The sequence below is a fragment of the Kribbella sp. NPDC049174 genome, assembly GCF_043197365.1.
In the GTDB taxonomy this organism is placed as follows: domain Bacteria; phylum Actinomycetota; class Actinomycetes; order Propionibacteriales; family Kribbellaceae; genus Kribbella.
The window spans coordinates 1-109,350 of sequence record NZ_JBICSZ010000002.1; the positions used below are offsets into that span (position 1 = coordinate 1).

Consider the following 109,350-nt stretch of genomic DNA (forward strand, 5'->3'; position numbering starts at 1 on the left):
ACCGCGCGAGCCTTGACCTCGGGATCGATCCTCTTGCGCACGTCCTGCATCCTTCCAAACTCAGAAAGATGCGGCATCAAACCTGGGGCGCTTCAGAGAGCCTTTGCGACACGCCACAACACTGCTCCGGCTATAGGAACTATCGCGAACTGGGCAATGTTCGGAGCTTGTTGCACCAGGTCCAACCACACGGAGCCCATCCGCATCTCTCGTACGACGAGAGGTGGAGGAAGCGGCCCGATTGCAAATCGTTCACCGCTGGATGCAAGAGATATGGTCCGAAGATGTGGTGCTGGCCCGGTCGCCGGCTCCGCTGGCCACAGGTCGTCCAGGGGAGCACTGGTTGCGCCCAGCGCCGCGGTCAGCTGGTCGATGCCTAGGTATGGTGCAAGGTCGGTCAGCGTCTGCCCGCGCAGTGACTCGTCGGTCATAGCAAGGGCCGCTTCCAGCGCCGCGGGCAGCTGGTCGGCCTGCAGATACGGTACAAGCCCGGTCAGCGCATGCGCGCGCATGGACTCGTCGGTGATAGCGAGCGCCGCTTCCAGCGCCGCGGCCGACTGGTCGCCGGATAGGTAGGGTGCTAGCCCGGTCAGCGCTCGTATCCGCGACGCGTCGTCAGTCAGAGCTAGGGCCGCATCGAGCGACACGGTCAGCTGGTCGGCCTGTAGATGTGGTGCAAGGCCGGTTAGCGCTTGCACCCGCCATGATTCGTCGGTGATAGCAAGGGCCGCGTCCAGCGCCTTGATCAACTGGTCGTCGGGTAGGTACGGTGCAAGGTCGGTCAGCGCCTCCATCCGCCCCCACTCGTTGGTGATTGCGACTGTCAGATCCAGAGCGTGTGCCAGCACAGCAGCTGGCTGGTCGGCGGGAAGCCACGGTGCGAGCCCTGTCAGCGCTCGCGTCCTCGCCACCTCGTCGGTGATCTCGCGGGCAGCGTCCAGCGCCGCGGCCAACTGGTCGGTGTTTAAGCGCGGGGCAAGTCCGATCAGCGCTCGCGCCATGGCCGACGCGTTGGAGATGGTGAGCGCGGCTTCCAGCGCTGTGGCTATCTGATCGTCGGGTAGGTACGGTGCCAGCCCGGTCAGCGCCTGCACCCGCGACATGTCGTCGGTGAGAGCAAGGGCTGCTTCGAGCGCCGTGGCCATCTGGTCGACGGGTAGGTACGGTGCCAGCCGGGTAAATACCTGCGCTCGGGTCGACTCGTCGGTGATCGAGGCGGCCGCTTCCACTGCACGTGCCACAACTGCAGGTTGCTGGTCGGCGGGTAGGTGCGGTGCCAGCCCAGTCAGCGCCCACGCCTGCCAGGACCCGGTGATCGAGCTGGCCGCGTCCAGGCGTGTGCAAGCGCCGCAGGTTGCTGATCGATCGGTAGGTGCGGCGCAAGCCCTGTCAGCGCCTGCACCCGCCATGACTCGTCAGTGATAGCAAGCGCCGCTTGCACCGCCTTTGCCAGCTGGTCGGCAGTTAGGCGCGGTGCAAGGCTGGTCAGCGCCCGCGCGCGCATGTTCGCTGGTGATGGCGAGGGCCGCTTCCAGCGCCGTTGCCAGCTGGTCAGCAGTTAGGTGCGGTGCCAACTGAGTCAGCACCTTCGCCCGCGATACGTCGTTGGTGATCGCGCCGGCCGCTTGCATTGCGCGTGCCACAACTGTCGTTCGCAGGTCGTCGGGAAGGTGCGGTGCGAGGGCGGTGAGCGCCTGCATTCGCGAAGAATCGCCTGGGTTTATAGCGACCCCACTGAGCAACCACGCCAAGGGAGTGCGGCGATACCCCCCTTCCGCTCGCACTTTCGCAGAATATGGCGCACGTGGACGTGAAACCATCTGGGGTCGCGGCCGAGAGCGCGCGTACTCGGCTGGGAGCACCACAGTCATGTACGCCGAGTAGACCGTTTGGATGTCATTCAAGAAAGTGGCCAGCGCTGATACTTCGAGGAGCCGAGAGCCCGGGTCGTGGAGCCGCAGAACGGCAGTGAGGATCGCCCTCTCAGCCGCGATGTCGATATCTGTCACTGTTCACTCCCGCAGCAGCCGCCCGGTGGTTAAGGTCATGAGTCTACGGACAGTTTCCGTCGCGCGCCGCAAGCTCCGAGATGGCTCTTCGCCTCGGTAACAACGCCCGACCCAATCGACCACCACGCACAGAGCCGGGCTGTTCTGCGGGCGGCGTGCTGCTCGTACGACGCGCGTACTTATCCCGTGGACCTGATTTGGCGCGACTTGTCAAGGAGATCCCAGACCTGTAGCAGGTCGAGAGCGCGGCGGATGGTGCCCTCGGAGACCTCGTGTTGATTGGCGAGCTGCTTTGTGGGCGGCAAGGAGGTGCCTGCCGGCAGTAGGCCGGACTCGATTGCGGCGCCTAGCTTGGCAGCGATCGCCTCGTAGGGTGCGCGCGGATTGCGCATGATCCGTTCGCGCTCACTGAGCTGTTCGGGACGGCTCGGGAGGCGGTCGAAGAGTGCGGTTGCGGCTCGTTGGTCGGCTTCGGAGACGAATGCGGTGTAGACGCGGAGCGTGGTGGTGCCGCCGCCGCCATGGCCGAGTCGGCCGGCGACGGTTCGGATGTCGACTCCTGCGGCGATGAGTTCGGTGGCCGAGTAGTGGCGGAGGTTGTGCAGGTGGGTATCGATGTCGAGGCGCGCCGCGAGTTTGCTGTAGCGCTGCGAGACGCTGTCGGGCACGAGATGTTCGCTGTTGTCTGGGGCAAGGGAGAACACGAATGCATCAGGCCCGAGCTTGGTTTTCAGCTTGGCCGCGTTCTCGTCGCAGGTCTCGCGGTGCTTGCGTAGGAGACTCACGGTCTCGCCATCCAGCGTCAGTCGGCGGTGCTGGTGGGTCTTGGTGTCCTTAAGCCACTTCTTGCTGCTGTTTTGAGCCACGCTGGTGTCTACGACGATCGTGCCTTGGGCGAGGTCGACCTTGGACCAGCGAAGGCCGCACAGTTCGCCTCGTCGTGCACCGGTGACCATCGCAAGCCACACGAATGTGCCCCACGCTGGGTCGTTGAAGGCCTCGCCCAGGATTTGGGCGGCTTCGACGGCTGTTGGTGGGTGGGGGTTCGGCTTGGGGGCGGATGGGGGCTTGCCGGTAGGCATCGGATTAATCGATACCCACTTCCATCGCATGGCTTGGCGGAAGGCGCCACTCAGGATGAAGTGAATCTGGCGGATCGTGGAGGCGCCGAGTGGTCGGCATTCATGAGGTCGACAGCGGTGGTCACACTCGTGAGGGGTCTTGGTGCGGTGTTCGGTGAAGGGTCGTCGGTCGCAATGGTGGCGACAGCGACGGAGTTCGGCGTAGTAGGAGTCGAGGACATCGGCCTCGACTGCGCCGACCTTGACCTGCCCGATCAGCGGGTCGATGTGGTTCCGCACGTAACCGTGGTAGGTGCGGCGGGTTGTCTCGTCTAGTTCGGCCAGCTCCAGGTGGCGCTCGATCAGTTGGCTCAGGCTCGCGTTGGTCCGTGGCTGCCGCCGCTCATCGACCTGCGTCTGAAGCCGCCGGACGGCTCGCTCGGCCTCCTCCGCCGCCTTCGGCGTGTTTGCCGGGATGGTCTCGCGAAGGTAGTGACGTCGTTTCGTGACGGGGTCGATGCCGGCGTAGACGACGACGCGGAGCGCGCCGCTGGGCAGCTCCTCCACGGAGCCGCGGGCGCGCTGGCGCCTCTTCGGAGCCTTTGCCATGCGGCCGAGTGTAGCGACTCGCACCACGTTTGATCCCACGATACGGAAGATAGTGGGCTGCAGGGTTGCTTCCCATGAGTCGGATCGCCTTATTTTAAAGGCGATCCGAGCTTGGTAGGCCCCGTGGGACTCGAACCCACAACCCGCGGATTAAAAGTCCGCTGCTCTGCCAGTTGAGCTAGAGGCCCTCTCACGAGGGGTGAGGGGAATAGTGTGTCAGGTTTGTCCAGGGGATTGGTGGTGGGGTGGGGGTTGGGCGTGGGTGGTGTGGAGGTGGCGGGAGTGGGGGACCAGGTTCGCGGGGCGTGGTGGGGGTAGGTCGGCTTGGAGGAAGGTGGCGGTGATCTGGTCCTGGGCTGAGTCCGCGGCGGACCAGCGGGAGAGGTAGTAGGGGGTGACCAGGCCGGAGTAGTGGCGGGCGGCGTAGTCGTTGAGGTGGGGGGTGGGGGACCAGGTGGTGAGGATCTGGCGGGCGTTCAGCAAGAACAGCTCGTGATCCTCGGGGGTTTGGGCCCAGCGGGTGGCTTTGGCTTCCCAGGTGGCGAGCGTGAAGGACGGGTGGGCGGCCAGGAGGGCGTCCAGGTCGGGGAAGAGGGCCAGGAAGGCGTCGCGGTCGTGGAGGTAGTAGCGGTCGGCCACGCGGGTCAGGTAGGCGATGGCTACTGTGATCAGGTCGTGGGCTAGGGGGCCGTCGACCAACAAAGGGTCGTTCTCGGCTGCGGTGATGAGCGCGTCCCAGGCGTCGGCCAAGACCTTCAGGTCGTACCAGAGCGCCGCTTGGATCTCCTCAGGCGAGTGGTACGACGGACGCGTCGTGAGTACGCCGTGGAAGTGTTCGGGGAAGATCGGGATGTCGCAGGCGTAGACAGTGTCCAGCAGACCCCGCCACGCCGAGCGCAAGGCCGGCAGTTGACCGGTCGGCCCGTAGCGGCAGGCGACCCACGAGTCGAGCCACTCGCCTACATCCTCGACAGCGTCCCACGCCAGGTCGGTGATCAGTTCGAAGAAGACCGGGTTGTTGTGGATCGCCTCCATCGACAACCCCAGGCCCACCGGTGGATTACCAGAAGCAAGCGCCGCCTCAACGCCGGGAGCAACCGCGCGGAGGTCGGCGCACGGATCGGTGCGGCCGCCGAAGTTGAGCAGACCGCACCACAACCAAGGCTTGTTCCCGAAGCCGTCGAAGCGTTGCCACACAGGGTCCCGCTCCGCCCACAGGTCGGCCACGATCATCCGGTCCGAAGCGGAGAGAAACTCCCGCACACGCGCGTCGGTCCAGAAGTCGCGTTGGTACGAGAACGGCCACGCCTGCATCAACCAGACAGCGGATGGATCAGCACCAAGCAAGCCGGCGAGCGTCGCGGCAGCGACAGTCCCCGGGTACGACGGATCAGCGTCGACCGGGATCATCTCGATGAACGGGTCAGCGGCGTACAGATGGTCCGTGCCGAGCAACTCGATCTGGACACGCGCGATCTCGGCACCGATCGAGGCGTACAGCGGATCGGAGGCGTCCAGGACCCACGTCTCGAACCCCTGCCAGTCACGCCGCTTGACCCGATCAGGCGCCAGCGCCCGCGGGATATGCCCGGTGAACGCGGGCAGCACCGGCGTCATCCCGAACGCCCGCTCACGCTCCAGAATCCGCCGGCCGAGCGTGAGATGCGAGGAGATCCAGTACGACGGAAGCGGACCGGCGAAGCTGTCGAGACAACCCATGTACTGGAACGGCAGATACCCGGGTCCACCCAGAAACGACCGGACCACCTCATCGGACAGACCGAGCCGTCCATAAGCAGTCGAAAGCACCGCCTCGTGTCCGGTGAGCGCGAGCGGCATGGTGACGCCGTGCAGCGCCATCCAGTCGATCTCGCGCTCCCACTCGGCCCAGTCCCAGTAGGCCATCGTGTAGCTGAACGCGCAGAAATTCAGGTAGTAGAACTCGCGCACCCGCGCCTCGCCCCGCGTCGGCGGACAGTCGGCCAACTCCACCGACAGCGGCAGCGGCGTGTCCCATCCGACCGAGCGACCACACACCTTCCGCAGGTAGTCGTGCAGCCCGACCGCCGCGCTCACCCCGTCCGTCGCGGCCACGGTCAGCTCGCCTTCGCGAGCGACGTACTCGAATCGACGCCCGTCGCCTGACAGCTCACCGAACGTGACCGACGCCCCGAGGACACGCCGGGCGAGCCCCTCGAGGGTCGAAATCCAAGGGGCCCGATCGCTTGACGGAGTTAGTTTCGTGCGATCCATAATAAATACCCTCGCACATCGGACAGCGCAGCGGGAAGGGTGATGATGGACGAACTGGTCGCCGTGGGCACCGAGCTCATGCGCGGGATCAACGCGGACGCCGTCCTGCGGCAGCTCCGCGCGGAGTCCAGCATGACCGTGTCGGCGCTGGCCAAGAAGGTCGGCCTCAGCAGGCAGGCGGTCACCCGCTCCCTCGTGGCGCTCGAGGCCGAGGGCCTGGTCGAGTTCAGCGCGCCCGAGCGCGACACGACAAAGGTCGGCCGCCCCGCGCAGCGGGTTCGGTTCCGGGCCGAGGCCGGTTGCGTACTCGGCCTGTCCATCAGCCCGCAGGACGTCCGGGTGGCGGTGTCCGATCTGGCCGGCGCGATCCTGACGACCGAGACCGTCCAGCTCGACCCGGGGACGAGTGGAGCTGAGGGCGTCGAGACGCTCGTCACCACCGTGCAGAGGGCGACCGCGAACGCCGACATCTGGTTCGCCACCGTCGGAGCACCGGGCATCGTCGATCTGGACGCCCAGGTCATCAAGCTCATCCCGAGTATGCCGGGGTTGGCCGGCGACATCGTCGTACGGCGGTTGAGCGAAGTGCTGACGTGTCCGGTCTATCTCGACAACGACGTGAAGCTGGCGACCCAGGGCGAGCGGTGGCGCGGTGCGCAGCGGCGTGAGGACTCGGTGGTGATGATCCACTGGGGTGAGCGTGTGGGCGCCGGGATCGTGCTGCAGGGCGATCTGTACCGCGGTGCGTCCAACGACTCCGGTGACATCGGCTTCCTCGATCTGCTGGCCGGCGAGACCAGCACGAATCCGGACGGGCTGGGCCCGTTCGAGAACTGGGTCGGCGCCGACGAGATCGTCCGCCTGGCAAAGCTCACGACGTTCGAGGAAGTGCTGGACGCGTACGCCGACGGACACCCGGTCGCGGTCAGTGCGATCGAGACCGTCGCCGGCCGCTTCGCCAAAGGGGTCGCCGCGATCCGCTCGATCCTCGATCCGCAGCTCGTCGTCATCGGCGGCCCGATGGCCCGCTGCGGCGAACCGTTGCTCGAGGCAATCCGCGGTCACCTGGAACACCAAGCCCTGAACCAGCCCCCGCTGGCCGTCTCCGCCCTCGGCGACGACGCCGTCGTGTACGGCGCTCTGCACCACTGTCTGGCCGAGATCGAGCGGACCCGGTTCGAACGGGTCCGAAGCAGCATCCGCCGAGCCGCAGCGCGCGGCCCGCTACCGGCCGAAGCACCACCGGCCGCCATCCCCGAAGGAGAAGCTCATGGGTAGGACCGCAGCAAAGCTGATAGCACTCGGGGCCGCCGCCGTACTCACCACCACGGCCTGCGCGGGCACCGGTGGACCGCAGGCCGCACCGGCGACCCGGGCGAGCGTGGCCACGACGATCCCCAGCGATCCGGTCACCCTCACCCTCGCCTACACCGACGATCCGCCCACCAAGGCGCTGATCGAGGGCTTCCGGAAGAAGTACCCGAACGTCACCATCAAGCCGCAGCAGACGCCGTTCAACGACTACATCAAGTCGATCAAGCTGGCCATGTCGTCGAACCAGCCGCCGGACATCGCCGAGTACAACCCCGGTGCGATGAACACGCTCGTCCCGGCCAAGCTGATCCTCGACCTGAACCCGTACGCCGAGGCGTACGGCTGGGACACCAAGTTCCCGCCGGCCAGTCTCGAGGTGCTGAAGTCGGACGAGACCGCCAAGCAGTTCGGCACCGGCAACCTGTACGCCGTACCGGGTGGACTGTCCATCCTCGGCGTCTTCTACAACAAGTCGATGGTGTCCAAGGTGCCGACTTCGTTGGCGGAGTTCGAAGCGGAGCTCGAACTCCAGAAAAACGAGGGCCGGACTCCGCTCAGCGTCGGCGCGCTCCAGGTCGGCGGTTTCCATCTCTGGAACGCACTGCTGAACGTGATCGGCTCGGTCGACGACTACCGCGCCTGGGTCTACGGCAAGCCGGGCGCGACGATCGTGACCGACAAGGCCAAGGAAGCCACCGACACGCTGAAGCGGTGGGTCGACAAGGGGTACGTCGCCAAGTCGGCCAACGCGACCGCGGATCCGGACGCCCAGGCGAACTTTGCCCAGGGCAAGAGTGCGTTCCTGGTCACCGGCAACTGGGCGGCCGCCGCACTGGAGACGCAACTGAAGGACAAGGTCGGCTTCTTCCCGCTGCCGAACCCGGCCGGCGGTGAGGTGAAGGTCGCCTCCGGCGCCAGTGTCGCGTACGCCATCTCGTCCAAGACGAAGTACCCGAACGTCGCCGCCGCCTTCCTCGACTACATGAGCTCACCCGAGGCCGCGCAGATCCAGTTCACCGGCGGGTTCATGCCGGTCGACACCAAGGCACAGCTCAGCACGACCGGTCTGCGCGGTGACATCGCCAAGCAGTTCGCGCCGATTGCCCAGAGCAACGGCATCGTGCCGTTCCCGGACTTTGCCTCGCCGGGCATGATCGACAAGCTGACGCCGGGTATCCAGGGCATCATCAACGGCACGACCACGACCGACCAGTTCCTCGCTTCTCTGCAGGAGTCGTGGACCGCACACCATGGTGGGTAGACGCCGGGCGCGCGGGTGGGTCTACGTCCTGCCCGCGCTGCTCGTCTACTTCGGGTTCGCGATCTGGCCGGCGCTGAACACGGTCCGGCTGTCGTTGCTGAACTGGGACGGCATCCTCGCGCCGACCTGGGCCGGATTCTCCAACTACACCAGGATCTTCCAGGACCCCACGCTGTACGAGGCGATCCTGCACAGCCTGGTGCTGATCGTCTTCTTCTCCTTCGTCCCGGTGGTCGTCGGTCTGCTGATGACCGGTCTGCTGCTCGGCAAGGTGCGGCGCGGGATGACCTTCTTCCGGGTCGTCTTCTTCCTGCCGCAGGTGCTGCCGTTGGTTGCCGTCGGCATCACCTGGCGCTGGCTCTACAGCGAGGACGGGGTGATCAACCAGATCCTCACCGCCGTGGGACTTCGTGGCATCACCCGCGCCTGGCTCGGCGACTACGACCTGGCCCTGATCGCGCTCGGCCTGATCGGCACCTGGGTGATGAGCGGGTTGTGCATGATGCTGTTCCTCTCCGGTGCCCAGAAGATCGACACCGCTCTGTATGAGGCCGCCACCCTCGACGGCGCCGGGGCGTTCCGCACGTTCCGCCACGTCACCCTTCCCGGCGTCCGCGAGGAGGTCACCATCGCCGGCGTCATCACCACGATCGCCGCACTGGCCAGCTTCGACCTGGTCTTCGTGACGACGAACGGCGGCCCGGCCGGGCAGACGAACGTCCCCGGTCTGCTCGTGTACCGCCTGGCCTTCAACGAAAGCCAGATCGGTGCAGCCAGCGCGCTGGCCGTCGTACTGACTGTTCTGGTCGTCGTGATCGTGACGGCGATCCGCCGCGTGGCAAGGGTCGGCGCGTGAGCACGCGCATCGGGATGAGTCTCCGGTACGCCGTTCTGATCGTGATGGCGACCATGGTGCTGCTGCCGCTCGCCGGCATCGTGTTGACGGCGTTGCACTCGCCGAGTGAGCAGGTCAGCGGACTGAGCCTGCCCGCGCACTGGTCGTGGGAGAACTTCAAGCTCGCCTGGACGCAGGGCAACTTCACGAACCTGATGCGCTCGAGCGTCCTGATCGCCGTGTGTGTCGTACCGCTGGCGGTCGTGTGCGCGACGTTGGCGGCGTACGGGCTGGAAGTCCTGAAGGTGTGGGGAAACCGGGCGATGTCGGCCGGGTTCGTGCTGGGGCTGACGCTGCCGGTAGAGCTCGTGGTCGTTGCCCTGTACTACAACCTGCAGCAGGTCGGTCTGACCAACTCCTACCTCGGCATCATCCTGGCCGAGGTCGCCCTGTTCATGCCGTTCGGCGTGTACTGGATGCAGTCGCACTTCTCCGGGCTGCCCGGTGAGCTCGTCGAGGCGGCCCGCGTCGACGGTGCGCGCGATCTCGCCGTACTGGTGCGGGTGCTGCTGCCGATCTCCTGGCCCGCGGTGACGACGCTGTCGGTGCTGTACTTCATGTGGTCATGGAACCAGTTCCTGCTGGTGCTGGTGATGATGCAGGACCCGGACCGCCGTACGGCGCCCGCCGGCCTCGGACTGTTCGTCGGGCAGTACTCGACGAACATCCCGCTGCTGTCGGCCGCGAGCCTGATCGTGATCGCCCCGATCGTGCTCGTCTACCTCACCTTCCAGCGGAACTTCGTCAACGGGATCACACAGGGTGCGGTCAAGAGCTGACTGCTGGTGACTGTTCGTGAGGGGAGTGTCGGCGTACTCTCATGCCCAGGGGGAGGGTCGATCGTGCTGGGGAGCGCGCGCTCGGTGTAAGGGGGCAGGGTATGAGTGTCGTGGATCGGGCGGCGATCGCGCCGTCGCACGACGAGGTGGTCACCGCCTGGAAAGAGATCATGGACCAGGCGAGCGACTTGGACCTCGCCGATCGGATCGTGATCGCGGTCAAGCTGAGGGCCCGGGCTGACACGTTGGCGACGTACGAAGGACTGGCTCGGGACGCGGGGGACCTGGCCAGAGACGCGCGGGCGTTCGCGGCGGCGGTGCGGATCCAGAATCCGTTGACGACAGTGTTCCTGGCCGTCGGGATTGCCTCGGGGGTGCTCGGATTCTTCGGCCTGTGGTCGTTCTCGGCCGCCAGGAGCACGCTGTTCTCCGACGCGGGGATGGCGCAGACGACCGCGGCGCTGATCGGCGTCCTGACGGTGGCGTCGGGTGCCGTGGTCGTCGGGGTGGTCCGGGGTGCCGTCGTCGCCGCGCAGGCCGCGGTCGAGGCAGCGGGGAACCTCAAGCACCCGTCGACGGTCCTGCTGCAGGAGGTTCGCCCGGCCGAGGAGCGCTTGTTCGCGATCTTCGACCAGCGGGTCCCGGAGCCGGCCATCAGTGCCGCACCGCTGATCGTGCTCGGCACCGTCGGCTTCGTCGCCGGCCTCGCCATCGCCGCATTTGCAGGAGTAGGCGCCACCGGGTGACCCGCTGCGCGGCCGTCAGACGATGCCGACGGCCTCGAATGCGGCTTCCACTGCGGCGATCTTGCGGGCCTGTTGAGCCGGGGGCAGTAGGCGGAACAGGCTGCGTGCACTGGATACGGCGAAGCGGCGGCTGGCGGCGAATTGCGATGTACGGGACAGTCGCTGGGTCAGCGTGAGGTAGAAGACGGCGGCCACTTCGTTCGGGCTCAGGATCAGGGCGCCGTCCTCGCCCACAGCGGTGAACAGGTTGAAGGCCGCTTTGTTGTGGATCCCGCTGTTCTTGTGCACGCCACCCCAGTCGCCTTCCTCGGTGCCGGGCTTGATGACGAAGTCCTTCATGTGCTCCGGCTGCCCGAACCGCGGCGGGTTCGACAGGTCGCGGAACGGCCTGTCCCCGGCCAGCAGGTTCTCGCCCAGTTCCCAGCCCCAGGTCCGCGGGTCGTCGTTGCCGAGGTTGGCGATGACCGTGCCGAAGATGTCGGAGTACGACTCGTTCAGCGCCCCCGATTGGAAGATGTACTCCAGCCGGGACGTGTGGTCGGTGACCCCGTGGAACATCTCGTGCGCGACCACGTCGATGTTCGCCGACAAGGACCGCAGTTCGTTGTTCGGCCGTAGTACCTGCCCGTAGACCATCTGCATCCGGCTCTTGCTCCAGAAGGCGTTGGCCCACTGCTTTCCGTCGGGACTCTTCGCGAGGACGACGCAGTTGATGGTGGACTTCATGGCCCCACCACGTCCGTCGATGTTGTCCCGTCGCAGCACCGTGCGCAGGAACTCCGACACAGCCACCGCGTTCGCGTGGGCGCTCACGGCGCCAGGCGTCCAGGCCGGCGGATTGGCGATGGATCTGCCCGGCAACGGGTTGAGCGGGGACGTCGGGTCGCGGAGCTCGAAGTCGTACGTCTCGACGTTGTGCACCGGGTCGACCAGTACGAAACCATTGCCCTGTTCGGTCACCAGGAAGGTCCGCGCGACATTGAAGGTGTCCTTGGCCGTCTGCTCCATGGCCGCCATGCCCGGCGTCCGCGGCAGGATCGTCACCACCTGCCCGTCATGCGCGTCCACCACGTAGTCGACGAACCGTGGCGGGTCGAACTCGGTGTCACGGTCCTCCGGTCGCTCCGCGCCGCGATCGGGCTGCACGGGCACATCCTCGAGGATGTAAGCGAGCCGCCAGCGGGCGTTCTCGACGTCGTAGTAGTAGTTCAGCCGGGGTACGACGTCGGTCAGCGTGGGCTGATATCCGCCCGGCGCCGACTCAGCCGCTCTCACCGCATCGACCGGCGACACACTGGCGACCGGGTCGACGCCGGTCGGCTCGCCGAGGGCGGCGTCGATGCCGACCAGGCTGTTCGTGTCGTCGAGCTCGACGGTCACCAGCGAGCCGTAGACCGGGATGTCGTGGACCATCTGCCGGAACTTCACGATGCGGGTCTCGGTGAGCGGGACCGTCTCGGTGTCGATGGTCTTGAACTGGCGACCGGCGCCGTACTCCGCCGGGGCGGTGAGGGACGGCACCGCATCGCTGGCCACCGCCTGGTCCAGGAACCGGCGCGCCGCGGTCTCCGGATCGAGATCGCTCTCGCGGTCGGCCCCCGGCGGTCGAAGACCGGGAGCTGCCGCCCGCTCCTCTTCCAGTTGTGCGAGCGCTCCCGATGACGACTCGTCCGCAGTGTGCAGGGAGAAACTGTTCAGGCCATTGCCTTGCTCGCTGGGCATCTCGAGGGTCCTTCCGGTCAAGCAGGTGGGAACGCGGTCGCGACCAGATGCAGTGCGTGCAGCGGGTGCGGGGACACGCGGAAACCGACGGACGCGGCGACCCGCCGCTCGTCGGTGTTCTCGCCGACGAACACGCACCGGGCCGCCGGCAGGGCCGCGCGATCACGGGCCAGGGTGAAGAAGGCCGGCTGAGTCTTGTCCAGACCCTCGACCGAACTGAACAGGCACAGGTCGGCGTCGAGGAAGGACAGCAGGCCGGCAGCGTCCAGCACCTGGTTCATCGTGGCGGCGGTTTCGTCGCCGGTGTTGGAGATCAGGCCCAGTGCGGCCGGGATCCCGACCTCCCCGCTCCGCAGCCGGGCGAGGACCTCGGGCACGAACGGGTACACGTCGAGGCGGGACAGCCGCCCGCCCTCGACGACCGCGCTCGCCAATGTGTCGCCGATATCGAAAAAGACGGCCAGATCCTGGCTCATCTGCCCCCCTTGGCAGCACCCCGCGTCCAAATGTGAGCGTCTCATCGAGAGTGACGCCGCGCAAGGACCAGTGGCGGCTATTCCCTTCGTCGCCGAAACGGACCGGCAATTCAACCGCCTGCCATCGTTCCTTGACCGTGCGGAGGACGGAGAGGATTGTTGAATGCTGACGCGGTGGGGGTGTCGCAGATGGACAGGAACGAGAATTCCCCGAGCTCCGACGGCGGACCGCTGTTCCAAGCCTTCGCCGTCAAGACGACCAGGGGCCGGGCGCGACAAAAGCTGGACCGGGCGATCAGCGACGTACTCGGCACCGGCTGGCACGCCGAGACGTACGGCGGCCGCAGCCACCAGTACGAAGTGTTCGCCGAGGAAGGCGCCCTGACAGCTCAGGACGCGTGGGATCGCACGTACCAGTTGCGCGCCCACGCCGGCATCGCGAGCGCCGAACCGCTCTTCAAGGCATGGGTCACGGACCGTCCGGACTGGGGCGTCGGCGTCTCCCCAGGAGACGACGTCGCCGCGTTCGGCCTACCGGGCTGGGTCTGTGGCAGCGGCAAGGATTTCGACAAGGCCAAGGTGCACGAGTGGAGCCTGCACATGGCCAATGTCACCCAAGCATGGACGAACCACTTCTCGAACCCGGGCGCCGGTCCGGGCGAAGGTGTGATCGTCGGCCATCCGGACACCGGCTACCGCAGCCATCCGGAGATCGCGGTCAATCTCCTGCTCAGCAAGGGTTTCGACCTGTTCCGCAACGACAACGACCCACAGGACGAACTGAAGGACCGGTTCCCCTGGCAGACCCCGGGCCACGGCACGGCAACGGGCAGCGTCATCGTCAGCCCCCGAGGTGCCGCCGACGGGAACCCACAGAACTCCGTCAGCGGTACGGCGCCACACGCCAAGCTGGTCCCGTTCCGCGTGTCGGACACCGTGGTGGTCCTGGACACCGTCAACCTCGCCCGGGCGATCGAGCTCGCCACGGACCAGGGAGCCCACGTCATCTCCATCAGCATGGGCGGTCTCAGCAGCGACCGCCTGCATGACGCTGTGGTCTACGCGACCAGCAGGGGCGTCATTGTGCTCGCCGCCGCAGGCAACTGCGTTCGCTTCGTGGTCTTCCCGGCCGCGTACGACGAGGTCGTCGCCGTCGCCGCCTGTGATGCCGAACGAGAACCGTGGAAGGGCTCGTCCAGGGGATCAGCGGTGGACATCACCGCACCCGGCGACCGGGTCTGGCACGCCACGGCCAACAAGAACGACGCCCTCGACACAGTGGGCCAGGGCTCCGGAACGTCGTACGCCGTTGCCACGGTCGCGGGGATCGCCGCCCTGTGGCTCGCCAAGCACGGGCGAAGCACGATCATCCAAGCGTGTGGCGGCAAGGAGCGGATCGCTTCGACGTTCCTGCAACTGTTACGCGCCACCGCCACCCCCGTGCCGGGCTGGCCGTCGGGTCAGTTCGGCGGCGGACTGGTGAACGCCGATGCGTTGCTCTCCGCGGGGCTGCCGAATGGCAGAACCGTGCCCACGCTCGCACCCACTGCCAGGGAGCACGTGGCAGTGGCGCGCGGCGGCCTGCCCACGTTCGGGCATCTCTTCGAGAGCGCCGTCCGCACGGAGTCGCGTGCCCGGCCCTCGCTCGCCGTCGCGGCGGACTCAGGGCAGCCGAGCGGCCTCGACGGCGCGCTGGCGGACCTCTTGAACACCACAGCGGACAAGGTGCCGACCGACCTCGGCCAGGTGGGCCAGGAGCTTGCGTTCTACCTGGCAACCGACCCGGACCTCTACCGCCAATTCGAAAGCGTCGTCTCCCGGGCGATGCCGGACGGCAACCTCAACGCTGTCCGCGAGCGCCTCCTGACCGGAGGCGTCTCGCCCGCCCTCGAGGTGAAACTGTCAGCACCGTCACGAAATTGAGCCGGTTCCGGGGCTGGGGTATCGACCGGTGCATTGCCGGGATGGTATGGATCGGAACTCAACCGGGAAGTCCGGATGCTGACAATCCTGCTGCGGGGGGAAACTGCGGCGGGTTGGGGGGAATTGTGCGTTTGTTTTGTGCTGCGGTGGGTGCTGGGCTTTTGGTCGTCGCCGCCGGGGGGGTGTGGATCGGAAGGTACGGCGGGAGTCGGCGAGCCGGCCGCGATCGTCAGTAGCCGGGCCGCGGTGACGCCGACACCTGAGCCGAGCACGCCGACGGCTCAACCGACGACGGCTCCACCGACCGTGGTGAAGCCGACGGTGGTGAAGCCGACGGTGGTGAAGCCGACGCCCGTGACGACCAAGAAGGCGGTCGTCGAGCTTCGGGTCATTCCGTTCAAGAAGAAGACGGTGACGGATTCCTCGATGGCGAAGGGGGAGACGGTCGTCACGACCACCGGAGTCAACGGGACGCGGCGGTTGACGTATGAGGTGACGTACGTCGACGGCGTACAGACGGCCAAGGAGTTGCTGAAGCAGGAGGTTGCCAAGCAGCCGCGGACCCAGGTGACCACTGTCGGTACGAAGGTCGAGGAGAGCGAGTCGTCGGACTGCGATCCGAACTACAGCGGGGGCTGTGTGCCGATCGCCAGCGATGTGGATTGTTCGGGCGGGAGCGGGAACGGGCCGGCGTATGTGCGCGGCCCGGTCACAGTTGTCGGGAGTGACATCTATGGCCTGGACCGCGACAACGACGGTCTTGGTTGTGAGGACTAAGGCCGTGTCTGATGGTCCCCCGCCTACTGCGCGGGACCATCAGACACGACCTAGCTAGGCGGGGTTGCGGCCGAGGTGGGCGACGATCTGGGTCAGTGGATCGGTGCCGGAGTACGGGATCTCGGGGCCGAAGGGGGAGCCTGGGGCCAGGCGAACGTCGCCGGTCGGAACGATGTGGGCTACCGCCAGAGCGGCGTCCAGGACCTCGGGGGTGAAGGTCACTGTGGTGCCGAGGGACTTGGCGACGTCCCAGGAGTGCACGACGTAGTCGATGAAGTGGAAACTGATCGCCTGGTGGCCGGGGAACGACGCGCCGAACTCTGCCAGCGGGAACGTGCGTTCGGTGACGCCGTCCTCGGCGAAGGCGGTCAGGACGTGTTCGGCTGAGTCGATGTAGGCCTTGACCGGGTCGTCGCCCAGGTCGCGGAGTTTCCACCCAGCCTCGTCGCCGTCGCCGCGGGAGGCGGCGGCGAAGCCGTAGTGCTGGGTGGCCATGTGGGCGAGGAGGCCGTAGAGGGTCCAGGCGCGGCAGGGCGTGGGCTTGGCGAGATCGGCGTCGGTGACACGCGCGACCAGGTCGATGCTGGCCTGGACGGCTTGTGCGTCGAGGGATACGTAGTCAACTGTAGGCATGTGTAGATCATATGCGCTAGCTTATGATTGCGCCAGTGTTATCTTCCGTGGTGTGAGCCCCGAGGACGAGCGGCCCGACCTCGCCGCGATGCTGCATCCGTTGCTGCGGGCACTCATCGCGGCGGAGCTGCCGGTGCTCGCCGAGCATGAGGTGTCGATGTGGGGGTACGCCGTCCTGACCGCACTCGACGACACCCCGGTACGCACCCAGGCCGCGCTCGCGGACGCGATCGGCGCCGACAAGTCACGCATCATCGGCACCCTCGACGAACTCCAGGACGCCGGTCTGATCGAGCGGACACCCGACCCGAGCGACCGTCGCGTCCGGCTGCTGTCGATCACCCCCAAGGGCCGTCGAGTACGACGCTCCGCCCGCAAAGACATCCGCGCGCACGAGGACCGCATCCTCGCATCCCTCCCGCCCGCCGACCGCCAAGCCTTCCTCCGCGCCATCCGCCACTTCTACGACGCCCGCTGAGGTCAATCCTGCGATGGAGGTCGTTCCCCCGCGGGAGTGATCCGCCCAGGACGTGGTTCGAGTCAGGCTGCAGGTATGGCGATCGTGCGTGCAGGGGAGCTGGATCGGGAGGCCGCGGTGGGCTGGGCGGCTCGGGGTGCGGTCGCCTGGGCAGCGGCGTACGGATGTGTGCGGGTGTGGTTCGCCACCGGTCACGCGCCGGACTGGAAGTTCCCGGGTGGCGATCTGCTGGTCCCGGATTGGATAGGAGTGCTGGGGTGCGTGGTCAGCGCCGCGGCTGTGCTCGCACTGCAGCGGCGACCGAGCTCGCGGCTCCTGATCAGGACGCTGTGGTTGGTCGCGGCCGGGTGGGTCGCGGCCGCTGCGCTGGCGCTGCTCGATGTGGTTGGCGGTGTGCTGCCAGGCCTCGGTATCCCGTTCGATTGGAAAGGGATGCTGAGCAGATTGGCCGCGCTCGGCGGCGCCGCGCTGCTCGGCCGAACTGCCCTGACCTACCAGCGTCGGCTCGGTCCGGGCCGGTCGGTGACCGAAATCCCCAGCTGGGCAGTGATCGGTGCCTGGACCGCCGTCGCCGGGTGCCTGATCCGGTTGGGAGCGCAGGCAGTCGTCGGGTTCGGCAGCACGCCGTACGGCGCCAACCTCTCGCTGATCCTGTTCGAGGGCGGCTTCCTGCTCGCCGGGATCGTGCTGCCGCTGCTGCTGGTCTATCGCGTCGGCCGGTTCTTCCCACGCTGGATGCTGCTGCTCCCCGGTGCCGGCCTCGGTGGCGGCATCACGGCGTACTTCGGTGTCGGCCTGCTCCAGATGATCGCGGCCGTAGTCCAAGGCAAGCCCGTGTACGGCGACGTCGGCCTGCCGGACGCGTTCTTCTGGGTAGCCGTCCCGGCCTACCTCGTCTGGGGTGCGGGTCTGGCTGTTGCCACGTATGGCTACCACCTGCGGACCCGTTCAGCGGCTGTGAGTGAGTAGGCCGAGCTCGGCGGCTCGTCGTACCGCTGCCCGGCGGCTGTTCACACCGAGCTTCAGGTAAATGCTCTTCGTGTGCGTGCGCAGGGTGTTCAGGGACACGGTGAGTTCGCGGGCGATGTCCGGTCCGGCGAGTTCGCTGCCGAGCAGCCGGAGTACCTCCAGCTCGCGTTCGCTCAACGCGTCCGGCAGACCTTGCGACGGCGCCGTAGAACCAGTCAACAGGCTGACGAGCTGACCGACGGCAATCCCTTGTTTCGCGGCCGCTTTCAACAGCCGCAACATCGCTGGGCCCTCGTCGACGAAGACCCGGACGTAGCCCTCCGGTGAGGCCAGCGCGAGAGCGCGCTCCAGCGGAACCAGCCCAGCAGGCAGGTCCAGAGCGAGCGCCTGAAGCACCAGGATCTCGATGAGGCTGCCCATCCGGCCGCCGGTCTCGGCCTCGCGCAGCAAGCCCTCCAACAACCCGAGCGCCTCATCGAGAGATCCCTGAGCCAGAAGCGCCCTGGCCAACGTGATGTGCTCGAACTCGTGCAGGTAGTCAAGGTCAGTTGGTAGACCTCGGGAGCGAGCCCAGTCCAGCCCGTCGTCGACCTTGCCTTGCCGGATCCACACCCGCGCCTTCATCGCCGAGATCGGACGAACCTCGGGCGCGAAGTCGCCGAAGTACAGGTGCTCCGCCTCGTCGAGAAGGTCGGCCGCACCGGCAAGATCGCCCTCGGCCTCGCGGATCCGGGCCATCGCGACCCGGGATCGATACGGGTTCCGCGGCATCCCCATCGCGTCGCCCAGCAGTTTGCCGCGCTGCAACAGTTCAAGCGCCATCGGCAACTCGTTCCGCTCGCGGTGGAGTGCACTGAGACCGACGTACATGTCGGCCGTCCCGCGCAGCACCGGTCCGTCCTTCCCGAGCTCCAGCCCGCGCTGGTAGATGCGCATCGCCTCCCGGAGCCGTCCCTGGGTGATCGCGATGTCAGCCAGCGTGACCGCGCAGCCGAGAGCGTCGGACAGGAATCGGACCCGGATCAGGCTCGTCATGCAGTCCGTGTACGCCGTGTGCGCTGCCTCGAGATCGCCTTGAGCCCAGGATGCGAGCCCGAGCAGACCGGTCGCCGCGCCATGGCCGAGCTGGTCGTCGTCGGGCAGCAGATCAAGTGCTTGTCGCCCGTAGGTGACCGTGGCCGCGTTGTCGGCGCGCATCAGCGCCAGCCCGGCTCGGTAGATGGCGATCCAACCTCCGAGCTGGGGGTCATGTGAAGCGTCCTGCAGGCGCGACTCGACACTGTCCACGGCGCCGATCGACAGCAGCGCGCCGGCGAAGTCGACGCTGAGCCTCGGCCGACCACGAACCAGCTCGTCGGGCAGCCGCTCGAGCCAGCCGATCATGGTGGCTTCCTGCCGATCCCTTCGCATGGCCGGTATCGCGAGCTCCATCAGGTCGGCCGCGTGCTCGAAGTCGCGCGCGGCCAGTGCGTGGTGGATCGCCGCGGGCAGGTCGCCGTACTGCTCGTACCAAGCGCTCGCGCGGCGGTGCAGGAGCGGCACCTGATCGGGCTGCGCGTCGAGCAGGCGTGCGTGCATCACGTCGGCGAAGAGGTGGTGGTACCGGTACCACTGCCGGCGATCGTCGAGCGGGACCAGGAACAGGTTCCCGCGCTCCAACGCCGCCAGCGCCGCCTTGCCATCGACCTGTCCGGTCAGTGCGTCGCACAACGACCCGCTCAGCCGATCGAGGACGCTGGTCTGCAACAGGAACGACTGGATGTCCGACGGCTGACGCGCCACCACTTCCTCGACCAGGTAGTCGACGACGAACCGATCGGTGCCCGCGAATCCGTCGATGAAGGCAGTCACGTCGTCCCGCCCCTGCATGGACAGCGCCGCGAGCTGGAGCGCGGCGATCCATCCCTCGGTGCGTTCGTCCAGCGCGGCCACGTCCCGCGCCGTCAACTGCAGGCCCATCATTTCGTTGAGGTACGTCGCCGCTTCGGCCGGAGTGAAGCGCAGATCGGCGGCCCGGATCTCCACCAACTCGCCACGCGCCCGCAGTCGGGCCAGTGGTAGCAACGGATCGGCCCGGCCGGCGATCACCACCCGCAGATTCGGCGGCACCCGGTCCAGCAGGAAGGCCATCCCGTCCTGGATCTCGCGTGCGTCGATGTGATGGTAGTCGTCGAGCACCAGCACGATGTCGCGACCGAGCGCGCCGAGGTCGTTGAGCAGCGGAGTGAGCATCGAGGCGACCGGAACCGGCCGCGACGACTCCGGCAGCGCGCCGACCTCCGGTGCCACTGTCCGCAACGCGGCGACGACGTAGGTCCAGAAGGTCGCCGGGTCGTTGTCACCGGCGTCCAGCGAGAGCCAGGCGACGGACCGGTTCTCGGCCGCGGCGGCCAGCAGCGTCGTCTTGCCGAACCCGGCCGGCGCGGAGATCAGCGTGAGCGTCGACCCGGTCCCCAACCGCTCGCGCAGTCGCGGCCGCGACACCCAACCCGCCCGCGGCCGAGGAACGTAGAGCTTCGTCTCGAGCACCGGAGTCAGCGACCTCACCCCCGGCCCTCAGAGTGCCACAACCCGTAGCAAACAGGGGGACGACGGCGCAACCGATTCGGAGTGTGATCTGAAAGTCACGATGCGTTGAACCCGAGACCCGGATGAATCGTTCGGAACAGGCGACGACCCCTACACCTCGAGGAGTGAGGCCATGAAGGTGCTGGAGCGCTACCAGAAGCAAGTGATCGCCGTCTTCCGGATCGTGATCGGGTTCCTGTTCGCCAGCCACGGTGCGGCCGCGTTGTTCGGCGCACTCGGGACGAAACAGGTCGAAGCCTTCGCCTGGCCGTCGTGGTGGGCGGCCGCGATCCAATTCGCCGGCGGCGCGTTGGTGCTGATCGGGCTGGGTACCAGATATGCCGCACTGCTCTGTTCTGGATCGATGGCGTACGCCTACTTCACTGTTCACCAGGTGGATGCTTTGCTTCCTGTGCAGAATGGTGGCGAGAAGGCAGCGCTGTTCTGCTTCGCCTTCCTGCTGATCGCGTTCCTCGGCAACGGCGCCTGGGCGGTGGAGCAGCGAGCAGCACCTCAGAGAGCAACAGCCGCAGCGGAGTGATCCCGGCCGGGACCGCACGATGCACGACAGAGCAGGAGCCGCGATGGCCGATGACCGGGCGGCGCTGCTGCGCGAGTTGCACGATGTGCACGCGCCCGCGTTGTGGCGGTTCGTGGTCCGGCTGACCGGCGACGACCGGCTGGCCGAGGATGTCGTGCAGGAGACCCTGCTGCGGGCCTGGCGCCGGCCGCAGATCCTGACCGAGGACGAGGCGGGGGCCCGGGCCTGGCTGTTCACGGTGGCGCGCAATCTCGTCATCGACGACCGGCGCAGTGCCCGGGTCAGCCGTGAGGTGGCCAGCGGCGACCTGCCGGAGAACCCGAGTGCCGACCACGCGAACGCCGTCCTGGACGCGTGGCTGGTGGCCGAGTCGCTGGCCCAGCTGTCCGAGGAACATCGGCAGGTGATTGTTCGTGCCTACTACGGGCGTCGTACCGTCACTGATATCGCCGAAGAGCTGGACATCCCGTCAGGCACCGTGAAGTCGCGGCTGCACTACGGGCTGCGGGCGCTGAAGCTCGCGTTGCAGGAGAAGGGGGTGACGAGCCAGTGAGCGATCCGTTCAAGGAGTGGGACGCGGCCTATCTGCTGGGGGCGTTGTCGGCGAAGGACCGTCGCGCCTACGAAGAGCACCTACGGACCTGTGACGAGTGCTCGGCCGGGGTGGCGTCGCTGGCCGACGTCCCCGGCACGCTGGCGACGCTGCCCGACGACCGCGCGCTCGCCACCATCAACGCAAGCCCGCCGAACCTGCTGCCCGGCCTGGTCCGCGCGGTCCAGAACGACACCCGCAAGCGGCGCGTCCGGCTCGGCATGGCGATGGCCGGCGTCACGGCCGCGGCGGCCGTGGTCGGTGGGCTGGTGGCGATCCCGCTCAGCCGCGAGGAGCCGCAGGGTGACTACGTCGTCCTCGCTCAGACCGTGGCCAGCAAGCTCTCCGCCGACGCCCGGCTGGTGCCGGAACGCTGGGGTACGACGATCGAGATCAGCTGCCGGTACGACGAACTGGCCACCCCGAGCGAACGGGCCCGCGGCTACGAGCTGTACGTCACGGACACGTCCGGGAAGTCCCAGCTGGTCGCGAGCTGGACCGCGGCACCGGGGACGACGGTCAAGCCGGCCGCGACCACGAAGCTGCAGCGCAACGAGATCCGCGGGCTGGACATCCGCAGCTCGGAGAGCGGCCGGATCCTGCTCGCGGTGCACTTCTGATGCAGATTGTGCGCCCCCGGACACTGTCCGCGCGGAAATGGTTGCGGTCGGCACGATTGGCTGCCAGCCGCTGGGGCACCTGAGGGTCAAGAGCGGTGGTCGCTCGAGAGGCCGTCGATCTAGACCCCGGTGTTCAGGGACGTGCACCGGGGTCGCTCGACGTCCGGCCGCCGTCCGCCGGGAACGGCCGTTGAAGGTCCGTCGTCAACCTCCGCCGCCAGCGTGCCGGAAGATTTTTCCTGCGATCGTGTAACACTCGCGCCGTCACCAGCGATATACCGTGTGTAACGCCACTGAGGATCCCGTCCCAGGTCAACCGCCCGAAGGGCCTGGGGCGGGGTTCTCGTTCGTCGAGAGGCGCCCCGGACGCGTTACGCACGAAGGCCCCCGGTAGCAGTACCGGGGGCCTTCGCGCTGTTATCCCTCCCTACGCTATGACGCCTGTTCGCTCGATCGGTGCGAATCCGGCAGAGCGATCCGGTCCGCCGGGAGGCGTTCCGTCCGCTCGGTACCGTCGTCACCCTCGTACTGCACCAGACCGGTCCATCCCGTCGCCTCGTGCTCACGGCCGATCAACCAGCCGGGTCGCCACTGTCCGTCCACTTGGACGATCACATGGCTGGGCAGAGGCAAACGGGACACCAGTTCGGTGCCGGGCTCGAACTCAGTCATGGCCGAAGGCTAAGGCGTTTCCGCGCTCGGCGCCTCCCTGGAGCGTGTTTACCCACGGTCTTCTCAGACTCTGGGCAGAAGTTCTCGGACGACGCCGACAGGAAGCCCCAATTCGCGCACCGAGCCGGTCACCTTCAACGCGCGGCCGCCGGGGATGTGGGTCACCCATCCTTGCCGCAAGGCATGTCCGCACAAGGCCGCGCCGACCGCGCCGGCCAGATGCGGCCGCCGTTCGGTCACGTCCAGACATGACCGCAGCGGGGGCCGTCCGCGGCGCGACTCGACCACGATGCCGAGATCTTCCAGCCAGGCCGAGCCTTCCGGCGTGAGCGCGACACCTTCCGACCAGTCGATCAGGCCACGTTCGGTCATCGCATCCGCCAGCGCCACCCCGAGCTTCCCCGCGAGGTGGTCGTAGCAGGTCCGCGCCCGCGCGAACGCGTCCCGCTTGCTGACCGCGGCCAGGCTGGTCAGGACCTCGGTCCGATGAGGTGCCAGCGCCGCCAGTCCTTCGATCAACTCGGCCGTATCCGGACCGGCGAGTTTCAGATAGCGATGCCGTCCCTGCCGCACCTCGGTCAGCAGACCGCCGTCGACCAGGAGATTGAGATGCTCGCTGATCGTCGGCCGCGACACCTTCGCCAGCCGGGCCAGCTCGGTCGCCGTCCACGCTCGCCCGTCGAGCAGCGCCAGGCAGACCGTCGCCCGGGTGGCGTCGGCCAGCATCCGGGCCCAGGCGGCCAGCTCCTGCCCCTCGGTCTGCGTACTCATGGATCCCATCATGCCGTTCCGACAGTTAGGCGCCCGCCGAAGCGTCCGCGACCTAGCGTCGGGAGCCATGACGCACCTGACGATCGAACCGTCCATCCTGTACGTCGGTACTCCGGTCGCCCTGCTCTCCACCGAGAACGGCGACGGCACGATCAACCTCGCCCCGATGTCGTCCGCCTGGGCGCTCGGTGACGTGGTCGTCCTCGGACTCGGCAGCTCCGGTCAGACCGCGCACAATCTGCGGCATCGGCCGGACCTCGTGATCAACTTCCCGTCCCCCGCAGAGTGGGAGGCGGTTGAGCGGCTCGCCGGGCTGACCGGTCGCGACCCGGTGCCGGACCACAAGCGTGCTCGCTTCCGCTTCGAGCGGGAGAAGTTCAAGGCGGCCGGGCTGACTCCGGTGGAGTCCGAGCTGGTCGGTCCACCGCGGGTGGCCGAATGTCCGTTGCAGTTCGAGACATCCGCCGTAAACGTGCAGTTTGATGCTGATGGCAACTTTCTGATCGTGCAGGCGCGCGTGCTGCGGGTGCACGCCGACGAGCGGATCGTCGTACCGGGGACATCGTACGTCGATCCGGGGGCGTGGTCGCCGTTGCTCTACACCTTCCGGCACTACTTCGGTCTCGGCCCGGAGCTGGGTGAATCGTTCCGGACCGAGACGCCTAGAGGAGCCGAAGCCGATCGACTTCTTCGTCGCTGAGGACGACGTCGAGTGTCGCGAGGACAGCCGGGAGATCCCCAGCCGGTACGACGCGGTGCGTGCTTCGACCGTCGGCGTACTCGGTCGTGAGCTCGGCTCCGATCAGGCGACGATTGACGCCGTCGGCGACCCGCATCACCACCGGCCTGCCGGTGAACGGGGAGTCTCGGTGGGTCGAGACGTAGTGGTGATAGACCTCGTAGTCGATCGGGCGGACCGGCTCGTCGTTGGACGCGTGCTGCGGGATCCAGCCGTCCGGGGTCTGCTTCGACAGGGTCCAGGCGTCGCCGTCGGCGGTGAGGCGGTGATCCCAGCCGCCCTGGTCGACGATCACGCCGTCCTTGAGTGGGGTCGGGTAGAGCTGGCCGGCGCCGAACCCGACATCGGCGAGAAACTCCTGCCCGTCCACGCCGACCTTGAGCAGCGCGTGCGTACGCGGTCCCGACTTGTGCGGTTGCACCCGCGCGACCCGTCGTTCCACCGCGAAGCCGAGTCGCTCCAGCGCGGCGCCGAAGAGCAGTGTGTGCTCGTAGCAGTAGCCGCCGCGCTGTCGTCGTACCAGCTTCGCCTGGATCGCGTTCAGCCCGATCCCGGGGTGCGTGCCGAGGATCACGTCGATGTTCTCGAACGGGATCGCCAGCACGTGCGCCCGGTGGAGACTGTGGAGGCTTTCCGCGGATGGTGTCACCCACGAATGCCCGATGCGGTCGAGGTAGGCGTCCAGGTCGAGTTCTTCGATCTCCCACATGACGCCTACCCCAACACTTCGAGTTCACTTGAGGTCAAGTTCGCTGAACAAGGTGAGCTGGATTCCGCCCGGGGTCTCCAGCCGGGCGTTGAGCGAGTTCCACGGGGTGCGGGTCGGCTCGGCGAGCACGGTGGCGCCGGCAGCGGCCAGCGTCCGCGTGGTCTCGGCCGAGTCGTCCACCTCCAGCGCCACCCGGTACTTGCCGGCGACCCGGCGGCCGACCTCGACCTCGTCGATATAGTCGGCCTGACCCGGGTCCGCGATCTCCAGCGTCGCCCGCTCGACCTCGAGGATCACCACCCGCCCGTTCTCGGACGAGTACGACGCCCGCTCCGGCAGCCCGAGCACGTCCCGGTAGAACGTCACCGCCTCGTCGTAGTCGTCCGCCGTCACGACCAACCGCAGTTCCCTGACCGTCATTCCTTCAGTATCGGGTCTCCTGCCACACCGAGGTGATGGTCGCCTCGTCGAAGCGCCAGCCTGCCGGGGTACGTACCGCGCTGTACGTCAGCCGCACGCCGTTCCGCTGGTGCGGCGGCTCACCGTCGCGGTAGAAGGAGACCAGCTGATAGGCGGAGGCCTCGGCGCGATCTCCGTCGACGTCGACCAGCACGTCACTGTGCATGTGCTGGGCCTTCTCGTCGGCGGGTTTCGACAGGTAGGCGACCACGTGGTCGATCCCCCGGATCTCACCGCCGCGCGGTGAGTGGACCACCACGTCCTTCGTGTAGATCTGCCGGAGGTCCTCCGGTGTCCCCTCGTCCAGCACCCGCGCCAGCCGGGTGAACAACTCCGCAACCTCGAGCCGATCAAGGATCTCTCTCATCGCCTGTTTCCTCTTTCGTTGGTATGGCCAACATTGGTGTCACCAACTATAACCGGGAAACCTGATAGTGCAAGATCCGCCAGGAATCACCTACCTGTCGGACGATCACGCTGAGGTAGACGGGCAGGGTCGGCCGGTCGGAGAACGAGAAGTCGACGGCCAGGTACCCGAGGACGAGGTCGTCCGTGAGCCGCCGCGTCTCGAGGATCTCGTACGACGCCCGCAGTCCACGCGGCTGTGAGTCGTAGTACTCGGCCACGTTGTCCGGCCCCACGCCGTACAGGTGCAGGCCCTGGAAGATCGCGTCGTCGGTGAAAAGTGACGCCACCTGCTTGGGCTCGTGCTCGTCGACGCCGGCCTTCCACTGGTTGAGCACTTCGCGAAGAACGTCGAGTTCAGTCATGGCTCAGTGCCCTGCCTGCTGGCCGCCGTCGACGTGGAGGATCTCGCCGGTGACGAACGCGGCGCCCTCCAGGTACACGACCGCGTCGACGATCTCGTCGATCTCGCCGAGCCGGCCGACCGGGTGCAGTGCGGCCAGGAACTCGTGTGTTTCCTCCGGGTGCATCGGCGTACGGATGACACCGGGGGCGACGGCGTTGAACCGGATACCGCGGGCGGCGTACTCGGTGGCGAGGGACAGAGTGGCGGAGTTCAGTCCGCCCTTGGTCAGGGATGCGAGCACCGACGGCACGTTGCTGTTGGCGTGATCGGCCAGGCTCGTGGTGATGCTGACGACGTGACCGGTGCCTTGGGCAACCATTGCGGCGACGGCCCGCTGGGTGATCTCGAAGAACCCACGGACGTTGATGCCGGTGACGACGTCGAAGTCCTCGACGGTGTATTCGGTGAACGGCTTCGCGACGAAGACGCCGGCGTTGTTGACCAGCGTGTCGATCCGGCCGAACGCCTCCAGTGCGCTCTCCACGATCCTGGTGCCGACACCCGGCGCGGCGATGTCACCCGCGACGGTGAGTACCAGCGGGTCGTCCGACGGCTCGATGGTGCGGGAGTTGGCGACGACGGCGTACCCGAGCTTCCGGTACGCCGGGACGAGTGCCGCTCCGATGCCCTGGGACGCACCGGTGATGACGGCGACTTTCTGCTTCATGGTTCTCTCTTTCGTGATGGAAGATGCTGTACTTCGATCGTTGTCGAACCATCCGCCGTTTTCCACGACCGGTTTGCTCTCAGCTGAGAGGCCCGGCCTACTACGATCGGGCGGGTGGAACTGCGGCAGTTGCGGTACTTCGTCGCCGTGGCCGAGGAGCTGAACTTCGGTCGCGCCGCGGCCCGCTTGCGCATCGCCGGTCCGTCGCTGTCGCAGCAGATCAAGTCGCTGGAGCGGGATCTCGGCGTCCGGTTGTTCGACCGCGACCGCCGCACCGTCACGCTGACCGCGCACGGCGAGTCGCTGCTGCCGCAGACCCGGGCGTTGCTCGAGCAGGCTGACGAGTTACGCCGTACGGCGGCCGGCTTCTCCGCGACCGAACCGGTCCGGCTCGGTTATGTGAGTTGGCGACCGGTCGATCTGGTCGAGCGGACGTCCGGGGTCGCGCAACTGCTCGTGGATGCGTGGGTGATGCCGTCGCACACGCAGGCGGGCCGGGTCGCGGACGGCAGTGTCGATCTGGCGATCTGCTGGGTCCGCGCGACCGACCTGGCCGAGCAGGAATTGGTCGGCCGGCTGATCGGGGCAGACCGGTTGACTGCGATCTCGTGGGGTCGCGACGAGTCCGCCGTACGTGCGAAGGACACCGCGCTGCTGGTGGACGCCGACACCGCGACCTGGGCGTCGTGGAACATCTACGCGGTCGAGTTCGCCCGCGAGACCGGTGCCGAGATCGTCCGGATCGACGACCACGGGATCACCGGCCAGGCCTTCTTCGAGCATGTACGACAGTTACGCCGGCCCGTGATCAGTTCGCCCAAACGTGACGACACCCCGCTGCCGCCCGACCTGGTCCGTCGCCCGGTGGTCGAGCCGATCCCGATCTGGACCTGGGCTCTGGTGTCCCGCCGCGACGAACCGAGTCGCGCCGTACAGGCCGCCATCGAAGCGCTCACTCGCGACCTCACCGTCGACCTCTCGGACGGCTGGCTCCCGGCCGACGATCCGTTCCGTCAGGCCTGAGTGACGGCCGCAGTCGTCAGGCGGTAGCCGGTGTTGGCGGAGAACTCGGCGGACAGTGCGAAGCGGTCGCCGCGGACCAGGGTGTGACGCCACTCGACCGCGCGGTTCTGTGAAGTGCCCTGGCGGTTGATGGAGAAAGCGGCGGCTTCCGGCGGGCAGCGCAGCAGGGCGCGCTCGGCCGGTGTGGGTACGACGGCCCGGATGTCTTCACGACCGTGGTCGAGGCGGAGTCCGGTGCGGTCGGCCAGTTCGTTGTAGAGGCTGGTATGGGTGAAGTCGGCGTCCAGGAGCGGTTCCGCGAGTGAGGCCGGCAGCCAGACGCGGTCGAGCGCCAGTGGCTCGTCGCCGGCGAAGCGGAGCCGCTCGAGGTAGAGCAGCGGGATGGACGCCTCCAGGTCGAGCCGGGCCGCGATGACGCCGTCGGCCCGGACGTCCAGCGCCCGTACGACGCTGTGCTGGGTCAGACCGGAGGCCTCGACCGAGGAGAAGAGGCTGTAGAGCGCGCCCATCGGCTGCCGGATCTCGGGCGTGGTCGCGACCCGCGGCTGGCGGCCGCGTTCGGCGACGATCAAGCCGTCGGCGCGCAGTTTGGCGAGCGCCTGCCGGACCGTGTGCCGGCTGACCTGGTAGTCCTCGACCAGCGCGAGCTCACCGGGGAAGACGTCGTCGAACTCCCCGGCGCGCAGTCGGCGGACCAGGTCCTGCTGCAGCTGCTTCCAGAGCGGCTGGCCGCCGGAGCGGTCGAGCCTGCGCTCGGTCATCTGGTCCTGTCCTCCGCTGGGGGTCTGCGCTGCGGGCTTGCGCTGGGGTTGCCGGGCTTGCCAAATGTCCGGTCATCTCCTAGCTTAAATGTGCGTACATTTCTAGCGTAGGGGAGAGCCGGTCCGATGGTGCAGGTCGAGGTTAGGCCAATCGCCCCGACCGCTGTTCCCCGTGACCACCGCTCCCGCCTTGGCTCCGTGCTCCGCTCGACCGGACGGCGCGTTCCGGGCCTGGCCGTCGTACTGGCGTTGGCTGCCGTCGCGGTCCCACTCGGCCGGCTCGTGCCGGTCGTCGGCGGACCTGTGTTCGGGATCGTCCTCGGTGTGCTGGCTGGGCTGCTTGTGCCCGCGTTGCGATCCGACCTGTGCCGGCCCGGCTACACCTTCGCGTCCAAGACCTTGCTCCAGTCGTCGATCGTCGTACTGGGAACCGGTCTGTCTCTGCAGCAGGTCGTCCATGTCGGTGGCTCGTCGCTGCCGGTGATGCTCGGCACCCTCGCGATCGCGCTCGGCGGCGCCTGGCTGTTCGGCCGTCTGCTCGGTGTCCGGGGCGACACCCAGACCTTGATCGGTGTCGGTACGGCGATCTGCGGCGCCTCGGCGATCGCGGCGACGACGGCGGCGATCAACCCCAAGCGCTCATCGGTCGCCTACGCGCTGGCGACGATCTTCACCTTCAACGTCGTCGCCGTACTCACGTTCCCGCCGCTGGGGCATTTGCTGGGCCTCAGTCCGGAAGCCTTCGGGTTGTGGGCAGGTACGGCGATCAACGACACGTCCTCGGTGGTCGCCGCCGGGTACGCCTACAGCCAGGAGGCCGGCGACCAGGCGCTCGTCGTGAAGCTGACCCGCTCGCTGATGCTGGTGCCGATCGTTCTGGCGCTCGTCTTCCTGAAGTCGCGGCGCGATGCCCGGACGTCCGCCGCTGCGGCTCGTCTGCCCTGGCGGAAACTCGTCCCGCTCTTCCTGATCGGCTTCCTCGCCGCCGCGGGCCTCCGGACAGCCGGTCTGGTGCCTGTCGGTTGGCTGCCTGCTCTGAGCCTGATCGGGACGTTCCTGATCACGGCCGCGCTGGTCGCGATCGGGCTGTCGCTGCGGCCGAAAGAACTGCGCGACACAGGACCGAGGCCGCTCCTCCTCGGAGCGATCCTGTGGGTCCTGGTCGCGGCAGGCAGTCTTGCGATTCAGTCCTTCTCGTAGGCGGCCGGCCTGGTCTGGACGGCCTTGATCCGCGGTACGTCGAGCTTCGAGCTGCGGTCGAACCGGTAGATCCCGTTCTCTTCCTGGAAGACGTCGGTGAGCTGCGTGTAGCAGTAACCGAACATCAGCGGGTCGTCGAGCAGTGCGTCCACCAGACCGGCGAAGCGGTCGTAGAACGCCTCCTCGTCCGCCACCCGCTGGCCGTAGCCCCACGACTCGGTGGTGTTGTTGCCGGCGGCTTGGGCAGCCGCTTCCGGGTTCCACCAGATGCCGCCGAACTCACTGCAGAAGTACGGCTGACCGGCGTACGGCTGGGAGATCGGCCGCCGCTCGTGCCCACCGGTGTTCCCGTACGGCGCTCCGTCCGCAAGGCCGGCCATCTGCCGCGCGAACTCCGCCGGGTCCTGCTCGTAGTTGTGTGAGTCCCACACGTCGGTCTCCGGCACGCGGTGCGAGTACCCGGACGCATCCAGCACCGGGCGCGTCGTGTCGGCCGCCTTCGTCGCCAGGAACATCGCCCGGGTGACGTCGTCCAGCTGGGTGATCCGGTCGTGCAGGAACTGGTGCGTCTCGTTCAGCGGGCACCAGCCGATGATGCTCGGGTGGCTGTAGTCGCGTTCGACCGCTTCCAGCCACTGCGTGACGAAGTTCGCGGCCGGCTGCTGGTTGTCCTCTTGGGTGCCATCGGCAACATTCTCGCCCCAGTCGCCGAACTCGCCCCAGACCAGGTAGCCGAGCCGGTCCGCGTGGTACAGGAACCGCTCCTCGAACACCTTCTGGTGCAGCCGCGCCCCGTTGAAGCCTGCCGCCAGGCTCAGCTCGATGTCCGCGACCAGCGCCTCCTCGGACGGTGCCGTCATCAAGCTCTCCGGCCAGTAGCCCTGGTCCAGCACCAGTCGCTGGAACACGTGCTTGCCGTTGATCAGGATCGCCTGACCGTTGATCGACACCGACCGCAGTCCGGCATAGCTGTCGGCGCCGTCCACGACGTTGCCGTCGGCATCGATCAGCTCGAGGCGTACGTCGTACAGGTGTGGATCGGTGGTGTCCCACAGGCGAACCCGGTCGGCTGGGACCTCGAGGGTGATGCGCGGTGCGAAATCGAGGTCGGCGCGGACCTCTTTGGTGGTGACCTCGCCGTCCGCGTCCTTCAGGATCGCGCGGACCTTCCAGCCCGGCTTGTTGGCCGACACCGGTACTTCGAGGTGGAAGCTGGAGCCGGCGACGTCCGGGGTGATCCGCGGCCTGCCTAGGTGGACTGCCGGCACGGCCTCGAGCCAGACGGTCTGCCAGATGCCGGTGGTCCGGGTGTAGTGGCAGCCGCTGTTGAAGTAGTTCGTCGTCTGCTTGCCGCGCGCCTGCACACCGTGCCGGGTGTCACGGGCGCGGACCACGATCAGGGCTTCCTCGCCCGGCGCGGCGACGGCGTTGAGGTTCGCGGTGAACGGCGTGAACCCGCCGCGGTGCCGGACCACCTCGACACCATTGACCCAGACGGTCGCGTCCTGGTCGACGGCCTGGAAGTGCAGCACCGCGTCCTTGCCCGACCAGTCGGCCGGGATGGTGACGGTCGTCCGATACCAGACCGCTTCGAGGAAGTCGACGTTCTCGATCCCGGACAACTCGGTCTCAGGCGCGAACGGTACGACGATCCGCTGCGACAACTCGCGGTCCCGGACCCCACGCTCGAGACCGGAATCGGACCGATCGATCTCGAACTGCCACTCGCCGTTCAAGTTCAACCAGTCCGGCCGAACGAACTGCGGGCGCGGGTGCTCAGGGCGGGGTTGGGTCATCGAGGACTCCGTGAGAGTGGAGAAGAGTGGGCGATACACGACAGTACAACGTTGGAATAGCCTCAGCAATAGGTCCACCCGCCCCACCCAACCAGCGGACCGTGGTCCCCCCTCGCACCCCGGCGACCGTGGTCCCCCTCGCAGTCGGCTCCCGCTCGCTGTCGCTCGCCCGCCGGCTGCCCCACCCACCCTTTCTCGAGTACGCGCGCGTGCTCCTGTGTCGCGCGCTTGTGAAAGCACCGTGGTCGCGGCGACCCATTGACCTGGGAGTGGCGTGGTGTCGCCCGCCCGGCTCTGCAGCCTCTGGTTCCCCTCGCAGTCGGCCCTCCGCTCGCCATCGCTCGCGCGCCTCGTGAAAGCGATGTGGTCGAGGCCCGCAGGCTGCGTGCGGTATCAATGCACGCATGCCCAGCGTCTTCCTCGTTCGCCACGGCGAACCCGGCTCTCCTCAGATCGACGCAGAAGGCTGGTGGGGTCCCGCCCGTGACTGGGCACCGATCCCGGCCAAGGGCATCGAGCAGGCGAAGGTCGCCGGCCGAGAGCTCCGACGGGTGGGGGCCTACCGCATCGTGGCCTCTCCGATGACGCGCGCCCTGCAAACTGCGAGTCTCATCGCCGCAGAGACCCACCTCCCGCTCACGGCCGTCGAGATCGACCTTCGCGAATGGCTGCCGGACTCCACGCTGTCCTGGCGAGGACTCAGCGACGTCCAAGCCCTCAGCAGCGACTTCGAACAATGCCAGGGCGAGTGGCCTCCCGGAGAGACCCGCCTTTGGGAACCGCTCTCCTCTGTACGCGACCGAGCGCTCAACGCTTTGCGGAGACAAGCCAGCGGCCAGTCTGAGCCGTTCATCGCCGTCTGCCATGCCACGGTGATCCGAGCTCTGACCGGCCACACCCACACCGAATTCTGCGGTATCCGAGTGCTCGAAGACATGCCCTGAAACGGGCTGATCGTCAGCCCTGGTTGGGTAAGGCACGCAAGCAATTGCTGATGATCAAACTGAGGTGTCTCGGGCTAGAACTGCGGCGTCGCACCGTGTGGGACCTCCAGGGAGCGGAGTGTGTCAGTCTGAGGATTCGAACGTGGGAGGGTGGGGATGGAGCGGGTTGCGGCGGTTCGGCGGGTGCGGTTGCGGGTGGGTGAAGGGGAGTTGGCGGGGCTGGTCGCGCGTGTCCGTGAGGTCAAGGGGAGTGGGCAGGGCGGCGGTGGGGTTGTGCCGGCTGAGTTTGTTGATGAGCTGATTGACTACTGGGTCGGCGGCTACGACTGGCGCATTTACGAGGACCGGCTGAATGGCTATGAGCACTTTGCTACCGAGATCGGTGGGCAGTTTGTGCACTTCATGCATTCGCGGGCGGGGCGGGCTGAGGCGTCGGCTGTTTTGCTGACGCATGTGTGGCCGAGTGGGGTTTTGGATGTAGTGGATTCCGCTGGAGGGCTTCGTAGTACGCATCATCTGGTGATGCCGTCGATTGCCTTTACTGCGTTGGCGGAGCCGGGTGGGTTGATGCGGCGGCTTGGGTATGACGAGTTTGTTGTTCGGGATGATCGCGGCGGGGTGCCGGCGGCGGGTGCTGGTGTAACGGCCGAGCGGAGAGAGTTCGCGCCGGAGGAGCTCGCTGAGGTTCGGTGGTTCAACGAGAATCTCAATGCCGTCAATGATGAGCAGCAGGTTCGGGCGCTGGTTTTGAGTGCGGCCATGCTGGCGTGGAACTCGCAGCACGCTGATCGCGACGCGATTCTGACTGGTGTGACGTTGGCTTGGTTCGCGCCGCGGTTACACGCCGAGTAGGCGGGCGCCGTTCTCCCGGCACACTGCACGGAGCCAGTCGTCGCCGAGGTCCAAGGACTCCAGCGCCTCGAGTTGTACGCCGTACTCGTAGGGGATGTTCGGGAAGTCCGAACCGAGCACGATCCGGTCCTGCAGGTCTCCCAGCCGGCTGGTCAGTTCGCGCGGGAAGGGCATGAGGGATTCGGTGAAGGGGGTCAGCGCCATGGTGGTGTCGAGGTGGACGTTGGCATAAGAGGTGAGGCCGAGGTGCTCGGCGTACTCCGGCATGCCCAGATGCGCGATCACCGCAGTCAGCTGCGGGTGCTTCCGTAGTACCTCACCGAACGGCCCGGGGCCCGTGTGCCGGCCGGGGACCGGTCCGGAGCCGCAGTGGACCACCACTGGTACGGCGGCCTCGGCCAGTTGACCCCAGACGTCGTCGAGGACGTCGTCACGCGGGTCGTAGTCGCCGACCTGCACGTGAACCTTGAAGATCCGCGCGCCCTGCTCCAACGCCTCGCGCACATAGGCGGAGGCGCCCGGCTCCGGGTAGAACGTCCCGCTCGGTACGCACCCGGGCGTCGCCTCGGCGAAGTCGCGCGCCCACTCGTTGAGCCAGGCGGCCATCCCCGGTTTGTGTGGATAGATCAGCGCGGGGAACGCGCGGACGCCCAACGCCTCGAGCGTCTTCAGTCGCTCCTCCACCGACGTCCGGTAGTTGATCGGCCAGGCCGTCCCGTAGTGCTCCGACGCCTGATCGAAGTACGCCCACACCGCATTCATCACCTGGTCGGGCAAGAAATGCACATGCACATCGACCAGCCCGTCCAGCCCGAGCCGCTGCCACCACGCCGGTACATCCACATCACGCACCCCGCTACTTTACGTGCGCCAAGCTTTTCAACAGCTACGTAACTACGTACTATCCACAGTGTGGAAGACCCTGTGGATAACCGGCTCGCAGAGCTGGAGCGGCGCATCGCCGCGCTGGAATCCTCAGCAGTCACCAAGCGGGGAACGAGACGGCCGTCCGATGCTCGGCAGGCCGACGCGGCCCGGGCGATCCGGGAACTCCGGGCCAGGCGCGACTGGTCAGAGGTGGCGCCGGCCCTCGCGGCGCTGGGCAGTCCGATCCGGCTCACGCTGCTCCGCGAGATCGTCCGCGGTCATGCGACCGTCAACTCGCTGAGCCAGGTGGAGGGCCTCGGTACGAGCGGGCAGATCTACCACCACCTCCGCCAGCTCACCGCCGAGGGCTGGCTGCACACCCCCAGCCGCGGCACGTTCGCCATCCCGGCCGCCCGCGCCACCGCCCTGAACGCGATCCTGGTCGCCTTGGAGGACTGAATCGCTTCCGCCCCCGGACACGCGCGCACTTGCGCCTCGATCTCCTAACGACTCATGATGCATTTTGGGTGTTAGAGCGAGAGAGGTGGAGTCGTGGACTATCGACCTGAGCTGGTCGGCGGTCATCTCGTCCTCGATCTGGTCAACACCGTGGCGTGGCGGCTGGACGATCGCCGGCGGGTCGACCGCCTCGCGGATCCGGGCAACCTGCGCAAGTGGTTGACAGCCACCGGACTGGAACCTTCGGATCGAGAAGCCGGGACCGCACTGCACGACACCCTGGTGCACTGCCGTGAGACTGCCTATGCGGTGCTGCATCCCCTCGCGCTCGGTGCAGAACCAGCTGCCGACGATCTCGCCGTACTGCGTGAACTGATTGAGGACGCCGTACGCAAGGCCTCGCTGGTCAGCTCGCGACCGCTGACCTGGCACGCCGACACGATCGCCGACCGAGTCCGGCTGTCCGTCTGGCGACTCTTCGAGGACGAGGACCTGAGTCGGCTGCGGCAGTGCGACGACGGCGAATGCGGCTGGCTGTTCCTGGATCGCAGCAAGAACGGGTCGCGCCGGTGGTGCAGTTCGGCGGATTGCGGCAATCGGGCCCGCGCCCGCAGGCATTACCAGCGTCGTCACACCGGAGCGTCGGCATGATGGTGATCGACCGGACCGCCTTCGCCGCGGGCATCCGGCTCGGCCTCGGACCGGCTGGTGCAGCCTTCGTCCTGGCCCTGAGTTTCGGCGCCGAGGCGGAGGCCCGGGGGTGGGGGTTCGGCCTGCCGGTCCTGTTCTCCGCGCTGGCCTTCTCCGGATCGGCGCAGTTCACGTTGCTGACGGGCCTGTCCGGGGGCGCCGTGGTGGCGACGGTCGCCTCGGCAGCGCTGATCAACGCGCGCTATCTCGTGATGAGCGTCGCGCTGAACGACAGTCTGAACGGAAGCCGGCTGAGCCGGGCGCTGCAGGCGCAGGCACTCGTGGACGCTTCGTTTGTCTTTGCCCACCGCAACGATGGCCGGTACGACGTGTCCCGGCTGATCGGCGCCAGCGTGCCGCAGTGGGTCCTCTGGGTGTTCGGGACCGCGGTCGGCGTACTGATCGCTCCATCGGCCGATCTGATGCACCGGCTCGGGCTGGATGTCGTGTTCCCGGCGTTCTTCCTGGCGCTCGCCATTGACGAGGTGAGGCGCTCCCGCCGAGCACTCGCCGCGTCCCTGCTCGGAGCCGGTGTCGCCGCCGTCTTGTTGCTGGTGACGGATCCGGGCTACGCACTCCTCGGAGCCACGGCGGCCGCACTGATCGGTCTGCTCCCCGAACGCGGACCGGATCCCGAGCGTGCCGAGACCACAGAGGAGACCTCATGAAGCTGTGGTTGGCCGCCCTGGCCGTCACCATCGTCAACTGGCTCATGAAGGCCGGCGGCCCTCTGATGATGGGCGAACGCAAGTTGCCGCCCGCAGCGGTCCGCGTCGTCGGACTGGTCGCTCCCGTACTCCTGGCAGGCCTCATCGTCACCGAACTCGGCGGCAAACACCTGGACTGGACGCAACTGGCCGGCGTCGCCATCGCCGGAGTCCTTTCCGTCCTAAGAGTCCCCCTCCTACTGGCAGTCGCCGCCGGAATCGCCCTCACAGCCGTCGTCCGGCTACTGATCGGCTAGCGCCCTCAGCCTGTCTGAATCAATGAGCCAGAGGTCGAGCAGTCTGCGGGAGGCGCTGACGTCGTTCGACAGCATGATCGAGAATGCGCGGTCGACGGCGGGTGAGACGAGCGTGATCATCTCGTCGGGGCGCGACACCTACGCAGCCGGCCGGGACCAGCACATCGTGCGGCATGAGAACCATCGGGAGTCACGCGTCCGGATTGAGGAGTCCCACCGTCGTACCAATAGCATCGCCGCAACGATTTCAGCGTGCAGGAGTTTTCATGATAGTTGCTCGGTCAGTTTATTGTTCTGGATCCATCGTCAAGGGCACAGCAGAGGCGAACCGTCTGTGCTGGACCGACAACGAGCGCGACGAGGTGCGTCAAGGGGCCTCCCCCCGCGAGGTCGTCTTCTTGAATCCAGATGATCCGATCACGGATCCGGACAACACTCTGGGACAGTTCGGCCGGGATATGTACCAGGTGATGCTGGCCAGCGCAGTGATCGTCGATGCGCGCGAACGGCGCGGCCTCGGGATCGGTGTGGAAATGGCTGCGGCTGCAGCGTTCGACACGCCGGTGATCTTCGTTGCGCCGAGAAATTCGAAGTATCGCAGCGACCTGCTCGAGTATCGCGGCGCATCGGTCAAGAACTATGTGCATCCGCACGTAGCGTCCCTGGCGAACTGTGTCGTTGATGACTTCTTCGATGCGGGCCAGGCGCTGGATCGTCTCGACGATGCGCGGGACGTGACTCAACGGAGGATGCCTGACTGGCTGCGAGGCGCCATCGAGGAGTACTCGACCAACCTGTTGCAGAAGGATCGCTACATGCTTGCTGCCCTCCACGATCTGGGCCTCGATCCCAAGGCGATGCCAATCGACTAGTCGGCGGCCAGATTGCGCAGAATTTCGCCGCTGCGGATCTCGACCATCCGCAGTCGTTCCGCCAGCAGCTCCGACAGTGTGCTCTTTCCGGCTCCGGGCGAGCCCATGATGAACAGCGCCGGCGGCGCGGTCGCGTCCGAGATCAACGATCGGCTGCCTGGTCGGTGAGCCAGAGGTTGATGAGGCCTTTGAAGTGGGCGGTGAATTGGTCGTGTTCGTTGGCGGGGTAGGTGGTGGTGACTGTTTCGCGGAGGAGGCGGTCGAAGTCGGGGCCGGCGAACCAGTCGCGGATGCGGGCGTCGAAGTCGCTCAGGTGGTCGGCGCACCACTCGTGGTACTTCGCGGTTTCGAAGTGTTCGTCGGCGAGGGCCAGGTAGGCCTCGAGTTTGGCGTCGTAGTCGAGGGACTCGTCGTCGGCGATGTCGAAGTACCGCTCGCTGCGTAGGTCGATGGAGCTGCGGCGGCCGGTGGCGAGGGAGAAGACCGACCACTTGACCAGGGCGCTGATCGCCCACGGGAAGTAGTAGTGCAACGACGTCACGGCGACGTCCGGGCAGGCGTTGGCGTAGTCGATCGGGTGAACCGAGTCGCCCGCGACCAGCATCTCGCAGGAATTGAACTCCCAGCCGAAGAACGCGTTCACGATCCGGCTGATCGCCACCGCCTGGTGCCCGGCCGACGGGCTGAGAAAGTCGTGTGAGACGGCGTACCGGTTGTGCATCGGCTCATCCGGGCGGAAGTCCATCACCATCGTCTCGGCGCCGATCGACAGCGCCCGGGCGAACTTGTCGTACTCGATCGTCGCCTGCAGGTGCATCAGCATCTCGCCGGACTCGTCGTACGCCTTGTGCAGGTCGTCAGGATTGTTGATCCGCGACACCCCACGCCAGCCGCCGCCGTCGAACGGCTTCATGTACATCGGGTACCCGAGATCGTCCGCGATCGCGTCCAGGTCGAAACCCTTGTTGTACTTCGCCGACGTGTAGGCCCAGCGCACGTTGTCGACCGGGTTCTTGTACGGCACCAGCACGGTTCTCGGGATCTTCAGGCCGAGCCGGAGCATCGCGCAGTACGCGCTGTGCTTCTCCATCGCCTGGAACGTGAACGGCGAGTTCAGCAGGTAGGTGCCGTTCATCAGCGCGGCCTTCTTCAGCCACTCGCGCGGGTGGTAGTACCAGTACGCCAGCCGATCGATCACCAGCCCGACCCGGACCGGGTCCGTCAGGTCGAACGGCTCGATGGTCAGCCGCCGGGACCCGAACTCGTGCTCGATCCCGTCCAGCGTCACCGGCCCGACCCGCTGCAGCAGCGCCTCGAACGCCTGCGGCCAGTCCTCCTCAGCCCCGAGCAACAACCCGATCAAATGCCGTGAGCGATCAGCCACAGTCAGACTCCTAACAGAATCGGGGCAGATGGTGGGCGAGCTGGCGGCGCCACCAGGGCCAGTCGTGCGCTACGTCGTACCCCCACAGATCGAACTCATGCGGGATGCCCTTGGCCGCGAGTATGGCGGCAGTCGCGTGAGCCGATGGCAGCGACCCAGTGGGGTTGGTCTCCCAGTCGCCCTGGCCCACCGTGAGCACGATGAAGATCCGTTCGCGCAAGTACTGCAGGTGGTCGCCGTCCAGGTTGGGCAGGTAGTCGGCCGGGTTGTTGAAGTACGTCGCGTCGCCGCGCTCACCCCAGGCGTACCAGCTGGCCGCGTCGTAGTTGCCGGACTGGCAGATCGCGATCGGGAACAGGTCGGCGCGCTTGAAGGCGAAGTTGAAGGCGTGGAAGGCGCCCAGGCTGCAGCCGGTGGTGACGATATCGGTCACGCCGGGCGAGTCCGCGCCGATCACCGGGACGACCTGGTTGACGATCCACGACTCGTACAGCCCATGCCGCCGGGCCCGGTCCTCGAGCTGGATACTCCGGTCGGACCAGCTGACGTGGTCGTAGGAGTCGACGCAGTACAGCTTGACCCGGCCGGCCTCGATCAGGTCCGCGACGGCGTCGACCATGCCGTTGTTCTCGTAGTCCCAGGCGCGGCCCTGCTCGCTCGGGAACACCAGCACCGGGCGGCCGAAGTGGCCGTAACGGATCACCGTGCCGGGCCGGTCAAGCCCGGGCGCCTCCAGTTCGACCTGTTCCCGCTCCATCAGCCTCACCCCAGGCGCGTCGCAGTAGATCCGTCAGCTCAGGATCCAGCACATCACGCCACGCTGTGAAGTTGTGCATGTCGGGAGTTTCGGCGAACTCGACCCGGAGGCCCAATTCGGTGAGGCGCGCGGCCATCACCCGGTTGTTGTGGGCATTCTCCTCGGGTGACCCGGCCGTCATCCCGATCAGGGGCGTGCTGGGCGCTGCGGTTGCCGTCAGCACCTGTTGCACGAAGCCGGTGACCTGGGCGTAGTACTCGAACCTGGACTCCTGCGGGTCCGTCTCCGGCGTGAAGAACGACCCGGACTGCAGGAACAGCCCGTCGAACGTGCCGGGGTGGTGCCACTCGGCATGCAACGCCGCCAGCGCACCGAGACTCGCCCCCATCATCACCGGCCGACGGCTCCGGTACTGCGCCTTGATCGCGGGCAGCACGTACTGCGTCAGGGCCTCGGCGTACTGCGGGTTGGCGGCGTACCAGAGATTCCGGGCGGTCGGGTGGATCAGGGCGAGCCGGAACGGTGGTAGCGCGGACCCGGCGGCCATCGCGCCGGCGTAGTGCGTCAGACCGGCGTATGAGGCGAACTCGGGACCGTCGTGGGCGAGCAGCAGGGGTAGCTCGAAGGTCGGCGCGATGCCTTCCGGCGCCCACACCTGGAGGTCGACGCCGCCCACCGGGGAGTCCACCGTCAGTGGTGTCAGGGTCGAGGGGATCTGGGGGCTCGTGAGCCAGGCGGGCTCGACGTACCCGGGGAGCGGCAGCCAGGAGTGCTCGCCGAACGCACCGCCGACCAGCCGCGGATTGGTCGGATCGGTCCGCATGCCCAGATCCGCGATGTCGAACAGGTACTCCATCCGGTGCACGGACGGCCGCGGCAGCCTCAGCTCCCAGCCGTAGTCGACGGGTTTGAACTCCAGCAGCTCGGCCGCGACCCCCAGCTCCTGCCACAGTTTGACGCCGGTGAACACATGCGAGGGGTCGCCGAGGCGGAACACCACCTCGGCCCCTTCGACCGCACTCACCACACCAGGCATCCAGCCAAGGTACAACCGAAAAACCTGACATTCCCTGTCAGTGATCACCGTCTATCGTTGGATCGTGGTCGATCTCACGGACATTCGGGCGGTGACAGCGGACCTGCCGCGCAGTTACGAGGTGCTGGTCCGGGACCAGATCAAGTTCCGGGTCGGGCAGATCGTGTACCTCGCGGTGGCGCCGGACGAGAAGACGATCGGGATCGGGTTCCCGCGCGAGGAGCGGGAGGCCGCGCTGGCGGCGGAGCCGGAGAAGTTCTTCCGGCCGCGGCCGTCGGACGAGCGGTTCCGGTGGATCCAGGTCCGGCTGGACGCGATCGATTACGACGAACTGCGCGAGCTGATCCTGGACGCGTGGGCGATGTGCGTCCCGAAGAAGGTCCGGGCCGAGTACTTCGGGCAGTAGAAGGTCGGGGCCGACGGCAACCATCTCATCCTCAGGTAGTAGCGCCGAACCCTCCTGAGGACCGATGGGCGACGGCTTTTCGCGACGCATTCTGGAACCATGACCGGAGATTTCCTGCCCAACCGCCGCAAGGCATCCCTGAAGGCCCAGGTCCTCACCGTCCTGTTCCTGCTCGCCGCCGCGGCGCTGGGGATCTACCTGTATTCCTAGGAGTCCCAGCGGACGTCGGCCTCGCCCGGGCGGACCACACCCGCCTCGTAGGCGACGACGACGGCCTGGACCCGGCTGGAGAGGCCGAGCTTGGACAGGACGCTGCTGACGTGGGTTTTCACCGTGGTCTCGCTGACGAACAGCTTGGTGGCCAGGTCCCGGTTCGACAGGCCGCGAGCCATCCAGACCAGGATCTCCCGCTCGCGCTCACTCAGCTGGCCGAGCAGCCCGGCCCAGCGGCCGTCCGGCTGGCCCGGCGCGGGCTCCGTCGGACTACTGCCGACCTGGCGCTCGAGCTCCATGCACCGCTCCAGCAGCACCCGCGTCGAGGCCGGGTCGACCAGCGAGTCGCCCCGGTAGACCGCGCGGACCGCCGAGACCAGCAGATCCGGGTCCGTGTCCTTCAGCAGGAACCCGGACGCCCCGGCCCGGACGGCGCTCAGGACGTAGGCCTCGTCGTCGAACGTCGTCAGCACCAGTACGGCGGGCCGCGAACGACCGGCCGCCTTGTTGGCCGACGTGATCCGCTCGGTCGCGACCAGCCCGTCCATGACCGGCATCCGGATGTCCATCAGTACGACGTCCGGGTCGTACTGGTCGATCAGCCGGAGCGCCTCCTCGCCGTCACCGGCCTGGGCGATCGTGGTCAGATCCGGCTCGTGGTCGAGGATCATCGCCAGGCCCATCCGGATCACGCCCTGGTCGTCCGCGACCAGCACCCGGATCTGGTCGTCTACGTCTGCGGCGGCAGCCATGCCTGCACTCTCCATCCACCCAGTGGGCCGGCCGCGACGGCCAGCGTGCCGCCGACCGCCGTCGCCCGTTCCCGCATCCCGATCAGCCCGTTGCCGCGGCCGCTCTCGCTCCGCCGGGCGGTCTCCAGCACGTTCACCGGCGGCGGTCCGCCGCTGCCGTTGTCGTCGATGGTCAGGAGCTCGCCCTGCGGTCCACTCTGCCAGGTGACCTGAGCCGCGGTCGCCTTCGCGTGCACCATCACGTTGGTGAGCGCCTCCTGGATGATCCGTACGGCGGTCAGATCGGTGGCCGAGGTCAGTTGCCGCTGCCGGGTGGGCAGGTGCATCGTCACGTCGACACCGACCGCCTTCAGCCGCTCGCCCATCCGGGCGACATCGGACAGGTCGGGCACTGGCGCCGTCCCACCACCCGAGCCCGGTGCGGTCGTGCCGTCCGGACCCGGCTCGGCGGTGTTGAGCACCCGGACCGTCTCCCGCATCGCGGTCAGCGCCTCCTTGCCGCTGGCAATGATCCAGCGGATCGCCTCCCGCAGTGCCTCCGGTTTCTGGTCGGCGACCCGGTCGGCGGCCTGGGCCCGGATGACCACCGCGCTGACGTGGTGCGAGATGACGTCGTGCAGGTCGCGGGCGATCCGGGTCCGCTCGGCGACCTTGGCCCGCTCGGCCTCGACCGCGCGCAGCCGGACCAGTTCGGCGTTCCGCTGCTCCAGCAGGGCGACGTTCTTCCGCCGCCGGCGAGCGTCCGCACCGAGCAGCACCATGCCGCAGATCAGCGCCTCGGCGAACACGAACAGCGAGACGTCGATGTAGTTGTAGAGACTCGGCACATCGCTGGGCAGGTTCTTGTACCGGTCGCCGTACAGGATCGCCCGGTTCGCGTTCCCCAGCACGATCGCGACCACGGTCGGCAGACCGATCATCAGCGCGGCCAGGCTGCCCATGGTGAAGAAGAGACAGGTGAACCGCCGTACGCCGCTCGACGCGGCCAGGTACCCGACCACGAGCAGCGGGACCAGGTGGATCTCGGACTGCAGCGCGGCATCGCTGATCTCGGGCTGGCCGAAGATGGTCAGCCCGAGCTGGGCGGCCAGGCCGGTGCCGACCGCGGCGTACAGGAACGGGTAGAGCACCGAGACGGCCACCAGCATCGTCCGTGGGAACCGCCGGACGAAGGCGACCGTGACGACCAGGAAGACCCCGGTCACCACCGAGACGGTCGGGTTCTGCGGGCGCAGGCCGCTGTCGTTGATCAGGGTCAGCGCCATGAACCAGCCCACGCCGATCAGCGCCGCGAGCAGCAGATCCTGCTGCGCCTGCGGCAACCGACGCCAGAAGGTCCACATGTCGCCCAGCGTAGTCAGGTGCCGTTCGCCAAAGCTTCATCTGCCCGGACGGGCACCCTCTCCAACTTTTGGAGGAGGCTGGGCGTCCGATTTGATACTCAGGGCCTACTTCCGGGTCCCGATGACGGTCCCTGGGGCCGATGCGCCCACCGCCCTGATCCGAGAGGCTGTACCCCATGACGAAGCACCTGCCGCCGCGCCGGACCGGCTCGGTGCGGACGCGGTTGCTGTCCGTGACGGGTGTGGGGGTGGCGGTGCTGGCGGTCGGTTCGCTGGTGCTCTGGCACGGGCAGGTGGGGGAGTTGTTCGGCCTGGCCGCCGACAAGGAGCCGGTCATCTCGAGCGTGAACGCGCCCGCGGTCTCCGAGCCGCCCACCACCCTGGCCACCAGGACGCCCACGCCCACGCCGACCCGGACACCGACGAAGAAGCCCACGAAGAAACCCACCAAGACTCCGACGACACCGACGTACGGCGAGGAGAGCATCAACGGGCTGTCGCCGACGCTGAAGTCGCGGCTGAAGAAGGCGATGGCCGCGGCGAAGCGCGACGGCGTCACGCTGAAGATCACCTCCGGCCGCCGGAGCAAGGCCAAGCAGCAGCGGCTGCTGAACGAGGCGATCGAGAAGTACGGCTCGTACAAGGCGGCGACACGGTGGGTGCTGCCGCCCAAGTACTCCGCTCACGTGCAGGGCAAGGCCGTGGACATCGGTCCGGCGGCCGCCATGCAGTGGCTGAACCGGAACGGCTACCGCTACGGCATCTGCCGCCGGTACGACAACGAACCCTGGCACTTCGAGGCGCTGACCACCCCCGGCACCAAGTGCCCGCCGCGCGAACCGTACGCGCGGCCTGTGTCCGACTAGTCCGACTGACCCGACGAGACGAATCAGGAGCCGATCATGACCATGACCTACGCCCAGCCGATCCCGCGCTACACCCGGGCGCGCCTCGCCGTCCCCGCTCTGTGGCGGCAGGTGATCCGGGCCACCGGGAAGAGTGACGAAGCAGTCGTGACCGAACCGGACCGCTCCGCGCACACGCAGTTGGAGATCTACGACGGGGTGCTGGCCGCGTTCGAGCGTCGCACCGAGGTGCAGGGCGTGCTGTCGACCTCGCCGGACCGCGCGACCGCCGTACGGCGTCTGCGTGAGCTGCTCGGGGCGAGTCACCTGCAGGCGACTGCCCTCCTCGACCTCCCGCTGACCAGCGAGTCCCACGACCGGATCGCCCGCCGTGCGGCCGAGCTGCGGGCTGCTCTGGACCGCTGAACCACCCTCCTGGCCGGCCCCGCGGCTCGCGGCTGAGGTGCGGGGCTTGAGTGGCGTGGGGAGGATGGAGGGGTGATCACGATCGAGCAGGCCGGGCGACTACGCAAGGCCGGGGTGCTGTGGGTGCCCGCGGCGGGGGATCGTTTCGTCGTGCCGGACCGGGACATGGACGAGGACGTGTTCGTGGTGAGCGACATGACCGTCGAGGTGCACGACTACCAGGGCAGCAAGGTGATCGGCTTCAACGGCACCACCGAGTGGGCCCTGGACAGTATCGAGCAGCGCGAGGTGATCTGGCTCCCGCGCGAGGAACAGCTCCGCGCTCTCCTCGGCGAGCACTTCCGCGTTCTCGAGGCAGTCCCCGGCGGCTACCGGGTCGACCTCACCGACAGCTCCCACACCGCCCCGGACGCCGAACAGGCCTACGCCCAGGCCGTCATCCACCTCCTGGGCGCCTAGAAGCCACCTCCATCCAGCGCGGTCAGCGTGCTGTTGTGGGCCGCCAGTACTGCTTCTTCTCCTTGTCCTTCACCGTGTAGCCGAGCTTCGTCACCTCGTCGCGCAGCTCCCGCAGGTCCGCCTTCCCCTTGTCCCCCTGGTCGAAGGCCTTGGACCGCGCCTTCAGCAGCGCGTTCACGGTCGGCGGCAGCTCCGGCTCGTCCTCCACCCAGCGGCGGAACCGGTCGGCGTGCGGATCACCGCTGTCCGACCACGGATACCCATGGGCGCGGAACGCCGCCGGGATCTGCTTGGCCTCGGACTTCAGCTGATCGTGCTTCTCCCGGGCCAGTTCGCGCGACGTCGAGTCCTGCAGCACGATCTCCTTGCCGTCCAGGAACGCGACCGCCACCTTCTCCCGCGGCACCGTGACCGTCTTCTGGTTCTTCAGGAACTCCACCGACGGCCCGGTGATCGTCACCTTGAGCGTGTCCTCGAGCGCCATCGCCGCGAGCAGTACGCCGGCGAGCAGACCGATCACGATGCAGATCGCGCCCACCCACCAGCCGTCCCAGCCCGCGATCAGCTTCAGCGGTCCCTGGAACGGCACCCAGTCCTTGCTCGCCGCCCAGTCCGCGATCCGCGGCAGGAAGAAGCCGAGGACCAGCCCGACCAGCGGGAACCCACCGAACAGGACCACCTTGTCCGTGGTCGAGTGCCCGATGACGGTGCGCCGCGGTGTCTGTGTCGTCGACCCCATGGGCCCGAACATAGCGTGGCGGCGGGAAACTTTAGTATCGAATCACGACGACCGAAGGAGCCGGGTGACGAACGCGATCTGGTTGCGGTTCCACTGACATGCTGATCACCCAGCCGTCCGACCTCGACCCCGCCAGTCCCGGACCGATCACCATCGCGCAACCGCTCCTCGACCACCTCGCCGCGATCCGCGCCGACGTGCTCGCCTCACTGGCTTCCGGCGAACCTGTGTACGGCGTCAACACCGGAATGGGCGCGCTGAGCAAGGTCCGGTTGACTACGGACGAGCAGAAGGTGCACCAACGCAACCTCCTGCTCGGCAGAGCGGTGGGCGGTCCACCGTGGCTGCCGGATGACGAGGCACGGGCCGTGCTGATCGGTCGGCTGCGCACATTCCTGACCGGGGACGCGGGTGTCTCCGTCGAGTTGATCCAGCAGTTGGTTGCCTTCATCAACAGTGGTCACGTGCCCGCGATCCCCGCGGGTGGAGCCGGCTCGGCCGGCGAGATCATCCCGCTCGCTCATGCCTTCGGCCCGCTCGCGGCCGACCTCGGCCCCAAGGAGGGCATCGCTCTCCTCGCGGGCATTCCGGGTGCGACCGGACGGGCAGCGCTCCATGCTGCCCGAGCCCGGCGGCTGGCTGATCGCCTGAGTGAGATCGGCGCTGGGGCGATCGCCGTGATCGGGGCCAATCGTGGGCCGTATCACCCGCTCACCGCACGAGGCGACGACGTGCTGGCGGCTGAGCTCACCCGGCTCCGCAACCTGGTCGGTCCCGAACCCGATCCCCGGTCGCTGCAGGCTCCCGTCTCGTTTCGCGTGGCCGGCCCGGTGATCGCCCACGTCCGCCGTACTCTCACGCATCTGGAAGCGGCGGTCGAGCGGGCGTTCACCGGTGTGACCGACTCACCGGCGTACTTGGACGGCGAGTTCGTCGGCACCGCGGGTTTCCACGGGATCGACCTTGCCGCGCACTGCGACCACCTGACCGCGGCCCTCGCCCACGCGGCCGAGGTCTCGACCGCCCGGCTCCACCGCTTGCTCGATCCGGCGGTCACCGGCCTACCCGCTCAACTCGCGCACGAGCCCGGCCCACAAGCCGGCCTGGTCGCCGTTCACAAACGCGCCGTCGCCACCAGCCACGCCCTCCGCCGCCTGACGTTGCCATCAGCAATCGGTACGGCGGAGACATCAAACGGGCAGGAGGACGTGCAGAGCTTCTCCTGGGAGGCGGTCGGCGGCCTCGCCGAAGCCATCCGCCTGGCCCGCGAAGTCGCCGCCTGCGAACTCCTCGCCGTCCACCAAGCCCTCGCCCTGTCCAAGCGCCCGGTCCCGCCCGGACTGCAGGAGTTGCTGCTCGCCGTCGCGAACGTCGTACCGCCGATCGAGGCCGACCGCCCGTTCGGCGAGGACCTGACCAGGTTGCTGGACTCGGTCCTCTAGGTCATGGGTTGATCGAAAAAGCCAGTGCGACACGCGGGTGGGTGGAAGTCGCAAGTAGCTTGCGGTGGGTCTGTGTCGTTGGCCTGGTACGGGCTTGTGGATCTGAACGAAGACCTGACCTTGGCGGGGGTGTCTGGGGCTCGGTCGTATCCACTAGCCTGAATCGGGTTTGGCCGGCGGAGATGGAGGAGTTCGTTGAAGCGGTTCGTGGTCCCGCCGACCTGGCCGTCGCCGCCCCGCCGTAGTTGGGTCCCGCCGAAGACGTGGCGTCCGGATCCGTCCTGGCCACCGCCGCCGGAGGGCTGGCGGTTCTGGGTCGACGGCAAGGGCAACGCCGTCCGCGGCCCGGTCGGCCGGTACGGCGGCGCCTCCCGCAAGGCGATGTACGCCGGGATCGGTGGGATGGTGCTCCTCCTCGCGGTGAACTTCTGGGCCCTGTCCGCGATCGGTCTGTTCGGCGGCGACTCCGGTGGTTCGCAGGCCGTCCACGTTGTCGACGACAGTTCGCCGGCACCCTCGGCGACCCCGACCGTCGTACCGCCGAAGGCGACGCAGCCGACCTCGGCGCCGCCGCCGGTGCAGAAGACGACGGTGACGCCGACCCGGAAGCCGACGCCGAAGCCGACGAAGACGCGCACCACCGAGCGGGAGTCGGAGGAGCGGTCCGAGCCGGCTCCGACCAGGACGCCGACGAAAACCGTCCGCCCGCCGCGAACGAGCACGAGTGCGCCGCCGACCCGCGAGGAGCTCCTGCGGCAGTACTGCATCCAGCAGGGCTGGGACCCGGAGTGGTGCGACCCGGACAACTGGCCGCAGGACCCGGCCGACGACCCCCGCAACGAAGAGCCCTGATCCAACCGACCCGATCGGGTTGACAGGGCGGGGCTCTGCGCGCATTGTTAACCATATGGTTTCAAAACCAAATGGTTACAGACGATGCCCGATCAGCTGAGCGGTGTGTTCGCGGCGCTGGCCGATCCGACCCGGCGGGCGATCCTGCGGCAGTTGCGCGACGGTGACGCGACCGTCGCCGAGCTCGCGGCGCCGTACTCGATGTCGCAGCCCGCGGTCTCCAAGCATCTGAAGGTGCTGGAGCATGCCGGGCTGATCAGCCGGAGCCGGCGCGCGACCGCCCGGCTGAGTCACCTCGAAGCGGAACCGCTCCGCGAGGCCGTCGGCTGGTTGATGGACTACCGCGCGTACTGGGCGGAGAGCTTCGACCGTCTCGACGACTTGCTCGACGAACTGAGAGACGCGACATGACCGACTTTCAGGTGATCGCGGAGCCCGGTGTACCGCAGGTCATCATCACCCGGCGATTCAAGGCGCCACGTGAACTGCTGTTCCGCGCGTACACCGATCCGGCGTTGATTCCGCGGTGGCTCGGACCGGCCGGGCTCACGCTGACCGTGAATCAACTGGACCCGCGGCACGGCGGTCGCTGGCGCTGGACGCACTACGACGCCGCGGGGAAGGGCTACGTCTTCCACGGCCTGTACCACGGAACGCCGTCGCCGGAGCGGATCGTGCAGACGTACGAGTTCGACCAGCAGCCGGGCGTCGTCTACCTGAACATCATCACCTTCGACGAGGCCGACGGGGTGACCACGCTGCGGCAGAACACCGTCTTCCAGGCGGTCGAGGACCGCGACCTGTACGTCGAGACCGGGATGGAGCGCGGGATCCGCGCCTCGATGCAGCAACTCGACGACCTCGTCACCGAACTGGCACAGGAGGCACCATCATGATGCTGACCGGAAAGAACGCGATCGTGTACGGCGCGGCCGGCCCGATCGGGAGCGCCGTCGCCAAGGCCTTCGCGGCCGAGGGAGCGACGGTCCACCTCGCGGGTCGGACGCAGAAGACCCTGGACCAGGTGGCGGACGAGATCCGCGCCGCGGGCGGGCAGGCCGAGACGGGTGTGGTAGACGCGCTCGACGAGAAGTCCGTGGACGAACATGCCGCCGCGGTCGGCCGGATCGACATCTCGTTCAACCTGATCGGCCACCGGCAGTCGAACCCGGACACCTACCCGGAAGACCTCCGCCGCGCCCTCGAGAAGGACACCGCCGCTCGCACCATGCTCAAACGAGCCGCCACCCTGTCCGACGTCGGAGCCGTCGCCGTCTTCGCCGCCTCCGACCAGGCCCGAGCCCTCACCGGCACCGCCCTCAACCTCACCGTCGGCGCGGTGGTCAACTGACGTCAGACGACGTTCCACTCGGCCCGGGCGGTGTTCAGGTGGAAGCGGCGGGCGTGGAGCGGGCTGATGTCGACGAAGGGCTCGCGACCCAGGTACAGGTCGCGGATGATCTCGCCGACGGCCGGGCCCTGCAGGAAGCCGTGGCCCGAGAACCCGGTGGCGTAAAGGAATCTGGACACACCGTCGGCCTCGCCGATCAAGGCGTTGTGGTCCGGCGTCACCTCGTACAGCCCGGCCCAGCCACCGGTCAGGCCGACGTCGAGTAATGAGGGTGCGCGGCGTTCCATTGTCTCGGTGAGACGCGGGAGCCAGGTGTCGGTGCGGTTCAGATGGAAGCCTGGTTGCTCGTCGGGGTCCGACATCCCGACCAGTAGGCCGGGGCCTTCGCGGTGGAAGTAGAACGTGCTGGTGAAGTCGATCGTCATCGGCAGGCCGGGCGGGAGATCGGCGATCGCGTCGGTCACCACGATCTGCCGGCGCAGCGGCGTGACCGGGAGGTCGACTCCGATCAGGTCGCCCAGTCGCGCGGACCAGGCACCGGCCGCGCAGATCACGGTGCTGGTCCGGACGTCGCCGCGACTGGTCCGGACCGTGCGGATGTGGTTGCCCTCGGCATCGATGCCGATGACCTCGCATCCGGTGACCAGGGTGGCGCCGAGTCGACGGGCGGCCGTGGCGTACCCGAGTACGACGGACTCCGGCGTACAGTGACCGTCCGCCGGGGAGAAGCAGGCGCCGGCCAGGCCTTCCGCCGAGACGATCGGCGCGAGCGCGATGGCCTCGTCGACGTCGAGCATGCGGGTCGGTTGCCCGGCCGCGTTCTGCAGGCGGGTGCTCTCGCGGAACAACTCGAGCTGGTCGGCCGTCTCGAGCAGGAACAGGTAGCCGACCCGGTGCAGGTCGATCTCCTGGCCGGGACGTTCCCCGAAGCGGGCGAAGGCCTCCAGGCTGCGGGCGCCGAGCGCGATGTTCAGTTCGTCGGAGAAGTTCGCGCGGACGCCGCCGGCCGCCTTCGAGGTCGAGCCGGAGCCGAGCTCGTCGCGTTCCAGCAGCAGGACGCGTTCCACCCCCGCCTCGGCGAGGTGGAACGCGATGCTGGTGCCCATCACCCCGCCGCCGACGATCACCACGTCGGCGGCGTCCGGCAGGGTCGCCGCCATCAGGGCAGCTGGAACGAGAGGTCGGCCTCGACCGTCTCGGTGTCCATCTGTGCCTTCTGCAGCTTGCCTGAGTAGTCCCAGTTCATCGACTGCCAGCGGGTGAACTGGTCCAGCACCCAGACACCGCTCTGCCGGGAACCGTTACCGGACTTGCCGTTCCCGCCGAACGGCAGATGCGCCTCGGCCCCGGACGTCGAGTTGTTCACGCTGACCATGCCGGCCGAGATGCCCTGCGCGAACCGGAACGCCTTGTTCGGGTCGGTGGTGTAGATCGAGCTGGACAGTCCGTACCCAGACTTGTTGCCCAGAGCAATCGCTTGGTCCAGGTCGTGGTACGTCGCGACGCCGACGATCGGCCCGAACGTTTCGTTCAGGAACAGCTCGTCCTCCGGCCGGACCCCGGCGACGATCACCGGGTGGTAGAACAGCCCGGCCGCGGGGTCGCCGACGAAACCCTTCCGCGGGTTGTCGGCGCTGACCCGGCCGGTCGCGCCGATGACCCGGTGGTGCGGGCCGATCCAGCTCAGCGACTTCTCGAAACCGGCCGCGAACTTCTCGTCCAGCAGCGGCCCGAACAGCACGTCCTGGGCCGGATCACCCATCGCCGCGTCCGCGACCGCCCGGCCGAACCGGTCCAGGAACTCGTCGTGCACCGACCGGTGGACGATCGCCGTACCGAGGGAGGTGCAGCGCTGACCTGCCGTACCGAAGCCGGAGAACAGGGCGCCCTCGACGGCCAGGTCGAGGTCGGCGTCCTCGGTGATGATCATCGGGTTCTTGCCGCCGAGCTCCAGGCACGGGGTCTGCAGGTGCCGGCCGCACAGCTCGCCGATCCGGGTGCCGACCTCACTCGATCCGGTGAAGCCGACCTTGTTGACCTGGCCGGCCTGGAGCGCCTGCTCGAGACCGGTGAAGGTGTCCGGCCCGTCGGCGTACACGACGTTGAAGACCCCGGCCGGTACGCCGGAGTGCGCGAAGATCTCGTAGAACGCGTCGGACACCACGGCCGAGTACTCCGCCGGCTTCCAGACGACCGTGTTGCCACACAGCAGCGCCGGGACGATGTACCACGACGGTACGGCGACCGGGAAGTTTCCGGCCGTGATCACCGCGACCGTGCCGACCGGGCGGCGGAAGGTGAACAGCTGCTTGTCCGGCATCTCGGACGGGACCGTCTGGCCGTAGAGCCGGCGGCCCTCGCCGATGAAGAAGTCGCAGGTATCGATGATCTCCTGCACCTCGCCGCGTGCTTCCGCGATCGGCTTGCCGATCTCGCGGGTGACCAGGGCGGCGAGTCGTTCCTTGTTGGCGGTCATCAGCCGGCCGACGTTCGCGATCACCTGACCGCGCTGCGGTGCCGGCGTCGCGGCCCAGGCGGGCTGGGCCGCGCGGGCCGCCTCGGCGGCCTGGACGAAGACCTCGGGCCCGGCGCTGCCGACCGTCCCCACGACATCGCTCAGTTGAGCCGGGTTGGTCGACGGCGTACGCCGTACCGCCTCCGCGACTCGTGCACCGGCCACCACCGACAGAACCTCTACCGCCATGCGCATCCCCTTCCTGGAGTGGCTCCCACCCTAATCGCGGGGCGGCAGCTTGCGGTCGGGGTAGAGATCCGGGATCGGGATGGACATCCGCCACAGCTGCATGTGCGGGTGGATAAAGCCGTGCCGGACGGCCAAATGCCGGAGCAGGCGCAGCGGACCGGCGATCAGGATGAACGCCAGCGGAAGCTCGACCAGGAACGCGCTGAGCAGGGCCTGAGTGAGGTCGCCGCCGCGCTGGCTGGTCATCACGTCGAACCACGCGTCGCAGATCAGCAGCACCCCGGATGCGAACGCGGTCGGGAACACCAGTTGCTTGCGCTTCCAGCCCGCGACCGCGGTCAGCGCCAGCATGGTGAGCAGCAGGATGTCGAAGCCGACCCAGGTGGCGACCCAGTTCCGCGCGACGTAGTGGCTGGGCAGAGTGACGGCCAGGTAGACCGTCCACGGGATCAGCGCGGCCACACAGACCAGCATCAGCGCGGTCCGCCACTTGCGGATCCGCTCGATCGTCCGCAGCGACGGCAATCCGCCCGGATCGGGCGTCAGCCGCAGGATCAGCTCCCGCCGCTCGGCCGCCGTCAGCGCCGCGATCTGTTCGTCGGTCAAGATCACGGTTCCAGTATCCGAAGGCGCGCCAATATCCCTTGTGACTGCATTCACAAGCCGGTAAAGTACGGGCCGGAGCAACTGTCGATGAGGACAGATGAGGTGTGGGCATGACGGAGCGCAAGCCACCGGGCATGAAGACCCAGGACTGGGTCGAGGCTCAGATCAAGCGGGCCCAGAACGCCGGTGAGTTCGACGACCTGGCCGGTGCGGGCAAGCCACTCAAGCTGGCGGAATCGCACGACCCGGACTGGTGGGTCAAGGATTTCATCCGCCGCGAACAGATCGAGACCGAGGCGCTGCTGCCGCCGGCGGTCCTGCTGCGCAAGGAGAAGCAGCAGGTCTACGAGAAGGTCCGCGGAATGCGTCGCGAGGCCGAGGTCCGCGACTACCTGGCCGATCTGAACAAGCGGATCCTGGTCAGCATCCGCGACACCACCGGGCCGGTCGTGCCGGTCGGCACCGTGGACGAGGAAGCGATCCTCGCTCAGTGGGATGCCGAACAGCGCGACCGTGCGCAGCGGAAGCCGGCGCCGGAGCCGGAGACGCCTCCGAAGAAGTCCTTCTGGCAGAAGCTGTTCAGCTGAGCAGTTCGCGGGCAGCCGTCTCGATCTCCCGCTCGCTGACCAGGACGGAGTGAGCGGCCGCGCCCAGCGGGACGTAGGAGTCATGGCTGGCGACCCGCGCCAGCCGGCCGGTGTACCCGTAGTCGATCAGCGTGGCCAGGACGCCTTCGGAGACGCCGCCGGAGCGACGGGTCTCGTCGACTACCAGGACCCGTCCGGTCGCGGTTGCCTCACGCAACAAGTCCTCGACCGGTAGCGGCGCGAGCCAGCGCAGGTCGAGCACCCGGATGCCGGGCACCCTTGCCGCCACCCGGAGGCTCATCGGGACACCGTTGCCGAAGGTGACGATGGTCAGCCCGGTCCCGTCGCCGTACGTCCGGCCGCGTCCGATCGGCACGGGTTCATCCGGGTACGACGTCAGCCACGCGTCGTCCCCGTCGTCGTACAGGTCCCGCCGGTGGTAGAGCGCGATCGGCTCCAGGAAGACGCTGACCGTCCCGGACGAGCGGGCCGCCGCCGCGCAGGTGTGCAGCATCGCAGCCGCGTCGTCGGGCCGGGACGGTGACGCGATCACGATGCCCGGGATGTCACGCAGTACGCCGATCGCGTCGTCGTTGTGGAAGTGGCCGCCGAACCCCTTCTGGTAGCCGTAGCCGGCGATCCGCAGCACCATCGGGTTCGAGTACTGCTCCTGCGAGAAGAACTTCAGCGACGCCGCCTCGCCGCGCAACTGGTCCTCGGCGTTGTGCAGGTACGCGAGGTACTGGATCTCCGGGATCGGCAGCAACCCGGACACCCCGGCTCCGAGGGCCAGTCCGAGAATCGACTGCTCGTCCAGCAACGTGTCGAACACCCGGGCCGGCCCGAACGCCTTCTGCAGTCCACGGGTCACGCCGTATACGCCGCCCTTGCGGCCGACGTCCTCCCCGAACACCATCGCCTCCGGGTACGACGCGAGTACGTCGGCCAGCGCACGGTTGATCGACTGGCTCAGAGTCAGCCGGTCCGTCGTCGTACTGCGCTTGGGCAGCGACTCCGCGACGGGCTCCGGATCGGGGAAGCGCAGTGGCGCGGCAACGGCCTCCGCGGTGGCCAGTTGCGGCAGTCCCGCGACCTCGGCCGCGATCCGCATCACCTCGGCCCGCTTGTCCTCGTACAACTCGATCACGTCGTCGGGCGTGTAACCGGCTCCGAGCAGCAGTCGCGCCGTACCGAGCAGCGGGTCGAGCTCCTCGTCCGCGGCCAGTTCGGCGGGGGAGCGATAGGCCGCCTCCACGTCGGATCCGGCATGACCGAGCAGGCGGACGGTCCGGAGCCGGAGGAATGCCGGCCGCCGGTTCCGCCGGACGAACAACGCCGCCTCCGTTGCCATCGACAAGGCGGCGGCGGCATCGGTGCCGTCGGCGTCGAAGTACCGCAGACCGGGACGTTGCCCGTACGCCTGCCGGATCCAGCCCTCCGGCGTCCGCACGCTGATCCCGATCCCGTTGTCCTCGCAGACCAGCAGCAGCGGCATCGGCAGCCCCTGGTACGACGCGTGCAGGGTGGCGTTGATCGCGCCGGTCGCCGTCGAGTGGTTCGCCGAGGCATCGCCGAAGCTGGTCACCACGATCGCGTCGTGCGGCCACGGCGACGGTACGCCGAGCTTCGCCGACCGCGAGATCGAGAATGCGACCCCCATCGCGCGCGGCAGATGGGACGCGATGGTCGAGGTCTGCGGGATGATCGCCAGGTCGTGCCGGCCGAAGACCTTGTGCCGGCCGCCCGCGATCGGTTCGGCGGTGGCCGCGGCGACGCCGAGCAGGATGTCGCGCAGCCCTTCCTTCGAGCCGCACTGCTCGGCGCGGGCGAGGTAGAAGGCGCCGGACCGGTAGTGCAGCAGGGCCGGGTCGGTGGGCTGCAGCGCCGCGGCGACGGCGGCGTTGCCCTCGTGGCCGGCCGATCCGATCGTGTAGAACCCCTGACCTTGTGACTGCATCCATCGTGCGGCCAGGTCGGCGTGCCGGCTGCCGAGCTGGGCGTCGTACAGGCTGCGCAGCACGTCGTCCGGCAGGTCGCCCGGCGTCGGCTTCAGCGCACGGACGCGGTCGGCGAACCGCTCGTCGACGCCGGTCACTGCCCGGATCCCGCAGTCTCGGAGCCCGCGGTCTCAGAGCCCGCAGTCGAACCCGTCGTCGTTCGGGTTCGCGTCGGCCAGGACGTCCAGGATTCTGCTCGCGCGGCGAAGGTCCTCATCTGATACATGATCGGCGAAGAACGTCGACACCACAGCCTCGACCACGGGTTGGGCAGCCGCGAGTGCCTCCCGGCCCGCCGGAGTGAGCTCGGCCCAGGTGGCCCGGCGGTCCTCTGGGGTGTTCCGGCGGACGACCCAGCCGTCCTTGTCCTCGAGCTTGCCGATCAGCCGGGTGGCGCCGCTGCGGGAGATCATCAACTGCTCCGCGAGCGGCGCCATCCGCAGCCGGCCGCCGGCCTGGTCGAGGGTCCGCAGCACCTCGTGCTCGAAGTACCCCATCTTCAGCCGGGTGCGCAGGGTGTTGTCGAGATGCGTGAACAGCAGCGTGTCCGCGCGGTACATCGCCCGCCAGGCACCGAGCTGATCGGTGCTCATCGTCGTCGGCATGGTCAGAGTGTACGGCGTTTGGTGCGTAGAACAACAGTTGACACGTGAACTGTTTGCCTGTGTATGCTCGCTGCACCGACTAGGGGAGGCACTCGTGAGCTGGAAGGCAGTCCAACCGCTGCGGCATCGGGACTACCGGCTGCTGTGGACCGGCTTGGCGGTCGCTCTGCTCGGCAGTGGGCTCTGGCTGGTCGCGCTGGCCTGGCAGGTGATCGAGCTCGGTGGCGGGCCCGTCCAGCTGTCGGTGGTGACGACGGCATACAGCATCGGGCTGGTGGTCTGCTTGCTGTTCGGCGGGATCGCGGCCGACCGGTTGTCGCAGCGCAGCGTGATCATCGCTGCGGACGGTGTTCGGGGTCTGGTGTTGCTGGTCGTGGCCGGGCTGGCGCTGACCGGACTGCTGGAGATCTGGCAGCTCGCCGCTGCCGCGGTGCTGATCGGGGCTGGGGAGGCGTTCCTCATTCCGGCGTACACGGCCTTGGTGCCGAAGCTGTTGCCGGCGGACGAGCTGCTCGCCGCGAACGGGCTGGAAGGCACGCTGCGGCCGCTGGCCCAGCAGGCGACCGGGCCGGCGCTGGGCGGTCTGGCGATCGCGGCGATGTCGCCGGGGATCGCGATCCTGGTGACGGCGCTGACGTACTTCTTCTCTGCCGCGTGCGTGCTCGCGATGCGGGTGCCGTCCACCGGTTTCGAGCCGGTCGAGCCCGGTGATGTGGACGACAGTGAGCCGCCCGCCGCAGCGCGGACGATCTTCGGTGATCTGCGCGAAGGCTGGAGTTACGTACGGCGGACCCGTTGGCTGCTCGCGTCACTGCTGTTCGGCACGGTGTTCGTGTTGCTGATCCTGGGACCGCTCGAGGTGCTGCTGCCGTTCGCCGTCCGGGATCAGCTCGGTGGCGGACCGAGCGACTTCGGCCTGGTGCTGGCGGCGTTCGGCGTCGGCGGGGCGGTCGGTGCGTTGCTGATCTCGTCCCGGAGTATGCCGCGGCGGTATCTGACCGTGCTGACGCTGCTCTGGGGTTTCGGCTCGCTGCCGATCGTGGTGCTCGGGTTCGCCCGTGAGCTGTGGATGATGATGGCCGGTGCTGCCGTGGTGGGCCTGACCAGTTCGGCGGCGATGGTGATCTGGGGGACGCTGCTGCAGCGCCGGGTGCCGGACCGCCTGCGCGGGCGGATCGCCAGCCTGGACTTCTTCGTCTCGCTGCTGCTGATGCCGGTGTCGATGGCGCTGGCCGGCCCGGCGGGCGCCGTACTGGGGCTGACGACGGTGTTCATCATCGCCGGGGTCGGGCCCGCGCTGGTGTCGCTCCTGGTCGTGTACTTCGGCCGGATGCCCTCAGACGAGATCGCCCACCCGCTCGACCAGGCGGAACCGGAGCCCAGCGTTGCCTGAACCGATTGAGGTCCGGGTACCGGTGAGACATGCGATGGATTCGACTGCGGGCGCTGCTCACAGCCAACCTCGTGCTGTTCGTCCTGTTCCTGGTGGGACTGCTGCTCACCGGGCACGCGCACGAGAACACTGAGCTGGCCGATCACGGGCAGCCGCCGCAGAGCCTGGGGCAGTACGTCGTGTCGTCCTCCTTCGGTGAGGCGGTTTTCGAGAACTGGGAGTCCGAGTTCCTGCAGATGGGCATGTACGTGCTGCTCACGGCGTACCTGGTGCAAAAAGGATCGGCGGAGTCCCGGCGGCTCGACGAGGAGGCCCCGCAGGACGAGGACCCGCGCAAGCACCGGTCCGACCGGGACGCGCCCTGGCCGGTCCGGCAGGGGTCCGCGGTGGTGCTGAAGTTGTACGAGAACTCGCTCGCGATCGCCTTCGGGGTGGTGTTCCTGCTGTCGTTCTGGCTGCACGCCGTCACGGGTGCGGCGGCGTACAGCGAGGAGCAACAGTTGCACGGGGCCGAGGCCGTGAGCACCTGGGAGTACCTGCAGACCTCGCAGTTCTGGTACGAGTCGTTCCAGAACTGGCAGAGCGAGTTCCTCGCGGTCGCCGCGATCGTCGGCGGTTCCATCTACCTGCGTCAGCGCCGATCGGCCCAGTCGAAGCCCGTCCACGCCCCACATTCGGAGACCGGCGCCTGATTGGGCGCACTCCTGGGTGGGAACGGTCGGAAGGGGCCGTTCGTTCTGGGGGTAGGTGTGGTGTGGTCTGTGGGGCGGGTACACGTGAGGTGTGTCGTGGGTGAGTTCCGGTGAGGCGGCCGTCCCCGCTGATGCGTCGGATGGCCATCGCGGGTGCTCTCGGCGTCGGCACGACCGGTGTGCTCGCCGGGGTGTTGCTGCTGGGTCCGCTCGCGGCGTCGATCCTGCTGGCCGTCGTGTTCGCGCTGGTCTGGCCGCTGGCCGCGGTGATCCGGCACGTTGCGGACGATGCGCCGTACCAGTCCGCTGTGGTCGTCGCGGGGGCCGCGGCCGCTGGTGTGCTGTGCCTGCCGGGGCTCGTGCGTCTGCTGGCCTGGGGTGCGGTCGGGCTGGCGGTGGCGATGCTCGTCGCCGGGCTGTTCATCCTGATCGAGCTGGTGACGCCGGAGCGCCGCCCGCGCCCGTCGCGTAGTCAGCGGAAGCTCGAGCGGCTGAAGCAGGCGGAGCTGCAGGAGGACGAGCAGCTCATCGCCTCGCTCCAGTGCCCGCTCAGCATCGAGGAGCTCTGCGGCGTCTGGACCGAGACCGCCACCACGCTCGCCCAGGGCGCGGGCCCGCGCGACCGGCAGGCAGTGGCCGAGGTACGCCGGATCTGCCTCGACGAGTTCGAGCGTCGCAACCCCACCGGCTTCCACCGCTGGCTCGACGCCGGCGCCCCCGCCAACCCGAGCAGATACCTACTGTCTACGCCGCCTGGCGAGTGAGTTCGCGGACGACGGTCTGGGCGGTCGGCTCGGCAGACTGCGGGTTCTGGCCGGTGATCAGGCGGCCGTCGGCGATCGTCTGCGGGGTGAAGTCGGCAGCCGGGTGGTGGATCGCTCCGCGGGCGGTGAGCGCGTCGGCCAGCAGGAAGGGCACGACCTCGGTCAGCCCGACCGCCTCCTCCTCGGCGTTGGTGAAGCCGGCCACGTTCTTACCGTCGACCAGGTAGGAACCGTCGGACAGCTTGAGGTTCACCAGCGCGGACGGTCCGTGGCAGACGGCCGCGACTACACCGCCGCGTTCGTAGATCCCGGCCGCGAGTGCGGCCAGCGCCTCGTCCTGCGGGAAGTCCCACATCGTGCCGTGACCACCGGCGAAGAAGATCGCGTCGTATGACGATGGGTCGAGCTCGGCCGCGGTCGGGGTGTGCTCGAGATCCACCGCGGCGAGGAACTTCTGCTGGATCGGGTCGTCGTCGTTCAGCCCGTCGACCGGCGGCCGCCCGCCGGCGACCGAGACCAGCCCGACCTCGAACCCGGCGGCGGTGAACACCGCCCACGGCTCGGCCGCCTCGGAGACGTAGAACCCGGTGGCGCGCCCGGTGTCGCCGAGCTCGGAGTGACTGGTGAGAGCAATCAGTACGCGTGTCATGCCACCCATGATGCGTCGGCCGATTCATCGGAGGCCAATAGGCAAACAGACAGTGAGGCATAGAATTTCCGATATGAGCACTTCTCTCGACCTGCTCAGGACGTTCCTGGCGGTGCACCGGGCCGGCTCGATCACCGCGGGCGCGGAGGTCGTCGGCGTGTCTCAGCCGACCGTGACCGCACAGCTCAAGACGCTCGAGACAGCGCTGGGACGACCGCTCTTCGAACGCCGGGCGCGCGGGGTCCGCCCGACCACCGCGGGCGACGAACTCGCCCGCCGAATCGCCGAACCGATCGACTCGCTCCAAGGGCTGCTGCGGGATGAACTCGACGCACCGGTCGCGGCGACGGTTCACCTCGGCGGGCCGGCCGACTTCCTCTGTCACCAGGTCCTGCCCGCGCTGGCCGGCCGGTTCGCGGACGGGCTGCAGGTGCGTACGGCGTTCGGCCTGCCGGACGATCTGCTCGACCGCTTGCTCAACCGCAGTCTCGACGTGGTGATCAGTTCGGTCCGCCCGCGACGGCCCGGCCTGCGGGTGACGCCCTTCTACGACGAGGTGTTCGCGCTGGTCGCGGCACCCCGGTGGTCCACCGGTACGGCGGTCGCGTCGCCGGAGCCGCTGCGGAAGGTCCCGTTGGTCGCGTACGCCGAGGAGGCCCCGATCGTCCGCCGCTACTGGCGCAGCGTGTTCGGTACCCGGCTGACCCGGACGGCGGATCTCGTCGTCCCCGACCTGCGCGGCGTGCTCGCCGGCGTACGCGCGGGGGCGGGGATGAGCGTGCTGCCGGCCTACCTGTGCGACGAGGCGCTCGCGACGGGCGAACTGGTGTTGTTGTCGGAGCCGGAGTTGCCGCCGTTGAACACGCTGTACGTCGCGATCCGCTCGGACTCGGGTCCACGGAGCGCGGCCGCCGTCGTACGGGACGAGCTGATCAGCCAACGCCCCTGATCAGGCGGCCTTCTTCCGGGTGGACGTCTTCTTGGCAGCGGCCTTCTTCGCCGTCTTCTTGGCGGTGGTCTTCTTCGCGGTGGTCTTCCTTGCCGCGCTCTTCCTGGTGGCGGTCTTCTTGGTGGTTCCCGACGTGCGGCGGTTGCGGGCTGCTTCGACGCTGGCACGCAGCGCGGAGACCAGGTCGGTCGGAGTCGTTGCCTCGGGCTCCTCCTCGGTGAAGACGACCTCCTTGCCCTTGCGCTTGGTCTCGACCAGCTTCTTCACCCGTTCGGTGTAGGAGTCCTTGTAGTCGCTGGGCTTCCACTCACCGCTCATCGCCTCGATCAGGTCGGCCGCCATCGACAGTTGCTTGCCGGCACTCGACTTGGCCGGCAGGTCGTCCAACTCCTTGGCCGGGTCGCGGATCTCGTCGGCGAAGTACATCGTCTCCAGCACCAGAACCTTGTCCTGGGCCCGGATGGTGGCCAGGTACTCCTTGCCGCGCATCACGAACTTGGCGATCCCGGCCCGGTTGGTCTTCTTCAGCGCGTCCCGCATCAGTGCGTACGACGACGCGTTGTCGCCGTCCTTCGGGCCCAGGTAGTAGCTCTTCTGGTAGTAGATCGGGTCGATCTCGTCCAGGTCGACGAAGGTGGAGATCTCCAGCGACCGGGACTTGCCCGGGGCGATGTTGTCCAGCTCGTCGGGCTCGATGATGACGTACTCACCGCCGCCGATGTCGTGACCCTTGACGATCTTGTCGTAGTCGACCTCGCGGCCGGTGCGTTCGTTCACCCGCTTGTACCGGATCCGGTCCGACGTCCCCTTCTGGAACTGGTGGAAGTCGACCTCGTGCTCCTCGGTCGCGCTGTACAGCCCGACCGGCACCGAGACCAGCCCGAAGTTGATGTACCCGCTCCAGATCGACCGCGCCATGGCCGGCTCCTCTCCACGTGGTCTGGCCGGTACCCAGGTCAGAGGCGGTTGTACCGCTTCCGTGCCTCCCGGCTCTCCTTCTGCGCATCCCGGGCGGCCCGGCGCGCGTCGTCCAGTTCCGCGCCCAGGCGTCGTACCAGCTCCTGGGCGTCGGCGAGGGCCTCGCGGGCCTCGTCGAGCTGGTTGTCGAGATCCTCGACCGTCGCCTCGGCCGACTGCGCCGCCGAGACAGCGTCCTCGAACGCCTTCTTGGCCTTGGTCTTCGCCGCGGCCTCGCGTTCTTCCTGCTCCCGCTCGGCCTTCTCCCGCTTGCTGCGGGCGGCCGCCGACTCTTCCTCCTCCGCCGCGGTCTCCACCTTGCGGCGCTCGCGAGCCTTCTGCCGGCGCTCGTCGGTCAGCGGCGTGACGTTGGTGGGCTCGCCACTCTCGTCGACCACGCCGAAGCCGACGTGCCGCAGGGCGCTGCTCAGGCGGCCTTCGCGTACGGCGTCGCCCGCGGCCGGATCCACCAAGGCCGCGTCGAGGGTCTCGCGCAGCTTCTGGCCGACATCGGCGCTGACCTTCTGGCCCTGCTGCTCGGACAGTTTGGTGGCGGCCTTGGCCACCTGGTCGAGCAACTTGTGCCGCTTCGGGGTCAGGTCACGCAGCCGCTCGCCGTCCAGGTCCGCGGTCGCCTCGCGGAACTCGTCCCCGAGCGCCAGCAGGTCGTCCAGCTCGTCCGGCAGCTCGCGCGCGACCAGGTTGGCGACCCAGGCGGCGACGGTCGGCTTGCGCATCGCCTTCAGCCGGGTCGATCCCAGCTGGTCGCCGTCCGCCTTCAGCTGTTTCGCCAGCTCGTTGCGGGTAGCAATGAAGTCCGCGGCCGACGCCGCATACAGCGCATCGGCCGCCTCTTCGAAGTCCACCCCACCGACGCTACCGGAACTCGCCCGCACACAGAACCACCCCAGCGCGCGGGGGATCTACGCTGGGGTGGCCGACCAGTGCTCTGGCTACTTCTTGAACGCGTCCTTCGCCTTCTCGCCGGCCTGCTTCAGGGCGGCCACGGACTGCTCGGTCTCGCCCTCGGCCTGCAGATCGCGATTGTCGGTCGCGTCGCCGGTCTTCTCCTTCATCTTGCCCTTGGCTTCCTCGGCGGCGTTCTTGATCTTGTCTCCGATACCCATCGGTTTCTCCTTCGCGGGCCGGTTGTCCTCGCGTTCCGGGTGCCCGTCGGTCCGGGGTGCATGCATGCGGGGCGGGTATCGGTCGATATGCGGTTACGACGCAGTGATCCGGACCGGCCCGGCCTGACCAGGCGGGGACACGGGCGCGGATTCGCCTATCTCGATGCCGACGGCAAGCGGGTCACCGACCAGGACACGCTGCAGCGGATCCGGTCGCTGGCCATCCCGCCGGCCTGGAAGGACGTCTGGATCTGCCCGTTCCCGAACGGTCATCTGCAGGCGACCGGCACCGACGACGCCGGCCGCCGGCAGTACCTGTACCACGACGACTGGCGCACCACCCAGGATGCCGACAAACACGATCGGGTCCGCCGACTCGCCCACAAACTCCCCGAGTTCCGCGAAGCGGTGGACCGCGACCTGTGCCGGAAGGGACTCGGCCGCGATCGGGTGCTCGCGGTGGCGCTTCGGATGCTCGACTACGGCGTCTTCCGGACCGGTAACTCGGAGTACGCCGAGGAACACGGCAGCCGGGGTGCGGCGACCCTGCTGCGTGAGGATGTGCGTGTCCGCAAAGGCAAGCTGGTGTTCGAGTTCGTCGCCAAGGGTGGGATCGACCGCGTGATCGAGCTGGACGACAACCGCCTGGTCGACGCGGTCTCCTCCCTCAAACGTGCCCGCCATGACGAGCCGCAGTTGCTGGTCTACCGGGATCACGACGGGTACCACGAGATCGACGCGACCATGATCAACGAGCGCTTCCAGGAGCTGGTCGGCGACGGCTTCACCGTGAAGGATCTCCGCACCTGGACCGCCACCGTCCACGCCGCGGTGGACCTGGCTCAGGCGGACCCGCCGACCACCAAGAAAGCGCTCAACAGCGCGGTGAAGGACATGCTCGCCGAGGTCGCCGATCACCTCGGCAACACCCCGGCGGTGGCCCGGTCGTCGTACGTCGATCCACGCGTCGTCACGCAGTACGAGGAAGGACGCACGATCGCTCGGGCGGTCAGCCGCCACGGTGACGATCTGAACGACGAGGACACCCGGGCAGCCTTGGAACGGTCGGTCGCGAGGTTGCTTACGGACGGGTGAATTGGGTACCGGGCGCGGGGTGTGAAAGGAGCAGACAATGCCTGCAGGATCGAGCCCGAAGCGTGAGCGGCAGTACGAGCACATCAAGGCCGGGCTGAAGAAGCGTGGCCGCAGCGAGGACACCGCGGAAGAGATCGCGGCCCGCACGGTCAACAAGGAGCGCGCCCGCTCCGGCGAGGCGAAGACCAAGAGTCGCAGCTCCACCCACGACATCTCGTCCGGCCGTCGCGGCGGCCTCCGCTCGCACAGCGGCTCCCAGGGCCGGACCAAGGACCAGCTCTACAACGAGGCCAAGCAGAAGAACATCAAGGGGCGCTCGAAGATGACCAAGGCCCAACTCGCCAAGGCAGTCGGCCGATAACGTGCAGCAGCTCGACGCGACCCCGTTGACCGACGAGGAGTTGCAAGGCCTCGACGCCTACTGGCGGGCCGCCAACTACTTGTCCGTGGGCCAGATCTACCTGCTCGCGAACCCCTTGCTGAAGGAGCCGTTGCGAGCCGAGCACATCAAGCCCCGCTTGCTCGGACACTGGGGTACGACGCCGGGACTCAACCTGATCTACGCACACTTGAATCGGGTGATCCGGCAACGGCAACGTCAGCTCATGTACGTGATCGGGCCCGGCCACGGCGGTCCGTCGATCGTGGCCAACACCTGGCTCGAGGGGAGCTGGACGGCGGCGTACCCGAACACCACGCAGGACGAGCTGGGGATGAGCCGGCTGTTCAAGCAGTTCTCGTTCCCCGGCGGCGTCCCCAGTCACGTGGCGGCGGACGTGCCCGGATCGATCAACGAGGGCGGCGAGCTGGGCTATTCGCTGAGTCACGCGTACGGCGCCGCGGCCGACAACCCGGATCTCGTCGTCGCGTGTGTCATCGGCGACGGTGAGGCGGAGACCGGGCCGCTCGCGGCGTCCTGGCACTCGAACAAGTTCCTCGATCCGGTCCGCGACGGCGCGGTGCTGCCGATCCTGCATCTCAACGGCTACAAGATCGCCAACCCGGCGCTGCTGGCCCGGATCGGCGACGAGGAGCTGACCGCGTTGCTGCAGGGGTACGGACACGAGCCGTATCTGGTCGAGGGTTCGGACCCGGCGACCGTGCACCAGGCGCTCGCCGCGACACTGGACCTCTGCATGGACCGGATCGACGAAATCCAGCTTGAAGCGCGATCGGCTTCCGAGCGGCCGCCGCGCGCTGCCTGGCCGATGATCGTGCTGAAGACGCCGAAGGGCTGGACAGGGCCCCACACGGTCGATGACCAGCCGGTGGAGGACACCTGGCGATCGCATCAGGTGCCGTTGTCCGGCGTACGGAAGAACGAGGACCACCTGCGGCAGTTGGAGTCCTGGCTGCGCAGCTACCGGCCGGAAGAGTTGTTCGACGAAGCGGGGCGGCCGGTCGAGCGGCTGCTGGACCTCGCGCCCGGGCCGGAGTTGCGGATGGGGTCGAGTCCGCACGCCAACGGCGGGTCGCGTGACTTGGAGCTCCCGCCGGCCGAGGAGTACGCCGTACCGGTGAAGCGACCCGGTGCGGAGGACGGCGAGCCGACGAAGGTGTTCGCGGCGTACCTGCGGGACGCCTTCAGGCTGAATGCCGACCACAACAATCTCCGGTTGTTCGGTCCCGACGAGACCGAGTCGAACCGGTTGAACGCGGTGTACGAGGTGACCGGCAAGGCCTGGCAGGCGGAACGGCGGGCCACCGACGAGCATCTCGCGCCGGACGGCCGGGTGCTGGAGATCCTGAGTGAACACACCTGCCAGGGGTGGTTGGAGGGGTACCTACTCACCGGCAGGCACGGGCTGTTCTCGTCGTACGAGGCGTTCGTGCACATCGTCGACTCGATGGTGAACCAGCACGCGAAGTGGCTGAAGACGATCAACCGGCTCGAGTGGCGGCAGCCGATCCCGTCGCTGAACTATCTGCTCACCTCGCATGTCTGGCGGCAGGATCACAACGGGTTCTCCCATCAGGACCCCGGTTTCATCGACCATGTGATGAACAAGAAGGCAGAGGTGGTCCGGGTCTACCTGCCGCCGGACGCGAACACCCTGTTGTCGACGATGGACCACTGCCTGCGGACCCGGAACTACATCAACGTCGTTGTCGCCGGCAAGCAACCGCAACCGAGCTGGCTGGACTGGGAATCGGCCGCCTTGCACTGTGCCCGCGGCATCGGCGTCTGGGACTTCGCCAGCAACGACGACGGTGATCCGGATGTGGTGATGGCGTGTGCGGGCGACGTACCGACGCTGGAGACGCTGGCCGCGGTCGACCTGCTCCGCGAACGCCTGCCCGGGTTGAAGATCCGGGTGGTCAATGTGGTCGACCTGATGCGGCTGCAGGGCTCCACCGAGCATCCGCACGGGTTGACGGACGCGGAGTTCGACGCGTTGTTCACGACGGACAAGCCGGTGATCTTCGCGTATCACGGGTATCCGTGGCTGATCCACCGCCTGACGTACCGGCGGAACGGCCACGACAACCTGCACGTCCGCGGTTTCATCGAGGAGGGTACGACGACCACGCCCTTCGACATGGTGGTGTTGAACAAACTGGATCGCTACCACCTGGCGATGGACGTGATCGACCGGGTGCCGTCACTGGGCACGCGAGCGGTGACGACCCGGCAGTACCTCGCCGATCAACGGGCCCGGCATCGCGCCCATGTCATCGAGTACGGCGAGGATCTGCCGGAGGTCCGTGAGTGGCGATGGACCTCCTGAAGCTACTTGGGTGAGCCCTGTCCCGCGAGCTGGGTGCGGAGGCGGTCGAGGATGCCGCGGAGCAGGCGGGAGACCTGCATCTGGCTGACGCCGAGCTCGTTGCCGATCTCCTCCTGCGTCAGGCCGTTGCGGAAGCGCAGCTCGAGGATGCGCTTGTCCCGGTCACCCAGTGCGGCAACGGCCGGCGTCAGGGTGTGGACGTTCTCGACCAGCTCGTAGCCGTCCTCGGCGTCGGCGACCGTCTCGAGCAGGCTGGAGCCGCCCTCGACCGAACCGGGCGCGTCCAACGACAGCGTCGTGAAGCAGCCGCGCACCGATGCGGCCTCGACTACCTCTTCGGTGTCGGTGCCGAGCGCCGCGGCCGTCTCCTGGTCGGTGGGGACGTGACCGAGGCGCTGAGTAAGCTCGGGCTCGGCGGCGGCGATGGAGCCCTGCATCTCCTGGACCCGGCGCGGCGGACGGACGGTCCAGGCGCAGTCGCGGAAGTAGCGCTTCAGCTCGCCTCTGATCGTCGGTACGGCGTACGACAGGAAGGCCGTGGAGGTGTCGAGGCGGTAGCCGTTGACGGCCTTGACCAGACCGAGGTAGGCGACCTGCTCGAGGTCGTCGGGGTCCACCCCCTTGCTGCGGTAGCGCGAGGCGATCGATCGGGCCACCGGCGCGTTCAGGATGACGACCTCGTCGAGGAGTTCCTGGTGGCGCGGGTCGGGGGTGCCGTCGGCCTGGATCAGCAGGTCGTGGGTGGTGTCGGCGATGCGCTGCTTGGAATCGGCAGTACTGACAGGTGCGATCGTCACGGTGAGAAACCTCGTCGTGTGTCGTCCTGTGGCGTGGCGTCAAGGCTGAACCACTTACCTCCACCAGATCAAACTCGGCGGCCGGTTGCAACCCCCGGGGTGTTACAGGTGTTTGAACTGGGCACCGGCGGACCGTGAGCAATTTCACCGGCGCGTCGCAATGGGTGCCGCACGACGGCGGTCTGAAGAAGCTCCTCGCGGCGCTGCCCGAGTGCCGCGGTTGCGACCTCTACGAGGACGCCGACCGCGTCGTACCGGGGGAAGGTCCGGCGCGGGCGCGGATGATGCTGATCGGTGAACAACCAGGGGACGTGGAGGACAAGGAAGGGCATGTCTTCGTCGGTCCGGCCGGACGCCTGCTGGACAAGGCGTTGGCGGAGGCGGGGATCGAGCGCTCGGACGTGTTCCTGACCAACGCGGTCAAACACTTCCGGTTCGAACGGCAGGGCAAGCGCCGGATCCACAAGACGCCGGCGGCCGGTCACATCGCTGCGTGTCATCCCTGGCTGGATCGCGAACTGGAGGTCGTGAAACCTGCCCTGGTGGTGGTCCTCGGTGCTGTTGCCGCCCGGGCGGTGTTCGGAACCGGGTTCAAGGTCACGGAACAACGCGGTCTGCCCCAGGAACTGCCGGACGGCCGGGCCGCGATCGCGACGGTCCACCCGTCGGCTGTGGTCCGCTCCCGGGAGTACCGCCGCGACTTCACCCTCTTTGTAGACGACCTCCGCGCCGCACTCGCCCTCCTGAAGTGAACGCGGAGGCCGAGTCTCAGAGCCGGCGCAGCTCGGGGATCACCTCGGCGCGGTAGAGGTTCAGCATGTCGACCGAGTGTGGACCCATGTTCGCCACGTAGATCTCGTCGAAGCCGGCGTCGATGTACGGCCTGAACGCGTCCACATGGGCGTCCGCCTTCGACCCGGCGGTGACCGACTGCGCGGTCGCCTCCTTGGTCACCAGTGAACTGGCCTGTTCGAAGTGCCGCGGCGACGGCAACACCTGTGCCAGCTCACCGGGCAGACCCGCGTTGCGCCAGATCCGGTGCGCCTGCTCGATACCCTCTTCCTCGGTCGGCGCGTAGCTGACCTTGAATCCGCCCTGTGCCGGCTTGTCGCCACCACCGTTCTTCCGGAATCGCTGAAGCAGTTCGGCATCCGGCGACGTGGTGATGTATCCGTCCGCGATCCGCGCCGCGACATCCGTCGCCTCCGGCCCGAACCCGGACATGTAGATCGGCAGCGGCGTGTCCGGCCGCGTGTAGATCCGGGCGGTGTCGACCGTGTAGTGCTTGCCGTGGTGGGTGACGAACCCGTCCTCGGTCCACAGCCGCCGCATGATCTCGACCGCTTCCTCGACCATCTCCAGCCGTACGTCGACCGTCGGCCACGGGCCGCCGAGGATGTGCTCGTTGAGCGCCTCCCCGGTGCCGATACCGAGCGTGAACCGCCCGTTCAGCAGGACCGCGCTGGTCGCGGCGGCCTGGGCGATGATCGCCGGATGGATCCGCACGGTCGGGCAGGTGACCGCGGTGGTCACGGGCAGTTCGCAGACCTGGGAGATCGCCCCGATGGTGGACCAGACGAACGGGCTCTCACCCTGCTCGTCGTTCCAGGGGTGGAAGTGGTCGCTGATCCAGAGACTGTCGAATCCCGCCTCCTCGGCCAACCGCGCCTGCTCGATCAGCTGGGCCGGCGAGTATTCCTCACTGGACAGGAAGTATCCGATCTTCATGTCGTCTCCCGATCACGTTGACTGCACTGCCCGCCCGGTGCCCCAGACAACCAGCCCTATGCACCGGACAGGGCTTTACCGAGATCGCTGTCCGCGGTCACCTGGACGCGGTCGAGCTGCAGCCAGCGGGCCATCAGCCCGAGCTCGGCCGCCAGCGGTTCGACGATGCCGGACTCGGGTACGCCGGGTTCGGCGGTGACGGTCGGGACGACCAGCGCGGAGTTCTTCCGATCGGCCTTGAGATCGACCCGGGCGACGAGCCGGTCGCCCAGCAGGAACGGCAACACGTAGTAGCCGTGCACACGCTGTGCTGCCGGCGTGTAGATGCTGATCCGGTAGAAGAAGTCGAACAGGCGATGGGTTCGGTCCCGGTTCCAGATCAGTGTGTCGAACGGTGACAGCAGGGCCCGGGCCTGGATCGGCCGTTCCTCCGCCTCCGACCACAGGTAGCTCTGCTGCGGTACGCCGTCGACGCGAACCGGGACCAGCTCGCCGGCCTCCACCAGCTCACCGATCACCCGCCTGGCGGTTGCCGTGGGCAACGGAAAGTGACCGGTTCCGGCGCCGCAGAGCTCGCGTGCGGTGGCGACTCCGAGGGCGCGGGCCGAGATCCTGACCAGCTCCCGCCTGGCCTCGTCGGCGCTCGGCTCGGGCTGCGACAAGAGCTTGGGTGGGAGCACCCGGTCGGTGAGGTCGTAGAGGCGCTCGAAGTTCCGCCGGCCCGCGATCGTCACCTGGCCAGAGCAGTACAGGTACTCGATCGCGATCTTGGCGTCCTGCCAGTTCCACATTTTGCCTGTGGTCGGATCCGGGTCCGGATCGGTCCGCCTGCGCCGTACGCCGTCCGGACTCGCCTCGCCGGCCGTGACCGGTCCGCGCTTGGTGACCAGGGCGATGACGTCGTCGACGTACCCGGGTCGTTCGGTGGTCAGACGGCGCATACCGGTGACGACCGACCACGGCGCTGTGAGGTCGGGGTCCAGCTCCGGCGAGCCCCAGTCCTGCTCGGCGGCCGCCCGCATTCGCCAGCGGAACAAGGGGTAACTGCTCACTGGGATCAGGCTCGCCTTGTGTCCCCAGAAGAACTCGAACAGGTCCCGGTTCGCACCACCCCAGCACATCCGGTCCAGCGTCGTACGTGCGTACGGCCCGAGCCGGGCGAACAACGGCAGATAGTGCGAACGGCACACCACGTTGACCGAGTCGACCTGCAGCACGCCGATCCGCTCGATCACCTTCCGGAGGTGGCGGGCGTTGACCCGACCCGACGGCCTCGGATCCGCGAATCCTTGGGCAGTCAGCGCGATTCGGCGCGCCACGTCGATCGGGACTACCTCGCCGGTCGCAGCCATGGACCGAAACTACCGCGCCCGTTGTGTCACCACGATGCAGAGCAGTACGACGACGGCCGTGATCGGAGCGGCGATCGGAAGGTGTTCGCCCATCAGCAGAACGGACCAGACGAGCGTGAGCAACGGCTGTGCCAGTTGGAGTTGGCTGGCTCTGGCCACCCCGATGATGCCCATGCCGCGGTACCAGACGACGAAGCCGCCGAGCTGCGAGATCCCCGCGATATAGGCGAGGCCGACGAGGCTCAGCGGGGTCAGATCGACAGCCTCATGAGGTACGGCGACCAGCGTGATCGCGAGGCTGACGGGAAGGGCGAGCACCACCGCCCAGGCGATCACGTGCCAACCGGGCAGATGTCCGGCGAGCCGGCCGCCTTCGGCGTACCCGAGCGCGCAGACGATCAGCGCCGCGACCAGATAGAGGTCGGCGATCGAGACGGCGCCGTGGTGCCGGGTGAGGGTGAACACGACCACGGCCGCGGCGCCGATGACGGCGGCGCCCCAGAACTTCCAGGACAGCGTGCGCCGGGTCAGCAGTGCTGCCACGGTGGCCGTTGCTATCGGCAAGAGGCCGGTCACGACCGCGGTGTGCGCGGTCGTCGAGGTCTGCAAGGCCAAAGCTTGCAACAGCGGGAAGCCGACCACGCAGCCGCCGGCGACGATCAGCAGACCGGAGAGATCCTCGCGACGAGGTCGGGGGACCCGCAGGCCGGCCAGGAGTGCGATCGCGAGCAACCCGGCCAGCAGGCCGCGGACGCCGGTCGCCGTCCACGGACCCATGCCTCGGGTGGCCCAGACGGTGGCCGGGGCGCTCAGCGAGAAGGACGCCACCCCCAGCAGCGCCGCCACCGTGCCCGCTCGGGCAGTCGGTATCGCTTCTCGGTCAGCAGCGATAGCGCTATTCTGTCCTGTCATGAATGACGATAGCAGTTTGGCTGTTGTCGTCGGGCGACTGCGGGCTGAGGCCACCACCCGCGGTCCCGGCGGCCGGTTGCCCGCGAGCCGGCTGCTGGTGAAGAGGTGGGGGATCAGCCCGGTCACCCTCTCGCGTGCCGTGACCGTGCTGACGGCCGAAGGTGTCGTCGTCTCACGGCCGGGCGCGGGTGTGTTCGTCAGCGATCGAGTGCCGCGTCGGTCTCTCGCTGCGGCTGACCTTTCCTGGCAGCAGCGCACTCTGATCGGTGAGCGGCCGAAGACCACCGCGATGATGCGGATGCTCGCGACGCCGGTGGACGAGGTCATCGACCTCTCGACCGGCTACCTGCACGAGTCGCTGCAGCCGAGCAAGGCGTTGGCCGACGCGATGGGACGGGCGGGACGACGGCCGGGGACCTGGACGCGTGCGCCGGCCGAGGGGCTTCCCGAACTGCGGGCCTGGTTCGCCGCCGACATCGGCGGTCGTGACGGGCCGCTCGGGGCGAACGATGTGCTGATCACCTCGGGTGGGCAGACCGCGCTGGTCTCGGCGCTCAGGGCATTGGTCGACCCCGGTCAAGCTGTGCTGGTCGAATCACCGACGTACCCGGGAACGCTTGCCGCCGCAGCTGCTGCCGGGCTGCGCTGTGTTCCCGTTCCGGTCGACGCGGACGGCGTACGGGTGGAGTTGCTCGAGGAGGCGTTCGCGAGTTCCGGTGCGCGCGTCCTGGTGTGTCAACCGCTGTTCCAGAACCCGACCGGCGCCGTCCTCGCGCCCGGTCGACGAGCGCAGTTGATGGACGCTGTACGGCGTGCCGATGCCTTCGTGATCGAGGACGACTTCACCCGTCGGCTGGTGCATGACGATGCGTCCGATCTGCCGCAGCCGTTGGCGGCCGACGATCCGGATGGCCACGTCGTACACATCCGGTCGCTGACGAAGCCCACGTCGCCGAGTCTCAGGATCGCGGCGCTGACCGCGCGTGGTGCTGCGTTCGAGCGGCTCCGCGACACTCACGTCATCAACAGCTTCTTCGTGCCCAGGCCGATGCAGGAGACCGCGCTCGAATTGATGACGTCGCCTTCCTACGCGACGCATCTGCGCCGGCTGGCCACCGCGCTGCGGGATCGACGCGAGACGACGATGCGGAGTCTGGCGGAGCGATGTCCGCACCTGACGGTTCGTGCGGCGCGGCCTGGCGGCTACCACGTCTGGGCTTCGCTGCCGGACGCCGTACGCGACGACGACGCTGTGGCCGAGGGCTTGCGTCACGCGGTCTCGGTCAGTCCCGGCAGTGCCTTCTACCTACCAGGCGGACCGAACCGGCATCTTCGGCTCAGCTATGTGGCGGCCGCGTCACCCGACGAGATCGTGCGGGCTGTCGAACGGCTCGACCAGGCGTTGCGGCGGCTGCTCTGATCACACGGGCGTCGCCCCGCGCCGGAGCGGCGCGGGGCGACGACGTGCGGGTTGAACGACAGGTCAGGTGAAGATGCTGACGCCACCAGGACCGACCAGCAGGCCGATCACGATCAGAGCGGCGCCCCACAGCAGCTGACCGCGGACGAGCGAGACGATCCCGGCAATAACGAGGATCGCAGCGATGATCCACAGGATGAGACCCATGGTCCTTCCAATCTCTCAAGGCCGGGCGTTGCACCCGACGGCTGAACTCCCCGTGCTGAACCTCCAGTGCCCATCACGCAAACCCTGATTCGCTGACAGGCACTGTCAGGTTTGGCTGCTTGACTGAGGGTGGCCGTGTGTCCGTGTCATGCCCGAGGAGGAACCGATGGACGAGTGCTGCGCCGTGGTCGATCTGCGCCAGTACACGCTGCACCCAGGACAGCGCGACACCCTGATCGACGTGTTCGACGAGTACCTCGTCGAGAGTCAGGAAGCGACCGGGATGCACCTCGTCGGCCAGTTCCGCGACCTCGACGACCCGGACCGGTTCGTCTGGATCCGCGGCTTCGCCGACCTGCCCTCGCGCGCCGACGCCTTGACCGCGTTCTACGGCGGCCCGGTCTGGCGTGAGCACTCCGCCACCGCGAACAAGACGATGATCGACTCCGACAACGCCCTGCTGCTCAAGCCGATCGAGCTCCGCGACGGCTACCCGCGGCTCGACTCTCCACGCGCTCCGATCGGTACGACGGACGTCCCCGGCTCGTTGATCGCCGGTGCGGTCTACCACCGCGGCGCGCCGGGCGACGGGTTCGTCGAGTTCTTCACCGATCACGTCGTACCGGCGCTGGTCGCGACCGGTGCGGAGCCGGTGGCGGTGTTCGAGACATTGGTTGCCGAGAACAACTTCCCGGCCCTGCCGCTGCGCGCCGAGGTCGTCCTCGTCTGGTTCGCCCGGTTCGACGACGAGGCGGCGTACGACAATCATCGGCGGCGGCTCGCGGCGTCGCCGGCCTGGCAGCAGAAGGTGCTGCCGGAGCTCGTCTGCCGCTCCATGAAGCCGGCGCAGGAGCTGCGGCTGCGGCCGACCGCGCGGTCGCAGTTTAAATAGCTTGCGCGGCCGGGAACGGGCGTGCATCCTGACATGACCTGTGCGGCGACGAAACGCTGCCTGACCTAAGGAGGGCTGACGGATGGCCATCACTGTGCTGCGGCATGTCCGCGTCAGTCTCACCTCAAGGTTCAGGAGCACACCGGATGTCTTCCGACGTCTTTCGTACCGAGCACGCCAACTTAGACAGACACAGTACTGAGCAACACCGTTCTGACAACTTCTCCGATCTCGACTCCCGCTGGGCCGAACTCACCGGCGACGAGTCCCAACCCAATCCGGCCGACGCCTTCGTCTTCCGCTTCCATGAAGTGGACGAGCAGCTCGGGCCGGATCAGCGGTGGTCCACCTGGCTGGACGTCGAGCGCGGTTCTCGCGGACCTGATCCCCGCCCGGACTGGGTGGTGACGGAACAGGCCGCGATCGACACCGAGCTCGGCGTCCTCAAAACCGGCAAGGAAGCCGACGTCTTCCTGGTCGAGCGGGCCGTCGAAGCCATCGGCGCCAACCCGGCCCGCTCCTCGCTGCTGGCCGCCAAGCGGTACCGCACCGAGGAACACCGGTCGTTCCACCGCAGTACGTCGTACGTCGAAGGGCGCCGGACCCGCAACAGCCGGGACACCCGCGCGATGGCGAAGAAGACCTCACACGGTCGCAACGTCGCCGCGGGACAGTGGGCCGGTGCCGAGTGGGGTGCGCTCTGCCAGCTGTGGAAGGCCGGCGTGCCCGTGCCGTACCCGGTGCAGGTGGACGGCACGGAGTTGCTGATGGAGTTCATCGACGACGGTGAGGGTGGAGCCGCGCCACGGCTCGCCCAGGTCCGGCCGTCGAAGGACTTGCTCGGTCAGTACTTCGAGCAGGTGCGGCACGGGATGCGTGAGTTGGCCAGGGCGGGGTTGGCCCACGGTGACCTGTCGCCGTACAACGTGCTGGCGCAGGGGGACCGGATCGTGATGATCGATCTCCCGCAGGTGGTCGACATCGTCGGCAACCCGAAGGGGATGGACTTCCTGCTCCGCGACTGTCACAACATGGCGACCTGGTTCACCAACCGCGGGCTGGAGATCGACGAACAGGAGCTGTTCGCCGATCTGCTCACGATGGTGTTCTGATCGCCTGCTGGAAGAGGGGTACCAGGGGGACCAGCCGGTCGGGGTAGGCGTCGACGAGTCCGTCGACGTGGTTGCCTGCCTCGACCCGCTGGTAGGTGTGCAGGCCGGTGCGGCGAGCCATCGCGGCATAGACGTCCGAGTCCTGCGTGATCGGCAGCAGGCTGTCGTACGTCCCGTGGATGGTCACCAACGGCCTGAGGATCTTCCCGGTCAACGCGATCCGCTGCACGGCCTTGTGTGCTTGCGGTCGTTCGGCGTAGTTGTAGTCCGCTTCGGTGCCCGTGTACGTCGGGTCGAGTTCGGCGGCGTAGATGCGCTGCGTCAGCTTCCAGTAGACCGTGTAGTGGTAGTTCCAGAGGAAGTCCGACCGCGGATCGAAGCCGGCCGCGGCGATCAGCGCGGGTGATTGTTGCTCATAGCCCTTGATCGCGGGCGGCAGGAACGTGAACAGGTTCGGCCCGTTCGCGGTCCACAACGTACCTTCGAGGTCGACGCCGCGGGTGTAGAGCTCGGGGTGATTCTCGAGCTGCCAGCGGACCAGGTAGCCGCCGTTCGAGATCCCGGCGGCAACCACCTCGCGCGCCGGTCGGCGATAGTGCTGGGCGACTGTCGCCCGGGCGGCACGTGCCAGCTGGGTGGTACGCAGGTTCCACTCCACGATCGCGTCACCCGGCTTCACGCCGTCGGTGTAGAAGGCGGCGCCGGTGTTCCCCTTGTCGGTCGCGGCATAGGCGTACCCGAGGGACAGCACGTAGTCCGAGATCGCTCTGTCATTCGCGTACTGCGCTCGCACACCAGGCGATCCGGAGACGACCAGGCCGCCGTTCCACTTCTTCGGCAGCCGGATGACGAACTGGGAGTCGTGGTTCCAGCCGTGGTTGGTGTTCGTGTGCGAGGTGTCCGGGAAGTACCCGTCGATCTGGACCCCGGGCACACCGGACTGCTGCGGCAACCCGGAATGCGTGAGGCCGGCGTAGTCGGCCGGATTGGTGTGACCGGACGCGACCGTTCCAGCGGTGGTCAGGTCGTCGAGGTGCGCGACCTGTTGATACTCGGCACCAGGAACCCGGACCTGTCGATGGGCGTTGGCCGGCACGGTCACACCGGTCAGCAGCAGGACGGCTGAGAACAAAGCGAGGCGGCGCATGGCGTCACGCTAGAAGCCGGTCGCGCCCTCCAGACAGAGGATCGCGGCACACATGCGCCGGTGCGTCAGTGTTCTCTTACGACACTGTTCTCTTACGACACTGCTTTGGCCGCCGCGCGTCCCGCCGTACGGCCGGTGAAGAGGCAACCGCCGACGAAGGTGCCCTCCAGGGAGCGGTATCCATGGATGCCACCACCGCCGAAGCCGGCCACTTCACCCGCCGCGTAGACACCGGGCAACGGCGTACCGTCGGTCCGCAGCACCCGCGAGTCCAGATCCGTCTGCAGGCCGCCGAGCGACTTGCGGGTCAGGATGTTCAGCCGGACGGCGATCAGCGGGCCGGCCTTGGGGTCGAGGATCCGATGCGGTGACGCGACCCGGATGAGCTTGTCGCCGCGGTAGTTCCGGGCACCGCGCAGCGCGGTGATCTGCAGGTCCTTGGTGAAGGTGTTGGCGAGCTCGCGGTCGCGGGCGACGATCTGGCGCTCCAGGTCGTCCAGGTTGATCAGGTTCTCACCGGTCAGGTCGTTCATGCCGCGGACCAGGTCGGGCAGGTTGCTCCGGACGATGAAGTCCGCGCCCTTCTCCATGAACGCGCGGACCGGGGCGGTCGCACCGCCGCGGGCCCGGCCGAGGACGCCCTTGATGTCCTTACCGGTCAGGTCCGGGTTCTGTTCCTGGCCGGAGAGGGCGAACTCCTTCTCGATGATCTTCTGGGTGAGCACGAACCAGGTGTAGTCGTACCCGGTCGTCATGATGTGCTCGAGCGTGCCCAGGGTGTCGAACCCGGGGAACAGCGGCACCGGCAGTCGCTTGCCGGTGGCATCGAACCAGAGCGACGACGGGCCGGGCAGGATCCGGATCCCGTGCATCGGCCAGATCGGGTCCCAGTTCTGGATGCCTTCGGTGTAGTGCCACATCCGGTCCCGGTTCACGTACCGGCCGCCGGCCTTCTCGGTGATCGCCAGCATCCGGCCGTCCACATGCGCCGGGACGCCGGAGATCATCCGCCGCGGCGGTTCGCCCATCCGCTTCGGCCACTGGGACCGGACCAGGTCATGGTTGCCGCCGATCCCGCCCGACGTCACGATCACCGCCTGCGCGGTCAGGCTGAAGTCGCCGACCTCGGTCCGGGAACTGGCCACCCCGCGCTCGACACCACTCGGCTCCAGCACCTTGCCGGCGACACCGTCGACGACCCCGCCGGTGACGGTCAGCTCGTCCACCCGATGCCGGAACCGGAACTCGACCAGACCCTTCGCGACCGCCTCCCGGACCCGGCGCTCGAACGGCGCGACCAGCCCGGGCCCGGTGCCCCAGGTGATGTGGAAGCGCGGCACCGAGTTCCCGTGACCGTCGGCAAGGTAGCCACCGCGCTCGGCCCAGCCGACCACCGGGAAGAACCGCACGCCCTGGGCATGCAGCCACGGACGCTTCTCGCCGGCCGCGAAATCGACGTACGCCTCGGCCCACTGCCGGGCCCACCTGTCCTCGTCGTCGAGCCGGTCGAACCCGGCCGAGCCGAGCCAGTCCTGCAGCGCCAGATCGCGCGAGTCCTTGATCCCCATCCGGCGTTGCTCGGGGGAGTCGACGAACATCAGTCCACCGAACGACCAGAACGCCTGCCCACCGAGCGAGGCCTCCGGTTCCTGGTCCAGCAGCAGTACTTTCCGGCCCGCGTCGGCCAGCTCCGCGGTCGCGGCCAGCCCGGCCAGTCCCGCCCCGACGACGATCACATCCGCGTCCATGGTGTCCATGTATAGCGGACAACCGACAGCGATGGACGCACTTGCGCAAAGTTGTAAGGATGGGACACGTGACGATCCTTTCCGCGCAAGACCTCGTCCTACCCGCCGCCTCGCTCGGGACCGAGAACCCACTCGCCCCGCTGCGCAGCCAGCAGGAGCTGCACCAGGTCCAGAACCTCGCCGAACTCCCCGCCGAGCTGCGTGAGAACATCCAGTACGGCCGGCTGCACAGCCCGCTGCCGTGTTTGAACCAGGACGGGTACGACCGTGACTTGGTCGACCGCACGTTCCCCGCCCTGGTGCTGGAGAACGACCACGTCCGCGCGACCGTGCTACCGGGTGTCGGCGGCCGTCTCTACTCACTCGTCGACAAGGAGAGCGGCGAGGAACTGCTCTACCGCAACCCCGTTTTCCAGCCCGCGAACCTTGCCCTGCGCAACGCCTGGTGGGCCGGCGGCGTCGAGTGGAACGTCGGCAGCACCGGCCACTGGACCGGCACCTGCGAGCCGCTCCACGCCGCCCGCGTCGAGGGCCCGGACGGTACGCCGGTACTGCGCCTCTGGGAGCTGGAGCGGACCAGGAATCTCGTCACCCAACTCGACTTCTGGCTCCCGGCCGACTCCGAGTTCCTGTACGTCGGGATCCGGCTGCAGAACCCGTCCGATGCCGAGGTCCCGGCGTACTGGTGGTCGAACATCGCGGTCGAACAGTCCGCGGAAACGCGCGTGCTGGTTCCGGCCGAGCAGGCCTGGCGATTCGGGTATGGCAAGCGGCTCGACCTGATCGACGTACCGCTCTATGACGGCACCGACCTCACGTATCCGATGCGGCACGGCCGGGCGGTCGACTTCTTCTTCGAACCACTCGCCGGTGAACGGCCGTGGATCGCCTCGGTCGACGCCGACGGTCACGGCCTGGTGCAGGCGTCGACCGAGCGGCTGCAGGGCCGGAAGCTGTTCGTCTGGGGTGAGGGTGCCGGCGGGCAGCGGTGGCAGGAGTGGTTGTCGCCGGGTCTGCAGGGTCATGGGTACGCCGAGATCCAGGCCGGGCTGGCGCGGACCCAGATGGAGCACCTGAAGTTGCCTGCAGCAACGAGCTGGCACTGGCTGGAGGCCTACGGCCGGCTGGCTGTCGATCCCGGTGTTGCGCACTCGGATTGGGAGGCCGCTCGGATCGGCACGTCCGAGGTACTGCGTCCGTTGCTCGACCAGCTGGGGGATCGTGAGCGGGACTGGCTGACCGTGGCCGATGCAGCGCCGGCCGAGCGACTCGCGGTCGGCTCGGGTTGGGGTGCGCTGGAGCTGGCCCGGACCGGCTGGACGGTCTCAACCGGTACGCCGTTCGCCGAGGACACCATGACGTCGCGGGAGCGCGCGTGGTTGCCGTTGCTCGACGGCCGGTTGCCGGCGTCGGACGCCGTACCGGATGGAACGCTGGTGAGCTGGAAGGAGCTGCTGGAGAAGGCCGAGGACAACTGGCTCGTCTGGTACCACCGGGGTGTCGCGCGGCACTACGCCGGTGACGTCGAAGGAGCGATCGACGCCTGGCTCCGAGTCGGCGACAACCCGTGGGCCTTGCGGAATCTCGGCTTCGTCACCGGCGAGCTGTCGTACTACGAGCGAGCGGTCGGGCTGTTGCCCGAGCTGGTCGAGTTGCTGGTCGAGGCCGTCGGTGTCGCCCTTGCCGTCGATGTGAATCGTGCCGGGCGTCTTCTTGACCAGGCTCCCGACGATCCCCGCATCCGGCTGCTCCGGATCCGGCACGCACTGCAGAGCGGCGACCCGCAAACCGCTCGCGACCTGCTGGCCGACGGCATCCAACTGCCTACTGTCCGCGAGGGAGCCAACCCGCTCGCCGATCTCTGGGTGGAGACCGAAGAGGCCCTCGGCACCAACCGTCCGGTTCCGCCGCAGTACCAGTTCGGAATGGGCAGTAGCTGACATTGCAAAAACTTTGTCAGGACGTGGGAACCGAGTACCTCCCGGTGGCGTCTCACAGTCGTGCGGCAAGGGCCGCGCAGGCAGTTTGACTACGACGACCGCGCCGCGCGGGCGGCGCGTCGGGGGTGAGTGCCATGTTGACGATCGTTGTACTCGGTGGGTTCGGCCTGGTGCTGCTGGTCACGGCATGCATCGTGGCGGACGTGATCGCCGGTCTCCGGCGGGACGAGAACCCCACCACCATCGAGGAGAAGACCGCGGGACAGGTGATCCGGGTCCGTGGCCCGGTCCGTGGTCAGCTGGAGGACGGAACCCCGGCCGAATACACCGAGGTCACCGTCGAGTACTGCACCCGCCGGGGTGAGGGACCGTTCGAGGTCTCCCGCCGGCTTCCGGTGGGCAGCAGGATTGCTTACACCAAGGGCGACCGGGTCATCGTCAGCTACGACGTCCGGACACCCCGCCGGGCCCGCATCGCCGGCCGGGTCAGCCACTGGCCGCAGCTGGGGCCGCGGTCCGCACCGGACCCGGTCCCACAGCCCTGACAGAAAGACTTTCGCCCACCACCTGACGGTGGTCCAGTCCCTCGCCTCGAGCGAGGGCTTTCCAGTTCCACCATCTGCTTGAGCCACCCCCGGCTCAAGCAGGTGAGTCGCCGGCCGCCCGCGGGCGGCCTTTGCGGTTCAGGACGGCAGGTGTGGTTCGAGCAGTCGGTGCAGGGTCGGGCGGCCTTGCGCCAGCACGTACTCCGCCTCCGCCGCGTCCAGCCGGTCGGCCAGGTGGGCCAGCGCCTCGCCCATGGTGATGCTCAAGGTGACCGCGAGCCGGAACTCGCGACTGTCCCGGGCGCCGAACCGGCCCGTGAGCAGCTCGGCGAACTCACCCGCGTGCTGGTCGTCGAACTCGCCCGGCTTCGTCTCCAGGTCCGGATCGCCCAGCCCGCTCAGCACCACGGCCCGAAAGCCTGGGTCGGTCCGGTGCATCTCCCGGAACGTGTCCAGCGTGACGTCCACCGCCTGCCGCCAGCTCGACACCGCCGCCAGCCGGTCCCGGACCGTGTCGGTGTAGCGCGCCTGGTTCCGGCGCTCGATCGCCTGGATCAGGCTCCGCTTGTCCGGGAAGTACCGGTACACGCTGCCGACCGCGATCTCCGCGCGTTTCGCGATCCCGCTCGTCGACGCGGCGTCGTACCCGCGCTCGACCACCTCCGCGCAGGCCGCGTCCAGGATCCGCTCGACCTGCCGGCTGGCCCGGTCCTGAGTCGGCGTCCGGCGCAGCGGATACGCCCCCGATGTCACCATGTCGCTCATTGTCCATGTTCTGGGGGGACAACGTTGCCACCTTCCTGTGACAGATTGCCGTCAGATCGGCGTCACTGCGCCGAGGAGACATTCTCGTGTCCGTCCACAGGAGGAATTCCGCCATGCGCATCAGCAGAACGGTGGTCGCCGGCCTGGCATCCGCCGCGATCGCCGCGTCCGGACTCGCCGGTACGGCGCTCAACTCCAAGACCACCCCGCAGACCACGGCCCACGGTGAGGGCTCGGGCCTGCGGCTCAACCAGCTCCAGATGATGGGCTCGCACAACTCGTACCACCGCGAGCTCAGCCCGGCCGAGCAGAAGGTCCAGCAGGCGCAGAACCCCGGTTCGGTCGATCTCTGGTACTCGCACGCCGCGATCCCGGCGCAGCTGGAGGACCAGAACATCCGGACCCTCGAGCTGGACCTGCTTCCGGACCCGGACGGCGGGCTGTACACGTACCCGCTGATCCGCAAGCTGACCGGGCAGGGACCGCTCACCGACCCGGCGATGGCCCAGCCCGGGATCAAGGTCATGCACATCCCGGACTTCGACTACAACGGCACCTGCAAGAGCCTCGTGCTCTGCCTGCGGCAGGTGAAGAGCTGGTCCGACCAGAACCCGGACCACACGCCGATCACGATCAGCCTCGAGCTCAAGCAGTCCGACCCGAAGATCGTCGCGGCCGGCGGCGTGCAGTCGCCGCCGTGGGACGCGGCCAACCTGAACCGGATCGACGCCGAGATCCGCTCGGTGTTCTCCGAGAAGGAGATCCTGACCCCGGACGACGTCCGCAAACCCGGTCTGACGCTGGAGCAGTCGGTGCTGACCAAGGGCTGGCCGAAGGTCGACGCGGTCCGCGGCCAGGTGCTGTTCTACTTCGACAACGGCGGCGCCGGCGCGATCCGCGACCTCTACCGGACCGGCAAGCCGAACCTGGAAGGCCGGGCGGTCTTCACCCGCGGTCCGGAGGGTGAGCCGGATGCCGCCATCACCCAGGTGAACGACCCGCGCGGCGCCAACCAGGCCGAGATCCAGCGACTGGTGTCGACGGGCTACCTGATCCGGACCCGGTCGGACGAGCCGATGGCGACGATCCGCGACAAGGATTTCAGCCGGGTCGGGATCGCACTGGCCAGCGGCGCCCAGGTGGTCACCACCGACTTCCCGGTCGCCGGCATGGCGGCCCGCTACGACAGTGACTTCGTGGCGAAGCTGCCCGGGGACACCGCCGTACGATGCAATCCTGTGTCGGCGCCGAAGTGGTGCCGGGGGAACGTCTCGGAGAGGTGAGCTGAGCATGTCGGAGCACGTGGTCGATATCAGCTGGAGTCGCGGTGAGCACGAGTTCACCTACGACACCTACAACCGCGATCACGAGTGGCGCTTCGACGGCGGGATCACGGTGCCGGGATCGGCCAACCCGAAGTACCTCGGCAACCCGGGCCCGGTCGACCCGGAGGAGGCGTTCGTGGCGGCGCTGTCGTCCTGCCACATGCTCACGTTCCTGGCGATCGCGGCCCGCAAGCGCCTCGTCGTCGACGCGTACGACGACCACGCGGTCGGCGTGATGGCGAAGAACGAGGCGGGCCGGCTGGCGATCACCCAGGTGACCCTGCACCCGAAGATCGTCTGGGCCGGCCAGGAGCCGGATGCCGAGGCGCTCGAGCGGATGCACCACCGGGCCCATCTCGAGTGCTTCATCGCCAACTCGGTCACCACTGAGGTGACGGTGGCCTAGGGCAACTGACCCGCACTTTTGTTTTCCTCCCCTGCAAACAAAAAACCACCCGCCGGTCTGGCCTGAGCCTCGCGCAAGCGGCGTCAGGACAGCCGGCGGGTGGTTTGCGGTACACCTCTGTGGCGGTGTACCTGTCACGGATCCGGCGACGCCTCGCACTGGGCGCCTCTGCGTTCGTGTGCGACCTCCGTGCGGTCTAGCTCGGTGGGCAAGACCGTCCGGGCGCGCCGCCTGGATCCGTTCGTCCGGTTCGCGCCAATTACTGCTCGGCGGCGGCGTCGCTCCGGTCGTCTGTGGTCTGGATGGTCGTGTCGACGGCCAGCAGGTCCTCGAGCTCGCGAACCTGCTCGGTGGCCATCGAGGTCATCAGTCGGTGGATCGTCATGCCAGTGAGACGCACGGCCTCCGGGGATATGACGGGGATTCAGCCCGACTTTTGATGTGACCTACTTCTCATCCAGCCCGTCGAGGCGGAGTGGGACCAGTTTGCGGGCGTCGTCGTACGACGTACCGGTCAGTTCGAGCAGGTCGACCACGGTCGACCGGATCTGACCGAGCACCACCACCGCGGACAGGCCGACCGGCAGCGGCATCTCCGCCGTACGGCGGCCGAGCTCGCCCAGCACGCGGTGCGCGGCCACGTCCGCGGCCGGTTCGAACAGCGACTCGGCGATCAGCCGAGTGCCGTCGGCGAGACGGTCGAGCAGCATCGGGTACTCGGCCGGCATCTGCTCGTCCCGCCAGACCGAGACGGCACAGCGCCGTACCAGGACTCTGATGTTCCGGATCGCGCGGTCCGCCGGGACGACGAGGTCGGCGATCTCCTGGACCCGAACGCGGTGCCGGCGGCGGAACGGCGACATCCGGACCACCGCGACACCCTCGTCGGCCGCACTGCGGAGGTCGTCCAGCATCGACTCGCTGGCCCGGGCCCGGCGGAGGGCGTCGGTCACCGCCTTCTCGTCGTTGTTCCGGAGGCCGTCGGCGGTCTCGAGCAGGATCTCGGACAACTCGTTCAGCACCTCGGACGCTTGTTGCCGAGGGCGCCTGATCGCCGCGGCGGGGGCGATCGTGGCGGCCGCCAGCGCCACCACGCCGCCGAGCGCGGCATCGATCCAGCGGCTGAACCCGGCACCCGGATTCGGCAGCAGGGTGGTGACGATCGCGGCCTGGACGCCAGCTTGGGTGGTCATCAGGGTGCCGGCACCGAGGAGTACGGCGACGCTCATCGCCAGCGCGACCACGAAGACGATCTGCGGTACGCCGGTGCCGAAGAACCGGACGAACAGGTCGCCGACCCCGACCCCGACCGCCACGCCGACCATCACCTCGGCTACCCGGCGCAACCGCTGACCGAAGCTGAACCCGAGACACACCATCGCCGCGACCGGCGCGAAGAACGGTTGCGGGTGGCCGACGACGTACCGGGCCAGCGCCCACGCCATGCCGGCGGCGAGGGCGCACTGGGCGATGAAGAAGCCCCGGTCCCGCCAGCGGTCCACCCGGCGGCGGACCGAGGCGCGCGAACGGCGTGCGGCCTGCGGTGCGATGTCGTCGCGCAGCTCCCGCAACTGGTCCAACGTCAGCCTGACCGGATCCACGGTGTCCATCATGGTGCACCGGCACCGCGCTCCACCTTGATTCACCCGCGGTGGACGGACAGGGTGGTGGACATGACGGACAACAACCGCGAGGACTACGGCAGCTACAGCGTTGACGACGAGGACCAGCTGCAGGCGGAGGACACCCTGAACGACCGGGGTGTGGACGATCTGCTCGACGAGGGCTACTCGCCCCCGGAGAAGTGGTCCGCGGGCGAAGGATTCGGGACCACGGCCGACGAGGCGCTGCAGGGGGAGACGCTGGACCAGCGGATCGCGCAGGAGGAGCCGGACACCGACCCGTACGCCGAGGACGGCGAGGACGTCGGCGGACCCGAGGTCGGCGTGGTGCGCTCCGGCCGCCTGGTCGCCCCGGACGAGGGTGCGCACAATGACGACGAGGACAGCCTGGTCGCCGAAGACGTCGGCTTCGACGGCGCCGCCGCCTCCGCCGAGGAGGCCGCCGTCCACGTAGTAGACGACGAAAACAACTTCGAACTGGAAGACGACGACGAAGAAGACCTCCCGTCCTACCAAAACGTAGACCTGGGCGACGTAACCGACCCAGAGGACTGACGCCCAACCGCAGCTACCCGCACCCGGAAGTGACGGCTGCGGGAGCTCAGCGGTGGGTTACTTGGACTTCGGCGCCGCGGGCGGGGACGAGGGTCACGTTTTTGGGTTTGGCGGGTTCGGGGGTGGGAGTGGGGGACTGGAAGTTGTAGGTGGTGAGGGCCGCGCGGAGGATTTCGGTGCCTTCCATCAGGGAGAAGCCGGCGCCGATGCAGCGGCGGGCGCCGCCGCCGAAGGGGATCCAGGTGCCGGGGGCGGGTGGGTCGTCGTCGAGGAAGCGTTGCGGACGGAAGTCCTGCGGCATCGGGAAATGCTCGGCATCCCGGTGGACCAGGCCGATCGCGGCCATGATCGTCGTACCGCGGGGCAAGCGGTATCCGGCCACGTCGGCGGTCTCGGTGAGGCGCCGGCCGACCTGGTAGACGACCGGATGCAGCCGCATCGCCTCCTTGACGATCGCCTCGAGCTCGTCGTCCGCACCCGCGTCGGCGGCCCGTTGACCGAACGCCAGCTCCGCCGGCCGCCGGGCCAGCTCGTGGAACGCCCAGCCCATCGCCGTCGCGGTCGTCTCGTGGCCGGCCAGCAGGAGCGTCACCAGCTGGTCCCGCAGCTCCACGTCCGACCAGTTGCCTGCGGCAAGCAGCCGCGAGAGTACGTCGTTGCGTCCGGCAAGGTTCCCGCGGCGCCGGGCGATCTCGTCGTACAGGATCTCGTCGACCTGGCGCTGGATGGTCAGGTAGGTCCGCCACGGCGGCACCCGGAGCAGGGCCGGATAGAACCCGCCGAGCATGATCACCGGCGACACCGAGACGATCTTGTCCAGCAGCGGGCGGAGCTGGTCCAGCCGGTCCCGGTCCGTCACGCCGAAGACGACCTGCAGGATCACTTCCAGGGTCAGATCCCGCATCCGCTGATGCAGCTTGAACGGCTTGCCCACCGGCCAGGTCGCGACCTCCGCAAGGGCGAGCTCGTGCACCATCCCGGCGTACCCGCGCAACGCCTGCCCCGAGAAGGCCGGCATCAGCTGACGGCGCATCCGGACGTGGTCCTCGTCGTCCAGCAACAGCAACGAGTGCGAGCCCATGATCGGTTCCAGCACGGTGTTGCCCTCACCCGCGTGCATCACCGACGGCGGACTGCCGAACACCTCCCGGATGTGCTCCGGTCTGCTCAGTACGACGACCACGCGGCTGGAAGGGACCAGGCGGATCGTGAACACGTCGCCGTACCGGTCGCGCATCCGCGGGAAGAATGTCGTGCGGTGACTGGCGAACAGCACGGTCTGAGCCAGCGTCGGCAACCGCGGACCCGGCGGCAACGTGCGAGCGGTCTGCCGGTCGAGCGTCCGGGAGCCGAGCAAGGGTGTCGAGGCCATGCCACCTCCTAGCTGGGCGTCCAAGCTACTCAGCCACGCTACGTCAGCCGGGTGAACTCCGGGCATCGAATGCGACAAGCGCCGCCACCAGCCGGGGCAGCTGGTCGTCGCGCACCGGATCGAGCCCGGTCAACCGGCCGACCTGACGCAGCCGGTAGTCGACGGTGTTGGCATGGACGTGCAGGTCGGCCGCGGTCTGCCGCCGGTTGCGCGCGTTGTCCAGATAGCACCGCAGCGTCGCCAGCAGATCGGTCCTGCCGGCCAGTGGATTGAGCAAGCCGGCGAGCCGTTCCCGCGCCGGACTCGGCCGGCTGAGCTGGTACTCGAGCACCAGGTCGTCCAGCTCGTACACCCCCGGCGGCCGTCCGTGGGTTCGCACCACCTCGAGCAGGTCTCGCACCAACGTCACTCCCGCCGGGATCGTCTCAGGTGCCACGGAGGTGGTGGCCAGCGTGACGTTCACACCGGCAGCCCGGCTCAACCTGGCTCGGAGTGCGGACAGGTCGGCGGCCGGTGCCGGCAGCAAGGCGATCCCGCCGTCGGGGGACAAGGTGGACATGCTGTCCGGGATCCGGTCGAGCTCCACCCGGACTCGTCTAAGCTTGCGCCGTGCAACGATCTTGGCATCCACGCCGGGTTGGCGCTCGTCCGGATGAGCGCCGAGCGTGAGACCCACCACGACGTACTCGGCCGGCAATCGCACCTCCACCGGACTCCCATCGAGCAACGCGGTGAACACCGACTGCCGGGTCGCCTGGTCGTCACCCGCGATCGACTGTCGTTCCTCGAAGTAGCTGGCCGAGACGATCGCGGTCACACGCTGCAGGAAGTCCAGGATCAACCGGTTGAGCGCGATCGCGTCCGCCAGCTCATCGGCGCGGAATCGGGCCGAGACGTGGTCCGCGCAGACCTTCCCGCCCAGGTGGTAGGCCGCGAGCAGTGCCTCGAGCGGGACACCTTCCTCGGCGCGCCGGGTCGCTGACTCCCGCAGCGGGTCGAGCGCGTCACCGGTCGGGACGACGCCGGTCCGGAAGGTCTCCATGAACGCGCGCAGCGTCCGCTCGGTGATCCGGCGGATGTCGCCCTGCAGTTCCTCCTCGGGGAGCTGGGCGTGAGCGGGATCTCCGCGACCAGCCGGACCACCACCTCGTCGACGAGCCGGCCCAGGTCGGTCCGGAGGAGCTGATGCACGGGTACGCCGCCGGCCCGCAACTCCTTGTGATCCGTCACAACGATCACCTCCCGAAGCCTGGGTCTTGCCCCAGCGACCGGCGGGTGCTTTGGGGTCGAACATTACTACCGAAGAGTAGTGACGGATCGGCGGCGAAGGGTGAGGACGATGCGGCGAAGAGCTCTGCTGGCCATAGGTGTGCTGCTGGCCGGACTGGTGACCGGGCCGGCGGCGCGGGCGGACGGGCCATTGGAGTACGTCGCGCTCGGCGACTCCTCGGCGGCCGGGCTGCTGATCCTGCCGCAGATCGACCTCGCCTGCCTGCGGTCGAGTGTGAACTACCCGCATATCGCCGCACAGCAGTTCGGTGCGCAGCTGACCGACGTGTTCGGGTGCGGTGATCCCGGACTTCAGCGGGAAACAGTTCGGCTTCGTGCCCCGCAGTACGACGCTCTGTCGCCGACGACCGATCTGGTGACGGTCGCCATCACCGGGAACGACACCGGCCTGGTGTCCGCGGCGCTGTCGTGTATCAACCTGCTGCCGCCGCCCGCCGGGACCTCGTGCAAGGCGCGCTTCACCGCCGGCGGGACGGACCAGCTCGCGGCCCGGATCGCCGCGACCGCGGCGCCGTTCGGACAGGCGCTGGACCGGATCCGGGAGCTCGCTCCGAACGCTCGCATTCTCGTCACCGGGTACGGAACGTACGTCCGGCCGAACGGCTGCTACCCGCTGATCCCGGTCTGGCCCGTCGACGCGAACTACCTGCAAGCGACGATCGATCGGCTGAACGCCATGCTGGCCGCACAGTCCGCCGCGCACGGAGCGCAGTACGTCGATCTCCGCACGCCGAGCATCGGGCACGATGCCTGCGCACCTGTCAGTCAACGTTGGCTCGAGGGCCTGGTTCCCAGCTCGGTGGCAGCACCTCTGCACCCGAGTGCCCGGGGGATGGCTGCGTTCGGTCAGATCGTCGCCGCAGCGGCAGGCTGACATGACGAAGGCCCGCCCGGTGCGCCGGGCGGGCCTTCGTTTGCTGCTTAGGAGCGCTTGAACCTCAGAGTGAGGATCTGGAACGGGCGGAGCTCGAGGGAGACACCGCCGTCGGCCAGGTCACGGTCCGCGAGGTGGCGTTCGAGGAGGTCGACCTCGGTCGCCGAGGTCATGCCGAAGGACGGGGTGACGGTGGCGCGGGAGCGGCCACCGGTGGACTCGTAGAGGCGGACGACGACGTCGCCGGACTGGTCGTCGGCCAGCTTCAGCGCCTCGACGATGACGTTGCCGTTGTCGATGGCAACGAGCGGCTCGACCCCGTCGGCACCGGTGACGACCCGCTCCGGCAGGTTGATCCGGTACCCCTCCTCGACCGCCTCCGGGATCCCGGCGCCGACCACGAGCGCGTGGTTCACGGTGTGCACGCCCTGGTCGGTCTGCGGGTCGGGGAACCGCGGTGCGCGGATCAGCGACGTACGGATCGTGGTGGTCGTGCCGCCGTCCTCGCGTGCGGTCCGGTTGATGTCGTGGCCGTAGGTGGAGTCGTTCACGACCGCGACGCCGTACCCGGGCTCGCCGACGTGCACCCAGCGGTGCGCCGCGATCTCGAACTTCGCCGCGTCCCACGAGGTGTTCTGGTGGGTCGGCCGGAAGATGTGCCCGAACTGGGTCTCCGACGCCGACCGGTCGGCGTGCACGTCGACCGGGTACGCCGCCTTGAGGAACTTCTCCGCCTCGTGCCAGTCGATCGTGGTCTCGATGTCGACCCGCTTGGCGCCCGGCCGCAGCCGCAGCGTCTGGGTGACGCTGGACCGGTTGAAGGACCGCTTGACCACCACGGTCGCGACACCCTCGACGGTGCTGAAGTCGACGCTGTCGACCTCGGTCACGTCGCGGACGTTGTTCTTGTAGAACGAGTCGACGTCCCACGCGTCCCAGTGGTTCGGCGTGTCCACGTGCAGCTGCAGAAGGTTGCCCGCGGCACCTGGCGCGATCACCTCGCGACCGGCCTCGGCGTCGTACAGGGAGGTGATCAGGCCACGCTCGTCGATGGTGACCCGGATCAGCCCGTTGTCCAGTACGCCGTCCTGGACCGTCACGGCCTGGCCCTCGCCGGCCGTGACACCGGCACCCAGGCCGGCGACACCGTTGCGGCTGTGCGGAGCGGCGTTGAAGACGATCTGCGCGGAACCCTCGCCGGCCAGCGCCCGCTGAGCCTTCGCGATGATTGCCTCGAGCTCCGAAGCCAGCTTCGCGTACGTCGCCTCGGCCTCGCGGTGCACCCAGGAGATCGAGCTGCCCGGCAGGATGTCGTGGAACTGGTTCAGCAGCACGGCCTTCCAGATCCGGTCCAGGTCCTCGTACGGGTAGGCGTCCAGCTTGCCCGCGACCACGGCCGCCGCGGACCACAGCTCGGCCTCGCGGAGCAGGTGCTCGCTGCGCCGGTTGCCCTGCTTGGTCTTGGCCTGCGAGGTGTACGTGGCCCGGTGGATCTCCAGGTAGAGCTCACCCGACCAGACCGGCGCGTGGTCGTGGTACTCCTCCTCGGCGGCGGTGAAGAACTCGGTCGGGGACTCGATCGTCACCCGCGGCGAGGACTCCAGGTTCGCCACCCGGCGCGCGGTCGCGACGAACTCGCGGGTGGGGCCGCCACCGCCGTCGCCGTACCCGAACGGAACCAGCGAGCGGGTCGCCGCACCGTTCTCGGCGAAGTTGCGCTGCGCGTGCGCCAGCTCGCCTCCGGACAGGTCGGAGTTGTAGGTGTCGATCGGCGGGAAGTGGGTGAACACCCGGGTGCCGTCGAGACCCTCCCACCAGAAGGTGTGGTGCGGGAACTTGTTCTCCTTGTTCCAGGAGATCTTCTGGGTCAGGAACCACTTCGACCCGGACAGCTTGACCAGCTGCGGCAGCGCGGCGGTGTAGCCGAACGAGTCCGGCAGCCAGACCTCCTGGGTGTCGATGCCGTACTCGTCCAGGAAGAACTTCTTGCCGTGCACGAACTGCCGGGCCAGTGCCTCGCCACCGGGCAGGTTGGTGTCGGACTCGACCCACATGCCGCCCACCGGAACGATGGTGCCCTCGGCAACGGCCTTCTTCAGCCGCTCCCACACCTCCGGGTAGTTCTCCTTCACCCAGGCGTGCTGCTGCGCCTGCGAGAACGCGAAGACAAGCTCCGGGTACTCCTGCGCCAGCGTGGCGACGTTGGAGACGGTCCGGGCCACCTTGCGGCGGGTCTCACGCAGCGGCCAGAGCCAGGCCGAGTCGATGTGCGCGTGACCGACCGCGGAGAGCTGGTGGGCGCTCGCGTGCGCCGGCCGGCTCAGTACGTCGGTCAGCTGGGCGCGGGCGTCGGCCGCCGTACCGGCGACGTTCTCGTAGTCCAGGGCGTCCAGCGCGCGGCTGAGCGCACGCAGGATCTCGCGGCGCCGCGGCTCCTGGGGCGTGAGCTGCTGCTGCAGGCCGTCCAGCGCCTCGAGGTCGAGGATCAGGTCCCACACCTCGGCGTTGAAGACGGCCAGATCGGCGCGAGCCAGCCGGTAGATCGGCGTACCGCCCGGCTCCGGCTTGCTGCCGACGTCGGTCGGCGCGAACGCGTTCGACCCAAGCACCTCGGGGTTGGCCGCGCCCTCGACGTAGAACTCGATCCGGTCGCCGGGCGAGGCGGCCGTACCGTCGGGGCCGAGGATCGACAGCGGGGCGTACGTCTGCCGCGGGTGCAGACCCTTCAGCGGTACGCCGGACGTCGTGTGGATCAGGCCCTCCGCGGAGAACCCGGGACCACCGCTGAAGCCGAGGTCGATGACGGCCTCGATCTCACTCCCGGCCCACTCGGCCGGCACCTGGCCGCTGAACTTGAACCACGCGGTCCCCCAGGCGGGGCCCCAGGGCAGGCCGATCGCGGCCGGCTCGTAGGCCGCCGCGAGCGCCTCGGCGGGCGACACCGGCTCACCCGGTGCGTGCCACACCTCGATGTCCAGCGGGACCGCCGCGCCGTAGATCGCGGGGCGGATCCGCTCCCGCAGGGCGCGCTTGAGCCGCTCCTCGATGAGTTGACGGTCGTCGTGCACGAAATCATCCTCCGGGCCGTGTCTGATGGTCTTCTCACGCGACCCACGCGGCCGCTGCGATGACAACGCTGTCACACCCACCCCGGGCCCGTCCAGACGCAGTTCATCGTTGCACTCCCGGTAGCCGTCAGGTTGCGGTATGGGAGCGTGGCTACCGAACCGGACCCGTTGCCGTCTAGGTTGTCCTGCATGGATCGACCCCGCCTCCTGACCCCTGCCGGGAACGGCCTCATCCAGTCAGCCGGAATGAGCCGGCGCAGCGTGCTCGGACTCGGTGCCGCTGCCGCCGCCTCGCTGCTCGTGCCCGGGTGTTCCCGCGGCCGCTCGGACGAGCCCGCGCCGGCCGGTCCGGCCACGTTCGCCACCGGCAACGTGGGCGGCGTCTACAACGTGTTCGGCAACGGACTCGCGAAGCTGGTCAGCGAGGTCACCGGCATGGAGCTGCGGACGATCGTCACCAACGGCTCGGTGGACAACCTGCAGCAGGTGGCCGGGATGAAGGCCGACATGGGGTTCACCACCTCGGACACCGCGCTCAGCGCCTACGAGGGCACCGGCCTGTTCGACTCCGGCAGCCTCAAGTTCACCGCACTGGCCCGGACGTACGACAACTACGTGCACGTCGTGGTCCCCACCGCGTCGAACGTCGTCCAGCTCAAACACCTGGACGGTCTGACGGTGAACGTCGGTCCGATGAACTCCGGGACCAAGGTGGTGGCGGACCTGATCCTGAGCACCGCCAAGCTGCGGAAGGTCAGGACGACGAACTTCGGGCTCGAGGACGCGGTCGCGCAGTTGAAGAAGCGGGCCGACAATCAAGGCAAGGGCCCGGGGATCGACGCGCTGATCTGGAGCGGCGGTCTGCCGACCACGCCGATCGGCGAACTGCAGAAGTCGGTCGGCTTCCGGCTGGTCGACATCGGCACGGTCGCGGAGGAGATCTCGCTGAAGAAGTTCGGCGGCTACATCGTCTCGTCGATCCCGCCGTCGGTGTACGGCCTGGCCACCTCGGTGCCGACGCTGGCGGTCCCGAACTACCTGATCGCCCGGCCGAACCTGTCCGACTCCTGGGCCTGGTGGACGGTCAACACGATGTTCCGCCGGCAGAACGACCTGATGTCGGCCCACGAGGAGGCCGGCTCGCTGGACCCGCGGTCCGCGATCGCGACCATGCCGATCCCGTTGCACCCGGCCGCCGAGCGCTGGTACCGCGCCAACCACATCTGATCTCAGCCGGTACGACGTACCGCCTGCGTGCCGGGGGTGCGTCAGACGTCGTAGTCGTCGATCAGGGGGACGCGGACCTCGATCACCAGGCCGCCGCCGATCGGCGGCCGGGCGACCACGCGGCCGCCGACTCGGGCCGCCTCGGAGCGGACGATCGCCAGCCCCAGGCCGGTGCCCGGCATCTCCCGGTGGTGCGCACTGCGCCAGAACCGCTCGCCGACCTTCTTCAGGTCCCGCGACCCGAGGCCGAGGCCGTGGTCGCGGACCGACATGACCACTTCGGTGCCGTCCCGCGTCACCGACACCTCCACCGGCGGGGCGCCGTACTTGGAGGCGTTGTCGAGCAGGACGTCGAGGATGTCGTCCACCTCGAGCTCGGGGGCGACACCGCCCGGCACCATCTCGCCGATGATGAGTTCCATGTCGTCGGCGGCGTACACGGCCTTCCAGCCGACCAGTCGCTCCTTCACCGCCTGGGCCAGGTCCAGCGGCTCTTCGTTGCTTTCGGCATCGGCTCCGGGGCGGTCCGAGCCGGCCAGCCGGGACAGCCGCTGGACGATCCGGCCGAGCCGGTCGATGTCGCTGAGCGCGAACCGGGCCGTCGGCGACAGCCGGGACAGGCCCTCGATGTGGATCCGCGCCGAGGTCAGCGGCGTCCGGAGCTGATGGGATGCGTCGGCAACGAACTCGCGCTCGCGCTGGCGGGCCTGGTGCAGGCTGAGTGCCATCGAGTTGAAGCTGTCGCCGAGTCGTCGCAGCTCTGGTGCGCGCCCGTCGGTGGACACCCGGGTGTCCAGGGCGCCGCGGGTGATCTGGTGGGTCGCGTTGTCGAGGTCGTTCAGCGGCCGCAGCACCCAGCGGGTGATCGGCCGGACGATACCGATGACGATCGCGCCGATGCTGATCAGCAGACCCCCGAGGAGCAGCAGCAGACCGTTCTGCACCTGCTCACGGGCCTTCTCGGTCGGCACCCGCAGTACGGCGGCACCGAGCACGCGACCGTTGTTGACGACCGGACGGGCTACCACCATCTCGCCGGTGCGCCAGGGGAACAGGGCCGGCGGCTCGGCGGGCAGGCGACCGGCCAGTGTGCTGTCCAGGGCGGCCGCCAGGTCCGGCTCCTTCACATCGACACCGGATCGTGAGGTGGCCACCACCTTGCGGTCGACGTCGACGACGAACACCGGGGTGTTGTAGAGCTCGTGGTAGCGGACGGCCAGCTCACGCAGGTTGGCGATGTCACCGGACTGCAGCGGCGACTCCGCCATCGTGGCGAACCAGTCCGCATCGTTGCTGCGGGACAGGAACAAGGTGCGCGACGTACTGGTGGCGATGTAGTTGGCCAGCGGTACAGCGGCGACGACGGCCAGGATGACGACCATCGGTACGAGTGACTGCAGCAGACGACGGCGCAACGGTCAGTCCGAACCCAGGCGGTAGCCGACACCGCGGATGGTCTGGACCAGCTCGGGCCGGCCGAGCTTGGCCCGCAGGCTGGCCACGTGCACGTCCATCGTTCGCGACGAGGCCTCGAAGACGGACTGCCAGGCGTACAGGGCGACCTGTTCGCGGGGGACCACCCGGCCGTGGTGAGCGGCCAGCACAGCTAGCACGTCGAACTCCTTGCGGGTCAGGCTGATGGGCTTGTCCGCGACCTGGACGGTCCGGGCCTCGATGTCCACGGTCAGGTCGCCGACGGTCACCCGGGGGCGGGGCTGCAAAAGGCCGGTACGACGAAGTACAGCATCGATCCGGGCCAGCAGCTCGGATATCGCGAACGGTTTGACCACATAGTCGTCCGCACCGCTGCGCAAGCCGCGCACCCGGTCGGCCGCCTCCCCGCGCGCGGTCACCGCGATCACCGGCACATCCGACACCGTCCGGATCTGCCGGCACACGTTGATACCGTCACCGTCCGGCAGCCCGAGGTCCAGCAGAACCAGGTCGCCGGGGTCCGCCGCAAGGGCGTCCGCGGCCGTCCGGACATGCGTCACCATCAGGCCGTAGCGCCGCAGCGCAGGTATCAAGGCATTCGCGATATCGAGATCGTCCTCGACCAACAAGATCCTGACCGCGCCACTCATGCGGTGATCGTAGGCCAGGAGACGCTCATGTGTGTCAGATCTTGGTAAAGACGTAATCACGCGACTCCACGCAGTGTTCGGCAACATTAGCCTTCCGGACACAGGAAGGAACCGGTGGATGACTGTCGGTATCGGTACGGGAGGCGGCTCGACCGCGCCCTCCGACGAAGAACTCGCCGAGTATGAGCAGGAGAGACCCGCTCGGCGGCTTCGGCCTGTCCTGGACCTGGTGATCGCGGTCTGGTGCGCAATCATCAGCATCGGCGTCCTGATGCAGGTCTTCTTCCCTCTACCACAGGGCACACAGTTTTACTTGGTGATCTTTCTCGCAGCGGTTCTGCCGATCACCCTGCTGTGTTACCGCGGCTGGAAGGTCCCGCCCTTCCTCAATCCGTTCCGGAAGGACCGGGTCACTGACGACCCAGGGATCTCCGACTGGGTTCTCGCCGTCGTCGCGTTCGCCGTCTGCATCTACCCGCTCTTCGACTTCGACGGTTATCTGGAACGCCGCCAAGCACCGACGTCTCTCGATGTGCTGGTCGGCGCGCTGCTGCTGGTGCTGTTGCTCGAGGCATGCCGTCGTACGACGGGATGGGTGCTGCCGGTCTTCAGCCTGTTGTTCATCGCCTACGCGTACTACGGCGGCTATCTGCCCTACACCTGGTCGCTGGCGCATCAGGGTTTCAACTTCGACGCGATCATCGCGCAGTTCACCATGGGCACGGCCGGGTTCTACGGCACGCCGCTGGCGGTCGCGGCCAGCTACATCGTGCTGTTCACGATCTACGGCGCCGTACTGGACTACTCCGGCGCGGGGAAGTTCTTCATCGACCTGTCGTTCGCGGCCTTCAAGCGCAGCCGGACGGCGCCCGGCCGCACCGTCACTCTGGCCGGCTTCCTGCTGGGCAGCGTGTCCGGCTCGGGTACGGCGACCGCCGTGTCACTCGGCACGGTGTCGTGGCCGATCCTGCGACGCGCGGGCTATCCGCCCGAACCGGCGGGTGGCATGCTGGCCGCCTCCGGCATCGGCGCGATCCTGTCGCCGCCGACCCTGGGCGCGGCGGCGTTCATCATCGCCGAGTTCCTGCAGGTGTCGTACCTGACCGTCCTCGGGTACGCCGTCATCCCGACCATCCTGTATTACCTGGGCATCCTGCTCGCGATCGAGATCGACGCCCGCCGGCACGGGACGACGTCGGCGGAGACCTCGACGGACTCGGCGCTGCGATTGCTGCTGCGGTTCGGGTACCACTTCCTGTCGTTGTTCGTGATCATAGCCTTCATGGCGGTCGACGTACCGCCGTTCAAGGCCGTGGTCTACGCGGTGATCATCCAGTTCGGGCTGTCTTTCCTGGACCGCGAGCACCGGCTGACCGCGCCGCGGCTGTTCAAAGCGCTTGCCCAGGGCACCCGTTCGGTGCTGCCGGTGGCGGCCACCTGTGCGACCGCCGGGGTGATCGTCGCGGTCACCACCCAGACCGGGCTCGGCCTCAACCTGGCCGAGATCATCGTCAGCGCGGCTCGCGGGCTGACCGACAACCACACCGTCGTGCTGATCCTGACCGTGGTGCTGTCGGCGTTCGCCGTACTGATCCTGGGACTGGCCGTGCCGGTGACCGCGTCGTTCATCATCGCCGCCGTCATCATCGCGCCGGCCCTGGTCCAGCTCGGGGTGACGCAGCCCGAGGCGTACATGTTCATCTTCTACTACGCCGTGCTGTCGGAGGTGTCGCCGCCGACCGCGCTGGCCGCGGTCGCGACCTCCGCGATCACCGGCGGCAAGGTGATGCCGACGATGTGGCAGGCGTGGAAGTACACGCTGCCGGCGTTCCTGGTGCCGTTCGCGTTCGTGCTCACCGACAACGGTGCGCATCTGCTGGGTCAGGGTGCGTTCATCGGCATGGTGTGGACGCTGGGGGTCTCGGCTCTGGCGGTCGCCGCGCTCGCCGTGGTGACCGGCGGGTGGATCGTGATCGCCACCAGTTGGGTCGAGCGGCTGCTGTGCGTGCCGGCCGCGTTGCTGCTGCTCTACCTCGCGCCCGTAACCATCACGGCCGGAATCTGTTTGCTACTTGTTGCCGTCGTCATCAACCTGATCCGGCGCTCGCGTCAGGCCGGACCAACGGAAGGATCCGTCGCTTCATGAGAATCCGTCGCCTCCCCACCGCCGTGGTGGCGCTCGCCGCGGCCACCTCATTGGTCGCCTGCGGCGGTCAGCGGGAACCTTCCGGAACCGGTTCGGCCGACGGCGGCCGGCTGACCATTGCCACCGGCAACACCACCGGCGTCTACTACCAGCTCGGCGGTGCGCTGGCGTCACTGATCTCGCAGAAGGTCTCCGGCTACCGGGCGACGGCGAGTGAGACCGGCGCCTCGGTGCAGAACGTGCAGGGCCTGGTGGCGGGGAACTACGACATCGCGTTCTCGCTCGGTGACACCGCCGCCGACGCAGTGAAGGGTGAGAACAGCTTCAACACCCCGCAGGACGTCGTCGCGCTGACCAAGCTCTACAACAACTACACGCAGGTCGCCGTCCGGACCTCGGCCGGGATCAACACGATCGCGGACCTGAAGGGCAAACGGGTCTCCACCGGTTCGCCGAACTCCGGCACCGAGGTGATCGCCCGGCGCCTGCTCGAGGCCGCCGGTCTCGACCCGGCCAAGGACGTCACCGCCCAGCGGCTCGGGCTGCCGGAGTCGGTGGACGCGATGAAGTCGGGTTCGATCGACGCACTGGTCTGGTCCGGCGGCCTGCCGACCGGCGGTATCACCGACCTGACCACCAGCCTGGGCAAGAACGTGAAGCTGATCCCGATCGTGGACCTGCTGCCGAAGATGCAGGAGAAGTACGGCCCGGTCTACTCCCAGGCCCCGATCCCGGCGGCGACGTACAAGCAACCGGCCGACGTGGCCACCATCGTCGTACCGAACGTGCTGCTGGTCCGCAAGAACATGAAGGACGACCTGGCCGAGCAGCTCACCAAGGTCATCTACGAGAACAAGGACGCCCTGGTCGCGGTGAACGCGGCCGCCAAGGGCATCGACCTGGCGAACGCCGACAAGACCGACCCGGTGCAGGTGCACCCGGGCGCGAAGAAGGCGATCGACGGGCTGAGATAACCAGACCGTCCTCCCCCGCACACCAGGCGCAGCGGGGGAGGACGCAAAGGTCCCACCTCCGCACACCAGGCGCAGCGAAGGCGGGACCGACGCCGGCCCTCACAACCAGGCGCAGTGAGAGCAGGCAGGCCGGGCCCGGCCCTCCGGAGGCATCCGGGGCACGCCGGGCCCGGTCACCTTTGTCTACTTGGCGCCGTGCTCCTTCTCGGACTCCGGCATCGGCGTGCCGTAGAGGTAATGCGACAGCGCCGAGTCGCGCTTCGGGTGAACGTGGTACTTGGTGGGTACGACGCGGCCCTCCGCGCTGTCCCACGCGGTGTCGGCCAACCGCCACATGCGGTGCGACAGCCGCCCCGCCATCCCGGTGTGCGGCGAGTTCGGATGGGCTCGCGTCGGAGCCACCTCCTCCGCCTCCAGCAACTCCTCGGTCAGCGCGTTGAGGTCCGCGTCGTCCATCTGGTCACTGAGCCGCCGGCTGTACATCGTCTCGAGTTGCTCGTGCCGGGCGAGCTGGCGGTCGATCGACTGCCACACCTCGTGCGACGTCAGGTCTTGCATGCGGCTGTCGCCGTACTGGCGTCCCTTCAGGAACCGCAGCGACCGCTCCAGCTCTTTCGCGTTGCCGACGTACCTGGCGACCAGGTCGTCGCCGTCGGGCAGGCGGCGTACGTGGGGGAGGAGGACGTCTTCGGCGGCGGCGAGGTGCTGGGCGGCGATGGCGTAGAACCAGTCCGTCTGATGCCTGCGCTCCGGATGCGCGGCGGCCGGATGGTGAGCCGGCTCGGCCAGCTCGCGGATCCGGGCGTGTTCGTAGGTCAGGGCCAATTCGAGCGTCGAAGCGGTCATGACAACCACCTCCAGGGGGTCTTCCCTCCAGCGTGTGCCCAACCCGGTGCGATCGCAACCGCCCCACCGCGCTCCGTAACCCAACCGGTGCGTCACCCGAGAAGGTGGGCTGTGACCGCCGGATTGATCACGTCCGGGCGCTCGACGTTCGCCAGGTGCGCGGCCCGCGGTACGACGAGCAGCCGGCCGTCCGGGACCGTGGTCGCGATGTGTTCCAGATGGTGCGGCGGGGTGGCCGGGTCGTCGGCACCGGCGATCGCCAGCGTGGGAGCCTTGATGGACGGCAGGTCGGGCCGGAGATCCATGGCCGCGATCATGTCGCAGCACGCGGCATAGCCTTCCGCCGACGTCGATCCCACCATCTCCTCGCCGTCCTTGTGCAGCTCGTGATGCCGGTCGGCGGTGAACCAGCGCCGTACGACGGCTTCCGCGACCGCTTGTGAGCCGTGGGCGCGGACGGTTATGGCCCGGTCGGTCCACAGCTGCAAGGGCTCGAGGCGTGCGCCGGTGCAGAGCAGCACGAGTCGATCGATCCGGTCCGGGTTGCGCGCCGCGAGTCGCATGCCGGTCATGCCGCCGAGCGACAGTCCGACGAAGTGGACGCGGTCGGCGCCGAGGTGGTCGAGCAGGGCGATCACGTCGTCGGCGAGGTCGTCGAGCGAGTACGGCTCGGCCGGAACGGGTGAGCGGCCGTGACCGCGGGTGTCGTACCGGACGACGCGGAAGTGCTGCTCCCATTCGACGACGTTGGCGTCCCACATCGCCCATGTCGAGCCGAGCGAGTTGGAGAGTACGACGACAGGCCCGTCGGCACGGCCGCTGACGAGGTGGTCGACCGGGACAGCGCTCATGCCCTGACGGTAGAAGCTCGGACCGATAGGGAGAAGTATCCATTTCGGCTCGATCAAGACTCTGAGAGTATGAATCGGTGGAGCTGCGGCACCTGCGGTACTTCGTCGCCGTCGCCGAGGAACGGCATTTCGGCCGGGCGGCCGCGCGGCTGCACATGGCTCAGCCGCCGCTGTCCCAGCAGATCCGCCAGTTGGAGGACGAGCTCGGCCTCCGGCTGCTCCGGCGAACGACCCGCCGGGTCGAGCTGACCGCGGCGGGCGAGGCGTACCTCGTGCGGGCCCGGGAGATCCTGTCGGCGGTCTCGTCGGCCGCGGGTGAGGCGCAACGGGTGGCGGCCGGGTCGCAGGGCCGGCTCGTGATCGGGTGCGTCGGCTCGGCGACGTACAGCCTGCTGCCGCCGCTGGTGCGCAAGCTCCACGAGGATCTGCCCGGTGTCGACGTGGCGGTGCAGGGGGAGATGCTGGCACCCGCTCAGGTCGCCGCACTGCATGCTGGGCAGATCGACCTGGCGCTGCTCCGCCGGCCGGTCGACGAGTCGGGGCTGCGAGTCCAGGCGCTGCGCGCCGAGCGGCTGATCGTCGCCGTACCCGATGGGCATCGCCTCGCGGCCCGGAAGCGACTGCGGCTGGCGGACCTCGCGGCCGAGGACTTCGTGATGCATGCGGGAGCGGGGCGCTCGGTGCTGCAGGAGACGGTGCTGGCGCTGTGCCGGGAGACTGGGTTCGAACCGCGGATCCGGCACGAGGTCACCGAGACGTCGACGCTGGTGACCTTCGTGGCGGCCGGGCTTGGCGTTGCCCTGGTGCCGGCGTCGGTCGCCGAGCTCAGAGTGCCGGGTGCCGCCTATCGCCCGTTGACGGGCAAGACCGAGGTCGAACTGGCTGTCGCGACGCGCGCCGACGACGAAGCTCCGCAGCTCCTGCGTGCCCTCGACGTGTTGTCGGCACTGGTCAGAAGAACCCATCGCGGGCCGGGATCGCCGGAATCGGGTTCCCGACCAACTGGAGATCGTCAGTGATCGCCGCGGCTGTCTCCAGCATGAGTGGCACCACGGTGGCGACGACCTTCTCGGCTGTCATCCGGCCGGAGGTCGTGGAGTAGGCGAGCGCGGCGAGTACGTCGCCGTGCGGATCGCGGACCGGGACCGCCGCCGACAACAGGCCGTCCTCGAGCTCGGACTCGACCACCGCGTAGCCCTGCTTGCGGACCTGGTGGAGCGAGTCGCGGTAGGCGGTCGGATCCGTGATCGTCCGCTGTGCCAGGCGATGGAGGCCGCCCGCGACGACCGCGTCGACGACCGATGAGTCCGCCCATGCGGTGAGCACGCGGCCCATCGAGGTCGCGTACGCCGGCACCCGGCTGCCGACGTCGACGGCGATGCTCATGATGCGCCGCACCTGGACCCGGGCGACGTACACGACCTCGGTCCCGTCCAGCTGCGCCAGCGAAGCAGACTCCTGGGTCGCCTCGGCCAGCCGGAGCAGGTGTGGCTGCGCGGTCTCCACGAACCCGTGCGTCGCGGCGTAGTGCTGGCCGATGGTCAGCACCCGTGGGGTCAACGACCACCGGCTGCCGGCTGCGGCGACGTACCCGAGACGCTGCAGAGTGAGCAGGATCCGGCGGACCGCCGGGCGGGAGAGCCCGGTCGCGGTGGCGAGCTCGGCCAGCGTCGGACTGGGCCGGTCGGCGTCGAAGGCGAGCAGGACCGCGAACCCGCGCTCGATGCTGCGGATGAAGTCGCGCTCGTTCCCGTCGTCGGTGCCGGGGTCCCCACTCATGGCGGTCATTCTCGCAGCCCCTTTGTGCCATTCGTCGTAGTTGAGCTCTTGACAGTCGGTCCGGTCCGGCGCCAAGGTGTGGCGTACGCACCGCGTACAAACTGTACGCACAGCGTACATCAGGAGGTGACGCACGATGGACTCACGAGAGCTCCGCAACGCCTTCGGCCAGTTCGCCACCGGCGTGACCGTGGTGACCTGCGTCAGCGACGACGGCGGTCCGCACGGCGCCACCGTGAACGCCTTCACCGCCGTCTCGCTCGAGCCGGCGCTGGCCCAGGTGACGCTGAACCGGGCCTCGAAGGCCTGTCAGTACCTGGCCGGCAAGCCATTCGCGATCAACGTGCTCGCCGACGACCAGCTCGACGTCGCCTGGCATTTCGCCGGGCGGCCCGCGGACCGTACACCCGGCTGGGTCGACGGTCCGATCGCTCCGCTGCTCGAGGGCGCGGCCACGACGATCTCGTGCCGGCCGTGGCGGACGTACGACGGCGGCGACCATCTCCTCGTGATCGGCGAGGTGGCCGCGGTCGACATCACCGCCCGGGACCCGCTGCTGTTCCACGGCGGCCGGTTCCGCTACCTCGGCCCCGTCGAGACCGGTCAGCACTGGTCCGGCTCACTCGACTGCCCCGACCGCGGCTGGTTCGACGCCAGCGCCGTCTTCACGCCGCTCGCCGCGGCGGCTCACGCCTGAAAGGACTGACGATGACCACCACCCAGGCCACGCCGGTGGAGCATGACACCGGTTCGACCGCGCGCCCGATGACCGGCGCCGAGTACCTCGACTCGATCCGCGACGACCGGGAGATCTGGATCTACGGCGAGCGGGTCAAGGACGTCACCGAGCACCCGGCCTTCCGCAACCCGGCCCGAATGACCGCTCGGCTGTACGACGCGCTGCACGATCCCGCCACCAAGGACACGATCACCGTCCCGACCGACACCGGCAACGGCGGCTACACCCACCCGTTCTTCCGGACTCCGCACAGCTCGGCCGACCTGCAGCAGGACCGGATCGCGATCGAGCACTGGGCCCGCCAGACCTGGGGCTGGATGGGCCGCAGCCCCGACTACAAGGCCAGCTTCCTCGGCACGCTCGGCGGCAACACCGACTTCTACGCGCCGTACGAGGAGAACGCGAAGCGCTGGTACAAGGAGTCGCAGGAGAAGGTCCTGTACTGGAACCACGCGATCATCAACCCGCCGGTGGACCGCAACCTGCCGCCGGACGAGGCCGGCGACATCTTCATGCGGGTCGAGAAGGAGACCGACGCCGGCGTGATCGTGTCCGGCGCGAAGGTGGTGGCCACCGGTTCGGCGATCACCAACTACAACTTCATCGCGCACTACGGGCTGCCGATCAAGAAGAAGGAGTACGCACTGATCTGCACGGTGCCGATGAGCGCTCCTGGTGTGAAGCTCATCTGCCGGCCGTCGTACACGATGCAGGCCGACGTGATGGGCAGCCCGTTCGACTACCCGCTGTCCAGCCGGCTGGACGAGAACGACACGATCTTCGTCTTCGACAAGGTGCTGGTGCCGTGGGAGAACATCTTCCTGTACGGCGACGTCGACAAGATCAACGGGTTCTTCCCGCAGTCCGGGTTCATCCCGCGGTTCACCTTCCACGGCTGCATCCGGCTGTCGGTGAAGCTCGACTTCATCGCCGGACTGTTGCTCAAGGCACTGGAATGCACCGGCAGCAAGGACTTCCGCGGCGTGCAGACCCGGGTCGGCGAGGTGATCGGCTGGCGCAACCTGTTCCGCGCCCTGGCCGACGCGATGGCCCTGAACCCGGACGAGGGCCCGAACGGCAGCGTACTGCCGAAGCTCGACTACGGCCTGATCTACCGCGAGTTCATGATCACCGGCTACCCGCGGGTGAAGGAGATCATCCAGCAGGACGTGGCCTCTGGCCTGATCTACCTCAACTCCAACGCGGTCGACTTCAAGACCCCCGAGGTGCGCCCGTACCTGGACCGCTTCGTCCGCGGTTCCAATGGGTACGACGCGGTCGAGCGCACCAAGCTGATGAAGGCGCTGTGGGACGCGGTCGGCACCGAGTTCGGCGGCCGCCACGAGCTGTACGAGCGGAACTACTCGGGCAACCACGAGAACGTGAAGGCCGAGATCCTGTTCGCCGCCGAGGCCCAGGGCCAGACCGCGGCGATGAAGGGCTTCGCCGAGACGATGCTCGGCGAGTACGACCTCGACGGCTGGACCGTCCCGGACCTGATCAACCCGACCGACATCAGCCGGATCCTGAACCGCTGAAGGAGCGCATCATGACGACCATGCAGGAATCCCCGACCGCGGCAGGCTCCGGTGCCAACGCGAGTCAGAACTTCAAGGCCAAGGTCCGTGACGAGGCCGGCACGTCTCCCGATCGGGTCAGCGCCGTCGTCACCGCCGTACTCCAGGGTGTGCACGCGGCCATCAAGGAGCACAACGTCACCTACCCGGAGTTCCAGGCCGCCAAGGCGTGGCTGATGGAGGTCGGCGAGGTCGGTGAGTGGCCGCTGTTCATGGACGTGTTCGTCGAGCACGTGATCGAGGAGGTCGCGGCTCAGTCCCAGCGCGGCACCCTCGGAACGATCGAGGGGCCGTACTACCTGCCGGATCAGGTGCGGTTGGAGGCTTCGTGCGAGTTGCCGCACCGGCCGGAAGAGGAGGGTGCGCCGCTCGTGCTGTCCGGTCAGGTCCGGGACCTCGACGGCACGCCGCTCGCCGGGGCCGAGGTGGACATCTGGCACGCGGACGCCGACGGCTACTACTCGGGGTTCGCGCCGGATCTTCCGGCCGGGAACCTGCGCGGTGTGGTGGTGACCGATGCCGAGGGCCGCTTCGCGATCCGGACGGTGCAGCCGGCGCCGTACCAGATCCCGACCGACGGCCCGACCGGCAAGCTGATCGAGGCGGCCGGGTGGCACCCGTGGCGTCCCGCGCACCTGCACCTGATGGTGCGGGCCGACGGGTATCGCACCATCACCACACAGCTGTACTTCGCGGGTGGTGACTGGCTGGACTCCGATGTCGCCGAGGCGACCAAGCCCGAGCTGATCCTCGACCCGGTCGACGACGGTACCGGCACCCGGCGGACGTCGTACGACTTCGAGCTCGAACCGGCCTGATCCCTTCGGTGGGACCGGCGGCTGCTGGTCCCACCGACGTTTTCGAAAGGCACCATCGTGTCCATCTCCGAGGACGACCTCGTCATCGACCGGCTCGAGACCGTCATCATCGACGTCCCGCTGCGCCGCCCGCACAAGTTCGCCCGCGTCACCATGACGGCGCAGCCGGTCCTGCTCGCCTTCGTGCACACCCGTGGTGGCGTGGTCGGCGTCGGTGAAGGTGTGGTGCCCGGCGGTCCCTGGTGGGGCGGCGAGTCGGTCGAGTCCATGAAGGTCACGCTCGACACGTACGTCGCCCCACTGCTGCCCGGCGCTCGCGTCGACCGGATCGAGGCGCTGTGGCGGGACATCTCCGACCACGTGAACGCGAACCTCTACGCCAAGACCGCGGTCGAGGTCGCTCTGCACGACGCGTGGGCACGAGTGCTCGGCGTCCCGGTGCACACGCTGCTCGGCGGTCTCGCCCGAACGAGCATCGACGTGACCTGGGCGCTCGGTGCGGAGCCCGAGGAACTGGTGGTCGAGGAGGCGCTGGCCAAGCTCGAGTCGGGGGAGCACCGGACCTTCAAACTCAAGATGGGTGCCCTCGATCCCGAGGACGACACCCGCCGGATCTGCGCGATCGCCGAGAAGCTCGGCGGTTCGGCCGGCGTACGGGTGGATCTCAACGCGCGCTGGGATCTGAGTACGTCGAAGACCTATCTGCCCCGCCTGGCCGCGGCCGGTGTCGAGCTCGTCGAGCAGCCCGTGCCGGGTGAGCAGGTGGAGGCGCTGGCAGAGCTCAACGCACTGCTGCCGATTCCGGTGATGGCGGACGAGAGCCTGCGGACGCCGGTCGACGCGCTTCGGCTCGTGCAGTTGCGGGCGGCCGACGTGTGGTCGATGAAGACCACGAAGGTCGGCGGGTTGCGCCGGGCCCGGGACATCGTCGCGATCGCCGCGGCGGCGGGGATTCCCTGTCATGGCGGGACGTCGATCGAGACCGGGATCGGTACGGCGGCATCGCTGCAGCTGGCCTGCGCTGCGCCGGGCGTCACTTGGGGTAGCGAGCTCTTCGGCCCGAAGCTCTTCGCCGAAGAGATCCTGCGTACGCCGTTGCGTTATGCGGACGGCTCGTTGCACCTGCCGGACGGACCGGGGCTCGGGGTCGAACTCGACCTGGATGCCGTGGCCGCACTTCGTCGTACCGGTCTGAGCCGGGAGGACTGATCATGCTGTTTCACGTCCGGATGGACGTTTCGCTGCCGGCCGACCTCGACCCGGAGGTTCGGGCCGAGCTGGTCGGCCGGGAGAAGGCCCGCGCGCTCGAACTGCAGCGGGCCGGGGTCTGGCCGCAGCTGTGGCGGATCGTCGGGGAGTACGCGAACTTCAGCATCTTCGACGTCGAGTCCAACGATGCGCTGCACGAGTTGTTGTCGTCGCTCCCGTTGTTTCCCTATATGCGGATCCACGTGACTCCGCTGGCGCAGCATCCCTCGAAGCTCTGAGGGCTGCTCTCCTGACGTGGAACGGCCCCGGGCGCGACCGTTGAGGCCGTGCCCGGGGCCGGGGGTTCGGGGTGGGTCAGGAGTCGGAGCTCTTCTTCCAGAGGTTGATACCGGCCTCGACGGCGTCGGCGTCGATGGCCTCGAGCTCGTCCGCGGAGAACTTCAGGTTCTTGACCGCGGCGAGGTTGTTCTCCAGCTGGGCGACGCTGGACGCGCCGATCAGTGCGCTGGTGACGCGGTCGTCACGCAGGGTCCAGGCGAGCGCGAGCTGCGCGACGGACTGGCCGCGCTGCTTGGCGATCTCGTTGAGCGCGCGCACGTGCTTCAGCGTGTCCTCGGTCAGGGAGTCGGGGTTGAGCGACTTGCCCTGCGCCGCGCGGGAGTCCGCCGGTACGCCGTCCAGGTAGCGGTCGGTCAGGACGCCCTGCGCCAGCGGCGAGAACGCGATCACGCCGACACCCAGCTCACCGACAGCGTCGAGCAGGTCCTCCTCGATCCAGCGGTTCAGCATCGAGTACGACGGCTGGTGGATCAGCAGCGGCGTACCCAGCTCCTGCAGGATCCGCGCCGCCTCCCGGGTCCGGTCCGCCGAGTACGACGAGATGCCGGCGTACAGCGCCTTGCCCGAGCGCACTGCGGCGTCGAGTGCTCCCATCGTCTCCTCGAGCGGCGTGTCCGGGTCGAACCGGTGCGAGTAGAAGATGTCGACGTAGTCCAGGCCCATCCGGCTCAGCGACTGGTCCAGCGAGGCGAGCAGGTACTTCCGCGAGCCGCCGCCCTGACCGTAGGGGCCCGGCCACATGTCGTAACCGGCCTTGGTCGACAGGATCAGCTCGTCGCGGTACTTCGCGAAGTCGCGCGCGAAGTGGGTCCCGAAGTTCGTCTCCGCCGAGCCGTACGGCGGGCCGTAGTTGTTCGCCAGGTCGAAGTGCGTGACGCCGAGGTCGAACGCCCGGCGCAGAATGTCGCGCTGCGTGGCGAACGGCTTGTCGTCGCCGAAGTTGTGCCACAGCCCCAGCGAGATCGCGGGCAGCTGCAACCCGCTGCGGCCCGTCCGCCGGTAGGCCATCTGGTCGTCGTACCGGTCCTGAGCGGCTACGTAGTCAGTCACGAGACCTCAGTCTGCCTCATGTCGTAACAAGTTCAAACCCCCTTGTTTTACAGCAGAAACCCCATCACTGAGACCAAGAACCCCATCTTCTTGATGAGCTGGGTCAGGTGAGGGTGGACCACGGGGCGGGTGGGTTGCCGGTGAAGAACCTCAGGAGGGCCAGGATGCGGCTGGCACGGGGTGCGGTCCAGTGGCGTTGGCCCGGCCAGGGGTTGGCTGTCAGCTTGCCGAGGCCCCAGTGCAGGTGGAACCAGAGCGCGGCTGCGGCCACCTCCTCCTCCTGCGGGGTGGAGCGTCCGGTGCCGGAGGTCGGGAGCCGGCGGATGTAGTCGGGGAGGATGGCGGCGACGTGCTCCAGGGGGAGTTTGGCGAAGTCCATGGCGCGTGGTGCGTAGGCGGCGTCGCCCCAGTCGATCAGGGCGCGGAGCTCCCCATCCGGCCCGGCGAGAAGGTTGTGCGCGGCAACATCTCCGTGGATCAGCACCTTCGGCTCGTTCCGGTCGAAGCGATCGGCCAGCCGGGTGAACCAGTCGCTCAGCCATTTCGCCGTACCGAGGTCCAGGTACCCGCGCTCCGCCAGTTCGTCGACCGTCTGCCAGGGATCGCGACTGTCGTCCTGCGGTACTCCGGGAAGGTCGGTCCGCTCGGCCCCGTGCAGACGGGCCAGTTGCTCCGCCAGTCCCACCGGCACCTCGGTCGGCTCGATCCCGTCGACGCGTTCCATCACGACGTACGGCGCGTCGATCAGTGCGCGACGCTCGTCGTACTCGACGATCGCCGGGGTCAGCACGCCGGCGGACCGTGCGACGGGGATGACGCCGGACTCCTTCCGCAGGTCGTCCTCGAATCCGGGTCGCGCGACCCGCAGGAACAACGCGCCTCCGAGCCCGAACCCGCGGTTGGCGACGCCGCCCGCGACCTCGGTCACCTGCTCGGGCAGAACGCCGTGCCGCCGGCCGATCGCGGCAACGCTGCCCAGGAACTCGTCCTGTTCGCTCACCCGCACCTCCCTCGTCGTCGCGTGATCCGTCCCACGATCCTTGTGCCGGGGCACGGTGCCGTCCACCCGATTTGATGTACTGCGAGCGTGCGTGTCGATCTGGATCCGGAAGAGACCGGGCGGCGGGAGTTCTACGCGGCGCTGAACTCCGTGGTCGTGCCGCGGCCGATCGCGTGGGTGTCGAGCCGGTCTGCCGACGGTGTGCTCAACCTCGCGCCGCACTCGTTCTTCACCGTGTCGTGTGTGCAGCCGCCGATGGTGCAGTTCACCTCGGTCGGGCGGAAGGACAGCCTGAACAACGTCGAGGCGACCGGCGAGTTCGTGGTCAACTTCGCGGCTGAACCGCTGTTCGAGCAGGTGAACGCGACCGCGACGAACTTCCCGGCGGAGATCTCCGAGTTCGAAGCCGTCGGGCTGACCACCGAGCCCTCCCGCACCGTCGCCGTACCGCGGGTCGCGGAGTCGCCGGTGGCGATCGAGTGCACCCTCCACACCACCCTCGAACTGGGCGACTCGACCGTGGTGATCGGCCGGGTCCGCCACCTCGCGGTCGATGCGGCGATGATGGTCGACGGCCACCCGGAGATCCGCCTGCTCCGTCCCCTGGCCCGCCTGGGCAAGGACGAGTGGTCCACCCTCGGCGAGATCCGCTCCATCACCCGAATCCGCCACTCCAACTGGCCCGGCCACTACAAACCACCTCACAGCTGAACTCCTTCTCTCTCTCCTACGGTCGGTTGGGTTGCCCTGCCGATCGATCAGGTGCCGGGGGTTCTTTGCGGGCCAGGAGCTTGGTGAGGGTGTCTAGTTGGGGGGACAGGCGGAGAGGGGTGCTGTCGGGGGATGGGGTGGTGGCGGGGTGCCACTCGAGGGTGGGGGTGACGAGGTGGACGTCGGGGGACAGAGGGCCGGGGTCGTGGGTGTGGGAGCGGGAGGCGAGGTTGAGCATCTGGCCCAGGGCGGGGATGACCGAGAGGTCGCGGATGACGTGGATGAGGAGGAGGTCGCGGGCGGGGACGGCGGCGAGGACGCCGTACGGCGGTAGCTCGGTGTGGAGCGATTCGCGGAGCACGGTGTCCAGGACGAGGGCACGGGATGCGGCGAAGATGGTGCCGGTGACCAGGGCGATCCTGATGTCGTCGCGGTCGATGTACTCGACGTGATCAGGGATGCGGCGGAGGTTCGTCACACCGAAGCGCTCGGCATCTGACCAGGTCACGCCGAAATCGGACGGGTCGAGGAACATCGTGACGACGCCATCCTCGGCCGTGGCGGGGACGGACAGCAGGCCTG

113 protein-coding genes and 1 tRNA gene (1 of these 114 only partly in view) are annotated in these 109,350 nt (G+C 68.2%); 59 read left to right on the forward strand and 55 right to left on the reverse strand.

The window, feature by feature from the left end; all coding sequences use genetic code 11:
• Positions 1–92: 92 nt before the first annotated feature.
• The 4 genes from ACGFIF_RS10420 to ACGFIF_RS10435 all read right to left on the reverse strand — a co-directional run bounded on the left by ACGFIF_RS10420 (position 93) and on the right by ACGFIF_RS10435 (position 5,932).
• Positions 93–1,241, reverse strand: coding sequence for a hypothetical protein (locus tag ACGFIF_RS10420; RefSeq protein ID WP_393153710.1), 1,149 nt, complete (start codon positions 1,239–1,241; stop codon positions 93–95).
• A 947-nt stretch (positions 1,242–2,188) separates the two neighbouring features.
• Complete coding sequence (locus ACGFIF_RS10425) at positions 2,189–3,679, reverse strand: tyrosine-type recombinase/integrase (RefSeq protein WP_393153712.1); 1,491 nt, start codon at positions 3,677–3,679, stop codon at positions 2,189–2,191.
• A 112-nt stretch (positions 3,680–3,791) separates the two neighbouring features.
• Positions 3,792–3,867: transfer RNA gene (locus tag ACGFIF_RS10430), tRNA-Lys, on the reverse strand.
• Positions 3,868–3,895: 28 nt separating this feature from the next.
• Positions 3,896–5,932: an alpha-N-acetylglucosaminidase TIM-barrel domain-containing protein gene (locus tag ACGFIF_RS10435; protein ID WP_393153714.1), complete on the reverse strand. Its 2,037-nt coding sequence runs from the start codon at positions 5,930–5,932 to the stop codon at positions 3,896–3,898.
• 42 nt (positions 5,933–5,974) lie between these two features.
• On the opposite strand from ACGFIF_RS10435, the gene ACGFIF_RS10440 reads away from it, so the two are divergent.
• The 5 genes from ACGFIF_RS10440 to ACGFIF_RS10460 all read left to right on the forward strand — a co-directional run bounded on the left by ACGFIF_RS10440 (position 5,975) and on the right by ACGFIF_RS10460 (position 10,927).
• Positions 5,975–7,210, forward strand: a complete 1,236-nt coding sequence (locus ACGFIF_RS10440) for an ROK family protein (RefSeq protein WP_393153716.1) — start codon at positions 5,975–5,977, stop codon at positions 7,208–7,210.
• Positions 7,203–8,507: an ABC transporter substrate-binding protein gene (locus tag ACGFIF_RS10445; RefSeq protein ID WP_393153718.1), complete on the forward strand. Its 1,305-nt coding sequence runs from the start codon at positions 7,203–7,205 to the stop codon at positions 8,505–8,507. The genes ACGFIF_RS10440 and ACGFIF_RS10445 overlap by 8 nt, the downstream gene beginning before the upstream one ends.
• The gene (locus ACGFIF_RS10450) at positions 8,497–9,363 is read left to right on the forward strand and encodes a carbohydrate ABC transporter permease (RefSeq protein ID WP_393153720.1); all 867 of its coding nucleotides are present in this window, start codon (positions 8,497–8,499) and stop codon (positions 9,361–9,363) included. Before ACGFIF_RS10445 ends, ACGFIF_RS10450 begins: the two co-directional genes overlap by 11 nt.
• A complete protein-coding gene (locus ACGFIF_RS10455; RefSeq protein WP_393153722.1) occupies positions 9,360–10,181 on the forward strand; it encodes a carbohydrate ABC transporter permease in 822 nt (273 codons plus the stop codon). Before ACGFIF_RS10450 ends, ACGFIF_RS10455 begins: the two co-directional genes overlap by 4 nt.
• Before the next feature lie 101 nt (positions 10,182–10,282).
• Positions 10,283–10,927, forward strand: coding sequence for a hypothetical protein (locus tag ACGFIF_RS10460; protein ID WP_393153724.1), 645 nt, complete (start codon positions 10,283–10,285; stop codon positions 10,925–10,927).
• 15 nt (positions 10,928–10,942) lie between these two features.
• Here ACGFIF_RS10460 and ACGFIF_RS10465 read toward each other — a convergent pair whose 3' ends face one another.
• Complete coding sequence (locus ACGFIF_RS10465) at positions 10,943–12,649, reverse strand: M4 family metallopeptidase (RefSeq protein WP_393153726.1); 1,707 nt, start codon at positions 12,647–12,649, stop codon at positions 10,943–10,945.
• A 17-nt stretch (positions 12,650–12,666) separates the two neighbouring features.
• Complete coding sequence (locus tag ACGFIF_RS10470; protein WP_393153728.1) at positions 12,667–13,125, reverse strand: HAD family hydrolase; 459 nt, start codon at positions 13,123–13,125, stop codon at positions 12,667–12,669.
• 189 nt (positions 13,126–13,314) lie between these two features.
• Between ACGFIF_RS10470 and ACGFIF_RS10475 the strand changes: the two genes are divergently transcribed.
• Both ACGFIF_RS10475 and ACGFIF_RS10480 read left to right on the forward strand, forming a co-directional pair.
• The gene (locus tag ACGFIF_RS10475) at positions 13,315–15,048 is read left to right on the forward strand and encodes a S8 family serine peptidase (RefSeq protein ID WP_393153730.1); all 1,734 of its coding nucleotides are present in this window, start codon (positions 13,315–13,317) and stop codon (positions 15,046–15,048) included.
• 246 nt (positions 15,049–15,294) lie between these two features.
• Entirely contained in the window at positions 15,295–15,825 is a 531-nt protein-coding gene (locus ACGFIF_RS10480; RefSeq protein WP_393153732.1) for a G5 domain-containing protein, read from the forward strand.
• 54 nt (positions 15,826–15,879) lie between these two features.
• Here the strand turns inward: ACGFIF_RS10480 and ACGFIF_RS10485 are convergent, their stop codons facing one another.
• Positions 15,880–16,458 (reverse strand): TIGR03086 family metal-binding protein, encoded by a 579-nt coding sequence (locus ACGFIF_RS10485; protein WP_393153734.1) that lies wholly within the window; start codon positions 16,456–16,458, stop codon positions 15,880–15,882.
• Between the two features lie 52 nt (positions 16,459–16,510).
• Here ACGFIF_RS10485 and ACGFIF_RS10490 point away from each other — a divergent pair, with 52 nt between their 5' ends.
• Together ACGFIF_RS10490 and ACGFIF_RS10495 are read left to right on the forward strand one after the other, a co-directional pair.
• Entirely contained in the window at positions 16,511–16,936 is a 426-nt protein-coding gene (locus ACGFIF_RS10490) for a MarR family winged helix-turn-helix transcriptional regulator (RefSeq protein WP_393153736.1), read from the forward strand.
• 75 nt (positions 16,937–17,011) lie between these two features.
• Positions 17,012–17,905: a hypothetical protein gene (locus ACGFIF_RS10495; protein ID WP_393153738.1), complete on the forward strand. Its 894-nt coding sequence runs from the start codon at positions 17,012–17,014 to the stop codon at positions 17,903–17,905.
• On the opposite strand, the gene ACGFIF_RS10500 is transcribed toward ACGFIF_RS10495, so the two are convergent.
• A complete protein-coding gene (locus ACGFIF_RS10500) occupies positions 17,885–20,452 on the reverse strand; it encodes a LuxR C-terminal-related transcriptional regulator (protein WP_393153740.1) in 2,568 nt (855 codons plus the stop codon). The two genes, ACGFIF_RS10495 and ACGFIF_RS10500, sit on opposite strands and share 21 nt — an antisense overlap.
• A 154-nt stretch (positions 20,453–20,606) precedes the next feature.
• On the opposite strand from ACGFIF_RS10500, the gene ACGFIF_RS10505 reads away from it, so the two are divergent.
• Genes ACGFIF_RS10505 through ACGFIF_RS10515 form a run of 3 tightly spaced genes read left to right on the forward strand, consistent with a single transcriptional unit; the run spans position 20,607 to position 22,226 of the window.
• Entirely contained in the window at positions 20,607–21,014 is a 408-nt protein-coding gene (locus ACGFIF_RS10505; RefSeq protein WP_393153742.1) for a DoxX family protein, read from the forward strand.
• Positions 21,015–21,057: 43 nt separating this feature from the next.
• Complete coding sequence (locus tag ACGFIF_RS10510; RefSeq protein ID WP_393153744.1) at positions 21,058–21,567, forward strand: sigma-70 family RNA polymerase sigma factor; 510 nt, start codon at positions 21,058–21,060, stop codon at positions 21,565–21,567.
• Positions 21,564–22,226: an anti-sigma factor family protein gene (locus tag ACGFIF_RS10515; protein WP_393153746.1), complete on the forward strand. Its 663-nt coding sequence runs from the start codon at positions 21,564–21,566 to the stop codon at positions 22,224–22,226. The genes ACGFIF_RS10510 and ACGFIF_RS10515 overlap by 4 nt, the downstream gene beginning before the upstream one ends.
• A 432-nt stretch (positions 22,227–22,658) precedes the next feature.
• Here ACGFIF_RS10515 and ACGFIF_RS10520 read toward each other — a convergent pair whose 3' ends face one another.
• Together ACGFIF_RS10520 and ACGFIF_RS10525 are read right to left on the reverse strand one after the other, a co-directional pair.
• Positions 22,659–22,898, reverse strand: coding sequence for a hypothetical protein (locus tag ACGFIF_RS10520; protein WP_393153748.1), 240 nt, complete (start codon positions 22,896–22,898; stop codon positions 22,659–22,661).
• Between the two features lie 63 nt (positions 22,899–22,961).
• A complete protein-coding gene (locus ACGFIF_RS10525; RefSeq protein WP_393153750.1) occupies positions 22,962–23,669 on the reverse strand; it encodes an ArsR/SmtB family transcription factor in 708 nt (235 codons plus the stop codon).
• Positions 23,670–23,736: 67 nt separating this feature from the next.
• Between ACGFIF_RS10525 and ACGFIF_RS10530 the strand changes: the two genes are divergently transcribed.
• Entirely contained in the window at positions 23,737–24,369 is a 633-nt protein-coding gene (locus tag ACGFIF_RS10530; RefSeq protein WP_393153752.1) for a flavin reductase family protein, read from the forward strand.
• Here ACGFIF_RS10530 and ACGFIF_RS10535 read toward each other — a convergent pair.
• From ACGFIF_RS10535 to ACGFIF_RS10555, 5 genes are read right to left on the reverse strand one after another with little or no spacing between them, the layout of a single operon-like run.
• Positions 24,332–25,117, reverse strand: a complete 786-nt coding sequence (locus tag ACGFIF_RS10535; protein WP_393153754.1) for an arylamine N-acetyltransferase — start codon at positions 25,115–25,117, stop codon at positions 24,332–24,334. The two genes, ACGFIF_RS10530 and ACGFIF_RS10535, sit on opposite strands and share 38 nt — an antisense overlap.
• Positions 25,118–25,141: 24 nt before the next feature.
• Complete coding sequence (locus ACGFIF_RS10540) at positions 25,142–25,537, reverse strand: VOC family protein (RefSeq protein WP_393153756.1); 396 nt, start codon at positions 25,535–25,537, stop codon at positions 25,142–25,144.
• Between the two features lie 4 nt (positions 25,538–25,541).
• Positions 25,542–25,943, reverse strand: coding sequence for a nuclear transport factor 2 family protein (locus ACGFIF_RS10545; protein WP_393153758.1), 402 nt, complete (start codon positions 25,941–25,943; stop codon positions 25,542–25,544).
• Between the two features lie 46 nt (positions 25,944–25,989).
• Positions 25,990–26,346, reverse strand: a complete 357-nt coding sequence (locus ACGFIF_RS10550; RefSeq protein WP_393153760.1) for a YybH family protein — start codon at positions 26,344–26,346, stop codon at positions 25,990–25,992.
• Positions 26,347–26,349: 3 nt separating this feature from the next.
• Positions 26,350–27,054: an SDR family NAD(P)-dependent oxidoreductase gene (locus ACGFIF_RS10555; protein ID WP_393153762.1), complete on the reverse strand. Its 705-nt coding sequence runs from the start codon at positions 27,052–27,054 to the stop codon at positions 26,350–26,352.
• Between the two features lie 114 nt (positions 27,055–27,168).
• On the opposite strand from ACGFIF_RS10555, the gene ACGFIF_RS10560 reads away from it, so the two are divergent.
• Positions 27,169–28,077: a LysR family transcriptional regulator gene (locus tag ACGFIF_RS10560; RefSeq protein ID WP_393153764.1), complete on the forward strand. Its 909-nt coding sequence runs from the start codon at positions 27,169–27,171 to the stop codon at positions 28,075–28,077.
• On the opposite strand, the gene ACGFIF_RS10565 is transcribed toward ACGFIF_RS10560, so the two are convergent.
• The gene (locus ACGFIF_RS10565; RefSeq protein ID WP_393153766.1) at positions 28,068–28,838 is read right to left on the reverse strand and encodes a GntR family transcriptional regulator; all 771 of its coding nucleotides are present in this window, start codon (positions 28,836–28,838) and stop codon (positions 28,068–28,070) included. The two genes, ACGFIF_RS10560 and ACGFIF_RS10565, sit on opposite strands and share 10 nt — an antisense overlap.
• Positions 28,839–29,036: 198 nt before the next feature.
• Here ACGFIF_RS10565 and ACGFIF_RS10570 point away from each other — a divergent pair, with 198 nt between their 5' ends.
• Positions 29,037–30,038 carry a YeiH family protein gene (locus ACGFIF_RS10570; protein ID WP_393153768.1) on the forward strand — a complete coding sequence of 334 codons (1,002 nt, stop codon included), beginning with the start codon at positions 29,037–29,039 and terminating at the stop codon, positions 30,036–30,038.
• Here ACGFIF_RS10570 and ACGFIF_RS10575 read toward each other — a convergent pair.
• Positions 30,023–31,834 (reverse strand): glycoside hydrolase family 2 protein, encoded by a 1,812-nt coding sequence (locus ACGFIF_RS10575; protein WP_393153770.1) that lies wholly within the window; start codon positions 31,832–31,834, stop codon positions 30,023–30,025. The genes ACGFIF_RS10570 and ACGFIF_RS10575 overlap by 16 nt on opposite strands.
• A 404-nt stretch (positions 31,835–32,238) precedes the next feature.
• Here ACGFIF_RS10575 and ACGFIF_RS10580 point away from each other — a divergent pair, with 404 nt between their 5' ends.
• Together ACGFIF_RS10580 and ACGFIF_RS10585 are read left to right on the forward strand one after the other, a co-directional pair.
• Entirely contained in the window at positions 32,239–32,778 is a 540-nt protein-coding gene (locus ACGFIF_RS10580; RefSeq protein ID WP_393153772.1) for a histidine phosphatase family protein, read from the forward strand.
• 156 nt (positions 32,779–32,934) lie between these two features.
• Positions 32,935–33,630, forward strand: coding sequence for an epoxide hydrolase N-terminal domain-containing protein (locus tag ACGFIF_RS10585; RefSeq protein WP_393153774.1), 696 nt, complete (start codon positions 32,935–32,937; stop codon positions 33,628–33,630).
• On the opposite strand, the gene ACGFIF_RS10590 is transcribed toward ACGFIF_RS10585, so the two are convergent.
• Positions 33,616–34,482 (reverse strand): amidohydrolase family protein, encoded by an 867-nt coding sequence (locus ACGFIF_RS10590; RefSeq protein WP_393153776.1) that lies wholly within the window; start codon positions 34,480–34,482, stop codon positions 33,616–33,618. The genes ACGFIF_RS10585 and ACGFIF_RS10590 overlap by 15 nt on opposite strands.
• A gap of 60 nt (positions 34,483–34,542) precedes the next feature.
• On the opposite strand from ACGFIF_RS10590, the gene ACGFIF_RS10595 reads away from it, so the two are divergent.
• The 5 genes from ACGFIF_RS10595 (at position 34,543) to ACGFIF_RS10615 (ending at position 37,482) form a co-directional block, all read left to right on the forward strand.
• Entirely contained in the window at positions 34,543–34,956 is a 414-nt protein-coding gene (locus ACGFIF_RS10595; protein ID WP_393153778.1) for an ArsR/SmtB family transcription factor, read from the forward strand.
• A 93-nt stretch (positions 34,957–35,049) separates the two neighbouring features.
• On the forward strand, positions 35,050–35,607 hold the full coding sequence (locus ACGFIF_RS10600; protein WP_393153780.1) for a CGNR zinc finger domain-containing protein: 558 nt from the start codon (positions 35,050–35,052) through the stop codon (positions 35,605–35,607).
• A complete protein-coding gene (locus ACGFIF_RS10605) occupies positions 35,604–36,314 on the forward strand; it encodes an AzlC family ABC transporter permease (RefSeq protein ID WP_393153782.1) in 711 nt (236 codons plus the stop codon). The genes ACGFIF_RS10600 and ACGFIF_RS10605 overlap by 4 nt, the downstream gene beginning before the upstream one ends.
• Complete coding sequence (locus ACGFIF_RS10610; RefSeq protein ID WP_393153784.1) at positions 36,311–36,610, forward strand: AzlD domain-containing protein; 300 nt, start codon at positions 36,311–36,313, stop codon at positions 36,608–36,610. The genes ACGFIF_RS10605 and ACGFIF_RS10610 overlap by 4 nt, the downstream gene beginning before the upstream one ends.
• Before the next feature lie 266 nt (positions 36,611–36,876).
• Positions 36,877–37,482 carry a hypothetical protein gene (locus tag ACGFIF_RS10615; RefSeq protein WP_393153786.1) on the forward strand — a complete coding sequence of 202 codons (606 nt, stop codon included), beginning with the start codon at positions 36,877–36,879 and terminating at the stop codon, positions 37,480–37,482.
• Here ACGFIF_RS10615 and ACGFIF_RS10620 read toward each other — a convergent pair.
• The 4 genes from ACGFIF_RS10620 to ACGFIF_RS10635 are packed head-to-tail and all read right to left on the reverse strand — an operon-like array spanning position 37,479 to position 40,659.
• The gene (locus ACGFIF_RS10620; RefSeq protein WP_393153788.1) at positions 37,479–37,628 is read right to left on the reverse strand and encodes a zeta toxin family protein; all 150 of its coding nucleotides are present in this window, start codon (positions 37,626–37,628) and stop codon (positions 37,479–37,481) included. The two genes, ACGFIF_RS10615 and ACGFIF_RS10620, sit on opposite strands and share 4 nt — an antisense overlap.
• Positions 37,625–38,866 carry a hypothetical protein gene (locus ACGFIF_RS10625; RefSeq protein ID WP_393153790.1) on the reverse strand — a complete coding sequence of 414 codons (1,242 nt, stop codon included), beginning with the start codon at positions 38,864–38,866 and terminating at the stop codon, positions 37,625–37,627. The genes ACGFIF_RS10620 and ACGFIF_RS10625 overlap by 4 nt, the downstream gene beginning before the upstream one ends.
• 10 nt (positions 38,867–38,876) lie before the next feature.
• Positions 38,877–39,623 (reverse strand): esterase family protein, encoded by a 747-nt coding sequence (locus tag ACGFIF_RS10630; protein ID WP_393153792.1) that lies wholly within the window; start codon positions 39,621–39,623, stop codon positions 38,877–38,879.
• A complete protein-coding gene (locus tag ACGFIF_RS10635) occupies positions 39,583–40,659 on the reverse strand; it encodes an alpha/beta hydrolase (RefSeq protein WP_393153794.1) in 1,077 nt (358 codons plus the stop codon). Before ACGFIF_RS10635 ends, ACGFIF_RS10630 begins: the two co-directional genes overlap by 41 nt.
• Positions 40,660–40,723: 64 nt before the next feature.
• Between ACGFIF_RS10635 and ACGFIF_RS10640 the strand changes: the two genes are divergently transcribed.
• Positions 40,724–41,065: an MmcQ/YjbR family DNA-binding protein gene (locus tag ACGFIF_RS10640; protein ID WP_393153796.1), complete on the forward strand. Its 342-nt coding sequence runs from the start codon at positions 40,724–40,726 to the stop codon at positions 41,063–41,065.
• 206 nt (positions 41,066–41,271) lie between these two features.
• On the opposite strand, the gene ACGFIF_RS10645 is transcribed toward ACGFIF_RS10640, so the two are convergent.
• Together ACGFIF_RS10645 and ACGFIF_RS10650 are read right to left on the reverse strand one after the other, a co-directional pair.
• A complete protein-coding gene (locus ACGFIF_RS10645) occupies positions 41,272–42,030 on the reverse strand; it encodes a response regulator (RefSeq protein ID WP_393153798.1) in 759 nt (252 codons plus the stop codon).
• Entirely contained in the window at positions 42,009–43,373 is a 1,365-nt protein-coding gene (locus tag ACGFIF_RS10650; RefSeq protein ID WP_393153800.1) for a sensor histidine kinase, read from the reverse strand. The genes ACGFIF_RS10645 and ACGFIF_RS10650 overlap by 22 nt, the downstream gene beginning before the upstream one ends.
• Positions 43,374–43,549: 176 nt before the next feature.
• Between ACGFIF_RS10650 and ACGFIF_RS10655 the strand changes: the two genes are divergently transcribed.
• From ACGFIF_RS10655 to ACGFIF_RS10665, 3 genes are all read left to right on the forward strand, one after another.
• A complete protein-coding gene (locus ACGFIF_RS10655; RefSeq protein ID WP_393153802.1) occupies positions 43,550–44,239 on the forward strand; it encodes a M15 family metallopeptidase in 690 nt (229 codons plus the stop codon).
• Positions 44,240–44,275: 36 nt separating this feature from the next.
• On the forward strand, positions 44,276–44,644 hold the full coding sequence (locus tag ACGFIF_RS10660; protein ID WP_393153804.1) for a hypothetical protein: 369 nt from the start codon (positions 44,276–44,278) through the stop codon (positions 44,642–44,644).
• A 72-nt stretch (positions 44,645–44,716) separates the two neighbouring features.
• Positions 44,717–45,103, forward strand: coding sequence for a pilus assembly protein CpaE (locus ACGFIF_RS10665; RefSeq protein ID WP_393153806.1), 387 nt, complete (start codon positions 44,717–44,719; stop codon positions 45,101–45,103).
• 22 nt (positions 45,104–45,125) lie between these two features.
• On the opposite strand, the gene ACGFIF_RS10670 is transcribed toward ACGFIF_RS10665, so the two are convergent.
• Entirely contained in the window at positions 45,126–45,842 is a 717-nt protein-coding gene (locus ACGFIF_RS10670; RefSeq protein ID WP_393153808.1) for a hypothetical protein, read from the reverse strand.
• A gap of 98 nt (positions 45,843–45,940) precedes the next feature.
• Here ACGFIF_RS10670 and ACGFIF_RS10675 point away from each other — a divergent pair, with 98 nt between their 5' ends.
• The 5 genes from ACGFIF_RS10675 to ACGFIF_RS10695 all read left to right on the forward strand — a co-directional run bounded on the left by ACGFIF_RS10675 (position 45,941) and on the right by ACGFIF_RS10695 (position 49,487).
• A complete protein-coding gene (locus tag ACGFIF_RS10675) occupies positions 45,941–47,284 on the forward strand; it encodes an aromatic amino acid lyase (RefSeq protein ID WP_393153810.1) in 1,344 nt (447 codons plus the stop codon).
• 195 nt (positions 47,285–47,479) lie between these two features.
• Positions 47,480–48,136, forward strand: coding sequence for a hypothetical protein (locus ACGFIF_RS10680; protein ID WP_393153812.1), 657 nt, complete (start codon positions 47,480–47,482; stop codon positions 48,134–48,136).
• Between the two features lie 84 nt (positions 48,137–48,220).
• A complete protein-coding gene (locus tag ACGFIF_RS10685; protein WP_393153814.1) occupies positions 48,221–48,547 on the forward strand; it encodes an ArsR/SmtB family transcription factor in 327 nt (108 codons plus the stop codon).
• Positions 48,544–49,032, forward strand: coding sequence for an SRPBCC family protein (locus ACGFIF_RS10690; protein WP_393153816.1), 489 nt, complete (start codon positions 48,544–48,546; stop codon positions 49,030–49,032). Before ACGFIF_RS10685 ends, ACGFIF_RS10690 begins: the two co-directional genes overlap by 4 nt.
• On the forward strand, positions 49,029–49,487 hold the full coding sequence (locus tag ACGFIF_RS10695) for an SDR family oxidoreductase (RefSeq protein WP_393153818.1): 459 nt from the start codon (positions 49,029–49,031) through the stop codon (positions 49,485–49,487). Before ACGFIF_RS10690 ends, ACGFIF_RS10695 begins: the two co-directional genes overlap by 4 nt.
• Positions 49,488–49,489: 2 nt before the next feature.
• Here ACGFIF_RS10695 and ACGFIF_RS10700 read toward each other — a convergent pair whose 3' ends face one another.
• The 3 genes from ACGFIF_RS10700 to ACGFIF_RS10710 are packed head-to-tail and all read right to left on the reverse strand — an operon-like array spanning position 49,490 to position 52,803.
• Positions 49,490–50,647, reverse strand: coding sequence for an NAD(P)/FAD-dependent oxidoreductase (locus ACGFIF_RS10700; protein ID WP_393153820.1), 1,158 nt, complete (start codon positions 50,645–50,647; stop codon positions 49,490–49,492).
• On the reverse strand, positions 50,647–52,191 hold the full coding sequence (locus ACGFIF_RS10705) for an aldehyde dehydrogenase family protein (protein ID WP_393153822.1): 1,545 nt from the start codon (positions 52,189–52,191) through the stop codon (positions 50,647–50,649). Before ACGFIF_RS10705 ends, ACGFIF_RS10700 begins: the two co-directional genes overlap by 1 nt.
• Before the next feature lie 30 nt (positions 52,192–52,221).
• Positions 52,222–52,803 carry a hypothetical protein gene (locus ACGFIF_RS10710; protein ID WP_393153824.1) on the reverse strand — a complete coding sequence of 194 codons (582 nt, stop codon included), beginning with the start codon at positions 52,801–52,803 and terminating at the stop codon, positions 52,222–52,224.
• Between the two features lie 104 nt (positions 52,804–52,907).
• On the opposite strand from ACGFIF_RS10710, the gene ACGFIF_RS10715 reads away from it, so the two are divergent.
• A complete protein-coding gene (locus ACGFIF_RS10715; RefSeq protein WP_393153826.1) occupies positions 52,908–53,384 on the forward strand; it encodes a DUF1992 domain-containing protein in 477 nt (158 codons plus the stop codon).
• Here the strand turns inward: ACGFIF_RS10715 and ACGFIF_RS10720 are convergent.
• Together ACGFIF_RS10720 and ACGFIF_RS10725 are read right to left on the reverse strand one after the other, a co-directional pair.
• Positions 53,377–55,479: a thiamine pyrophosphate-dependent enzyme gene (locus tag ACGFIF_RS10720; protein WP_393153828.1), complete on the reverse strand. Its 2,103-nt coding sequence runs from the start codon at positions 55,477–55,479 to the stop codon at positions 53,377–53,379. The genes ACGFIF_RS10715 and ACGFIF_RS10720 overlap by 8 nt on opposite strands.
• Positions 55,480–55,512: 33 nt before the next feature.
• Complete coding sequence (locus ACGFIF_RS10725; RefSeq protein ID WP_393153830.1) at positions 55,513–55,986, reverse strand: MarR family winged helix-turn-helix transcriptional regulator; 474 nt, start codon at positions 55,984–55,986, stop codon at positions 55,513–55,515.
• A 94-nt stretch (positions 55,987–56,080) separates the two neighbouring features.
• On the opposite strand from ACGFIF_RS10725, the gene ACGFIF_RS10730 reads away from it, so the two are divergent.
• The 3 genes from ACGFIF_RS10730 (at position 56,081) to ACGFIF_RS10740 (ending at position 58,835) form a co-directional block, all read left to right on the forward strand.
• Positions 56,081–57,379: an MFS transporter gene (locus ACGFIF_RS10730; RefSeq protein WP_393153832.1), complete on the forward strand. Its 1,299-nt coding sequence runs from the start codon at positions 56,081–56,083 to the stop codon at positions 57,377–57,379.
• Between the two features lie 29 nt (positions 57,380–57,408).
• The gene (locus ACGFIF_RS10735) at positions 57,409–58,071 is read left to right on the forward strand and encodes a DUF6766 family protein (protein ID WP_393153834.1); all 663 of its coding nucleotides are present in this window, start codon (positions 57,409–57,411) and stop codon (positions 58,069–58,071) included.
• A 110-nt stretch (positions 58,072–58,181) separates the two neighbouring features.
• Positions 58,182–58,835, forward strand: coding sequence for a hypothetical protein (locus ACGFIF_RS10740; RefSeq protein ID WP_393153836.1), 654 nt, complete (start codon positions 58,182–58,184; stop codon positions 58,833–58,835).
• Here ACGFIF_RS10740 and ACGFIF_RS10745 read toward each other — a convergent pair.
• Entirely contained in the window at positions 58,816–59,484 is a 669-nt protein-coding gene (locus ACGFIF_RS10745) for a type 1 glutamine amidotransferase domain-containing protein (protein WP_393153838.1), read from the reverse strand. The genes ACGFIF_RS10740 and ACGFIF_RS10745 overlap by 20 nt on opposite strands.
• Before the next feature lie 73 nt (positions 59,485–59,557).
• Between ACGFIF_RS10745 and ACGFIF_RS10750 the strand changes: the two genes are divergently transcribed.
• Entirely contained in the window at positions 59,558–60,433 is an 876-nt protein-coding gene (locus tag ACGFIF_RS10750) for a LysR family transcriptional regulator (RefSeq protein ID WP_393153840.1), read from the forward strand.
• Here ACGFIF_RS10750 and ACGFIF_RS10755 read toward each other — a convergent pair whose 3' ends face one another.
• The 3 genes from ACGFIF_RS10755 to ACGFIF_RS10765 all read right to left on the reverse strand — a co-directional run bounded on the left by ACGFIF_RS10755 (position 60,434) and on the right by ACGFIF_RS10765 (position 62,583).
• A complete protein-coding gene (locus tag ACGFIF_RS10755; RefSeq protein WP_393153842.1) occupies positions 60,434–61,351 on the reverse strand; it encodes a Ku protein in 918 nt (305 codons plus the stop codon). It lies immediately after the preceding gene.
• Positions 61,352–61,389: 38 nt separating this feature from the next.
• Positions 61,390–62,256: a hypothetical protein gene (locus ACGFIF_RS10760; protein ID WP_393153844.1), complete on the reverse strand. Its 867-nt coding sequence runs from the start codon at positions 62,254–62,256 to the stop codon at positions 61,390–61,392.
• Positions 62,257–62,343: 87 nt separating this feature from the next.
• Positions 62,344–62,583, reverse strand: coding sequence for a CsbD family protein (locus ACGFIF_RS10765; protein WP_393153846.1), 240 nt, complete (start codon positions 62,581–62,583; stop codon positions 62,344–62,346).
• Between the two features lie 21 nt (positions 62,584–62,604).
• Here ACGFIF_RS10765 and ACGFIF_RS10770 point away from each other — a divergent pair, with 21 nt between their 5' ends.
• From ACGFIF_RS10770 to ACGFIF_RS10780, 3 genes are read left to right on the forward strand one after another with little or no spacing between them, the layout of a single operon-like run.
• Positions 62,605–63,612, forward strand: coding sequence for a DNA topoisomerase IB (locus ACGFIF_RS10770; protein ID WP_393153848.1), 1,008 nt, complete (start codon positions 62,605–62,607; stop codon positions 63,610–63,612).
• Between the two features lie 37 nt (positions 63,613–63,649).
• Positions 63,650–63,973: a plasmid stabilization protein gene (locus ACGFIF_RS10775; RefSeq protein WP_393153850.1), complete on the forward strand. Its 324-nt coding sequence runs from the start codon at positions 63,650–63,652 to the stop codon at positions 63,971–63,973.
• 1 nt (position 63,974) lies between these two features.
• Positions 63,975–66,341, forward strand: a complete 2,367-nt coding sequence (locus ACGFIF_RS10780; protein WP_393153852.1) for a phosphoketolase — start codon at positions 63,975–63,977, stop codon at positions 66,339–66,341.
• A gap of 2 nt (positions 66,342–66,343) precedes the next feature.
• Here the strand turns inward: ACGFIF_RS10780 and ACGFIF_RS10785 are convergent, their stop codons facing one another.
• Positions 66,344–67,138: a sigma-70 family RNA polymerase sigma factor gene (locus ACGFIF_RS10785; RefSeq protein WP_393153854.1), complete on the reverse strand. Its 795-nt coding sequence runs from the start codon at positions 67,136–67,138 to the stop codon at positions 66,344–66,346.
• A 134-nt stretch (positions 67,139–67,272) separates the two neighbouring features.
• Here ACGFIF_RS10785 and ACGFIF_RS10790 point away from each other — a divergent pair, with 134 nt between their 5' ends.
• On the forward strand, positions 67,273–67,890 hold the full coding sequence (locus tag ACGFIF_RS10790; RefSeq protein ID WP_393153856.1) for a UdgX family uracil-DNA binding protein: 618 nt from the start codon (positions 67,273–67,275) through the stop codon (positions 67,888–67,890).
• A 16-nt stretch (positions 67,891–67,906) separates the two neighbouring features.
• On the opposite strand, the gene ACGFIF_RS10795 is transcribed toward ACGFIF_RS10790, so the two are convergent.
• The 3 genes from ACGFIF_RS10795 to ACGFIF_RS10805 are packed head-to-tail and all read right to left on the reverse strand — an operon-like array spanning position 67,907 to position 71,064.
• On the reverse strand, positions 67,907–68,866 hold the full coding sequence (locus tag ACGFIF_RS10795) for a TIGR03557 family F420-dependent LLM class oxidoreductase (RefSeq protein WP_393153858.1): 960 nt from the start codon (positions 68,864–68,866) through the stop codon (positions 67,907–67,909).
• Positions 68,867–68,922: 56 nt separating this feature from the next.
• Positions 68,923–70,218, reverse strand: a complete 1,296-nt coding sequence (locus ACGFIF_RS10800) for a winged helix-turn-helix domain-containing protein (RefSeq protein WP_393153860.1) — start codon at positions 70,216–70,218, stop codon at positions 68,923–68,925.
• A 9-nt stretch (positions 70,219–70,227) separates the two neighbouring features.
• Positions 70,228–71,064 (reverse strand): DMT family transporter, encoded by an 837-nt coding sequence (locus ACGFIF_RS10805; protein WP_393153862.1) that lies wholly within the window; start codon positions 71,062–71,064, stop codon positions 70,228–70,230.
• A 64-nt stretch (positions 71,065–71,128) separates the two neighbouring features.
• On the opposite strand from ACGFIF_RS10805, the gene ACGFIF_RS10810 reads away from it, so the two are divergent.
• Positions 71,129–72,550: a PLP-dependent aminotransferase family protein gene (locus ACGFIF_RS10810; protein ID WP_393153864.1), complete on the forward strand. Its 1,422-nt coding sequence runs from the start codon at positions 71,129–71,131 to the stop codon at positions 72,548–72,550.
• Between the two features lie 63 nt (positions 72,551–72,613).
• Here the strand turns inward: ACGFIF_RS10810 and ACGFIF_RS10815 are convergent, their stop codons facing one another.
• Complete coding sequence (locus tag ACGFIF_RS10815) at positions 72,614–72,757, reverse strand: GPGG-motif small membrane protein (RefSeq protein ID WP_165949278.1); 144 nt, start codon at positions 72,755–72,757, stop codon at positions 72,614–72,616.
• 148 nt (positions 72,758–72,905) lie between these two features.
• On the opposite strand from ACGFIF_RS10815, the gene ACGFIF_RS10820 reads away from it, so the two are divergent.
• Positions 72,906–73,649, forward strand: a complete 744-nt coding sequence (locus tag ACGFIF_RS10820; RefSeq protein WP_393153866.1) for an NIPSNAP family protein — start codon at positions 72,906–72,908, stop codon at positions 73,647–73,649.
• 146 nt (positions 73,650–73,795) lie between these two features.
• Positions 73,796–74,761 (forward strand): serine protein kinase RIO, encoded by a 966-nt coding sequence (locus tag ACGFIF_RS10825; RefSeq protein ID WP_393153868.1) that lies wholly within the window; start codon positions 73,796–73,798, stop codon positions 74,759–74,761.
• Here ACGFIF_RS10825 and ACGFIF_RS10830 read toward each other — a convergent pair.
• Positions 74,745–75,908: a prolyl oligopeptidase family serine peptidase gene (locus tag ACGFIF_RS10830; protein ID WP_393153870.1), complete on the reverse strand. Its 1,164-nt coding sequence runs from the start codon at positions 75,906–75,908 to the stop codon at positions 74,745–74,747. The genes ACGFIF_RS10825 and ACGFIF_RS10830 overlap by 17 nt on opposite strands.
• Positions 75,909–76,000: 92 nt before the next feature.
• Entirely contained in the window at positions 76,001–77,656 is a 1,656-nt protein-coding gene (locus ACGFIF_RS10835; protein WP_393153872.1) for an FAD-binding dehydrogenase, read from the reverse strand.
• 68 nt (positions 77,657–77,724) lie between these two features.
• On the opposite strand from ACGFIF_RS10835, the gene ACGFIF_RS10840 reads away from it, so the two are divergent.
• Entirely contained in the window at positions 77,725–79,596 is a 1,872-nt protein-coding gene (locus ACGFIF_RS10840; protein WP_393153874.1) for a DUF5107 domain-containing protein, read from the forward strand.
• 134 nt (positions 79,597–79,730) lie between these two features.
• A complete protein-coding gene (locus ACGFIF_RS10845; RefSeq protein WP_393153876.1) occupies positions 79,731–80,141 on the forward strand; it encodes a DUF3592 domain-containing protein in 411 nt (136 codons plus the stop codon).
• Positions 80,142–80,279: 138 nt separating this feature from the next.
• Here ACGFIF_RS10845 and ACGFIF_RS10850 read toward each other — a convergent pair whose 3' ends face one another.
• Complete coding sequence (locus ACGFIF_RS10850; protein WP_393153878.1) at positions 80,280–80,897, reverse strand: TetR/AcrR family transcriptional regulator; 618 nt, start codon at positions 80,895–80,897, stop codon at positions 80,280–80,282.
• Positions 80,898–81,019: 122 nt separating this feature from the next.
• Here ACGFIF_RS10850 and ACGFIF_RS10855 point away from each other — a divergent pair, with 122 nt between their 5' ends.
• Both ACGFIF_RS10855 and ACGFIF_RS10860 read left to right on the forward strand, forming a co-directional pair.
• The gene (locus ACGFIF_RS10855) at positions 81,020–82,189 is read left to right on the forward strand and encodes a phosphatidylinositol-specific phospholipase C1-like protein (protein WP_393153880.1); all 1,170 of its coding nucleotides are present in this window, start codon (positions 81,020–81,022) and stop codon (positions 82,187–82,189) included.
• A 7-nt stretch (positions 82,190–82,196) separates the two neighbouring features.
• Positions 82,197–82,637, forward strand: a complete 441-nt coding sequence (locus ACGFIF_RS10860; protein ID WP_393153882.1) for an OsmC family protein — start codon at positions 82,197–82,199, stop codon at positions 82,635–82,637.
• A 259-nt stretch (positions 82,638–82,896) separates the two neighbouring features.
• Here ACGFIF_RS10860 and ACGFIF_RS10865 read toward each other — a convergent pair whose 3' ends face one another.
• Positions 82,897–83,022, reverse strand: a complete 126-nt coding sequence (locus ACGFIF_RS10865) for a hypothetical protein (RefSeq protein WP_393153884.1) — start codon at positions 83,020–83,022, stop codon at positions 82,897–82,899.
• A 61-nt stretch (positions 83,023–83,083) separates the two neighbouring features.
• The gene (locus ACGFIF_RS10870) at positions 83,084–84,238 is read right to left on the reverse strand and encodes an aromatic acid exporter family protein (RefSeq protein ID WP_393153886.1); all 1,155 of its coding nucleotides are present in this window, start codon (positions 84,236–84,238) and stop codon (positions 83,084–83,086) included.
• Positions 84,239–84,310: 72 nt separating this feature from the next.
• On the opposite strand from ACGFIF_RS10870, the gene ACGFIF_RS10875 reads away from it, so the two are divergent.
• The gene (locus ACGFIF_RS10875; protein WP_393153888.1) at positions 84,311–84,814 is read left to right on the forward strand and encodes a DUF5709 domain-containing protein; all 504 of its coding nucleotides are present in this window, start codon (positions 84,311–84,313) and stop codon (positions 84,812–84,814) included.
• A gap of 46 nt (positions 84,815–84,860) precedes the next feature.
• On the opposite strand, the gene ACGFIF_RS10880 is transcribed toward ACGFIF_RS10875, so the two are convergent.
• Together ACGFIF_RS10880 and ACGFIF_RS10885 are read right to left on the reverse strand one after the other, a co-directional pair.
• Complete coding sequence (locus ACGFIF_RS10880; RefSeq protein ID WP_393153890.1) at positions 84,861–86,186, reverse strand: cytochrome P450; 1,326 nt, start codon at positions 86,184–86,186, stop codon at positions 84,861–84,863.
• Between the two features lie 43 nt (positions 86,187–86,229).
• On the reverse strand, positions 86,230–87,228 hold the full coding sequence (locus tag ACGFIF_RS10885) for a PucR family transcriptional regulator (RefSeq protein WP_393153892.1): 999 nt from the start codon (positions 87,226–87,228) through the stop codon (positions 86,230–86,232).
• 297 nt (positions 87,229–87,525) lie between these two features.
• Between ACGFIF_RS10885 and ACGFIF_RS10890 the strand changes: the two genes are divergently transcribed.
• Complete coding sequence (locus tag ACGFIF_RS10890) at positions 87,526–88,350, forward strand: SGNH/GDSL hydrolase family protein (RefSeq protein WP_393153894.1); 825 nt, start codon at positions 87,526–87,528, stop codon at positions 88,348–88,350.
• Between the two features lie 47 nt (positions 88,351–88,397).
• On the opposite strand, the gene ACGFIF_RS10895 is transcribed toward ACGFIF_RS10890, so the two are convergent.
• Positions 88,398–91,418, reverse strand: coding sequence for an alpha-mannosidase (locus ACGFIF_RS10895; RefSeq protein ID WP_393153896.1), 3,021 nt, complete (start codon positions 91,416–91,418; stop codon positions 88,398–88,400).
• A gap of 189 nt (positions 91,419–91,607) precedes the next feature.
• On the opposite strand from ACGFIF_RS10895, the gene ACGFIF_RS10900 reads away from it, so the two are divergent.
• A complete protein-coding gene (locus tag ACGFIF_RS10900; protein WP_393153898.1) occupies positions 91,608–92,645 on the forward strand; it encodes a TAXI family TRAP transporter solute-binding subunit in 1,038 nt (345 codons plus the stop codon).
• 41 nt (positions 92,646–92,686) lie between these two features.
• Here the strand turns inward: ACGFIF_RS10900 and ACGFIF_RS10905 are convergent, their stop codons facing one another.
• The gene (locus ACGFIF_RS10905) at positions 92,687–94,027 is read right to left on the reverse strand and encodes a sensor histidine kinase (RefSeq protein ID WP_393153900.1); all 1,341 of its coding nucleotides are present in this window, start codon (positions 94,025–94,027) and stop codon (positions 92,687–92,689) included.
• 36 nt (positions 94,028–94,063) lie between these two features.
• The gene (locus ACGFIF_RS10910; RefSeq protein ID WP_012918592.1) at positions 94,064–94,729 is read right to left on the reverse strand and encodes a response regulator transcription factor; all 666 of its coding nucleotides are present in this window, start codon (positions 94,727–94,729) and stop codon (positions 94,064–94,066) included.
• 118 nt (positions 94,730–94,847) lie between these two features.
• Between ACGFIF_RS10910 and ACGFIF_RS10915 the strand changes: the two genes are divergently transcribed.
• Positions 94,848–96,875 carry a TRAP transporter permease gene (locus ACGFIF_RS10915; RefSeq protein WP_393153902.1) on the forward strand — a complete coding sequence of 676 codons (2,028 nt, stop codon included), beginning with the start codon at positions 94,848–94,850 and terminating at the stop codon, positions 96,873–96,875.
• Positions 96,872–97,849, forward strand: coding sequence for a TAXI family TRAP transporter solute-binding subunit (locus ACGFIF_RS10920; protein WP_393153904.1), 978 nt, complete (start codon positions 96,872–96,874; stop codon positions 97,847–97,849). Before ACGFIF_RS10915 ends, ACGFIF_RS10920 begins: the two co-directional genes overlap by 4 nt.
• Positions 97,850–98,032: 183 nt before the next feature.
• Here the strand turns inward: ACGFIF_RS10920 and ACGFIF_RS10925 are convergent, their stop codons facing one another.
• Both ACGFIF_RS10925 and pcaD read right to left on the reverse strand, forming a co-directional pair.
• Positions 98,033–98,695, reverse strand: a complete 663-nt coding sequence (locus ACGFIF_RS10925) for a hypothetical protein (protein WP_393153906.1) — start codon at positions 98,693–98,695, stop codon at positions 98,033–98,035.
• Positions 98,696–98,787: 92 nt separating this feature from the next.
• The gene (gene pcaD / locus ACGFIF_RS10930; protein ID WP_393153909.1) at positions 98,788–99,546 is read right to left on the reverse strand and encodes a 3-oxoadipate enol-lactonase; all 759 of its coding nucleotides are present in this window, start codon (positions 99,544–99,546) and stop codon (positions 98,788–98,790) included.
• A gap of 77 nt (positions 99,547–99,623) precedes the next feature.
• Here pcaD and ACGFIF_RS10935 point away from each other — a divergent pair, with 77 nt between their 5' ends.
• On the forward strand, positions 99,624–100,565 hold the full coding sequence (locus ACGFIF_RS10935) for a LysR family transcriptional regulator (RefSeq protein WP_393153911.1): 942 nt from the start codon (positions 99,624–99,626) through the stop codon (positions 100,563–100,565).
• Here ACGFIF_RS10935 and ACGFIF_RS10940 read toward each other — a convergent pair.
• Complete coding sequence (locus ACGFIF_RS10940; protein ID WP_393153913.1) at positions 100,498–101,325, reverse strand: IclR family transcriptional regulator C-terminal domain-containing protein; 828 nt, start codon at positions 101,323–101,325, stop codon at positions 100,498–100,500. The two genes, ACGFIF_RS10935 and ACGFIF_RS10940, sit on opposite strands and share 68 nt — an antisense overlap.
• A 136-nt stretch (positions 101,326–101,461) precedes the next feature.
• Here ACGFIF_RS10940 and ACGFIF_RS10945 point away from each other — a divergent pair, with 136 nt between their 5' ends.
• The 5 genes from ACGFIF_RS10945 to catC are packed head-to-tail and all read left to right on the forward strand — an operon-like array spanning position 101,462 to position 105,946.
• Entirely contained in the window at positions 101,462–102,022 is a 561-nt protein-coding gene (locus tag ACGFIF_RS10945) for a flavin reductase family protein (protein WP_393153915.1), read from the forward strand.
• An 11-nt stretch (positions 102,023–102,033) separates the two neighbouring features.
• Complete coding sequence (locus ACGFIF_RS10950) at positions 102,034–103,602, forward strand: 4-hydroxyphenylacetate 3-hydroxylase family protein (protein ID WP_393153917.1); 1,569 nt, start codon at positions 102,034–102,036, stop codon at positions 103,600–103,602.
• Positions 103,603–103,613: 11 nt separating this feature from the next.
• Positions 103,614–104,459 carry a catechol 1,2-dioxygenase gene (gene catA, locus ACGFIF_RS10955; protein ID WP_393153919.1) on the forward strand — a complete coding sequence of 282 codons (846 nt, stop codon included), beginning with the start codon at positions 103,614–103,616 and terminating at the stop codon, positions 104,457–104,459.
• Positions 104,460–104,516: 57 nt separating this feature from the next.
• Complete coding sequence (locus ACGFIF_RS10960) at positions 104,517–105,668, forward strand: muconate/chloromuconate family cycloisomerase (RefSeq protein ID WP_393153921.1); 1,152 nt, start codon at positions 104,517–104,519, stop codon at positions 105,666–105,668.
• 2 nt (positions 105,669–105,670) lie between these two features.
• Positions 105,671–105,946, forward strand: a complete 276-nt coding sequence (gene catC / locus ACGFIF_RS10965) for a muconolactone Delta-isomerase (protein WP_393153923.1) — start codon at positions 105,671–105,673, stop codon at positions 105,944–105,946.
• A gap of 76 nt (positions 105,947–106,022) precedes the next feature.
• On the opposite strand, the gene mgrA is transcribed toward catC, so the two are convergent.
• Both mgrA and ACGFIF_RS10975 read right to left on the reverse strand, forming a co-directional pair.
• Positions 106,023–107,057, reverse strand: coding sequence for an L-glyceraldehyde 3-phosphate reductase (gene mgrA / locus ACGFIF_RS10970; RefSeq protein ID WP_393153925.1), 1,035 nt, complete (start codon positions 107,055–107,057; stop codon positions 106,023–106,025).
• 103 nt (positions 107,058–107,160) lie between these two features.
• A complete protein-coding gene (locus tag ACGFIF_RS10975) occupies positions 107,161–108,057 on the reverse strand; it encodes a phosphotransferase family protein (RefSeq protein ID WP_393153927.1) in 897 nt (298 codons plus the stop codon).
• Positions 108,058–108,144: 87 nt separating this feature from the next.
• Between ACGFIF_RS10975 and ACGFIF_RS10980 the strand changes: the two genes are divergently transcribed.
• Complete coding sequence (locus ACGFIF_RS10980) at positions 108,145–108,768, forward strand: flavin reductase family protein (protein WP_393153929.1); 624 nt, start codon at positions 108,145–108,147, stop codon at positions 108,766–108,768.
• A 16-nt stretch (positions 108,769–108,784) separates the two neighbouring features.
• On the opposite strand, the gene ACGFIF_RS10985 is transcribed toward ACGFIF_RS10980, so the two are convergent.
• Positions 108,785–109,350, reverse strand: partial view of a hypothetical protein gene (locus ACGFIF_RS10985; protein ID WP_393153931.1) — the 3' portion only. It continues 412 nt past the right edge of the window; the window shows 566 of its 978 coding nt (coding positions 413–978); its start codon lies off the right edge, out of view; it ends in the stop codon at positions 108,785–108,787.

Excerpts from the sequence above, each read along its gene's own strand:
- ACGFIF_RS10425 (WP_393153712.1), bottom strand. The coding sequence starts at position 3,679 with ATGGCAAAGGCTCCGAAGAGGCGCCAGCGCGCCCGCGGCTCCGTGGAG.
- ACGFIF_RS10435 (WP_393153714.1), bottom strand. The coding sequence starts at position 5,932 with ATGGATCGCACGAAACTAACTCCGTCAAGCGATCGGGCCCCTTGGATT.
- ACGFIF_RS10440 (WP_393153716.1), top strand. The coding sequence starts at position 5,975 with ATGATGGACGAACTGGTCGCCGTGGGCACCGAGCTCATGCGCGGGATC.
- ACGFIF_RS10445 (WP_393153718.1), top strand. The coding sequence starts at position 7,203 with ATGGGTAGGACCGCAGCAAAGCTGATAGCACTCGGGGCCGCCGCCGTA.
- ACGFIF_RS10450 (WP_393153720.1), top strand. The coding sequence starts at position 8,497 with ATGGTGGGTAGACGCCGGGCGCGCGGGTGGGTCTACGTCCTGCCCGCG.
- ACGFIF_RS10460 (WP_393153724.1), top strand. The coding sequence starts at position 10,283 with ATGAGTGTCGTGGATCGGGCGGCGATCGCGCCGTCGCACGACGAGGTG.
- ACGFIF_RS10465 (WP_393153726.1), bottom strand. The coding sequence starts at position 12,649 with ATGCCCAGCGAGCAAGGCAATGGCCTGAACAGTTTCTCCCTGCACACT.
- ACGFIF_RS10470 (WP_393153728.1), bottom strand. The coding sequence starts at position 13,125 with ATGAGCCAGGATCTGGCCGTCTTTTTCGATATCGGCGACACATTGGCG.
- ACGFIF_RS10475 (WP_393153730.1), top strand. The coding sequence starts at position 13,315 with ATGGACAGGAACGAGAATTCCCCGAGCTCCGACGGCGGACCGCTGTTC.
- ACGFIF_RS10485 (WP_393153734.1), bottom strand. The coding sequence starts at position 16,458 with ATGCCTACAGTTGACTACGTATCCCTCGACGCACAAGCCGTCCAGGCC.
- ACGFIF_RS10495 (WP_393153738.1), top strand. The coding sequence starts at position 17,012 with ATGGCGATCGTGCGTGCAGGGGAGCTGGATCGGGAGGCCGCGGTGGGC.
- ACGFIF_RS10505 (WP_393153742.1), top strand. The coding sequence starts at position 20,607 with ATGAAGGTGCTGGAGCGCTACCAGAAGCAAGTGATCGCCGTCTTCCGG.
- ACGFIF_RS10510 (WP_393153744.1), top strand. The coding sequence starts at position 21,058 with ATGGCCGATGACCGGGCGGCGCTGCTGCGCGAGTTGCACGATGTGCAC.
- ACGFIF_RS10520 (WP_393153748.1), bottom strand. The coding sequence starts at position 22,898 with ATGACTGAGTTCGAGCCCGGCACCGAACTGGTGTCCCGTTTGCCTCTG.
- ACGFIF_RS10525 (WP_393153750.1), bottom strand. The coding sequence starts at position 23,669 with ATGAGTACGCAGACCGAGGGGCAGGAGCTGGCCGCCTGGGCCCGGATG.
- ACGFIF_RS10530 (WP_393153752.1), top strand. The coding sequence starts at position 23,737 with ATGACGCACCTGACGATCGAACCGTCCATCCTGTACGTCGGTACTCCG.
- ACGFIF_RS10535 (WP_393153754.1), bottom strand. The coding sequence starts at position 25,117 with ATGTGGGAGATCGAAGAACTCGACCTGGACGCCTACCTCGACCGCATC.
- ACGFIF_RS10540 (WP_393153756.1), bottom strand. The coding sequence starts at position 25,537 with ATGACGGTCAGGGAACTGCGGTTGGTCGTGACGGCGGACGACTACGAC.
- ACGFIF_RS10545 (WP_393153758.1), bottom strand. The coding sequence starts at position 25,943 with ATGAGAGAGATCCTTGATCGGCTCGAGGTTGCGGAGTTGTTCACCCGG.
- ACGFIF_RS10550 (WP_393153760.1), bottom strand. The coding sequence starts at position 26,346 with ATGACTGAACTCGACGTTCTTCGCGAAGTGCTCAACCAGTGGAAGGCC.
- ACGFIF_RS10555 (WP_393153762.1), bottom strand. The coding sequence starts at position 27,054 with ATGAAGCAGAAAGTCGCCGTCATCACCGGTGCGTCCCAGGGCATCGGA.
- ACGFIF_RS10565 (WP_393153766.1), bottom strand. The coding sequence starts at position 28,838 with ATGACCGAGCGCAGGCTCGACCGCTCCGGCGGCCAGCCGCTCTGGAAG.
- ACGFIF_RS10575 (WP_393153770.1), bottom strand. The coding sequence starts at position 31,834 with ATGACCCAACCCCGCCCTGAGCACCCGCGCCCGCAGTTCGTTCGGCCG.
- ACGFIF_RS10580 (WP_393153772.1), top strand. The coding sequence starts at position 32,239 with ATGCCCAGCGTCTTCCTCGTTCGCCACGGCGAACCCGGCTCTCCTCAG.
- ACGFIF_RS10585 (WP_393153774.1), top strand. The coding sequence starts at position 32,935 with ATGGAGCGGGTTGCGGCGGTTCGGCGGGTGCGGTTGCGGGTGGGTGAA.
- ACGFIF_RS10605 (WP_393153782.1), top strand. The coding sequence starts at position 35,604 with ATGATGGTGATCGACCGGACCGCCTTCGCCGCGGGCATCCGGCTCGGC.
- ACGFIF_RS10610 (WP_393153784.1), top strand. The coding sequence starts at position 36,311 with ATGAAGCTGTGGTTGGCCGCCCTGGCCGTCACCATCGTCAACTGGCTC.
- ACGFIF_RS10615 (WP_393153786.1), top strand. The coding sequence starts at position 36,877 with ATGATAGTTGCTCGGTCAGTTTATTGTTCTGGATCCATCGTCAAGGGC.
- ACGFIF_RS10630 (WP_393153792.1), bottom strand. The coding sequence starts at position 39,623 with ATGGAGCGGGAACAGGTCGAACTGGAGGCGCCCGGGCTTGACCGGCCC.
- ACGFIF_RS10635 (WP_393153794.1), bottom strand. The coding sequence starts at position 40,659 with ATGCCTGGTGTGGTGAGTGCGGTCGAAGGGGCCGAGGTGGTGTTCCGC.
- ACGFIF_RS10645 (WP_393153798.1), bottom strand. The coding sequence starts at position 42,030 with ATGGCTGCCGCCGCAGACGTAGACGACCAGATCCGGGTGCTGGTCGCG.
- ACGFIF_RS10650 (WP_393153800.1), bottom strand. The coding sequence starts at position 43,373 with ATGTGGACCTTCTGGCGTCGGTTGCCGCAGGCGCAGCAGGATCTGCTG.
- ACGFIF_RS10655 (WP_393153802.1), top strand. The coding sequence starts at position 43,550 with ATGACGAAGCACCTGCCGCCGCGCCGGACCGGCTCGGTGCGGACGCGG.
- ACGFIF_RS10660 (WP_393153804.1), top strand. The coding sequence starts at position 44,276 with ATGACCATGACCTACGCCCAGCCGATCCCGCGCTACACCCGGGCGCGC.
- ACGFIF_RS10670 (WP_393153808.1), bottom strand. The coding sequence starts at position 45,842 with ATGGGGTCGACGACACAGACACCGCGGCGCACCGTCATCGGGCACTCG.
- ACGFIF_RS10675 (WP_393153810.1), top strand. The coding sequence starts at position 45,941 with ATGCTGATCACCCAGCCGTCCGACCTCGACCCCGCCAGTCCCGGACCG.
- ACGFIF_RS10685 (WP_393153814.1), top strand. The coding sequence starts at position 48,221 with ATGCCCGATCAGCTGAGCGGTGTGTTCGCGGCGCTGGCCGATCCGACC.
- ACGFIF_RS10690 (WP_393153816.1), top strand. The coding sequence starts at position 48,544 with ATGACCGACTTTCAGGTGATCGCGGAGCCCGGTGTACCGCAGGTCATC.
- ACGFIF_RS10695 (WP_393153818.1), top strand. The coding sequence starts at position 49,029 with ATGATGCTGACCGGAAAGAACGCGATCGTGTACGGCGCGGCCGGCCCG.
- ACGFIF_RS10700 (WP_393153820.1), bottom strand. The coding sequence starts at position 50,647 with ATGGCGGCGACCCTGCCGGACGCCGCCGACGTGGTGATCGTCGGCGGC.
- ACGFIF_RS10705 (WP_393153822.1), bottom strand. The coding sequence starts at position 52,191 with ATGGCGGTAGAGGTTCTGTCGGTGGTGGCCGGTGCACGAGTCGCGGAG.
- ACGFIF_RS10715 (WP_393153826.1), top strand. The coding sequence starts at position 52,908 with ATGACGGAGCGCAAGCCACCGGGCATGAAGACCCAGGACTGGGTCGAG.
- ACGFIF_RS10725 (WP_393153830.1), bottom strand. The coding sequence starts at position 55,986 with ATGCCGACGACGATGAGCACCGATCAGCTCGGTGCCTGGCGGGCGATG.
- ACGFIF_RS10735 (WP_393153834.1), top strand. The coding sequence starts at position 57,409 with ATGCGATGGATTCGACTGCGGGCGCTGCTCACAGCCAACCTCGTGCTG.
- ACGFIF_RS10745 (WP_393153838.1), bottom strand. The coding sequence starts at position 59,484 with ATGACACGCGTACTGATTGCTCTCACCAGTCACTCCGAGCTCGGCGAC.
- ACGFIF_RS10750 (WP_393153840.1), top strand. The coding sequence starts at position 59,558 with ATGAGCACTTCTCTCGACCTGCTCAGGACGTTCCTGGCGGTGCACCGG.
- ACGFIF_RS10755 (WP_393153842.1), bottom strand. The coding sequence starts at position 61,351 with ATGGCGCGGTCGATCTGGAGCGGGTACATCAACTTCGGGCTGGTCTCG.
- ACGFIF_RS10765 (WP_393153846.1), bottom strand. The coding sequence starts at position 62,583 with ATGCATGCACCCCGGACCGACGGGCACCCGGAACGCGAGGACAACCGG.
- ACGFIF_RS10770 (WP_393153848.1), top strand. The coding sequence starts at position 62,605 with ATGCGGTTACGACGCAGTGATCCGGACCGGCCCGGCCTGACCAGGCGG.
- ACGFIF_RS10775 (WP_393153850.1), top strand. The coding sequence starts at position 63,650 with ATGCCTGCAGGATCGAGCCCGAAGCGTGAGCGGCAGTACGAGCACATC.
- ACGFIF_RS10795 (WP_393153858.1), bottom strand. The coding sequence starts at position 68,866 with ATGAAGATCGGATACTTCCTGTCCAGTGAGGAATACTCGCCGGCCCAG.
- ACGFIF_RS10800 (WP_393153860.1), bottom strand. The coding sequence starts at position 70,218 with ATGGCTGCGACCGGCGAGGTAGTCCCGATCGACGTGGCGCGCCGAATC.
- ACGFIF_RS10810 (WP_393153864.1), top strand. The coding sequence starts at position 71,129 with ATGAATGACGATAGCAGTTTGGCTGTTGTCGTCGGGCGACTGCGGGCT.
- ACGFIF_RS10815 (WP_165949278.1), bottom strand. The coding sequence starts at position 72,757 with ATGGGTCTCATCCTGTGGATCATCGCTGCGATCCTCGTTATTGCCGGG.
- ACGFIF_RS10820 (WP_393153866.1), top strand. The coding sequence starts at position 72,906 with ATGCCCGAGGAGGAACCGATGGACGAGTGCTGCGCCGTGGTCGATCTG.
- ACGFIF_RS10825 (WP_393153868.1), top strand. The coding sequence starts at position 73,796 with ATGTCTTCCGACGTCTTTCGTACCGAGCACGCCAACTTAGACAGACAC.
- ACGFIF_RS10830 (WP_393153870.1), bottom strand. The coding sequence starts at position 75,908 with ATGCGCCGCCTCGCTTTGTTCTCAGCCGTCCTGCTGCTGACCGGTGTG.
- ACGFIF_RS10835 (WP_393153872.1), bottom strand. The coding sequence starts at position 77,656 with ATGGACGCGGATGTGATCGTCGTCGGGGCGGGACTGGCCGGGCTGGCC.
- ACGFIF_RS10845 (WP_393153876.1), top strand. The coding sequence starts at position 79,731 with ATGTTGACGATCGTTGTACTCGGTGGGTTCGGCCTGGTGCTGCTGGTC.
- ACGFIF_RS10850 (WP_393153878.1), bottom strand. The coding sequence starts at position 80,897 with ATGGTGACATCGGGGGCGTATCCGCTGCGCCGGACGCCGACTCAGGAC.
- ACGFIF_RS10855 (WP_393153880.1), top strand. The coding sequence starts at position 81,020 with ATGCGCATCAGCAGAACGGTGGTCGCCGGCCTGGCATCCGCCGCGATC.
- ACGFIF_RS10860 (WP_393153882.1), top strand. The coding sequence starts at position 82,197 with ATGTCGGAGCACGTGGTCGATATCAGCTGGAGTCGCGGTGAGCACGAG.
- ACGFIF_RS10865 (WP_393153884.1), bottom strand. The coding sequence starts at position 83,022 with ATGACGATCCACCGACTGATGACCTCGATGGCCACCGAGCAGGTTCGC.
- ACGFIF_RS10875 (WP_393153888.1), top strand. The coding sequence starts at position 84,311 with ATGACGGACAACAACCGCGAGGACTACGGCAGCTACAGCGTTGACGAC.
- ACGFIF_RS10880 (WP_393153890.1), bottom strand. The coding sequence starts at position 86,186 with ATGGCCTCGACACCCTTGCTCGGCTCCCGGACGCTCGACCGGCAGACC.
- ACGFIF_RS10885 (WP_393153892.1), bottom strand. The coding sequence starts at position 87,228 with ATGGAGACCTTCCGGACCGGCGTCGTCCCGACCGGTGACGCGCTCGAC.
- ACGFIF_RS10890 (WP_393153894.1), top strand. The coding sequence starts at position 87,526 with ATGCGGCGAAGAGCTCTGCTGGCCATAGGTGTGCTGCTGGCCGGACTG.
- ACGFIF_RS10900 (WP_393153898.1), top strand. The coding sequence starts at position 91,608 with ATGGATCGACCCCGCCTCCTGACCCCTGCCGGGAACGGCCTCATCCAG.
- ACGFIF_RS10905 (WP_393153900.1), bottom strand. The coding sequence starts at position 94,027 with ATGGTCGTCATCCTGGCCGTCGTCGCCGCTGTACCGCTGGCCAACTAC.
- ACGFIF_RS10910 (WP_012918592.1), bottom strand. The coding sequence starts at position 94,729 with ATGAGTGGCGCGGTCAGGATCTTGTTGGTCGAGGACGATCTCGATATC.
- ACGFIF_RS10915 (WP_393153902.1), top strand. The coding sequence starts at position 94,848 with ATGACTGTCGGTATCGGTACGGGAGGCGGCTCGACCGCGCCCTCCGAC.
- ACGFIF_RS10920 (WP_393153904.1), top strand. The coding sequence starts at position 96,872 with ATGAGAATCCGTCGCCTCCCCACCGCCGTGGTGGCGCTCGCCGCGGCC.
- ACGFIF_RS10925 (WP_393153906.1), bottom strand. The coding sequence starts at position 98,695 with ATGACCGCTTCGACGCTCGAATTGGCCCTGACCTACGAACACGCCCGG.
- pcaD (WP_393153909.1), bottom strand. The coding sequence starts at position 99,546 with ATGAGCGCTGTCCCGGTCGACCACCTCGTCAGCGGCCGTGCCGACGGG.
- ACGFIF_RS10940 (WP_393153913.1), bottom strand. The coding sequence starts at position 101,325 with ATGAGTGGGGACCCCGGCACCGACGACGGGAACGAGCGCGACTTCATC.
- ACGFIF_RS10945 (WP_393153915.1), top strand. The coding sequence starts at position 101,462 with ATGGACTCACGAGAGCTCCGCAACGCCTTCGGCCAGTTCGCCACCGGC.
- ACGFIF_RS10950 (WP_393153917.1), top strand. The coding sequence starts at position 102,034 with ATGACCACCACCCAGGCCACGCCGGTGGAGCATGACACCGGTTCGACC.
- catA (WP_393153919.1), top strand. The coding sequence starts at position 103,614 with ATGACGACCATGCAGGAATCCCCGACCGCGGCAGGCTCCGGTGCCAAC.
- catC (WP_393153923.1), top strand. The coding sequence starts at position 105,671 with ATGCTGTTTCACGTCCGGATGGACGTTTCGCTGCCGGCCGACCTCGAC.